The following is a 111,447-nucleotide window of genomic DNA, read 5'->3' on the forward strand; positions in this document are numbered from 1 at the left end:
AGTCCGCGATTGTTGAGGAACATGTTCAGCGGTAGATGCAGCGAATCGCGCGGCCCTGGCAGAACCGCAAGAACGCCCTGATACCAGAAGAAGATGACGAGCAGGGGCGGGATGTTGCGGAAGACCTCGACATACACCGTGCACAGCTTGGCGATCAGCCAGTTATGCGACAGGCGGCCGATGCCGACGATGAAACCGATGATCGTTGCCGTAATGATGCCGGTAACGGCTACCAGAAGGGTATTGAGAAAGCCAACCAGCAGCGCGCGGCTATAGGTGGCGTCGCTGGAATAGCCGATCAGCGACTGGCCGATGTCGAAGCCTGCGCGCCCGTTCAGGAAACCGAAGCCGGAGGCGGTACCGGAGCGGGTCAAATTCTCAGCCGTGTTGTGGGCAATCCACCACACGAATCCGACGATGACCGCGACGGTCAGGACTTGGAAGAAAATGCCCCGAAGCCTCGGGTCGTAGATCACCGACTGGAAACTCCAGCCAGTGCTTTGCACATGTGACGTGTGCACAGCCTCTTGCGTCATGCCGAGCCTAATCCCCTATGAGCCCGTTTTCGGGCTTTTCTCTTTATGATGGGAAGGCGGAAAACCGCCTCCCCACACTTTCGTCAGTCGATCAACGGACCGGCGGGGCGTACTGGATACCGCCCTTGTTCCACAGCGCGTTCAGACCGCGCTCGATCTTGAGCGGGCTGCCCTGGCCGACGTTGCGTTCGAAGACTTCGCCATAGTTGCCGACGCCCTTGATGATGTTGTAGGCCCATTCATTGGTGAGCCCCATGTCGGTGCCGATTTTCGTATCGGCTTCCGTGCCAAGGAAGCGTTTGATGTCGGGATTTGGCGAGTTCTTCATCTCGTCGACGTTTGCCTGCGTGATGCCAAACTCTTCGGCGTTCACGAGCGCATAAGCCGTCCACGACACGATGTCGAACCACTGGTCGTCACCCTGACGAACGGCCGGGCCTAGCGGCTCCTTGGAAATGATCTCCGGAAGGACCATGTGCTCGTCGGGGTTCTTCAGCGTCAGACGCAGCGAGTAGAGGCCGGACTGGTCGGTGGTATAGACGTCGCAACGGCCGGCGTCGTAGGCGGCGTTGACTTCGTCAAGCTTTTCGAAGACGACCGGATTGTACTGGAGGTTGTTCGACTTGAAATAATCGGCGAGGTTCAATTCCGTCGTCGTGCCGGATTGAACGCAAACGGCCGCGCCGGACAATTCAAGCGCCGACTTCACGTTCAGGCTCTTGCGAACCATGAAGCCCTGGCCGTCATAATACGTGACCGGGCGGAAGTTGAAGCCCTGCGCCGTGTCGCGGTTGATTGACCACGTCGTGTTACGCGACAGGACGTCGATTTCGCCTGACTTCAGCGCCGGGAAACGGTCCTTGGCCGACAGCGGCGTGTATTTTACCTTGGTCGGGTCGCCGAAGACGGCCGAAGCAACTGCCTTGCAGAAGTCGACGTCGAAGCCGGCCCAATTGCCGGAAGCGTCAGGCTGCGCGAAGCCGAGGAGGCCGGTGTTGACGCCGCACTGAACGAAACCCTTTGCCTTTACGTCTTCGAGCGTGGTGGCAGAAGCTGCCGAGGCGCCAAGTCCGAAAACTGCTGCGCCGATGGTGGCGGACAGAAGCTTAATCTTCATTTTTCCCAACCTTTTCCTTTGTCTTATCTTTTTGTGGGAGCGTTCGCCGAAGCAAGCAAACCTCCCAGATGACCCGACACCCTCCCGGCGCGAGTGGTGCTATCACAGTCGCAAATGTCACTATGGTCAAGTGTCGCGTTGAAAGATTGCGTGATATTTCGGCAATTCCCTATTCGCGGCGCGCAAAAGAGGCAGATGGCTATCGAAATGGCGGCCTTTTGCCGAAAAAAATCGCGCAAAATCGCTGATATATCTGAATAACCTGCATGGCAGGGATGCGTTGCCCGGTCCTGCTTCGGGGTTGACCGATGGTTTCGGGCGGTTCAAAGGTTGCCCACTCGCATCCCACCGCCAAAGGCATTTCCGACATGAAAGATAGAGAAGGCCCGCTTCACAACGCTGGCATCAACACGCGCCTTTCCCACCTCGGCAACGACCCGGCCGAATTCCACGGTTTCGTCAACCCGCCCGTTGTCCATGCCTCCACGGTCCTCTTCCCAAACGCGCGAGCAATGGAAACCCGTGGACAGAAGTATACATACGCGACGCGCGGTACCCCGACGACGGATGCCCTTTGTGAGGCGATCGATGCTCTGGAAGGGTCGGCTGGAACGATTCTCGTGCCGTCGGGCCTCGCTGCGGTTACCGTTCCGTTCCTGGCATTTCTCTCGGCCGGCGACCACGCTTTGATCGTCGATTCGGTTTATGGGCCGACCCGGCATTTCTGCGATACGATGCTGAAGCGCCTCGGCGTTGAGGTCGATTACTACGATCCGCTGGTGGGCGCGGGTATCGAAGTGCTGATTAAGCCGAACACCAAGCTCGTCCATACGGAAGCGCCAGGCTCGAATACCTTCGAAATGCAGGATATTCCGACGATTGCCGCAATCGCGCACAAGCACGGTGCGGTGGTGACGATGGATAACACCTGGGCGACGCCGGTCTACTTCAAGCCGCTCGACTTCGGCGCCGACATCTCCATTCACGCCGCCACCAAATATCCGTCCGGGCACTCCGATATCCTGATGGGGACGGTCTCGGCGAACGCCAAATACTGGCCGCAGCTTCAAGAAGCGAACATCACGCTTGGCATTTGTGGCGCGCCCGACGACGCCTATCAGATCCTGCGCGGGCTGCGCACCATGGGTGTACGCCTGGAGCGCCACTATGAAAGCGCGCTCACGATCGCCAAGTGGCTTGAGGGCAGGGAGGACGTTGCCACGGTGCTGCATCCGGCGCTACCGAGCTTCCCGTCGCACGAATTATGGAAGCGCGACTTCAAGGGCGCGAGCGGCATCTTCTCCTTCGTGCTTGCCGTCGACGCCCCGGAAAAGTTCAAGGCGAAGGCGCACGCCTTCCTCGATGCGCTGCAGATCTTCGGCCTCGGTTGGTCGTGGGGCGGTTTCGAAAGCCTCGCCGTTCACGTCAACCTGAACGATCGCCGCATTTGCAAGGCGCCAGCCGAAGGACCGGTCATCCGTCTGCAGATCGGGCTTGAGGACGTCGTCGATATCAAGGCCGATATCGAGCGCGGCTTTGCGGCGGCCAAGGCCGTCTGATCAGGTGCCGGCGCGGTAGCCGTAAATCCAGTCGAGATCCGCCGCGAGACTTTGCGGCGGTCGCAGCGCCAGGACGACGTCGCGGCCGATGCGTATCGGTCCGCGGGCGTGATAGGCAAACTGGTTGAATGCGCCGCGCTGGCGCAGTCGCGCTATCCTCGGGGTGCGGCGCGCTTCGAACAACTGTAGGGCTTCGGCGACCGGGCGCGTCGCAACGAACATCGCGAGCTCATAGGCATCCTCGATCGCCATCGCGGCACCTTGGGCCGCAAAAGGCATCATTGCGTGCGCTGCGTCGCCGATAAGCACGCAGTCGCGGCCGTCCTGCCAGCGGCCGTTTGTCGTTTCGTAGAGCGGCCAGAAAGTCATGTCTTCGGCCTTGCCGAAGAGCTCTGTCATGGCGGGGTGCCACCGGGAAAAACGGGAAAGCAGCTGCCGACGCTGGGCTTCAGTCGGCTGCGTGGTCCAGGCATGCGGCGCGCCATTGCCGGCCGTGATCGCCACCATGTTGAAACTGTCGGTTTCCCTGAGCGGATAGCAGACGAGATGCGCCGACGGACCAAGGAACGCCGAGACGCTATTGCGTTCAAGACATGTGGGCGCGTTTGCCGCGCCAACCGTGAAGCGGTAGGCGATATTGCCGGAGAACCGAGGCGAGGGGCTGCCTTCGATGCTATCGCGAACCTGCGACCAGACACCGTCGGCGCCAACCAGAAGATCCTTTCGGCGTGATGGGTTCGACAATACCCGGCCCTTGATCTGCGCTCCAAGATGCAGTTGGCAGAGCGGCTCTTTGGCGACGGCGTCAAGCAATGTTCGCTGTAGCGTGGAGCGATGCAGGACGCCGTAGGGAGCCCCCCACCGGGCACGTGCAAATCCGCCGGCGGGAACGGCCGCGAGCTGACGCAGCGTGGTTCCGGATATAAGCCGAATGGATTCTGGCTCGAGCCAGGCTTCGGCCAGGCGCTCGAGGATGCCAAGCTCCGCCAGGATGCGTGAAGCATTCGGCGAAATCTGCAGACCGGCCCCGACCTCGTTCAGATCAGGCGCCTGCTCGAAAATGTCGGAACTGATGCCACGCTTCGCCAGCGCAAGCGCAGCTGTAAGGCCCGCTACGCCCGCGCCGACAATGGCGGCATGTTCAGCCGGCATAGGCTGTCCGATCTCGAATTGGGGGTCAGGCAGCCTTGACGTGGAAGACGCAGCCAGCGGGATTGGTCTGGTTTGCCTTCAGCGCACCGTTGAAGCGGTAAAGGGTCGAGCAGTATGAGCAGACCTTCTCGTTCTCGTCGCCCATGTCGATGAAGATGTGCGGATGATCGAACGGAACGGAGGCGCCGGTGCACATGAACTCCTTCACGCCGACTTCGATAACGCGGTGTCCGCCGTCGTTCTGGAAGTGGGGAATGTTGTGGCCGGCCATGTTCGTCTCCGAATGCTTTGTAACGTGCGCGGACCTTATAGTCGTTCACTACAAATGTGTAGAGCCAAAGAGAGGCGGGACGCACAGTTTTTGCAACTGCGAGGGTTTCAGTTCGGCGGCCTATAAAATATGGTCCGGCAAAAAAGGACAGTCCGATGAACTTGAATACGCCCGCCTTTTCCAGCTTCACGCATGACGGTCTGAAGCTCGCTTTCTTCGACGAAGGTGATCCGTCGGGGGTGCCGGTGGTGCTGATCCACGGATTTGCCTCCAGCGCCAACGTGAACTGGGTTCATCCGGGCTGGCTGAAGACATTGGGCGATGCGGGTTATCGCGTCATCGCCATAGATAACCGGGGACATGGTGCAAGCGACAAGCCGCGCGACGCCGAGGCCTATCGTCCTTGGCATATGGCGAGCGATGCGGTTGCGCTCCTCGATCACCTGGGAATTCCGGAAGCCAACATCATGGGCTATTCGATGGGAGCCCGCATTTCCGTGTTCGCGGCACTTGCCCATCCCGACCGCGTCCGCTCGCTGGTGCTCGGCGGTCTTGGGATCGGCATGACCGAGGGTGTCGGCGATTGGGATCCAATTGCGGATGCTTTGCTGACGGCTTCCCTCGAAGACGTCACTCATGATCGCGGACGCATGTTTCGTGCTTTTGCCGATCAGACGAAAAGCGACCGCGAGGCGCTCGCTGCCTGTATCAAGGGGTCGCGCGATCTCGTCGCACGGTCCGATATGGCGAAGATCGACGCTCCAACCTTGATCGGCGTTGGAACGAAGGACGACATTGCGGGTTCAGCCCAAGAGCTTGCAGCACTGATGCCCCATGCACAGGCGCTCGATATTCCTGGTCGCGATCACATGCTGGCTGTCGGAGACCGGATCTTCAAGAAGGCGGTGCTGGAGTTCTACGCCGACGTCGCCGGATAGTGACATGGCCTTGTCACGGCGGTTCGGGACGGCGCAGGAACGATTCCCAGACCACCCATTTATGTTAACAGGTTTTTGCCCTATATAGAGCCGATCCTACGGCATACGAGGAGACCTTTCATGGTCGCAAAGACAGATATTCGCTCTCTTGAGACGGGCAATCCTCTCAAGGTGATGGATCCGATCTGGGACAGCCTGCGCGAGGAAGCGCGTGCTGCCGCAGAAAATGATCCGGTGCTGGCCGCATTTCTCTACTCGACCGTGCTCAACTATCGGTCACTCGAGGAGTGCGTGATCTACCGCATCTGTGAACGTCTCGACCATCCGGACATGCAGGCAATCCTGCTGCGCCAGACCTTCGATCAGATGCTCGAGGATTGGCCGGAGTGGAGTGCCATTCTGCGCGTCGATATTCAGGCAATTTATGATCGCGACCCCGCATGCCTGCGCTTCATGGAAGCCGTGCTCTATTTCAAGGGATTCCACGCGCTGCAGACGCACCGCCTGGCGCACTGGCTGCTGAACCGCGGCCGGCGCGATCTGGCGCTATATCTGCAGAGCAGATCGTCGAGCGTTTTCCAGACCGACATCAATCCCGCAGCGCGTATCGGCAGGGGCATCTTCCTCGATCATGCAACCGGGCTGGTCGTTGGTGAAACCGCCGTCATCGGTGATAACGTGTCGATCCTGCACGGCGTCACGCTAGGCGGCACCGGCAAGGAGGGCTCGGACCGGCATCCCAAGATCGGCAGCGGTGTCCTGATCGGCGCCGGTGCCAAGATTCTCGGCAACATCGAGATCGGCTATTGCTCGCGCGTTGCCGCTGGTTCTGTCGTGCTAAAGGCGGTGCCGCCCAAGACGACCGTGGCGGGCGTGCCTGCCAAGGTGGTCGGAGAAGCAGGGTGTTCTGAACCGTCGCGAATAATGGATCAGGTGATCGGCGCAGATATCTGAGCGCCTCGTTGCCCTAACAGCATATCGGCGGGGAAAGCATTCATGCGTCTGTCCCCGTGCCTTTACAGCGCCGTCTTTCCCATGCAAAAAGCGGCCAACCGAGACCGCTCAGGAGATGCAGTGTGAAGCCCGAAGAAATCAAGAAGCTCGACGCCTATTTCAAGCGCACGTTCAACCCGCAGGTGATCGTCAAGGCACGCCCGCGAAAGAACGATTCCGCGGAAGTCTATCTCGGCGAAGAATTTCTGGGCGTCGTCTATATCGATGACGAGGACGGCGACCGCTCCTATAATTTCTCGATGGCGATCCTCGACGTCGATCTTTGATCCGTGATTGACGGGCGGCGTGCCTTTTCGCCGCCCGTCTGCCTCGGCTCGCGTCCGCGAGCGGCTGGCCGTTAGGGCAGCGGGCGCAATCGAGCTGGAACGCGGCTCAAGCCTTGATCTCGCAAACCTCCGATTGTTTCTTTTCGCAGAGCAATCTTTAGCGGAAAAATGGGCCGCCTTCTCTGGACCACTTTGCCGAATGCTCCATCTCCTCCGCTGAGCATGTGCTCTAGCGCCAAAGGAGGGATGCCGAAAATGGGTATTTTCGACAAGATCAAGCACGCGATTTTCGGTGAGGCCGTCGCCGCTCCGGTCGCCCCGTCTGCCACGCCGGCGCCATCGCCGACCGCAGCAGCGCCAAGCGCTGCGCCGGCAACCACACCACAGCCGACACCGTCAGCCGCGTCGCCCGCCGCGGCCGCGATCGACATCGTGCCGCTGTTGGACGCGGCGGTGAAAAAGAGTGGACAGAAGCTGGATTGGCGCCGCTCGATCGTGGATCTGATGAAGGCAGTCGGCATGGATGCGAGCCTTGCGGAGCGCAAGGAACTTGCCGCCGAGCTTGGTTTTACCGGCGACACGCACGACACCGCCACGATGAACGTGTTCCTGCACAAGGCTCTGATGAAGCGCCTTGCCGAAAACGGCGGAAAGGTTCCGGCCGACCTTCTCGACTGATCGGTCATTGCGGTAGCGCCGCGGCGAATTTTTAGCAAAGCTTCTGGTTGCGGCGCTTCTGATATATTTTAGCGAAATCAAATATCGAATGTCGCCGTCAAGCGCCGTCCAAAAAGCGGGCCTCGATGACGCAATCATAGATTGTTTTGCGATGCACAATGACACTTGACTATTTGTGCATTGCAGCTACGCTTCACCTGCCGCAGAAGCCAAGGAGGATGATGGTCATGTTGAACTTCGATGAAGCCAACCGGAAGAGCAAGGAAGCCATGGATACGATGCTGAAGAGCTACTCGGATACTGCCAAGGGTTTCCAGGCGATCGCCGCCGAGGCCGTTGAATATTCCAAGAAGTCGTTCCAGGATACGGTCACGCATTTTGAAAGCCTCTCGGGGGCGCGCAGCTTCGAAGCTGCGTTCGAGTTGCAGAGCAACTATGTGAAAACCGCATACGAAAGCTTCGTGACCGAAGCCACCAAGCTCGGCGAAATGTATTCCGATCTCGCCAAAAGCGCTTACAAACCATATGAAGCGCCTGTTGCCGCAGCGACCGCAAAGGCGACGAAAGCGGCTGCAGTTGTCGCGCCAGCCGCGGCGTAAAGATACGCGGCACAGGCCGCATAGCTCTTGAAAATCGAGGACCGGCTACGCATCTGCGGCCGGTCTTTTCTTTTTTCACGATGCCTGTCGGCTGCCCATCGCCAGTTTCTGTGTCTTTGCGTCAAGACCGGCCGAATTGTGATTGCAGTGTGAAACGAGGGGCTTAAAATCGCTCCAGGATGAACTAAGTTAGTATTTCGAATATTCGGCGGGAAACACTCCTCCCAGGCCCCGCTGGACCGATCGAGGAATGAAAGAAAATGATCGCAGCGCCGATCCGGATGCAAAACGACAGCGAAAGGAACGGGGACAACGGAAATCGCGGAACCTCGGTCATTACACGCACGAAACCGAAGACCAAGAAGCCCAATCTCTACCGCGTGCTCCTCTTGAATGACGACTACACTCCCATGGAATTTGTCATTCATATCCTTGAGCGTTTTTTTCAGAAGGATCGTGAAAGTGCCACCCGCATCATGCTCCACGTCCACAACCATGGTGTCGGTGAATGTGGAATATTTACATACGAGGTAGCGGAGACGAAGGTGAGCCAGGTGATGGACTTCGCCCGACAGCACCAGCATCCGCTGCAATGCGTCATGGAAAAGAAGTGAGGATCTGAACGTGCCAACATTTTCGCCTAGTCTTGAGAAGGCGCTCCATCAGGCACTGACCTTTGCCAACGAGCGGCATCATGAATATGCCACGCTCGAGCATCTGCTGCTCGCCCTGATCGACGATGCCGATGCGGCCGCGGTTATGGGGGCTTGCAATGTCGACCTCGACGCGCTGCGCAAAACGCTTGTTGAATATGTCGATAACGAACTCTCCAATTTGGTCACCGGCTATGACGAGGACTCCAAGCCGACCTCCGGCTTCCAGCGCGTTATCCAGCGAGCGGTGATCCATGTGCAGTCATCCGGTCGCGAGGAGGTAACAGGGGCAAACGTCCTCGTTGCCATTTTCGCCGAACGTGAGAGCCATGCTGCTTACTTCCTGCAGGAGCAGGAGATGACCCGCTACGATGCCGTCAACTATATCTCCCACGGGATCGGCAAACGTCCAGGCGCATCCGAATCGCGTCCGCCGCGCGGTGCCGATGACGGCGAATCCGAGAGCAAGCCAACGGCGCGTGGCAGCGGCGAGCAGGAGGAGGGCGGTCCTAAGAAGCAGCAGGACGCTCTGAAGGCTTACTGCGTGAACCTCAACGAGAAGGCCAAGGGTGGCAAGATCGATCCGCTGATCGGCCGTCAGGCTGAGGTCAACCGCACCATCCAGGTCCTGTGCCGGCGTTCGAAGAACAACCCGCTTTACGTCGGCGATCCCGGCGTCGGCAAGACGGCGATTGCCGAAGGCCTTGCCAAGCGAATCGTTGAGGGCAAGGTGCCGGAAGCATTGGCCGATGCCACGATATTCTCGCTGGATATGGGCACGCTGCTGGCCGGCACGCGCTATCGCGGCGATTTCGAAGAGCGTCTGAAGCAGGTCGTCAAGGAATTGGAAGAATATCCGGGTGCTGTGCTGTTCATCGACGAGATCCATACCGTCATCGGTGCGGGTGCGACGTCGGGCGGAGCAATGGATGCCTCCAACCTCTTGAAGCCGGCTCTGTCCTCGGGCGCGATCCGCTGCATCGGTTCAACCACCTATAAGGAATACCGCCAGTTCTTCGAGAAGGACCGTGCTCTGGTTCGCCGCTTCCAGAAAATCGACGTCAACGAACCGTCGATCGACGATGCGATCGAGATCATGAAGGGTCTGAAGCCCTACTTCGAAGAGTACCATCACCTGCGCTATTCGAACGAAGCGATCAAGACCGCCGTCGAGCTGTCGGCCCGCTACATTTCGGACCGCAAACTGCCGGACAAGGCAATCGACGTCATCGATGAGACCGGTGCTGCGCAGATGCTGCTGCCGCCGTCCAAGCGCCGCAAGCTGATCACCGAGAAGGAGATCGAAGCGACGGTCGCGACGATGGCGCGTATCCCGCCGAAGACGGTGTCGAAGGACGACGAAGCTGTTCTTGCCAATCTGGAGCAGGAATTGCGCTCGGTGGTTTACGGTCAAGACAACGCGATCGAAGCGCTGTCGACCGCGATCAAGCTCGCTCGCGCGGGCTTGCGCGAACCGAACAAGCCGATCGGATCCTACGTTTTCTCCGGCCCGACCGGCGTTGGCAAAACCGAGGTTGCGAAGCAACTGGCGTCGTCTCTCGGCGTCGAACTCCTGCGCTTCGATATGTCGGAATACATGGAGCGGCATACGGTATCGCGCCTGCTCGGTGCACCTCCCGGCTACGTGGGCTTCGACCAGGGCGGTCTCCTGACCGATGGCGTCGACCAGCATCCACATTGCGTGGTGCTGCTCGACGAGATCGAGAAGGCCCATCCTGACATCTATAACATTCTGTTGCAGGTGATGGACCACGGCACGCTGACGGACCACAACGGCAAGAAGATCGACTTCCGCAACGTCATCCTGATCATGACGACCAATGCGGGTGCGTCGGAGATGGCTAAGGCGGCGATCGGCTTCGGTTCGTCCAAGCGCACGGGCGAGGACGAGGAGGCGTTGACCCGCCTGTTCACGCCCGAGTTCCGCAATCGTCTCGACGCGATCATCCCGTTCGCTGCGCTCCCGACGGAAGTCATCCACAAGGTCGTGCAGAAGTTCATCATGCAACTCGAAGCACAGCTTTCCGAACGCAATGTCACCTTCGACCTGCACGAGGATGCCATCGCCTGGCTGGCTGAAAAGGGTTACGACGACAAGATGGGCGCCCGCCCGCTTGCCCGCGTCATCCAGGACGTCATCAAGAAGCCGCTTGCCAACGAAATCCTCTTCGGCAAGCTGCGGAAGGGCGGCGTCGTCAACGTCACGGTCGGTCCGAAGGAAGACGGCAAGCCCGGCATCATCCTCGAAGCCGTGTCGGATAGCGCGCCGATCAAGCCGAAGCCGGAAGCCGAAGTCGCGCATCCCGAGGCCGATGATGAGGATGACGGCGAGCTGAAGACGAAGGCTCGCCCGAAGAAGACGGCGGCGAAGAAGGCAAAGGCAGTCGTCGAATCCGAGGTGAAGAGCCCGCCCAAGAAGGGCAGTGCGGTTCCACGGGTTCCAAAGAAGTAAAGCGACCAGAAAGGCGGCTGCAAACGGCCGCCTGTTTCTTTGCTGTTACAAGCGATCGCTTAGGCGATTCTTAAATGAACGGGCTTTATATCGGCTCCAGCAAGGAGCCTCGCAATGACGTTTCTACCGGCTGAACGTTTTATCATTTTGATCATCGCGACCTTCGCACTGCTTGATGCTTGGCTGTTGTTCTTGAAGGGCGTTGTAATCGACGTTACCGGATATGCGAGCCTCATCGCCTGTGGCGCCTTCCTGCTCGGGCTTGGCCAATTCTATCGGCATGTCCGCCGCAACGACCGGATTGCGGTAACGGCGATCGCTGCCGGTCTCTTCGTGCTTTTCACGATTGTCGGCTCGATCTTCAACTATCTGCTGTTGCCGCTGCGGTTTCAGCCCATCGACCCAGTTCTTGCTCGCTTTGACGCAGCGATAGGGTTTCACTGGCCGGACTTCGTGACGTGGGCCTCGCAATATCCGTCCGCTGGAATTGTGCTGCAGATGATCTACGCGACGTCATTGCCGCAGCTTGTCGTCATCCTGTTGATCTTGGGTCTTGGCGATCGGACAAGGCTGCTTCATCATTTCCTGATGACCGGCGTGATCGGAGCGCTGATGGCGATCATTTGCTGGTTCTTCTTTCCATCGTTTGGCGCATCATCGATTTACGGGCTGTCGCCAGCGGTGACTGAGGCCGTCCCCCTTGCCGTTGGTCCGCACTACGGTGCTCAGCTTGTCGAGCTCGGACGCAACGGCGCGACCTATTTGACGCCAAGGAACGCGCTGGGACTGATCGGATTTCCGTCGTTCCACACGGTTATGGCGGCTATGTCTGCATGCTTCATGATGCGATGCGGGCCACTCGGCCTACCGTTCCTGCTCTTGAACGTCCTGATGATGCCCGCGATCCTGATACAGGGCGGGCATAATCTTTCCGACGTTCTTGGCGGTTTGCTTGTATTCGGCGTTGCCTACGCACTCGCCGATGCGGCCCTGCGCCAACTTGGAAGGACGCAACGACAACGCCGCACCGGAATCGGGGCCACTGCCGGGGTTTGATCAGAGCTCTGCCTTGATCTTCTCGGCGTTGGCCGCGAGCACCGCATTGTCTTCCATCTGCCCCGAATGCGGACGCAGCGCCATGCCCTCGTAGCGCGGGATCACGTGGAAGTGCAGGTGGAAGATGGTCTGGCCGGCCGCCGGTTCGTTGAACTGGCAGACGAGGACGCCGTCTGCATCGAATGCTTCCTTGACGGCATTGGCGATCTTCTGCACGACCGGGATCGTCTGCGCAAGAACCGCCGGATCGGCATCGAGGATGTTGCGCGAAGTCGCTTTGGGAACGACGAGCACGTGGCCCGGTGCCTGAGGCATCACATCCATGAAGGCAACCGTGTCGTTGTCCTCGTAGATGCGATGCGACGGGATTTCGCCGCGCAGGATCTTGGCGAAGATATTGTTGCTGTCATAGGCGGCGCTGGTCATACGAAATCTCCTCTTTGCTGCTGTGATCGCGTAGCGCGGCAGGGGCGAAAGCGTCAATCCTCCTGTCTGCGCTCGCCCTTTCGAAACGGGCTGTGCTCCGTCAGGATCTCGTTCATCTGTTCGACGTCGTTGCGCTCCCGCTCGAGATAGTCAGCGATCGCCCGGCGCAACCCCGCATGGGCAACATAATGCGCGGAGTGGGTTGTCACCGGCAGATAACCTCGTGCCAGCTTGTGTTCACCCTGGGCGCCGGCTTCAACACGCTTGAGGCCCTTTTCCAGGGCAAAGTCGATCGCCTGATGATAACAGACCTCGAAATGCAGGTACGGGTGGTCCTCGATGCATCCCCAATGGCGGCCATAGAGCGTATCGCCGCCGATGAAGTTGATCGCGCCGGCAATGTAGCGACCGTCGCGTTTTGCCATGACGAGCAGTATGTTGTCCGGCATACGCTCGCCGATCAGCGAGTAGAACTTGCGCGTCAGGTACGGCCGGCCCCACTTTCGGCCGCCCGTATCCATATAAAAGGCGAAGAACTGGTCCCAGATGCGTTCGGTCAGATCGCTGCCGGTCAGCCAATCGATGCTAATGCCGTTTTCGAGTGCGGTGCGGCGTTCCCTGCGAAGTGCTTTGCGCTTGCGCGATGCCAGCGTCTCAAGAAACTCCTCGTGATTGGCATAGCCTTCATTGATGAAATGAAACTGCTGGTCCGTCCTGTGCAGGTAATTCTCGCCCTCGAAGATGCCGATCTCGTCCTCGGGCACGAATGTGATGTGAGCGGAGGACACGCCGAGCCGGCGCACGACTTCCTTGAGGCTCTCGGCTATTGCATGCTGGATCGGCAGGCGCTGCAGACCTTCGGCGACCAGCAGACGTGGGCCGGTCGCAGGGGTAAAGGGAATGGAGCATTGCAGCTTCGGATAGTAGCGTCCGCCCGCTCGTTCGAAGGCATCGGCCCAGCCGTGGTCGAAAACATACTCGCCCTGGCTATGGTTCTTCAAATAACCGGGTAGGGCGCCGACAAGCTCGCCCTTGTCCGTTTCCAATAGCAGATGGTTGCCCATCCAGCCGGTTTGCGCCGTCGCTGATCCCGACTCTTCCAGCGAGGACAGGAAAGCATGCGACACGAAGGGATTGTAGGCGAGCGTGCTGCCTTTTGGGGAGGCCCCGGAAAGCCGCGACCAGCTCTCCTGGGAAATCGCGGTGAAAGACCGCTCGATGCGGATTGAAAGTTCGTCTGTCATGGAGCGAATGCGAGACCGTTTGGGAGGAGAATAGGGCTCATCACCAGTCTGCGCACGATCTTGTCGAAAAAGCGAGCGTCAAACCGAAACGCGCGGATCGAATCCCTCGAATGTCATCTGGTCGGCATTCTCAAACGTGTGCTTTTGTCCCTTTTCATCGCGCACGGTCCAGGTGATGACCACAATCCCCTTTTCACGTTGTGCCGCTATGAACGGGTTCGGCAGGTCGGCGAAGAAATAGGAAATGAAGTCGAGGCCGAGCTCCATGGCCTTTTCGTGCACTTCGAACTCTTCCGGTTTGTTACCCCCTGCCGTCAACCCCACCGGATAGGGGGCATTGAGCGCCTTCAGATCGCGAAGCAGCCAGTGGTCGAAGCTCATCAGGGCGACCTTGCCCTCATAGCCTTCAAGCACTTCGAGAACGGCTTCCGCAAATCCCTCGTCATCGGCCTCGCGGCCTTTCAGCTCGATAACCAAGGGAACCTGACCCTTCACAAGATCCAGCAGTTGCCGCAGCGTCGGTATCTTGTCGGCTGTTGCGCCAACGGAGATGAGGCCGAGTTCCCGTGACGTGCGCTCGCGCACGTCACCCTTGAGATTGCACAGGCGCTCCAGATCCTCATCGTGGAAGATAACAGGCACACCGTCGGAGGCATAATGCAGGTCGCACTCGATCGCAAAGCCTGCTTCGACCGCGCGCGAGAACGCAGAGAGCGTGTTTTCCCACACGGCCTTGTTGAGGTCATGATAGCCGCGATGAGCGACCGGCTGTTCCTTGAGCCATGCAGCTGAGGTCATCAGGCAATTTCCACGATCGCATCGATTTCGACAGCGGCGTTCATCGGCAGGGCGGCCATGCCGACGGCGGCGCGCGCATGCTTGCCGGCCTCACCCAGGACGCCGGCAATCAGGTTTGAGGCGCCATTGATGACGAGGTGCTGTTCGACGAAGTCTGATGTAGAGGCCACGAAGCCGTTGAGCTTGATGACGCGCTTGATGCGGCCAAGATCGCCGCCGAGAGCAGCGCGTGCCTGAGAAAGGATATTGATGGCGCAGAGTTCTGCAGCGCGCTGGCCGGCTTCGACGTCGACATTCTTGCCCAGATGACCGGAGACGGCGATCTTGCCGCGCTCCAGAGGCAGCTGCCCGGAGATGTAGAGGAGGTTCCCGCTGATAACGTAGGGAACGTAGTTTGCGGCCGGGGGCGCAGCCTCGGGCAGGGATATCCCCATTTCTTTTAGGCGCGCAGCGATTTGATCGGACATTTTCCTCTCCGCTTTTATTGTCAATAGTTCTAAAACTATGCATCAAGGCTTGGAATCTAGATTGTGACATTTTCGAGCCTCGATTTGGCCGAAAGCGTTATTATAACATTGCAGGCGAGTCCAATAGGAGATTGTCAATGTTCCGATCGAGTCTTGCCGCACTTCTTCTGGCGAGCGTTTCGACGACCGTCTATGCGGCCGCGCCAGCAACGAGTGCCGCAATTGCGACCGGTCTTGTCGCTCACCGGGCGGTCTATGATCTGGAATTGAAGGACGCCTCGGAGCGGTCCGGCATTTCGGGCATGTCGGGCCGCATGGTTTACGAGTTCGACGGCAACTACTGCACGGGCTTCACCACCAACTTCCGCTTCGTGACGCAGATCGATACGGGCGATGCCGTCCGCGTCAGCGACCAGCAGACGAAGACCTTCGAGAACCTGAAGGACCGCAGGTTCACGTTCGACACCAAGTCTTTTACCGACGACCAGCTCGACAAGGAGGTCAACGGAGCCGCGCAGGACCAGGCTGAAGGCGTGAAGGTTGCCTTGACCCAGCCGACCAGCAAGGAGCTGCAACTTGCCGCGAGCCGGTTCCCGACCGAACATATGCTGGACGTGATCCAGAACGCCAAGGCTGGCAAGCGCCTGTTCGAGGCGCGCGTCTTTGACGGCTCGGATGATGGGGACAAGGCGCTGGTGACGACCACCGTCGTCGGCAAGCAGGTGGCACCGGCGATCGATGAGGCCGATGCGGGCAATGCCGGCGCCTTCGCGAAGGCCGCCTTCTGGCCGGTCACGATCTCGTATTTCAACGAGAATACCAAGACCGACGCTTTGCCTGTCTATCGCATGTCGTTCAAGCTCTACGAAAACGGCATCACGCGCGATCTGACCCTGGACTATGGCGACTTTGTTCTCAGCGGCCGGCTTGCAAAGCTCGAACTGCTCGATAGCACGTCCGCTGCCTGCAAATAATCGTCGCGGATGCTCACCACGACGATTGTCGGTATGTCTAAGTAAACCCTCTCTATGCTAGTAATTCGAAAGGCGCTGATTTGGGCGCAAGAGTCGGATTGGAGTGAGAATCTTGGCGATGCGGCATGGTGTATTGAGTGGTGGACTCTCCGGAATCTCAGCTGGCTTGGTTGCGTTGACGCTGTTCGCGAGCACTCCAGCCTCGGCGTCGGATTGCGGCAGGACGCCGGTGGCAGGAATTGATTGGCGCGAGTGCAGCAAGAAGAATCTGATGTTGCAGGGAAGCGACTTTCAGGGTGCCAACCTGGCAGGCACGGACCTGAGTCTTACCAATCTCAGCGGTACCAATCTCACCTCGGCGAATCTCGAGAAGGCAACGTTGGCGCGGGCGTGGTTCACGGGAGCTCAGGCCGGTAAGGCGAATTTCTCGAAGATCGAGGCTTATCGATCCGGGTTCGAGAACGTTTTCGCAGAGGGAGCGTCGTTCGCAGGCGCAGAACTTCAGCGCTCCAATTTCAATGGCGCAAAGCTCAGCGGTGCGAACTTCGAGAAAGCCGAGCTTGGCCGTGCGAGCTTCGCCAAAGCCGTTCTCACAGGAACCAACTTCTCTCTCGCCAATCTGTCGCGCGCCGACCTCAGCAAGGCAACCTTTGAGGGGCCGGTAGCATTCGATCGCGCCTTCATGTTTTTGACGCGAATCGAAGGGCTTGATTTGTCTGCCGCGACGGGGCTCGAGCAGGCTCAGGTCGATCTTGCCTGCGGCGATGCGAGGACGAAGTTGCCTGCCGGCCTTTCCGCACCGGCAAACTGGCCCTGCGAGTCCGATTGATCGCACTGGTGTGGCGCCTTCAGCCGGGGTCGACTACACAGCCACGAGCCTCCATTGTCGCTTTTTTTCGCAGGAAGCCTTGATTTTCCGGATAAGGGAGGGTATGGCGACCCGCATTCCACACGTAAGGCATGGGATTGTCCGGGAGAAATCCGGATGGTTCCGCCCGGTGGCATTCTCGAAGAGGATGCTGTTAGCCTTGCGGAGGTTCAACCGGAAAAGGATAACAAGGCATGGCATTGCCCGATTTCTCTATGCGCCAGCTCCTCGAAGCAGGCGTCCACTTCGGCCACCAGACGCACCGCTGGAACCCGAAGATGAAGCCGTACATTTTCGGCGATCGTAACAACATCCATATCATCGACCTCGCTCAGACCGTTCCGATGCTGTCGCGCGCCCTGCAGGTTGTTTCCGACACCGTTGCTCGTGGCGGCCGCGTTCTTTTCGTCGGCACCAAGCGCCAGGCTTCCGAGCTCATCGCTGACTCGGCCAAGCGTTCCGCTCAGTACTACGTCAACTCGCGTTGGCTCGGCGGCATGATGACCAACTGGAAGACGATCTCCAACTCGATCCAGCGTCTGCGCAAGCTCGACGAAATCCTTGGCTCCGAGCAGTCCGGCTACTCCAAGAAGGAGCGCCTGACCCTCGAGCGCGAGCGCGAAAAGCTCGACAAGGCTCTCGGTGGTATCAAGGACATGGGCGGCACGCCGGACCTGATGTTCATCATCGACACCAACAAGGAAAAGATCGCGATCGACGAAGCCAAGCGCCTCGGCATCCCGGTTGTCGCAATCATTGACTCGAACTGCGATCCGGATCTGATCGACTATCCGATCCCGGGCAACGACGACGCTTCGCGCGCCATCGCTCTTTACTGCGACCTGATCGCCCGTGCTGCCATCGACGGGATCGCTCGTCAGCAGAGCTCGTCGGGCCGCGACCTCGGCGCATCGATCGAAGCTCCGGCTGAGCCGGCGCTCGACGAAACCGGCGCCTGATAGAAGAAGCAGGTGGGCTGAACTGCCCGCCATGCTTTCCAGAGATTGGGAAAGGCCGCTCGCGACTTTTAGAAGTTCGGCGGCCTTGACCGTTTCAGGCGGGGGCGGTCAGCCCGTCGCCATACGAGTTTCGTTATGACGCGTCTTTCATCACGCTGTCATACATACAGGTACATTTCGTGCCTCAATCCGGTGCCCACCGCCTTTTGCGGGCCACCGTTTGAACCGACAAGAGGAAGCTTATGACCGAGATTACGGCTGCACTGGTGAAGGAACTGCGCGAAAAGTCCGGCGCAGGCATGATGGACTGCAAGAAGGCGCTGCTTGAAAACAACGGCGATATCGAAGCCGCAATCGACTGGCTGCGCGCCAAGGGCATCTCCAAGGCCGACAAGAAGTCGGGCCGTACCGCCGCTGAAGGCCTGATCGCCATTGCCGGTGCCGGCCACAAGGCCGTCGTCGTAGAACTCAACTCCGAAACCGACTTCGTTGCCCGTAACGACGCCTTCCAGGATCTCGTTCGCGGCATCGCCAACGTTGCTCTTTCGACCGACGGCACGGTTGAGGCCATTTCGGCTGCGACCTACCCGGCATCCGGCAAGCCGGTCGCCGACACCATCAAGGACGCGATCGCGACCATCGGCGAGAACATGACGCTCCGTCGTGCAGCCAAGTTGGAAGTCGAGCACGGCGTCGTTGCGACCTACATCCACAACGCTGCCGGCGACGGCATCGGCAAGCTCGGCGTTCTGGTTGCGCTGAAGTCGAATGGCGACAAGGCCGTTCTGACGTCGATCGGCCGCCAGGTCGCCATGCACATCGCTGCGACCAATCCGCTGGCCATCCGCGCCGAAGAAGTCGACGCCGCCGTTGCCGAGCGCGAACGGAACGTGTTCATCGAACAGGCCCGCGAATCCGGCAAGCCGGAAGCCATCATCGAAAAGATGGTCGACGGCCGCATGCGCAAGTTCTTCGAAGAAGTCGCTCTTCTGTCGCAGGCCTTCGTGATCAATCCCGACCTGACGGTCGGCGCTGCGATCAAGGAAGCTGAAAAGGAAGCCGGCGCGCCGATCGAAGTTACCGGCATGGCACGACTGCTGCTCGGCGAAGGCGTCGAGAAGGAAGAATCCGACTTCGCTGCCGAAGTCGCCGCCGTCGCCAAGGGCTGATAAACCTATAAATGTGAAAACCGAAGGGCATCGCGTGACAACGCGGTGCCCTTCGTGTATCCGGGCCTCAGCGGTGATATACGAGGAGCCACGATGTCGTCAGAGCCTGTCTACAAACGCGTTCTACTCAAGGCTTCCGGCGAAGCCCTCATGGGCAGCCAGGGATTTGGAATTGATGTAGCGGTCGCAGACCGCATTGCGGCTGACATAGCCGAAGCGCGGCAAATGGGTGTGGAAGTCGGCGTCGTCGTCGGCGGCGGCAACATCTTCCGCGGCGTCGCAGTTGCCTCCAAGGGCGGCGATCGTGTGACTGGCGACCACATGGGTATGCTTGCGACCGTGATCAACGCGCTGGCGCTGGCAACCTCGCTGCGCAAGCTCAACATCGATACCGTCGTACTGTCGGCGATTGCGATGCCCGAGATCTGCGAGAGTTTCTCACAGCGCGCGACGCTCTATCACCTGTCGCTCGGCCGCGTCGTGATCTTCGCAGGCGGTACCGGAAACCCGTTCTTCACGACGGACTCGGCGGCCGCGCTGCGCGCTGCCGAAATGGGTGCGGAAGCGATCTTCAAGGGAACGCAGGTCGATGGTATTTATTCCGCAGACCCGAAGAAGGATCCGGAAGCGACCCGTTTCGACCATCTGACGCACAAGGAAGTCCTCGACAAGGGGCTGGCCGTCATGGACGTCGCGGCCGTGGCGCTGGCACGGGAGAATTCAATTCCGATCATCGTCTTCTCGATCCACGAGAAGGGTGGTTTTGCTGAAATCCTCAAGGGCGGCGGCCTCAAGACCGTCGTTTCTGATAACTGATCGAGTGGACGGCTGGTTTTGCCGCAGCTTCTACCAAGACGGGAGCAATGAAATGAGTGAAGGCATCGACATCAAGGAACTCAAGCGCCGCATGGATGGTGCGATTTCCGCGTTCAAGCACGATATCGCATCGTTGCGCACGGGCCGCGCCTCGGCCAACATTCTCGACCCCGTCATGGTCGAGGCCTATGGTTCGCGTGTGCCGCTGAACCAGGTGGCCAACATTACCGTGCCGGAGCCACGCATGCTGTCGGTTTCGGTCTGGGACAAATCGATGGTCAACGCGACCGACCGCGCCATCCGCGAGTCGAATCTCGGCCTCAATCCGATCATCGACGGCCAGAACCTGCGCATTCCGCTGCCCGAACTCAATGAGGAACGCCGCAAATCGCTGGTGAAAGTCGCCCACGACTATGCCGAGAAGAGCAAGGTTGCAATTCGCCATGTGCGCCGCGACGGTATGGACGGTCTTAAGAAAGCCGAAAAAGACGGTGTGATTGGCCAGGATGAAAGCCGGGCGCAATCAGATCGTGTGCAGAAGATGACAGACGAGACGATTTCTGAAGTCGACCGCTTGCTTGGCGAGAAGGAAAAGGAAATCATGCAGGTTTAGGGCGCGCTGCGGCTGCGCCTTTGCTGCAAGAACCGGACGGGAAATGTCGGAACGAACATTTTTGACTGTGCCAGAACACGTCGCCATCATCATGGATGGCAACGGCCGATGGGCAAAGCAGCGCGGACTTCCGCGGACGATGGGTCATCGAAAGGGCGTTGACGCGGTGCGCGAGACCGTGCGCGCTGCGGGTGACGCAGGGATCAAGTATCTCACCCTCTTCGCCTTTTCCTCGGAGAATTGGCGCCGTCCGGAAACGGAGGTTTCCGATCTGCTTGGCTTGCTGAAGGCCTTCATTCGTCGCGACTTGGCGGAGCTTCATCGCCAGAACGTGCGCGTGAAGGTGATCGGCGACCGGCTCAGCCTCAAGAGCGATATCCTCGATCTTCTGGTGGACGCAGAAGAGAGGACGAAGTCGAACACCGCGCTGACCCTCGTTATCGCCTTCAACTATGGTTCGCGCGACGAGATCGCTCGTGCAATGGCAAGTCTTGCGCTTGACGTCGAGGCCGGACGGTTGAGGGCGCAGGACATTTCACCCGCGCTCATCAATGCGCGGCTCGATACGGCGGGCATCCCGGATCCCGATCTGATCATCCGTACGAGCGGCGAGGAGCGCCTCTCCAACTTCCTGCTCTGGCAGGCCGCTTACTCGGAGTTCATTTTCGTTCCTGAGTATTGGCCCGATTTCAGCCGGGAGATCTTTTATTCAGCGTTGGAGACCTTCGCGTCGCGCGACCGTCGCTTCGGTGGATTGGTAGCGCAAACGGCTGCGGCAGTAGGCACCTGATGCAGCAGGAGCTGAAGTTACGCATTCTCTCCGGAGTGATTCTTGCCGTCATCGTTCTTTTCGCCACCTGGTATGGTGGTGTCGCCTTTAGCCTTTTGTCCGCATTGATCGGACTGCTGATTTACTATGAATGGTCGACAATCACGAGGCTTGCGAGCGAGCAACCGGTCGCCAACGCAATCGGTTGGCTGGGGCAGGTGGCGATCGCCGTGGCCGTGGTGGCTGGCACATTTAGCTATTCGCTGCTTCTCTTATCGCTGTTCTTCCTGGTTGCTGTCGGCTTCGTGCTTGTGTCGGGAACATCACGCTGGTTTCCAACGGGTATGATGTACGCTGGTCTTACCGGCATTGCGCTCTCGAGTATCCGCGGCGCCGACAGCGTCGGGCTCGTTGCGATGCTCTTCGTCTTTGCAGTCGTGTGGGCAACCGACATTCTTGCCTATTTTGTCGGCCGTGCTATCGGCGGCCCGAAACTGGCGCCGAAGATATCTCCCGGAAAGACGTGGTCCGGCGCCATTGGCGGTGCCGTCTGCGCAGTGATTGCCGGCAGTCTGGTTACCTATTTCGCGTTTCCGCAAAGCGTCGTGTTTGTGGCGCCGATCGCGTTCATCCTGTCGATATGTAGCCAGACCGGCGATCTCTTCGAATCCTTCATCAAGCGCCGCTTTGGCGTCAAGGATTCGAGCCGTCTGATTCCTGGGCATGGTGGCGTCATGGACCGGGTCGACGGGCTCATTTTTGCCTGCTTTGCAGCGTTCTTGCTAGCTGGGCTTTTTTCGCTGATAAAGGGCGGCGAAATGACGTCGCTCGGTGCAGCCCTGTTCGGCGTATAATGTCTGCAAAGGCTGGCGGAAAGATCAGATGCTTGGCTTGACCGGTATATTGGCGTTCCTGACGGGCTATATCGTGCCCTTCGTCCTCGTCTTGTCGTTGCTCGTCTTCGTGCACGAGATGGGGCATTATCTTGTCGGGCGCTGGAGCGGCATCCGGATATTGGCGTTCTCGATCGGCTTTGGCCCGGAATTGGTCGGCTTCACCGACAAGCACGGAACCCGCTGGAAGCTCTCACTGATACCGCTTGGCGGCTACGTCCGCTTTTTCGGCGACGAGGATGCATCGAGCAAGCCCGATGATGACAAGCTAGCGGCGATGTCGGAAGAGGATCGTGCGCGTTCGTTTGCCGGCGCGAAGCTGTGGAAGCGTGCCGCAACGGTTGCCGCCGGCCCGATTGCCAATTTCGTCCTGGCGATTGCGATTTTTGCGGTTCTTTTCTCGATCTATGGCCGATCGGTCGCGGATCCCGTTGTCGCGGAAGTCAAGCCGGGCAGCGTTGCTGCCGAGGCGGGCGTCGTGCCGGGTGACCTTCTGATCGCTATCGATGGCGCGAAGGTCGAGACTTTCGACGACGTCCGGCGCTACGTCAGCATTCGGCCCGAGCAAAGAATCATCGTGACGATCGAGCGCAACGGCGAGAAGTTGGATGTGCCGATGGTACCTGCACGAACCGACATGACCGATCAGTTCGGCAACAAGATCGAGATCGGCCTTATCGGTATCGTCACGAACCAGGAGGTCGGCCACTTCCGGGTGCAGACCTATTCGCCGCTGGCGGCGGTCAAGGAAGGAACGATCCAGACCTGGCACATCGTGACCGGCACCTTCAAGTATATCGGCAATCTTGTCTCCGGTTATATGAAGCCCGACCAGCTCGGTGGACCGATCCGCGTCGCGCAGGCTTCCGGCCAGATGGCGACACTAGGCGTTGCAGCTTTGCTGCAGCTCGCTGCTGTCTTGTCGGTTTCTATCGGATTACTGAACTTGATGCCGGTTCCGGTACTTGATGGTGGTCATTTGATGTTCTATGCGATTGAGGCGGTGAGAGGAAAACCGTTGGGATCGTCTGCCCAAGACATTGCGTTCCGCATTGGCTTGGCGATGGTTTTGAGCTTGATGGTTTTTGCCACCTGGAACGATATTAGTGCTTTGATAGGCTGATTGCCGGACGAGGGAAAATTACCGTTTATTTACGATGTTTCAAAGCTGTAGTGGCGAATGCGTCACGCTTGGAAATGAAGTAAACAGAAATTAACGTGCTCCCTTGCTTGTATGTCAAAAGCGGGTAAAACGACACACGTGACCGGAATCGGGCGACGCCTGGGCCGGGGACGAGAAAAAAGGTAATGGGTGAAATGAAGGCTGGTTCAAGATTTTTGAACGCAGTATCGGCGGTTGCGCTGTCTGCAGGTATTGTTGCTTCGGGGGCAGGTGCAACGGTTTTCGTCTCGGCAACGACGGCAGAAGCTGCAGTCATTCAGCGTGTTGATGTACGCGGCGCAAGCCGTGTCGGCGCCGAAGCCGTACGCTCGAACCTGACGATCGTGCCTGGCAAGAGCTTCTCCAACACAGACATCGATGACTCGGTCAAGCAGCTTTACGACACCGGCTATTTTTCGGACGTCAAGATTTCCGTCTCCGGTAGCACGCTGGTTGTTTCCGTTGAGGAAGCGCAGCTGGTCAACCAGGTCGTTTTCAACGGCAACCGCAAGATCAAGGACGACAAGCTCGCCGCTATCGTCAAAACGCACGCGGCCGGACCCTATAACGAAGCGCAGATCCAGTCCGACATTCAGGCAATCAAGGACGCGTACGCCGCGACCGGCCGCAGCGAAGTCCAGGTGACCACGCAGGTCGTGCCGCTCGGTGAGGGACGCGTCAATCTGGCCTTTGTCGTCGACGAAGGTGATCGCACCAAGATTGGTGCCATTAATTTCGTTGGCAACAACGCCTATAGTTCGGGTCGTCTCTCTTCGGTCATCGCGACGAAGCGCTCGAATTTTCTGTCGTTCCTGACCCGCAAGGACGTCTATAGCGAAGACAAGCTTCATGCCGACGAAGAAACGCTGCGTCAGTTCTACTACAATCGCGGCTATGCCGACTTCCGTATCATCTCATCGGATGCGGCTTTCGACGAGGCAACGAACAAGTACACGCTGACCTTCAACATCGAAGAGGGGCCGCGCTATAATTTTGGTGCCGTGACCGTGCAGTCGACTGTTCCCGGTATTGATTCTACGCAGCTTCAGGGAATCGTCCTCACGCACGAAGGTCAGGTCTACAGCGCCAAGCAAGTCCAGAAGTCGATGGAAGCGATCTCCGATCAGGTCGCCTCCGCCGGATATCCGTTTGCCCGCGTAACGCCGCGCGGCAATCGTGATCTGAACAACAACACGATCGGCGTTGAATACCTCGTTGATCAGGGCGAGCGCGCCTACGTAGAACGCATCGAAATCCGCGGCAACAGCCGTACGCGTGACTTTGTCATTCGTCGCGAGTTCGACATGAGCGAAGGCGACGCCTTCAATCAGCAGATGATCACCAGGGCCAAGCGCCGTCTCGAGGCTCTCGGCTATTTCTCGTCCGTCAACATCTCGACGCAGCCTGGCAGTTCGCCCGATCGCGTTGTTGTCGTCGTTGATGTGCAGGACCAGGCGACCGGCTCGTTCGGTATCGGCGCAGGCTATGCTGCCGGCGGCGATGGTCTGTTGCTCGAAGCATCTGTCGAGGAAAAGAACTTCCTGGGTCGCGGTCAGTACATCAAGATTAGCGCCGGTGGTGGTCAAGAGGGCTCTCAGACCTATGGCTTGAACTTCACGGAGCCCTACTTCTTGGGCTATCGCCTGGCTGTTGGTTTCGATCTTAACCACAGTGAGACGTCGAGCAACGACAACTACGACTACGAGGAAAACAGTGGCGTATTGCGCGCGACGGCGCCGATCACGGAAGATCTGGCGACGACGTTCCGCTACAACTACAAGCAGATGAAGTATGATCCCTCGGGCTCGCTGAGCAATCTGTCTGCGCCATACCAGAACCTCGTTGAAAACAGCCCGTGGGTGAAGTCGTCCGTTTCGCAGACGCTGACCTATAACACGCTCGATGACATGACGCTGCCTCGCGAAGGTATCTATGCAAGCGCCACGCATGAAATCGCTGGCCTTGGTGGCGACTCGGAATTCTACAAGATCTACGGTAAGGCGCGGTATTTCCACCTGCTTGCGGATGATGCCGATATCATCGGATCGGTTTCGGGTTCGGCGGGTTACGTCATCGGCTTTAACAAGAATCTGAACGTCTTTGACCAGTTCACGCTGACCAACGGCGATATTCGCGGCTTCGAGAACAAGGGCATCGGCCCACGCATTGCCGGGGCAAACGACGACCCGCTCGGTGGGACGACCTATTTTACGGTGTCGGCTGAAGCGACCTTCCCACTCCCTGCGGTCCCGCGGGACTTCGGCCTGCGCGGTGCCGTGTTCGCCGATGCAGGTACGCTGTTTGGCAATGACGTCGATCCGCGTGGTGATAGTGTGAACGGCGTTGATGCATCGCTGCGTGCTTCTGTCGGTGTTGGTCTTATGTGGGCGTCGCCATTCGGTACACTGCGCGTCGACTACGCTATTCCGGTTCTCAAGGAAGACTTCGACAAAACTCAGCACTTCAAGTTTGGCATAAACAACCAATTCTGATATCGGCAGTCCGGAACCGTAAAATCGAATTCCGTTCTGGAGATTTGCCGATGGAGCAAAATGGCTTTTTTCTGCCCCATGATGGCGTGAAACTCTTGGAGTTGGCGCAGTATCTTGGGGCAGAGCTTGCTGATCCTAAAAATGCGGATGTCGTGATCCGTTCCGTTTCGCCCGTAAGCCGGGCGAAGGCGGGCGATCTCTGCTACATCATGTCGAAGAGGAGCAAGGACGAGCTCGCGACGTGCGCGGCGTCTGCCGTCCTTTGCAGTGCCGGCCTGCGATCGCTGGTGCCGGATCATCTGCCTGTTCTGATTTCGAAGAATGCTCATGCGGCCTTTGCCATGGCGGGGGGCTATCTCTATCCGAAGGCGCTGCGGCCTGAAGCACTGTTGTCCGAAGCTTACGGTATCTCCGATCGCGCGATCGTTGATCCGACCGTCCGGCTCGAGGGCAAGGTTTCGGTCGAGCCATTCGCGGTCATTGGTGCGCATGCTGAAATCGGTGAGGGCACGCATATCGGGGCGGGCGCCATCATCGGGCCAAACGTCAAGATTGGCCGCAATTGCACGATCGCGGCTGGTGCGAGTGTGCTGTGCGCACTCGTCGGCAATGGCGTCATCATTCACAACGGTGCGCGGATCGGCCAAGATGGCTTCGGTTACGCCCCGGGCCCGCGCGGGATGATCAAGATCGTGCAGGTCGGCCGGGTCATCATCCAGGATCATGTTGAGATCGGCGCCAACACCACGATCGATCGCGGGACGATGGATGATACGGTCGTCGGCGAAGGCACAAAGATCGACAATCAGGTGCAGATTGGCCACAACGTCCGTATCGGGCGCCATTGCGCCATCGTTTCCCAGGTAGGCATTGCCGGCAGCACGGTGGTCGGCGATGGCGTGCAGATCGGCGGGCAGGCTGGACTGAACGGACATATCAAGATTGGTGACGGAGTGCAGATCGCCGCAAAGAGCGGAGTGATCGGAGACATACCTGCCGGCGAACGCTACGGTGGCGTCCCCGCGCGTCCCATCAACGATTTTCTGCGAGAGACGGCAGCGATTTTGGCGCGATCAACGGGCAGCAAGAAAATGGGAGAAAAGAATGACTGAGGAAGCCAAGACTTCGCTCTCTTCGGCGGATATCACCGAGATCATGAAGCTGCTGCCGCATCGTTATCCGTTCCTGCTTGTGGACCGGATTATCGAGATCGATGGCGACGATTCCGCGATCGGCATCAAGAACGTGACGGCAAACGAACCGCACTTCACCGGTCACTTTCCGGGGTCGCCGATCATGCCGGGTGTTCTGCTCATCGAGGGCATGGCTCAGACGGCCGGCGCGATCTGCGCCAAGAAGCAGGGTGAGACCGGCAACCTGGTCTACTTCATGACGATCGACAATGCCCGCTTCCGCAAGCCGGTCGTTCCCGGTGATCGCGTCGAATATCACGTGAAGAAACAGAAACAGCGCGGTAATATCTGGAAGTTCCATTGCGATGCTAAGGTTGATGGAGCGCTCGTCGCTGAAGCCGACATCGGGGCGATGATCGTTCGCAAGGATCAGGCATGAGCACTATAGCAGCCACCGCCAGCATTCACGCTATGGCCGTCGTCGAAGATGGCGCCGTGATCGGCGAGAACGTCAAGATCGGCCCTTTTTGCCATGTCGGCCCGAAGGTCGTGCTGGGCGATAACGTGGAACTGCTGACGCACGCGGTTGTGTCCGGCCAGACGACGATCGGAAAGGGATGCCGCATTTTCCCGATGGCCGTCATCGGCGGCGATCCGCAGAGCGTTCATCATGGCGGCGAAGAGACGACCTTGACGGTTGGCGACAACTGCACTTTCCGCGAAGGCGTGACGGTAAACACGGGTACCGCCGATTTCGGTGGTCGGACGATCGTCGGCAACAACAATCTCTTCCTGGCGAATTCTCATGTCGCCCATGATTGCAGGGTCGGAAACAACGTCATCATGTCCAACAATGTGATGCTCGCGGGTCACGTGACGATCGAGGATCGTGTCATTCTCGGTGGCGGCTGTGCCGTGCATCAGTTCACGCGTGTCGGCCGGCAGGCCTTTGTCGGTGGGCTCTCGGCTGTCAGCTATGATGTCATTCCCTATGGCATGCTCAACGGCAATCCAGGTCTTCTGAGCGGCCTGAACGTCGTTGGCATGACCCGCGCCGGTGTTGACCGGGCGACGATTCATGCCGTGCGGCGCGCCTACAAGGCGATCTTCGAAGGCGACGGTTCGATCCGGGACAATGCCGCCGCGATCAGGGAAGAGTATGCCGATTGCGAACAGGTCATTCAGATTCTCGATTTCATTGCCGCCGAAAGCGATCGCGCTCTTTCCTCTCCGACGAGGGGACAGAAAGGGTGATGCTTGGCTCTCGCTGGTGACATGACAAAAGGCCGCTTGGCAATCATCGCGGGCAGTGGCCTTCTGCCGTCTCATGTCGCCACCGCGGCGCGGCAAGCAGGTGAGAATCCCTTCATTGTTGCGCTCAAGGACGAGGCCGACCGTTCTTGGGAAGGCTTTGACCACGCAGTCATCGGCGTCGGCGATTTCGCTGCTCTCAATCGCGTCTTTGAAAGCAACGGCATCGACCGCGTCGTCATGTCTGGCGCTGTACGCCGGCGTCCGGAGTGGCGGGAAGTCCGGCCGACGCTGAAGACGCTGGTGAAATTGCCGTCGACAATCCGTACGCTGCTCGCTGGTGGCGACGATACGGTGCTGCGTATGGTTATCACCTTGATTGAAGAGAATGGACGCCGGGTCGTCGGCGCGCACGAGATCGCACCGGATCTGCTTGCATCCGTCGGTCCATTGGGCGCCTTGCAGCCAAGCGCCGACGATACGAAGGACATCATACGAGCAGCCGAAGCGGCGGATGCGCTCGGTAGGCTGGACGTTGGTCAGGGGTCGGTTTCAGTCGGCGGCCGCATCGTTGCGCTCGAAGGAGTGGAAGGCACGGACAGCATGCTGGAGCGTGTCGCGAACCTGCGGTCGGCTGGGCGAATTTCCGCGCGCCGGCGCGGCGTGCTCGTGAAACTCTGCAAGCCTCAGCAGGATATCCGCGCGGACCTGCCATCGATCGGTATTTCGACGATCGAGAACCTGCGTCAGGCGGGATTGGCCGGCGTGGCCGTTGAAGCGGGCCGCTCGCTGATCCTGGAGCGTGACGCTGTCATCAAGGCCGCGGATGAGGCTGGTATCTTCGTGTGCGGACTGGATAGGGGATTGCCATCCTGGGGGTTAGCGTGAGCGAGTCTTCGCTAAAAGTTGCTATCGTCGTTGGAGAGGTTTCGGGCGATCTTCTGGGCGCCGATCTGGTCGCGGCCCTGAAGCGGCAGTATCAAGGTCGCGTGGAGCTGATCGGCGTCGGCGGCGAGGGGCTGGACGCGCTGGGCCTGCGCTCGCTTTTCGATTTCTCCGAACTGTCGGTCATGGGCATCACACAAGTGCTTTCGAACCTGCCGCGGCTGGTTCGACGCATTCGAGAGACGGCGGCGGCGATCATCGCGGCAAAGCCGGATGTGCTTATTATCGTCGACAGTCCCGATTTCACCCATAGGGTCGCCAAGCGTGTGCGCGTGGCGCTGCCTGAACTGCCCGTCGTCAATTATGTCTGTCCAAGCGTATGGGCGTGGAAGGAATACCGCGCGCAGCGCATGCTCGCTTACGTGGACCAGGTGCTGGCAGTCTTGCCCTTCGAGCCGGAAGTGATGCGCAAGCTGGGTGGTCCGCCGACAATCTACGTTGGTCACCGTTTGACTGCCGATCCGAACCTGCTGGACGCACGGCGCCAGCGTGCGCAGACGAAACCGCGAAGTGAAACCGACCGCAAGACGGTGATGTTGCTGCCCGGTTCGCGTTCGTCCGAGATCATGAAGCTGCTGCCGCATTTTGGCGATGCCGTGAGCGAGCTGGTGGCGCGCAACGGCGACGTGCGCTTCGTTTTGCCGACCATGCCACGACGCGACCCCATGATCCGTGATCTCGTCAAGGATTGGACGACCAAGCCGGAGATCGTGACAGGGGTGGAGGCGAAGTGGCAGGCATTCGCTGAAGCGGATGCGGCCATGGCCGCGTCCGGGACTGTCGTGCTGGAGCTTGCGCTGACCGGTGTTCCCTGCATTTCGGCCTACAAGACCGACTGGATCATCAAGCTCATGACCAGCAAGATCAAGACGTGGAGCGCGGCCCTTCCGAACCTGATCGCGGACTACACTGTCGTGCCCGAATATATCAATGAAGTCGTCCGAGGCGGCAGCTTTGCACGCTGGATGGAGAAGCTTTCGGCAGATACCTTGCCGCGACGGGCGATGATGGAGGGGTTTGACGTCCTCTGGCAGAGGATGCAGACGGAAAAGCCGCCCGGAGAACACGCGGCTGAGATCGTTCTCGACGTCCTTCAAAAGAAAAAGCCCGGCCATTTCTGACCGGGCTCTTTGCTGTCTGCTGTCGCGGTTTAGCGCTTGGAGACCGGCAGGTAATCGCGCTGCGGCTCGCCGATGTAGAGCTGGCGCGGACGGCCGATACGCTGCTCCGGGTCTTCGATCATCTCGTTCCACTGTGCAATCCAGCCCACCGTGCGGGCCAGAGCAAACAACACGGTGAACATGGTCGTGGGGAAGCCCAGAGCCTTGAGCGTGATGCCGGAGTAGAAGTCGATATTCGGATAGAGCTTCTTTTCGATGAAGTATTCATCAGTGAGAGCGATACGCTCCAGTTCCATTGCAACCTCGAGCAAAGGGTCGTCCTTGACGCCGAGTTCGCCGAGAACCTCGTGCGTCGTCTTCTGCATGATCTTGGCGCGCGGATCGTAGTTCTTGTAGACGCGATGACCGAAGCCCATGAGGCGGAACGGATCGTTCTTGTCCTTGGCGCGGGCTATGTACTCCGGAATACGGTCGACAGTGCCGATCTCGGTCAGCATGTTCAGCGCTGCTTCATTGGCGCCCCCGTGAGCCGGGCCCCAGAGGCAGGCAATGCCGGCGGCGATGCAGGCGAACGGGTTTGCACCCGATGAGCCAGCGAGGCGGACCGTCGAGGTCGATGCATTCTGCTCGTGGTCGGCGTGCAGGATGAAGATGCGGTCCATGGCGCGCGACAGCACCGGATTGACGACATATTCTTCGCACGGAACAGCAAAGCACATGCGCAGGAAGTTCGAGGCGTAGTCGAGATCGTTCTTCGGGTAAACGAAGGGCTGGCCGACGTGATACTTGTAGGCCATGGCCGCAAGCGTCGGCATCTTGGCGATCATGCGCAGGCTTGCGACCATGCGCTGATGCGGATCCGTGATGTCGGTGGAGTCGTGGTAGAAGGCCGACAATGCACCGACGCAGCCGCACATGACAGCCATCGGATGCGCGTCGCGGCGGAAGCCCGTGAAGAACCGGCTCATCTGCTCATGCACCATCGTGTGATGCGTGACGCGATAGTCGAAATCCTTCTTCTGGGCCGCGGTCGGCAGTTCGCCGTAGAGAAGCAGGTAGCAGACCTCGAGGAAGTCGCCATGCTCGGCAAGTTGCTCGATCGGATAACCGCGATGTAGCAATACGCCGGCATCACCATCGATGTAGGTGATCTTCGATTCACAGGATGCGGTCGAGGTGAAACCAGGATCGTACGTGAAGGAAGCCGTGTGCTTGTACAGGGCGCCGATATCAATGACGTCAGGGCCGATCGTGCCGCTCTTGACGGCGAGATCGACTGATTTATCACCGATTTTCAGTGTTGCGCTTTGTTCCGTCATGCTGATCCTCCAAACTGGCGGTTGGCGCCATAAAAGCGCCATAGGGTTAAGCGTCGTCGACGATAGCTATATGATCGCGCGCCCAATGCCAAGTTCCCGTGATGCCATTTTGTGCATCGCAGTATCAACTTTTGGGCACTGCTGCGATGAGCCCTGCGCATAGCAGAAGCTGATGATTATCCTTGGCTTTTCTGGCTTCCGATTTTCCTTCAGATTTCAATCGATTATTGTTGCCTCGAGCCTGAAGAGCTTGCTTTGTGGTTGCAAGGGGGCTGTTTTTCGGCGCAGATGCATGCCGGGGTTGAAGCCATTTGTGAGACAGGCCGCCCCCGGCGCGGATGCGCTTGCTCGCGTGGCAGAGCGTTCTTTGTCCGGGCTCAATCTGGTCAAAAGCCTCCGCGCGCCTTCCGCACGCAATCACCCGTCTCCTGGCCAACGTGGGTTACGACCGCGACGCTCAGCTGCTCTTCGTGGTTTCGACGCGCGGTGGCGACGGAGATGGATCATGGGCGGTTCTTCGTATTTTCTCCGGTCTTCCTCGGGGCCGGCGCCGCCCTCTGGTTTGAGCTCGCAAGTGACCGGCCAACGATCCGCCTTGGGGCATGGTTTGTTGCGTTGGCGCTGATTTTCGATCAATGGCGAAGGGCGCTGGCGGCGGAGCTAGACCAGCTACCGAGTACTGAAGCGTATCGCCCCTGACCGGCGGCGGGGACAGCGAAGGCCAAGCTCCAGGACTCTCGGATGAGGAATTGCGTCATGCCCGCAATGCGTTGCGGCAGCCTCTGCGACGGGCGTTGAAAACCGCGTCGTTTGCCTGAAAGGCGCCTGGCGCACCGCCCCGCACGATAGCGGCTACGTTCTGACAATCGTCGAAAACCTCGCTTACGTCGGCGCTGCGTGCGATACCGCCGATATCGTCGTGACGCCCGTTCGCCTGCGTGCGACCGAATGCCGGTCGGGCGCACTGCTGTTCACCGGAGAAATCCTGCGCGGCTCTGGCGCCGCCGAGGGGATAGACGACCTGGGCTCACCCGTCGTTACGGCCGCCTATACCACGCTTGACCGCCCCTGGATGCCGCATCGGGCGTACAACTGGCGAAGCGGCACGTTTGACGGTGAGCCGCCTGCCTCTAATGATAACGACGAATGAGGCCGACGAGCTTGCCCTGAACCTTGACGCGGTCGGGTCCAAAAATACGCGTTTCATAAGCCGGGTTCGCGGCCTCAAGCGCAATGGAGGCGCCCTTCCGGCGGAAGCGCTTGAGGGTCGCTTCTTCGTCATCGACGAGTGCGACAACGATGTCGCCGGGATTTGCGGTGCTGCCATTGCGAATGATCACCGTGTCGCCATCGAAAATGCCCGCTTCGATCATCGAGTCGCCCTTGACCTCAAGCGCATAGTGCTCGCCTGGGCCAAGCATGTCGGCCGGAACCGTGATGTCGTGAGTATTGTTCTGGATTGCCGAAATCGGCACACCGGCGGCGATCCGTCCCATAACCGGTACAGAGGCGGAGCTGCCGTTGTCGGCATGTGCTACCGGTTTCGGTGGCGCAACCGGTTGCGGTTTGCCGAGACTGCCTTCGATGACGCTCGGCGAAAAGCCGCGGCGGGGTTGCAAGCTCGGGTTATATGCCTCTGGAAGCTTGATGACCTCCAGGGCGCGGGCCCGATTCGGCAGTCGGCGAATGAAGCCACGTTCTTCGAGCGCTGTAATCAGCCGATGAATGCCTGACTTCGACGCGAGGTCCAAGGCATCTTTCATTTCATCGAAAGAAGGGGGGACACCGGACTCCTTCATTCGCTCGTGAATGAAGAGAAGAAGCTCCTGTTGTTTGCGCGTCAGCATCGAAGTTGAACCCCAGAGTCGTGAAACAAAGCCAGAACAGACACTATATGTTCCATATGTGTTCCGCAAGTGCCTAAATTTTCGTAAAACTTGCCCGCAACTTGTTCAGTTTTCTCAGCTCATTTGACTGAAAGCGCCGAAGGGGGTTGCATTGTCCTGCTACCCGGCGCACATCTTCGCAAATTCCGGAGAGTTGCTATGAGCGAAGCGCATCCGCTGGACCACATCGTGCTGCCGGTCTCCAATATTGGGCTCGCGCGCGAACGTCTCGGAAAACTAGGATTCACCGTCGCGCCCGATGCCCGGCATCCGTTTGGAACCGAGAACGCCTGCATATTCTTCTCCGACGAAACTTACCTAGAGCCCCTGGGGGTCGCCAGCGCGGAACTGCACGAGGCGTCGGCAAAGAAAGGGAATGTCTTCACCGCGCGTGATCGCGCCTTTCGGTTTCGATGCGGGGATGATGGATTCTCTGCCGTGGTCTTCGCGACCGCAGATGCCGATCGCGACCACGCTCGGTTCCTTTCCGAAAGGATCAATGGCGGCGAGATGCTGCAGTTCGAGCGACCGATGAAGATGCCCGATGGATCGGAGGCCACAGCCGCGTTCAAGCTCGCTTTCGCGGTGGATCTGCGGGCTCCGGACTTCTTCTTTTTCACGTGCCAACGGGTCAATCCGCTGCCGGCCGATCGAAAAGCGCTGCATGTGCACGCAAACGGCGTCCATGGGATCGCAGAGATCGCTCTGGTCTCGCCAGATCCCAAGGCGTTCGGATCATTCGTACGCGCAGCGGCGCACAGCCCGGTCATTGTCAACGACGCCTTCGGCGTGAGCGTCGTCACTCCGAATGCCAGGATCAGCATTCTATCCCCCGATGGATTGTATGCCTATTTCGACCTTCCTGCAGCGTCGACCGATCGCGGCCTGAGAGGCATTGCCATCGTCTTCAAGGTCGACGATCTTGCCGTGACAGAAGCGCATTTGGCTGCTAACGGGATGACCTACACGCGCAAAAACAATCGAATTCTGGTGAAGGCGGCTGCCGGGCAGGGCGCGCTCTTCGCCTTTGAGGAGAAACGATGAGCCAGACAAAGTCCGAAGTCGTGGTTGGCGAAGGCGCCGGCCGCGTCACCTTTTCCAATGCCGGTAAGCTGTCGCTGATTGCTGGGCCCTGCCAGATGGAGAGCCGCGACCATGCCTTCATGGTCGCCGGCGTGCTAAAGGAACTCTGCGACAAGCTTGGCCTCGGCCTCGTCTACAAGTCCTCCTTCGACAAGGCGAACCGCACCTCGCTGTCGGCCCAGCGTGGGATCGGCCTTGAAACGGCGCTGGAGGTCTTTGCTGACCTCAAGAAGGAATATGGCTTTCCGGTTCTAACCGACATCCACACCGAGGAGCAGTGCGCCGAGGTAGCGACCGTCGTCGACATCCTGCAGATCCCGGCCTTCCTCAGCCGCCAGACCGACCTGCTGGTTGCAGCCGCCAAGACCGGCCGCACCATCAACGTCAAGAAGGGCCAGTTCCTTGCTCCTTGGGACATGAAGAACGTCCTCAACAAGCTGAACTCGACCGGCAACCCCAATATCCTGCTTTGCGAGCGTGGCGCCTCCTTCGGCTACAACACGCTGGTTTCGGACATGCGTTCGCTGCCGATCATGGCGGCGATGGGCGCTCCCGTGATCTTTGACGCCACGCATTCGGTGCAGCAGCCGGGCGGGCAGGGTGGCTCAAGCGGCGGCCAGCGCGAATTCGTGGAGACGCTGGCACGGGCAGCCGTTGCCGTTGGTGTCGCCGGCGTCTTCATCGAAACGCACGAAGACCCTGACAATGCGCCGTCCGACGGGCCGAACATGGTTCACCTGAAGGATATGCCGCGGCTACTCGAAAAGCTGTTGGCCTTCGATGGGATCGCCAAGGCTGCCTGAACCTGCACAAGGTGCCGGCCGTCAACCGGCAAGCGCCATCCGTTTGTCGGAGGGATACCCCTTGGTCACGGAGTTGCTCGTATCGTCGAGACGGAAACGAGACAGCAGGTGATTGAGGTGCACCGCCTCGTCGCCGAGCTCTCGGCAGGCGGCGCTGGTTTGCTCGACCATCGCCGCGTTCTGCTGCGTGACGCTGTCCATGGTGTTGACGGCGGCGTTGACTTCCAGGAGCGCGGTGGTTTGTTCGGAGGAAGAACGCACGATCCCCTCGATCAGCGCAGTGACTTTCAGAACCTGCTGATCGATATTGCTGAGCGCTTCGCCTGTGCGGTTGACGAGGCCAACGCCTGCTGAAACCTGGCTGGAGGACGTCTCGATCAACTGTTTGATTTCTTTCGCCAGATTGGCAGAGCGACCGGCAAGGTCGCGCACTTCCTGCGCAACGACGGCAAAGCCTTTTCCGGCCTCACCCGCACGGGCGGCCTCCACACCGGCATTGAGCGCGAGGAGGTTGGTCTGGAAGGCGATTTCGTCGATGACGTTGATGATCTGGCCGATCTGAGCGGATGATGTCTCGATCTTCTCCATCGCGGCCACCGCCTCGTGCACGACGGTTGCCGAGTAGCTGGCGCTTTCCTTGGTCGCCGTCATCATCGCGTTCGCTTCATTGGCCCGTTCCGATGAGTTCTTGACGGTGACGGTGATCTGGTCGAGCGCGGAGGCTGCCTGCTCCAGTGAGGCGGCCTGATGTTCCGTTCGCCGGGCCAGATCGTCCGTGCTCGAGGCGATTTCGCTCGAGCCGGTCCTTACGGTATTCGTGACGGCCGAGATTTCCTTCATTGCGCCGGAAAGCGTGCGGATGCTCGAGTTGAACTCCTGGCGCAGCTTTTCGTAGGCAGCTTCGAAGGGTTCGCTGAGCTGGACAGTGAGGTCGCCGCCGGAAAGGCGCTCCAGACCGCGGCTCAGGCTTGCAATGACGCGCTCGCGGGCGGCGTCCTCTTCTGCCTTGGTCGCGGCAATGACCGCATCACGCTGTGTCTGCACCTGGCGTTCGGCATCTTGGCGCTCGCGGATATTGTTTCGCTCTTCAGCAGATTGACGGAAGACGGTAACGGCGCGAGCCATCTCGCCGATCTCGTCGGCGCGGCGGCTGAAGGGCACTTCCTTCGAATAATCGCCACCGGCAAGGATCGCCATATAGTCGCGCATCGCCGAGAGCGGCACGATAGCGCGTCGGCGGAAGGCATAGAGGCCGCCGAGCAACAGGCAAAACGAGACAGCGGCTGCCGCAAGCGTGATCGTGGAGAGGATGCGGGTCTGTTCGGCGGCATCCTTTTCGGCAGCAGCAAGGAAGGCGTTCGCCATATCCACGAGCTTGTTGACGGCCTCTTCATGAATATGGAAATTCGTTGAAAGCTTCTCGAAGGCCGCCGGGATGACGGCATTGTCGTCCTTGAGAATGGCCGGGGCGAGTTCTTCCGCCATCACCTTCCAGAAGACGTCGCCTTTGACGAGGACGTCGTTCAGGAGTTTTTCCTTGAGATCGGCGCTGAGCGCGGTTTCCGACCAGTATTTGCGGCGATCCTCATAGGCGGGCTTCAGGACAGTCTGGATGCGCTCGATATTCTTCCGCGCGACTTCCGGACGCTGCACCGCCTCAAGTGCAAGCATGTAGGATTCGACGATGTAGAGAGGCGGCGGCAGGATATCGGCGACGAGATCCTTGCCGTAGATGATCTGCTTATACATTTCGCCGTTCACCCGCAGCTTGTTGAAGGCGTAATTCTGTATGCCGATCGAAGTGATCAATCCCGCGGTGACGACGGCCGCGAAGATGGCAAGGCTGCGAGCAATATTGAGTTTCATCCGGCGCCCCGTAAATTGATATAGTGAACAGGTGTTGCTTATTGAAATGGCTTGGAATTTGGAGGGGACTTAAAAGCCCTATAAGCAGGCGGGTTTGAACCGCACAAGGAAGTGCATCATGCAATACTACTTGCCAGGCGGACAGGTAGTATTTCCTTGTTGAGTATTAATTGTAATATTGATTGGTTACTGATCGATAAATTTGCAACCACATCGAATGCTGTGACTTATTGTTCAAAACCTGAAGTTTCGAAACGCTGGAGCAGGGCAGCAGAAAGATGGAGTGGCGAGCCTCTTCAAAAGCCTGACATATTCGCGCGATAGGTCGTGACATGCCGTGTGTCGTCGGTGTGGCATTGTAATTTGCGTGCCTTCGATTAAACAGGCTTCGAACGATCTATCCACCCTCGAGCAGGAAGAGCCGATGACCGCAATTACCGACATTATCGCCCGCGAGATTCTCGACAGCCGCGGCAACCCGACCGTCGAAGTCGATGTCTATCTCGAAGATGGCAGCATGGGCCGCGCGGCGGTGCCGTCGGGCGCTTCGACCGGTGCTCACGAAGCAGTCGAAGTGCGCGATGGCGGCAAGCGCTATCTCGGCAAGGGCGTTGAAAAGGCCGTCGAAGCCGCCAACACGGAAATCTTCGACGCGATCGGTGGGATCGACGCCGAAAACCAGATCCAGATCGACAACATCATGATCGAGCTGGACGGCACGCCGAACAAGTCGCGTCTTGGCGCCAACGCCATCCTCGGCGTGTCGCTCGCCGTTGCCAAGGCGGCTGCACAGGCTTCCGGCCTGCCGCTTTACCGCTACGTCGGCGGCGCCAGCGCCCACCTCCTGCCGGTTCCGATGATGAACATCATCAACGGTGGTGCGCATGCCGACAACCCAATCGACTTCCAGGAATTCATGATCCTGCCGGTTGGCGCCGATTCCATCCGCGAAGCCGTTCGCATGGGCTCGGAAGTCTTCCACGTCCTTAAGAAGGAATTGTCGGCTCAGGGTCACAACACCAATGTCGGCGACGAAGGTGGCTTCGCGCCGGGCCTGAAGAGCGCGCCTGAAGCCCTCGACTTCATCATGAAGTCCATTGAAAAAGCCGGCTACAAGCCGGGCGACGACATCAGCCTCGGCCTCGACTGCGCCTCGACGGAATTCTTTAAGGACGGCAAGTACGTTCTCGAAGGTGAAGGCCGGACGCTGGAATCGGGCGCCATGGCCGAATATCTTGCTCAGCTCGCGGCCCAGTACCCGATCATCTCGATCGAAGACGGCATGGCCGAAGACGATTGGGACGGCTGGAAGGCTCTGACGGATCTGGCTGGGAAGAAGGTTCAGCTGGTCGGCGACGATCTCTTCGTTACCAACTCGGCCCGTCTGCGTGACGGCATCCGCATGGGCGTTGCCAACTCGATCCTCGTCAAGGTCAACCAGATCGGCTCGCTGACGGAAACGCTTGATGCCGTCAACACCGCGCACAAGGCTGCCTACACCGCCGTCATGTCGCACCGCTCGGGCGAAACCGAAGACGCTACGATTGCAGATCTGGCTGTCGCCACGAACTGCGGTCAGATCAAGACCGGCTCGCTGTCGCGCTCGGACCGCCTGGCAAAGTACAACCAGCTGATCCGCATCGAAGAAGGCCTCGGCCCGCAGGCCCGCTATGCCGGCCGTTCGATCATCCGCGGCTAATCGCATCTGATTTTAACGACTTCGAACCCGCGCCTCAAAAAGGCGCGGGTTTTTTCTTGCCCGATTTTTCATAGTCAACGGACAGTTAATCTCTGCCCGGTAGGCTTGAGCGCATCGAGGTAATGCGTTCGAGCGTGCGTTTATGTGGACAAAGCATCATAAGAAGAAAAAGATCGGTCGTTTCGTGGTTCCGGCGATGACGATCGCGTTTCTTTCCTACTTCGGCTATCATTGCATTCATGGTGATTACGGTCTGCGGGCAACCGAGGGGTTCGAGCGCCAGCGGATAGCGCGCGAAAGGGAGTTGGTGGTTCTGAAGGGCAAGCGCGAGCATCTCGAAAAGCAGGTCGCGCTGCTGAGCGACGGTTCGATGGACAAGGATATGCTGGACGAGAAAGCGCGTCTTCAGCTCAATGTTTCTCGTGCCGACGAGATCGTCATATTCAATCACTATTCCAATTAACCGAAATTGAGTTAATCTAGATAAATGCTTATTTATCAGTAAGTTACTGATGAATACGAGCCATGCATTTATGGCATTGCTGCGGCGAAATTTCTTCCCTATGGTACGCGCCACCAAAGAACCGACAAACCCATAGGGAGGGTTGAATGGCGCCGCGAAAAACCGCGACCGTTTCCAGCCGTAAAACTAGCGCAAAGCCGGCAAACAAGGCATCCAATGGTGGTCCTGTTGCTGACTTTACGCGCGATGAGGAGCTCAAGGCCTATCGCGAGATGCTGCTGATCCGCCGCTTCGAGGAGAAGGCCGGACAGCTTTACGGCATGGGCTTCATTGGCGGTTTCTGTCACCTCTACATCGGCCAGGAAGCTGTGGTCGTCGGTATGCAGATGGCCCAGAAGGAAGGCGATCAGGTTATCACCGCCTATCGCGACCACGGCCACATGCTGGCCACCGGCATGAGCGCGCGTGGCGTCATGGCCGAACTGACCGGACGCCGCAGCGGTTATTCGCGCGGCAAGGGCGGCTCGATGCACATGTTCTCTAAGGAGAAGCATTTTTACGGCGGTCATGGCATCGTCGGTGCCCAGGTCTCGCTCGGAACGGGCCTCGCCTTCGCCAACCGCTACCGCGGCAATGACAGCGTCTCCGTCGCCTATTTCGGTGATGGTGCCGCCAACCAGGGCCAGGTCTACGAGAGCTTCAATATGGCTGCTCTCTGGAAGCTACCGATCATCTATATCGTCGAAAACAACCGCTACGCCATGGGCACGTCGACTGCGCGCGCTACCGCGCAGTCGAACTACTCGCTGCGTGGCTCCGGTTTCGGCATCCCCGGCATCCAGGTCGATGGCATGGATGTCCGTGCGGTGAAGGCTGCAGCGGATGAAGCGCTCGAGCATTGCCGTTCGGGCAAGGGGCCGATCATCCTCGAGATGCTTACCTACCGTTACCGCGGCCACTCGATGTCCGACCCGGCGAAGTACCGCACCAAGGAAGAAGTGCAGAAGATGCGCTCCGAGCAGGATCCGATCGAACAGGTGCGTGCGCGCCTGCTCGAAAAGGGCTGGGCCTCCGAAGACGATCTGAAAGCGATCGACAAGGACGTCCGCGATGTCGTTGCTGATAGCGCCGACTTCGCCCAGTCCGATCCGGAGCCGGATGCATCCGAGCTCTATACTGACATTCTGCTCTAATCGGGGAGGGACGACCCATGCCAATCGATATTCTCATGCCCGCCCTCTCTCCGACGATGGAAGAAGGCACGCTTTCCAAGTGGCTCAAGCAGGAAGGTGATACCGTCAAGTCAGGTGACGTCATTGCCGAGATCGAAACCGATAAGGCGACGATGGAAGTCGAAGCCGTTGATGAAGGCGTCATCGGTAAGCTGCTGGTGCCGGCCGGTACCGAAAATGTGAAGGTCAACGCCAAGATCGCAGTCCTGCTGCAGGACGGCGAGTCGGCCTCCGATATTTCGGCAGCACCTGCCACGCAGCCTTCTCCCGCCGCCGCTGCCCCACAGGTGGAAGAAAAGCCGGCTGCTCCTGTTCCAGCCGAGCCGAAGGCAGCCGTGCCGAACGATCCGGAAATTCCGGCCGGTACCGAAATGGTGTCGATGACCGTTCGCGAAGCGCTTCGCGATGCCATGGCGGAAGAAATGCGCGCTGACGAGAGCGTTTTCGTCATGGGCGAGGAAGTTGCCGAGTACCAGGGCGCCTACAAGGTCACACAGGGCCTCCTGCAGGAGTTCGGTGCGCGCCGTGTCATCGATACGCCGATCACCGAGCACGGCTTTGCCGGCGTCGGCGTCGGTGCTGCCATGTCTGGCCTAAAGCCGATCGTCGAGTTCATGACCTTCAACTTTGCGATGCAGGCGATCGACCAGATCATCAACTCCGCTGCCAAGACGCTCTACATGTCCGGCGGCCAGATGGGCGCGCCGATCGTGTTCCGCGGCCCGAACGGCGCTGCTGCCCGCGTCGGCGCCCAGCACAGCCAGGATTACTCGGCCTGGTACAGCCAGATCCCGGGCCTCAAGGTCGTCATGCCTTATACGGCATCCGACGCCAAGGGCCTGCTGAAGGCTGCCATCCGCGATCCGAACCCTGTCGTCTTCCTCGAAAACGAAATTCTCTACGGTCAGCATTTCGATGTGCCGAAGATAGACAATTTCGTCCTGCCGATCGGCAAGGCGCGCATTCATCGTCCGGGCAAGGACGTGACGATCGTCTCCTTCGGTATCGGCATGACCTATGCGGTCAAGGCTGTCGCCGAACTCGAAAAGATCGGCATCGACGCCGAACTGATCGACCTGCGCACGCTGCGCCCGATGGACATTCCGACCGTGATCGAATCGGTCAAGAAGACCGGCCGTCTGGTCACTGTCGAGGAAGGCTATCCACAGAACTCCGTCGGCACCGAAATTGCCACCCGCGTCATGCAGCAGGCCTTCGATTATCTCGACGCGCCGGTTCTGACGGTCGCCGGCAAGGACGTTCCGATGCCTTATGCCGCCAACCTCGAGAAGCTCGCTCTCCCGAATGTTGGTGAAGTCGTCGATGCCGTGAAGGCCGTTTGCTACAAGTAACAAGGGGAGGGTATTTCGATGCCTATCAACATCACGATGCCTGCCCTGTCTCCGACCATGGAAGAGGGCAACCTCGCCAAGTGGCTGGTCAAGGAAGGCGACACGGTCAAGTCGGGTGACGTCATTGCAGAGATCGAGACCGACAAGGCGACGATGGAAGTCGAAGCCGTCGATGAGGGCACCGTTGCCAAGATCGTCGTTCCGGCCGGCACTGAAGGCGTCAAGGTCAATGCCTTGATCGCCGTGCTCGCAGCGGAAGGTGAAGACGTGTCCGCCGCTGCCAGCGGCGCAGGCTCCGCTGCCCTGGCTCCAAAGGTCGATGCTGCGGCAGCGCCGAAGGCTGAAGCTGCACCGGCTCCCGCCGCTCAGGCGCCGGCGGCCGCCGCTCCTGCTTCGGCAGCTGCACCCGCAGCCGCTCCGGCAAGTGGCAACCGCACCTTTTCGTCGCCGCTCGCGCGTCGTCTGGCGAAGGAAGCCGGTATCGATCTGTCTGGCATCGCCGGCTCCGGTCCGCATGGCCGCGTCGTCAAGAGCGACGTGGAAGCCGCTGCCGCAGGTGGTGGTGCCAAGGCTGCTCCGGCCGCCGCTGCCACGCAAGCTGCTGCACCGGCCCCGGCTGCTGCACCCAAGGGCGCTTCGGAAGAAGCCGTTCTCAAGCTGTTCGAGCCCGGCTCCTACGAGCTTGTGCCGCATGACGGCATGCGCAAGGTCATTGCCAAGCGCCTCGTCGAATCCAAGCAGACGGTGCCGCACTTCTATGTCACCGTCGATTGCGAGCTCGATGCGCTGCTGGCGCTGCGCGCCCAACTCAACGACGCGGCTCCCCGCAAGGATGGCGGCGCCTCCTACAAGCTGTCCGTCAACGACATGGTCATCAAGGCCATGGCTCTGGCGCTGCGCGATGTTCCTGATGCCAATGTCTCCTGGACCGAGGCCAACATGGTCAAGCACAAGCACGCCGATGTCGGCGTTGCGGTCTCGATCCCGGGCGGTCTGATCACGCCGATCATCCGCAAGGCCGAGGAAAAGACCCTGTCGGTGATCTCCAACGAGATGCGCGACCTCGGCAAGCGTGCAAAGGATCGCAAGCTCAAGCCTGAGGAATATCAGGGCGGCACGACGTCTGTTTCGAACATGGGCATGATGGGCGTGAAGAACTTCGCAGCCGTCATCAACCCGCCGCATGCAACGATCCTTGCCGTCGGCGCTGGCGAGCAGCGTGTCATCGTCCGCAAGGGCGAAATGGTCATCGCAACCGTGATGAGCGTCACGCTTTCGACCGACCATCGCTGCGTCGATGGTGCGCTCGGTGCCGAGCTGTTGCAGGCGTTCAAGGGCTACATCGAAAATCCGATGGGTATGCTCGTCTGAGACCGGAGCGGAGGCGGAAATGACGAAGACCGTTCTTTGCTATGGTGACTCGCTGACCTGGGGTTATGACGCCGATACGATCGGGCGTCATGACTACAAGGATCGCTGGCCAAGTGCACTGCAGGCGGCACTGGGCAACGAAGTGCGTGTTATCGCCGAAGGATTGAATGGACGGACCACCGCCTTCGACGACCATCTCGCCGACTGCGACCGGAACGGCGCGCGCATCCTGCCGACGATCCTGCAGACGCATGCGCCGCTTGATCTCGTCATTCTGCTTCTCGGCACCAACGACATGAAGCCAGTCGTGGCTGGATCGGCTTTTGCCGCCTGCCAAGGCATCGCACGGCTGGTGCGGTTGATCCGCAATCATGCCTGGCCGTTCGAATTCGATGGGCCCGACATTCTGATCGTTGCGCCACCGAAGATTCGCGAGACGGCAAACGTGCCCTTCGCGGCCTCGTTCGTCGGTGGTATCGAGGAATCGACAAAGCTTCCGACGCTCTATCGTGATCTCGCAGACGAGCTCGGCTGCGGCTTCTTCGATGGCAATTCGGTGGCGAAGACGACGCCGGTCGATGGCATCCACCTTGACGCCGAAAATACCCGCGCTCTCGGGCGCGGCATGGAATCGACTGTGCGGATGATGCTGGGGCTTTGAGCATGAGATCCTTCGTTTCGCTTCGTCCCGCCGCGCGGGAGGATGCGACGGAGCTGGCGTTGCTCACGGATATCGCCTCTCACGGCTTCGCCACTTGGCTTTGGCTCACGGAGCTAGGAAGCGGCGGTGGCGGTGACACCCCGATGGAGCGCGGACGGCAGAAGCTGCGCGGCGACGATGGGCAAGGCAACTGGCGCGATGCCGTGATTGCGGAGGCTTATGGCGAGATCGCGGGAGCCGCGATCGGCTACGGGCTAGATGAAGGCATACGCAACATTCAAGCGGATCGACGGGCGCTGAAGCCGGTTATCGATCTGCAGCAGAGGGTGATTGGAAGCTGGTTTATCGGAACGCTCGGTGTCTACAGCCATTTGCGCGGCATCGGGATCGGTCGAAGGCTTCTGGAGGATCAGATCGCTCGGGCAAGAACCGCGCCGGTCAGTCTGATCACAGCAAGTTACAACGAAGCGGCTCTGTCGCTTTACAAGAACAATGGATTTTCGGAGACGGCGCGCGCGGATGCCGTGGCGTTCTTCGAAAACGGCAGAAAACACGAGTGGGTGCTACTCACCCGCGACGCCCGATAGCAAAGGCAGGAAAACATGGCTGAGAATTACGACGTCATCATCATCGGCTCCGGACCGGGGGGCTATGTCGCCGCCGTGCGCGCCAGCCAGCTGGGCCTCAAGACCGCGATCGTGGAACGCGAGCATCTGGGCGGCATCTGCCTGAACTGGGGCTGCATCCCGACCAAGGCTTTGTTGCGCTCGGCCGAAATTCTCGACCATTCCAACCACCTCAAGGATTACGGCCTCGTGCTGGAAGGCAAGGTCAGCGCCGACGTCAAGGCTGTCGTCGCCCGTTCGCGCGGCGTGTCGGCGCGCCTGAACGGTGGTGTCGGCTTCCTGATGAAGAAGAACAAGGTCGATGTGATCTGGGGCGAAGCCAAGATCACCAAACCCGGCGAAATCGTCGTCGGCAGGTCTTCCAAGCCCGTCGTCGAGCCGCAGAACCCGGTGCCGAAGAACGTCAAGGGCGAGGGCACTTACACCGCCAAGCATATCATCGTTGCGACTGGTGCCCGTCCGCGCGCGCTGCCTGGCATAGAGCCGGACGGCAAGCTGATCTGGACCTATTTCGAAGCGCTGAAGCCGGATGTGCTGCCGAAGTCGCTGATTGTTATGGGCTCGGGCGCCATCGGCATCGAATTTGCAAGCTTCTACCGGTCCATGGGCGTCGATGTGACTGTTGTCGAAGTCATGCCGACGATTATGCCGGTCGAGGATGCGGAAGTCACCGCGATCGCCCGCAAGCAGCTGGAAAAACGCGGCCTGAAAATCTTCACGAGCGCCAAGGTCGCGAAGGTCGAAAAGTCCGCCAACAGCGTCACCGCGCATGTCGAGACGTCGGACGGCAAGGTGCAGCAGATTACGGCTGATCGGATGATCTCAGCAGTCGGCGTTCAGGGCAACGTCGAAAACCTCGGACTGGAGGCAGTCGGCGTCAAGACGGATCGCGGCTGCATCGTGATCGACGGCTACGGCAAGACCAACGTGGCAGGCATCTATGCGATCGGCGACGTTGCCGGTCCACCGATGCTCGCCCACAAGGCTGAGCACGAGGGCGTCGTCTGCGTCGAGAAGATCGCGGGACTGCCGAACGTTCACGCCACCGACAAGAACAAGGTTCCGGGCTGCACCTACTGCAACCCGCAGGTCGCCTCGGTAGGCCTCACTGAAGCCAGGGCCAAGGAGCAGGGCCGCGACATCCGTGTCGGCCGCTTCTCCTTTGCGGCAAACGGCAAGGCGATCGCGCTCGGAGAAGACCAGGGTCTCTGCAAGGTGATCTTCGACAAGAAGACCGGCGAGCTGCTCGGCGCTCACATGGTCGGCGCCGAAGTGACCGAGCTCATCCAGGGCTTTGTCGTCGCGATGAACCTCGAGACGACCGAGGAAGAACTGATGCACACGATCTTCCCGCATCCGACCGTTTCCGAAACGATGAAGGAAGCAGTCCTCGATGCCTATGGTCGTGTTCTGAACGCTTGATAGTTTCCGTCGCCGCCCTCTATCTCGGGGTGGCAAATCCATCCCCACGGGGTGGAAAAAACAAAAGGAAATCATCATGTCTATGGGTACGCAGGCACTGCTCATCTTTCTGCTCATCGGTCTGCTCGCGGGCTTCCTCGCAAGCCTGGTCGTCGGTGGAGGTGGATTGATACGGTGCCTGCTGAGCGGCATCATCGGCGCGTTTGTTGGAGGCTTTCTCTTCAACGCCCTCGGAATATCGCTCGGGATCGATAATGCGCTTGTGGTGCAGATCATTCACGCAACGGTCGGGGCCATCATCGTGGTGCTGATCGCGAGGGCGATAGCGTAAAGGCGAGGGACAGGATGGAAGGCGTAGGCTGGATTGCGGCAATCATCATCGGCGGTTTTGCAGGCTGGCTCGCGGGCAAGCTGATGGAAGCGCGCTACGGGATATTGCTCAACATCGTGCTCGGGATTGTCGGCTCTGTGGTCGCAACTGCGATTTTGGCGCAATTTCATATAGAGGTGGCTGGCGGCAGGCTCGGTTACTTCGTCACGGGTTTTCTTGGTGCCTGCTTGCTGATATTTGTCGCGCGGCTCGTCCGCCGATAGATAGGGCTTTTGCCGCATGGCGCGGCGGAGATTTGAACTGCCATGGTAACCATTCTCGACACGATCAATCCCGACGCCAAGCGCGTGCGGCATCCGGAAAAGGCGCATCGGCCCGATCAGGAAGTCCTGCGCAAGCCGGACTGGATTCGCGTCAAAGCACCGACCTCCAAGGGCTACGCGGAGACACGCTCGATCGTAAAGGAGCATAAGCTCGTCACCGTCTGCGAAGAGGCTGGATGCCCCAATATCGGCGAGTGCTGGGACAAGAAGCACGCGACGTTCATGATCATGGGCGAGATCTGTACCCGCGCTTGCGCCTTCTGCAACGTTGCGACCGGCAAGCCGAACGCGCTCGATATGGCCGAGCCGGAGAACGTTGCCAAGGCGGTGAAGGAGATGGGGCTTTCCCACGTCGTCATCACCTCTGTCGACCGCGATGATCTAGCCGATGGTGGCGCCGAGCACTTCGAGAAGGTGATTTGGGCGATCCGCGCTGCGTCACCGTCGACGACCATCGAAATTCTGACGCCTGACTTCCTCAAGAAACCGGGCGCTCTGGAGCGCGTTGTTGCCGCCAAGCCCGACGTCTTCAACCACAACATGGAAACGGTACCTGGCAACTATCTGACGGTTCGTCCGGGCGCACGCTACTTTCACTCCATCCGCCTGCTGCAGCGCGTGAAGGAACTGGACCCGACCATGTTCACCAAATCAGGCATCATGGTCGGCCTCGGCGAAGAACGGAACGAAGTGCTGCAGCTGATGGACGACCTGCGGACAGCAGACGTCGACTTCCTGACGATCGGCCAGTACCTGCAGCCAACCCGCAAGCACCACGCGGTTATGAGCTTCGTCACCCCTGACGAGTTCAAGTCCTATGAGACGGTTGCCTACACCAAGGGCTTCTTGATGGTGGCCTCCAGCCCGCTGACGCGCTCGTCACACCATGCCGGCGACGATTTCGCTCGCCTGAAGGCTGCACGCGAAAAGAAGTTGCTGATCGCCGCCGAGTAAGAGCGGTTGTTCCTAATCTGAAGTTGTGTATGTTGCGCGGCTCCCAGCCTCGGAGCCGCGTATGCACAACGACATCACCGCGATCGAAGATGCTGCCGAAGTCCTCCGTGCGGCGCGCAGGGTCGTTGTTTTCGGCTGCTCCGGTGGTGGCAAGAGCACTTTTTCCCAGAAACTCGCGCGGGTCATTGGCGTCCGCTACGTGTCCATGGATCGCGAGGTCTTCTGGTTGCCGGGTTGGACGTCACGCGCTAGGTCGGAGCAAAGGCAACTGATCGCTCAGATCGTCGCCGAGAACCACTGGATTATCGACGGCAACAATCCGAGCTCACTCGACCTTCGATTGCCGCGCGCCGATCTGGTCGTCTGGGTGCGGATGCCACGCTGGCTGTGCCTTTGGAATATCGTCAAACGCGGGTTCATGTACCGCGGAAAGACCCGCCCCGACATGGCGCCGGGTTGCCTTGAGCAGATGCCGGACTGGCAATTCATTTCCTATGTCTGGAACTTCGAGCGGGATGACGTACCGGAATTTATGGAGGGCATTCGTCGGCACGGTGCATCGGTTCCGGTTGTCCAGCTGAAAAGCCGAGCAGACATGGCGCGCCTGCTGCAACGCCTCGATCCAGCACATTGAACAAACACATCAATGCGACACCTGTCTGCAGGAATGGAAACATGCCAAATTTCATTACCGATTTTGCGCACGCGGCCGAATTGTTGCTACGCTCGAAGCGTGTTCTGGTCGTTGGATGCTCCGGTGGTGGGAAGACAACGCTATCGCGCAAGCTCGCGCAGCGGCTCGGCATACGCCATATTTCGATGGACCGTGAGTTCTATTGGTTGCCTGGCTGGGTGAAGCGGCCGAAAGCCGAGGAGCGGGACTTGATCGCGGTTGCGGTTGCGTGCGAACGGTGGCTGATGGATGGAACGGGATCATCAACCTTCGATCTCCGTCTGCCGCGAACAGAATTCGTCCTGTGGGTGCGATTGCCACGCTGGCGCTGCGTTCTTGGTGTCACCGGTAGGTGGCTGCGCTGGCGGGGAAGGGCGCGGCCTGAAATGGCGCCGGGCTGCCCCGAAAAGCTCGACCTCGAATTTCTGAGCTTCATCTGGAACTTCGAGCGCCGGTTTGTGCCACATATTGTTGCTGGAATCGATCGGTTCAGTCCCGACGTGCCCGTCCTTCAGTTGAAATCGCATCAGGAAATGCGCCGCCTTCTTGATCTTCTCGGCGCTCCCACTTAACTGCCGATCATGCCTCAGTTCGAAACGCATCGCCCCGTCCCGCATTCCGCCGATCAGATGTTCGACCTCGTCGCCGATGTCGAGCACTACCCACAATTCCTACCACTCTGTGAGGCGTTAAGTATTCGCAGTCGCAAGGAGCGTGACGGCAAGGTGCTGCTGATCGCGGATATGACCGTAGGTTACAAGGCGATCCGCGAAACCTTCACGACGCAGGTGCTGTTGAACCGGGCCGAACGCCTCATCGAGGTCAAGTATATCGACGGCCCGTTCCGCTATCTCGACAATCGCTGGCGCTTCGAGGAGACGGCAGCGGGCAGCAACGTCCACTTCTTCATCGACTACGAGTTCAAGAGCCGCATCTTGGGGGCAGTCATGGGCTCAATGTTTGACCGCGCCTTCCGTATGTTCTCCGAAGCCTTTGAAACGCGCGCGACCAAGATTTACAGCTGAGCCAGTTCCTGGATCATGCCAAATGCGGTCCTGACCGTCGCAAGGCGCACCTGGTCGCGACCGATATCGCCATAGTGCATCTTCCGATGAGTGAGGCCGCCGGTGCGCGATTTGGCAGCGAGATGGACGAGGCCGACCGGCTTTTCCGCCGATCCGCCGCCGGGGCCGGCAATGCCCGTCACGGAAACGGCGATGGCAGCGCGGGAGCGGAAAAGGGCGCCGTGCACCATCTGCCGCGCCGTCTCCTCCGACACAGCGCCGAAGCGGATCAGCGTTTCCTCCTGCACGCCAAGCATCTCCATCTTGGCGGTGTTGGTATAGGTGACGAAGCCTCTGTCCACGACCGAAGAAGACCCTGAGATCTCGGTCAGTGCGCCGGCAATCAACCCACCGGTGCAGGATTCTGCCGTCGAGACCATCAGCCCCGCAGCAGTGAAGTCGCGAATGATGGCTTCGGCTTGTGCGACGATATCAGCCGGGAAGATACTCATCTCGGGTTTCCCTATAGACGACGGTTGCCGTGGCGATCGCGGCAATGCCCTCGCGGCGGCCGACGAAACCGATCGTCTCGTTCGTCGTCGCCTTGACCGAGCAGCGATCGATGGAAATGCCGAGAAATTCCGACAGCTTGGCGCGCATGGCGTCACGGTGCGGCCCGACTCTCGGCGCTTCGGCGATCAGCGAGACGTCGGCATTCATGATCGTGCCGCCGCGCTCGCGCACGATCTTCGCCGCATGTTCGATGAAGATGCGCGACGGTGCACCCTTCCATTGTGGATCCGATGGCGGAAAATGGTCGCCGATGTCGCCGGCGCCACAGGTCGCAAGCAGCGCGTCCGTCAGCGCATGCAACGCCACGTCAGCGTCAGAGTGGCCTTTGAGCTTCTGATCGTGGGGAATGAAAACGCCGCAAAGCGTCACGCCATCGCCGGGCTCTAGCTGGTGAACATCGTAGCCGTTGCCCGTGCGCACATCGGGGAGTGCCTGTCCTGAGAGTCTGCTGTCTGCCATCGCAATGTCTCGTTTGACCGTCAGTTTCACATTGTCCGCCAGCCCCTCGACGATCCGTACCGGTATACCGGCCCATTCGGCAATGGCCGCGTCATCGGTAAAGTCCGTCATGTTTGCGGAGGCTGCCTTCTCGTGGGCGGCCAAGATAGGTTCGAAGGCAAACGACTGCGGCGTCTGCGCTGCAAAAAGCTGTGAGCGGGGCACTGTATCGAGAACCTTTCCGTCGAGGTCGGCTCGCTTCAGCGTATCGGCTACAGGCATAGCCGGGAGAATTGCCGGCACGCCTTCGGAGAGGACGCTGGCGATGCGATCGAGAAGGGTGTGGTCGAAGAAGGGCCGCACAGCGTCATGGATCAGAACATGTGTGAGGTTCTTGCTTCGCAAATGGTGCAGTCCCGCCAGAACGGATTGCTGGCGCGTCAAGCCGCCGTGGACCGCATCGATCGGTGCGCCCGACTGGACCTGGCTGGCTGCCTTGGCAAACAGGACCTCGTCATCGGGGTGAATGACCACGACGATGTGGCGGGAAAGCTCCCAACTGGCGAATTTCTCCAATGTATGAGTGATCACCGGCTTGCCGCCAATTGTCCGATATTGCTTGGGGCCCTCTTCGGATGCGCCTGCGCGTTCACCACGCCCGGCTGCTACGACGACAATACCTATTGCTGGTTGCTTTTGATGCATTTGCGGCATAGATCCTCAAAACGCGATTTTGCACCGGTGCTTAGCGGCTTCGCGCATCGAATTCCAGCATTTGCCCTAAAAATGTCAATTCGCGCACTGCCCTCTTGGCAAGCCATTTAAACCTGTCTAAAAATAGTGCACGCATATTGCGTGCCTGAAAGATAATCAATTGCTGGACTTAGACCTCGCATCACCTTTGCGGATCGGACCTGTGGAAGTCAGGAACCGCGTTGTTCTCGCACCCATGTCCGGCGTGACGGACATGCCGTTCCGGCAGCTGGCGTGGCGCCATGGCGCCGGGCTTGTCGTCACCGAAATGGTTGCGAGCCGTGAGCTCGTCAACAGCACCGCCGAATCATGGGCGCGCCTTGAGAGTGCGGGCTTTTTGCCGCACATGGTGCAACTCGCGGGCCGCGAAGCGCATTGGATGGCCGAGGCTGCGAAGATCGCGGCCGACCACGGCGCTGATATCATCGACATCAACATGGGGTGCCCGGCCAAGAAGGTGATAGGCGGTTATTCCGGCTCCGCCTTGATGCGCGAGCCCGATCACGCCCTGAGCCTCATTGAGGCGACAGTCAAGGCGGTGAGCGTTCCCGTGACCCTGAAGATGCGGCTCGGTTGGGACGAGAATTCCATCAACGCGCCCGAGATTGCGCGCCGCGCGGAGGAGGCAGGCGTCCAGTTGATTACGATCCACGGCCGCACGCGCATGCAGTTTTATGAAGGCCGGGCTGACTGGGACGCAATCCGGGCAGTACGCGATGCCATCGCCGTTCCCCTGGTTGCAAACGGCGATGTTGAAACCGTCGACGATGCGCATGCGATTCTGCGGCGCTCCGGAGCCGATGCCGTCATGATCGGCAGAGGGTGTCAGGGCAGGCCATGGCACGCCGGTGTGTTGGCCGGTTACGCGGCGCCTGACGCATGGGAAATCCCCGACATTGCCGCCGGACATTACCGAATGATGCTTGAGTTCTATGGCGAAGCGGTCGCCGTTCGCCATGCACGGAAGCACCTCGCGTGGTATCTCGATCGCTTCGCGCCTGATATCGCAGCCCAGGAGAAGGCTGCAATCATGACGGCACGCGAACCTGGAGAGGTTGCCGCACGGTTTTATGATGCATTGATGGCTGCGGCATCGAACACGCAGACCCGGGAGGCTGCATGACGAATGACGCGCCATCGTCGGTCGACAACGGAGGCAGCGCCGTTGCCACTGCTGTGCTCAACGCGATCCAGAATCCCGTCGTAATGGTCAACGAGGCCGGCCTCGTCGCTTTCGCCAATTGGGAAGCGGAGGCCTTCTTTGGTGCCAGCGCGGCCCACCTTGCCCGGTACAAGATCTCGACCTTCATTCCGTTCGGCAGTCCGCTCCTGGCCTTGATCGATCAGGTTCGCGAACGGCGGGCGCCGATCAACGAGTATCGTGTCGACTTGAGCTCGCCACGCCTCGGACAGGACAAGCTCGTCGATTTATACGTTGCCCCGGTTGTAAGCGATCCGGGCTCGGTGGTGATCGTCTTCCAGGAGCGGTCGATGGCGGACAAGATCGATCGCCAGCTGACGCATCGTGCAGCGGCCCGCTCGGTCACCGGCCTTGCCTCCATGCTGGCACATGAGATCAAGAATCCGCTTTCCGGCATTCGCGGTGCAGCACAGCTGTTGGAGCAATCGGTCGTCGACGACGACCGCGCGTTGACACGGCTGATCTGCGACGAAACCGACCGCATCGTGTCGCTCGTCGACCGCATGGAGGTCTTCTCAGACGAGCGCCCGGTCGATCGGCTGCCGGTCAACATCCATTCCGTTCTCGATCACGTGAAGGCCGTAGCAAAGGCGGGTTTTGCGCGGCACCTGCGCATCACCGAAAACTACGATCCGTCGCTACCCTCTGTCTACGCAAACCGCGATCAGCTTGTTCAGGTGTTCCTCAATCTCGTGAAGAATGCCGCCGAAGCGGTCAGCGATCGCCCGGATGGCGAAATCGTTTTGACGACGGCTTACCGCTCGGGCATTCGTCTATCGGTCGCCGGTACGCGCGAAAAGATTTCGCTGCCGCTGGAATTTTGTGTTCAGGACAATGGCCCTGGCGTGCCGGCCGACTTGCTGCCGCATCTGTTTGATCCATTCATTACGACAAAGACGAACGGCAGCGGCCTCGGCCTGGCGCTCGTCGCCAAGATTATCGGTGACCATGGCGGCATCATCGAATGCGACAGCCAGAGCAACCGCACCACATTCCGCGTTTTGATGCCGGCCTCCAAGGACGCATCGCTGGAAGACGCAACGACCATAACTCCCACAGGACCTACTCGATGACAGCAACGATCCTCGTCGCGGATGATGATGCGGCAATTCGTACCGTGCTTAATCAGGCTCTGAGCCGCGCCGGCTATGACGTGCGCATTACATCCAACGCCGCCACACTCTGGCGTTGGGTTTCGGCGGGCGAGGGCGATCTTGTCGTAACCGATGTCGTTATGCCGGACGAGAATGCCTTCGATCTGTTGCCGCGGATCAAGAAAGCGCGCCCGGATCTGCCCGTGCTCGTCATGAGCGCCCAGAATACTTTTATGACGGCGATCAAGGCTTCCGAGAAGGGCGCCTACGACTATCTGCCGAAGCCGTTCGACCTGACGGAACTGATCGGCATCATCGGTCGCGCGCTCGCCGAGCCGAAGCGCAGACCTGCCAAGCTTGACGAGGACATGCAGGACGGAATGCCGCTCGTCGGCCGGTCGGCAGCGATGCAGGAAATTTACCGCGTCCTTGCACGCTTGATGCAGACGGATCTGACCCTGATGATCACCGGCGAGTCCGGCACCGGCAAGGAACTCGTGGCGCGCGCCCTGCACGACTACGGCAAGCGTCGCAACGGGCCGTTCGTTGCCATCAACATGGCGGCGATCCCGCGCGACCTGATCGAATCCGAGCTTTTCGGCCACGAGAAGGGTGCGTTCACGGGCGCCCAGACGCGCTCGACCGGGCGTTTCGAGCAGGCCGAAGGCGGCACGCTGTTCCTCGATGAAATCGGCGATATGCCGATGGATGCCCAGACGCGCCTCCTGCGTGTGCTGCAGCAGGGCGAATACACCACCGTTGGCGGTCGCACGCCGATCCGCACCGACGTTCGCATCGTCGCCGCGACCAACAAGGACCTGAAGCAGGCGATCAATCAGGGACTCTTCCGCGAGGACCTGTACTATCGCCTGAATGTCGTTCCGCTGCGTCTGCCGCCTCTGCGCGATCGTGCCGAGGATATTCCCGATCTCGTGCGCCACTTCATCCAGCAGGCGGAAAAGGAAGGGCTCGGCTCCAAGCGCTTCGATCAAGAAGCGCTCGATCTGATGAAAGCCTACGCCTGGCCGGGGAACGTGCGCGAACTGGAGAACCTCATTCGCCGGCTGATGGCACTTTATCCACAGGATGTGATCACGCGCGAAATCATCGAAGCTGAGCTTCGGTCCGATGTTCCAGACAGTCCCATCGACAAGGGGCCGATCCGCACTGGCAATATGACGATCGCCCAGGCTGTCGAGGAAAACATGCGGACGTACTTCGCCGGTTTCGGCGATGGCCTGCCACCGCCGGGGCTTTACGACCGTGTGCTGACGGAAATGGAGTATCCATTGATTCTTGCCGCGCTTACGGCCACACGCGGTAACCAGATCAAGGCTGCCGATCTTTTGGGTCTGAACCGCAATACGCTGCGCAAGAAGATCAGAGAGCTCGGCGTATCGGTGTACAGAAGCTCCCGCACTGCTTGACAATGTGACTGCCGACGTTGCATTTTCGCCACAATGCGTTGCTTAGAAGTCACGCATGGGGTTCGGGTTTTCGCAGCTGCCCAAGAGGGTAACGGCACTTGCCGTTGCGTCGTATGGGCAGGCTGACGGCTTCCGGCCCTATCCGCGGGGAGCGGCGGAAGCGACGGTCTGCCGCCAGGAGAATTAAGCGAATGGAACAGGATGCGATGCCGCCTGCGGCGGAAGGCGAAGCTGTCACGGCCGTGACCGATCGCCGTGCCCTGTTTGCGCTACCAGGCCTGATCCTTGCCGGCGGGGCGCTTCTCTGCGCGACACTGACGCTCTTCGTGCTGCTTGGGTTGACCCCGATCGCGCCGACCTACCATGTCGTCGTCACCTCAGTCGTCGTGAACTCGTTCTTCGTACTCGGTTTGATGGCCCTCATTGCACGTGAGGTTTCCCGCCTGGTCAAGGCACGCAAACGCGGGCGCGCGGCGGCGCGCCTTCACATCCGCATTGTTGTGCTCTTTTCAATCGTCGCAATCACCCCGGCGATCCTTGTCGCCATTTTCGCCAGCATCACGCTGAATGCCGGCCTCGACCGGTGGTTTGCCCTTCGTACGCAGTCGATCATCAGTTCCTCCCGCAACATCGGGCAGGCCTACATGATGGAGAATGCGAGCTACCTGCAGGGCCAGACCGTATCGATGGCGAACGACCTCGAACGCAATCGAGCGCTGTTCAATCTCGATCGCACAGGCTTTTCCGAATTGATGACGCGACAGGCGCGAGGCCGCGGGCTGCTGGGCGCTTTTCTGGTCAAATCTGACGGCTCTGTGATTATCGAGGCTGACATCAAGACCGAGAAGCCGCTGCCGGCAATTCCTCAGGACGCTTTGGACAAGGCCGCGGCCGGGCAGCCCACCTTGATCCCGCCGGGTATAACGAACTTAGTCGGCGCTATCATCAAGCTCGATGCGATTGATGGTGCGTTTCTCTACACGGTTCGCGCCGTGGATCCGAAGGTGATGGGTGCCATGCGGATGATGGAGGAGAACGCCACCGAATATAAATCGATGGAAGCGGGGCGTTTCTCACTGCAGATCGCGTTCGCGGTCCTTTACATCGGTTTCGCTCTCATCGTTCTGCTCGCTGCCATCTGGACGGCGATTGCCGTGGCCGACCGTATCGTGCGCCCGATCCGGCTGCTGATCACAGCGGCGGATAGCGTGGCTTCGGGCAACATGGATATCGTCGTGCCCGTCCATGCAGTGGACGGCGACGTTGCAAGCCTGTCGCGCACATTCAACAAGATGATCTCGGAAATCCGCACGCAACGTGACGAGATCCTGGAGGCGAAGGACGAAGTGGACGACCGCCGTCGCTTCATCGAAGCCGTTCTTTCCGGCGTGACTGCCTCGGTCATCGGTGTCGAGAACGACCGCAGGGTGACGATCGTCAACAGTTCGGCGGAAGCCCTGATGGCGTTGCCCGCGTCGGAGATGCTCGGCAAGCAGCTTTCCGAGATTGCGCCCGAGGTGGATCAGGTTTTGAGCGAAGCTGCTTCCCGCTATCGTGGCGATTTCCGCAAGCAGATCGCTCTTGTGCGCGCAGGGACCGTACGGACCCTCAGCGTCCAGGTGACGCGCGAGGAGGTTCGCGACACGAGCGAATCCTATGTCATCACGCTCGATGACATCACCGATCTCGTCATCGCCCAGCGCTCGACGGCATGGGGCGATGTCGCCCGTCGTATCGCTCACGAAATCAAGAATCCGCTGACGCCGATCCAGTTGTCGGCAGAGCGGATCCAGCGCCGCTACGGGAAGCAGATCGACCAGGACGACCGGGGTGTGTTCGACCAGTGCACGGAGACCATCATCCGCCAGGTGGGCGATATCGGCCGCATGGTCGACGAGTTCTCATCGTTCGCTCGGATGCCGAAGCCGATCAAGGAGCCGAGCGATCTCCGCAAGATCCTGTACGACGCGGTGTTCCTGCGCGAGATGGGCAACAGTCACGTTAGCTTCCAGCAGGAACTGGGCGACCAGCCGCTGGAAGGACAATTTGATAGTCGCATGCTCGGTCAGGCTTTCGGCAATCTGATCAAGAATGCGGTGGAGGCGATTGAAGCCGTGCCGAGCGGCGAGCGCGACCAACGCAAGATCCTGGTTCGTGCTTCCCTCGATCCTGTACGCGACCGCTTTACTGTCGATGTGATCGACAACGGTCGCGGCCTGCCGGTAGAGAACCGCCACAGCATTCTCGAACCGTATACGACGATGCGCGAGAAGGGCACCGGGCTTGGTCTGGCGATCGTCAAGAAAATTATTGAGGAACATGGCGGGCAGCTCGAACTGCACGATGCGCCCGCTGATTTCGACCAGGGAAGAGGGGCCATGATCCGCGTGCACCTGCCACGTCTGGAAACCGTGCCTTCTGCCCCGGCGACAAGTGACAAGGAAAGTGTTTATGGCCTCTGATATTCTGGTCGTCGATGACGAGCATGACATCCGCGAGATCGTCTCCGGTATCCTGTCTGATGAGGGACATGAGACCCGCACGGCACACGATAGCGACAGCGCTTTGGCTGCGATCTCCGATCGTGCGCCGCGGTTGATCTTCCTCGACATCTGGATGCAGGGAAGCAAGCTCGACGGTCTATCGCTGCTCGACGAGGTCAAGACGCGCCACCCGGATATTCCCGTCGTCATGATTTCCGGTCACGGCAACATCGAGACTGCTGTGTCCGCCATCAAGCGTGGTGCATTCGATTTCATCGAGAAGCCGTTCAAGGCCGACCGGCTGATCCTGATCGCCGAACGCGCGCTTGAGAATTCGAAGCTGAAGCGCGAGGTATCGGAACTCAAGCGCAAGGCTGGCGATCCGGTCGAACTCATCGGTACGTCGGTGGCGGTCTCGCAACTGCGCCAGACGATCGAGAAGGTTTCGCCGACCAATAGCCGGATCATGATTTTCGGCTCGTCGGGTTCCGGCAAGGAGCTCGTCGCCCGGATGATTCACAAGAAGTCGGCGCGTGCAAACGGTCCGTTCGTGGCGCTGAATGCCGCCAATATCACGCCGGACCGCATGGAGATCGCGCTGTTCGGTACCGAAGGTTCGCCCGGCCAGGCGCGCAAGATCGGTGCGTTGGAAGAGGCGCACCGCGGCATTCTCTATCTTGACGAAGTCGGCGAAATGCCGCGCGAGACGCAGAACAAGATCCTGCGCGTTCTCGTCGATCAGCAGTTCGAACGCGTCGGCGGCTCCAAGCGCGTGAAGGTCGATGTGCGCATCGTATCGTCGACGGCCTACAATCTGGAGAGCCGTATCGCCGAGGGCTGGTTCCGCGAAGATCTCTACCATCGGCTCGCCGTCGTGCCGGTGCGGGTACCGGCGCTGGCAGATCGTCGTGAGGATATTCCGTTCCTGGTCGATCAGCTGATGCGGCAGATCTCCGAGCAGGCCGGCATCCGTCAGCGCCGCATCGGCGACGACGCCATGGCCGTGCTGCAGGCCCATGATTGGCCGGGCAACATCCGCCAGCTGCGCAACAACATCGAGCGGTTGATGATCCTTGCCCGTTCTGACGGTCCTGACGCGCCTATCACCGCCGAGATGCTGCCGACCGACCTCGGCGACATGCTGCCGAAGGTCTCGGCCAAAAACGACTATCACATCATGACGCTGCCGCTTCGCGAAGCACGAGAGATGTTCGAGAAGGACTACCTGATTGCGCAGATCAATCGTTTTGGCGGCAATATCTCGCGTACCGCAGAGTTCGTCGGCATGGAGCGTTCGGCGCTGCACCGCAAGCTGAAGTCGCTTGGCGTTTGATACCAGGGCGGCGCTGCTGCGCCGTCACTCATTCACCTGCTTATACCCCCACGCACAGGTTCTCCATGCCCAGAATAGCCTATGTGAACGGCCGTTATGTCACGCACTCGAACGCGATGGTCCATATCGAGGACCGCGGCTATCAGTTCGCGGATGGCGTCTACGAAGTCTGTGAAATCAGGCATGGCTATATCGTCGATCTTACGCGCCACCTAAACAGACTGGACCGATCGCTTGGCGAGTTGCGCATTGCCTGGCCGATGAGCCGTGATGCGCTAACCCAGGTCATTCGCCAAACGTTGCGGCGCAATCGGGTCCGCAACGGTCTCTTCTACATGCAGGTCACGCGCGGCGTTGCGCGGCGCGATCACGTATTTCCGGCAGAGGGAACCCTGCCGTCGCTGGTGATCACCGCCAAGAGCACTGATCCCTCAATCATCGCCAAAAAGAACGCTACAGGCATCAAGGCAATTACTGTTCCGGACAATCGATGGGACCGCGTCGACATCAAATCGGTCGGCCTCCTGCCGAACGCGATGGCGCGTCAGCAGGCGAAGGAAGCCGGGGCGCAGGAAGCGATCTATGTCGACGCCGAGGGCATGGTGAAGGAGGGCGCTGCGACCAATGTCTGGATGGTCGACCGCGATGGCACGCTCATCACGCGCCCGGCAGAACATGGCATTCTGCGCGGCATTACTCGCACCACGCTGATTGATGTCGGAGCCAAGCTGGGGCTGACGATCGAAGAGCGGGCGTTCTCGGTCGCCCAGATGCTCGCCGCACGTGAAGTCTTCATCACGGCTGCAACGAGCATCTGCTTTCCGGTCGTGTCGATCGATGGCCAGTCGATCGCGAACGGTCATCCGGGCAGCATCTCCCAGAAAATTCGGGAGGCCTTTTTCGACGTTGCGGAAAAGATTGCGATTTGATACCAAGGCTTTCTGGGCAGAGGGGATGAGGGTTGTCAGCTGCCTGCAGGCGAGGTTGATTAGTATTTCACCGGCAAAACGAAGCCGGCAATAAAGAAAGAAGCGGCGCGATGGCGGAACGTTCTCAGAATCTGCAGGACTTATTTCTCAATACTGTTCGCAAGCAAAAGATTTCACTGACAATTTTTCTGATTAACGGCGTTAAGCTGACGGGTGTGGTTACGTCCTTCGACAACTTCTGTGTTCTGCTTCGCCGTGACGGCCATTCGCAACTCGTGTATAAGCACGCAATCTCGACCATCATGCCCGGCCAGCCGATGCAGATGTTTGAGAGCGAAGAAGCCGCTTCCTAACAGGAACTGCAATTATTTCGACACGCGATACCAAGAACGATTCGATCATCCCGGAAGCTGCCAAGCACCGGGATGACATGCGCGCGACCGTTGTCGTGCCTGTGCTCAAGCAGGCGCGAGCCGGGCGCGGCGCGGGCGATGCTGCACCCGTGGTCACCAGGACGCCCGAGAGCCGCCTGGAAGAGGCGACCGGTCTTGCCCAGGCGATCGACCTTGATGTGGTGAATGGCACCATCGTGACCGTCAACGATCCGCGACCCGCAACGTTGATGGGCACGGGCAAGATCGGAGAGATCAAGGCGTCGCTCGATGCGAACGATTCGGGTCTCGTTATCGTCGACCATCCGCTAACGCCGGTACAGCAGCGCAATCTCGAGAGAGAATGGAACGCCAAGGTCATTGACCGCACCGGCCTCATCCTCGAGATTTTCGGCCGCCGCGCTTCCACCAAGGAAGGCACGCTGCAGGTCGATCTCGCGCATCTCAACTACCAGAAGGGCCGTCTGGTCCGCAGCTGGACGCACTTGGAGCGTCAGCGCGGTGGTGGTGGCTTCATGGGCGGTCCCGGTGAAACCCAGATCGAAGCCGACCGTCGCATGCTGCAGGACCGCATCATCAAGCTCGAGCGCGAGCTGGAGCAGGTCGTGCGCACACGCCAGCTTCATCGCGCCAAGCGCAAGAAGGTGCCGCACCCAATCGTGGCGCTGGTCGGCTATACCAACGCCGGCAAGTCGACGCTATTCAATCGCATAACCGGGGCAGGCGTGCTTGCCGAAGACATGCTCTTTGCGACGCTCGATCCGACACTGCGCCGAATGAAGCTGCCGCATGGCCGCACCGTGATCCTATCCGATACGGTCGGGTTCATCTCGGACCTTCCGACTCACCTTGTCGCGGCCTTTCGCGCCACGCTGGAAGAAGTTTTGGAAGCCGACCTCATCCTCCATGTCCGTGATATGTCCGACATCGACAACCAGGCGCAGAGCGCGGACGTGCTCCGCATCCTGAAGGATCTCGGTATCGACGAGGCCGAAAGCGACAAGCGCATCATCGAGGTCTGGAACAAGATCGATCGCCTCGAGCAGGAAGCCCACGATGCGATCGTTCAGAAGGCGAGCGGTGCCGAGAACGTGGTTGCCCTGTCCGCAATCAGCGGTGAGGGTATCGATACGCTGATGGGAGAGATCAGCCGCAGGCTTTCCGGCGTGCTGACTGAAGCGACCGTACGCTTGCCTGTCGACAAGTTGGCGCTGCTGCCTTGGCTCTACGACCACGCGATTGTCGACAACCGCGAAGACAACGAGGACGGGTCGATCACACTCGACGTGCGCCTCTCGGAAACCGAAGCGGTCGAACTGGAGCGCCGTCTCGGCAACGGGCCGAAGGCTGGCAAAGAGGATTGGGAGCGCTAGAGGCTCCCCCACAGCGGGTACTTGAGATTACGCCCGCGATTGCGAGCCACGTGAGGCGCGGGTGTCGGCTCAACCCAACTGCCGTTCGATTGCCTTTGCCGCCTGCCAAATTTCCTCCATCCGCTCCAGGCTGGCTGCTGCCAGAGTTTCACCTTCTGCATCAAGTACGTCTTCGATGTGATTGAATCGTCTACGAAACTTCGTATTCGTTCCGCGGAGGGAATCTTCTGGATCGGCCTTCACATGCCTGCCGATGTTGACGACGGCGAAGATAAGATCGCCGAGTTCATCACTGACCTTCGCCTGATCGCCTTCGGCCAGCGCGGCGCGTAGCTCGCCGATTTCCTCCTCAATCTTGTCGAGGATCGGTTCGGGCGCCGACCAATCGAAGCCCACCTTCGCAGCCAGCTCCTGCAGCTTCAGCGCCTCGGTCAAGGCAGGGAAATTTCGCTGGACCGATCCCAGGAAACCGGCCTTGAAATCCTCGCTGAGACCGCGCTTGGCTCGCCGTTCGGCGCGCTCGCGCTTTTCGGCCTGCTTGATGTCGTCCCACTGCTTCTTCACCGCATCCGGCGTATCTGCATCGGAACGGGCAAAGACATGTGGATGCCGGCGGATCATCTTGCGAGTGATGGCCTCAACCACGTCGCCAAATGCGAACTCGCCGGCCTCTTCGGCCATGCGCGCGTGGAAGACGACTTGCAGCAGCAGGTCGCCCAGTTCCTCGCAGAGATCGTCCATGTCATTGCGCTCGATCGCATCGGAGACCTCGTAAGCCTCCTCGATCGTGTAGGGTTTGATCGTCTCAAATGTCTGGACGATGTCCCAGGGACAACCGGTTTCCCGATTGCGCAGCGCGGCCATGATTTCGATCAGGCGTGAAATGTCTTTGGAAGCGTCCATGCTCACTCAATTCAGCGGAATGTCGTTGTCGCCCTTCGACGCCTGGTAGCTGTCGGAGAGCGCGTCGTAACGCGCCTTGATGCGCGCCGTTTGTGCCTTCAACTCGGCCTTCAAATCCTCTTCTTCGGTCTCGACGAGATCGGCAACCGCAAAGCTGTTCCAGAATGCGTTGCTGCGTCGGTAGCCGCCAGGTTCCAGACCGAAGACTTCCTTCAGGATCTTCAGGTCATGGGGAATGGCGAAGGCGTCTCGGGAATCCTCGTGGCTGAAGAAATAGTAGAAATTGTCGAACCCGGCCCAGGTGATCGCGGACATGCACATGGTGCAGGGTTCGTGTGTCGAGAGAAAGATCAGGTCCTTCGTGGCGGGCTTCTCGCCAAGCTCGTAGAAGCGCTTCAGCGTGTGCACCTCACCGTGCCACAGCGGGTTTTCAAGCTCGTTGTTGGTCTCCGCAACGACCAGCGAGAGGTCGGATTTGCGAAGGATCGCGGCGCCGAATACCTTGTTGCCGGCAGCGACCCCACGTTCGGTCATCGGCAGGATGTCATGTTCCATCACGTTGAGCAGGCGGGCGGCGATGGTCGTGTCGGGCATGGTTTTCTCCAATGAAAGAACACAAGGGGTAAAACACCAGCATTTGCGGGCTTTTCCTTGGGTTCTGTTGTTATTTGACCGGCATTTTCGCCGATCGGCTAAATCTCTTCCCTCCGCCGGACAGTTGTTTGCGTCCTTCGGTTCTCGAACCATTCTCCAATGCGTGACCCTGATGCTTGTGGCTTCGGTCACAGAGTGGCGTTCGGCTCCCGGCTTCCCATTCTCCTTGAGGAGCGCAGCCCAGATCCTGCCGGGCTCGCTAAAACACCATCAGGACAGCCGGGATATCGTCGACGCGCCTTCCGTGGTGCCAGTGCCGCGCGGCTCGTAAGCGCGCTGGTCACGCAGAATCTGGAAGGCGATCGTCAAAAGCTTGCGCGCGATGGCAACTCGCGCCTTGTTCACTCCTCTGATCTTCAATTGTTCATACTGGGCGCGAAGCTGCGCATCGGTGGCGATGGCGGGGGTGACGGCTTCGACGAAGGCCCAGCGCAGCCACTTGTTGCCCTGCTTGATGATCTTGCCGTGGAAGGTCTTGCCGCCGGAGGAATAGGTCGAGGGCACGAGCCCGGCATAGGCGGCAAGCTTCTTCGGGTTGCGGAAGCGCGATATGTCGTCGATCTCGGCATCGATCAGCCGGGCGAAGAACTCGCCAATGCCGGGGATCGTCTTCAACAGCTTGACGTTGGCATTGGCCTTGGTCATCGCCCGGATCGTTGCTTCCGACTGCTTGATCCTGATGTCAATGTCGCCGATGAAGTCGAGGCCACGGTCGATCTGGATGCGGTCGATCTCTGAGACGTTGACCTGCGCTAGCTGGACACGGCCGGCCCTGCCGAACAGATCGCCGAGCTTCTTGAGCTGGGCTGTCTGCTCCGGATAGCGATCAAACACCGTGACGATGCGGTTCTTCGTCATTGTGCGCAGCCGCACGTAAAACATCCGTTCGCGCAGCGCGACGCGAAGCTCCCGAGATTTTTCGCCGGGTGCCCAGGCCTCCGGCACCAGGTCGGCTCTAAGCAGATGCGCCAGCACCGTCGCATCGATCTTGTCGGTCTTGATCTTGGCGTCGGCAATCGCCTTGACCTTCCACGGATGGGCGAGAACGACATCATCACAAATGTCGTCGAGCCAGTCATACATCACCATCCAGTTGCGGGTGGCCTCGACCACGGCATGCGAGTTCTCCCGATACCGCTCCAAAAAGCCGCCAAGCGACTGACGGTCATTCTTCACACGGCCAGAGCGCAGCGTTTTACCCGCCGAATCCTGCACCACCAGATGGCTGTAGGATTTGTGGTAGTCGACGCCGATATGGTATTCATAAGAGGCAGTCATGCTTCCAACTCCCTTATTGAGATCTTCGAAACCCCAATAAGGTAAGCCGAAAGGCTGGAAGTGTGACTGTCCCTCGATCATCACCTGCATCTCAGTGATCCGTTCTCTCAGCGGGCGCGGCCTCTTTCATGCCACCTCCTTGGTGGCTGCACTCTACCGGCAGCGCCAGAGGAGGCAAATGCCGATTTGATCGCGTCGTCGGATTTCTCACAGCCTTCTGCTGCGCTGCGGCAGATCCAGGTGTACCCGCTGCGCCGCACCGGTGACTTTTACTCAAATCATTGGAAGAGCGGGTAAAAGAATACGCGCCCGCGCAGGCTTTGGAATTTCTGTTTCTTCATTTGCCTGGCCGGACGGTGCATATTCCGGCAACTTCGAAATGGATTGATGATGCCTTCCAAGAGTGAACAACTGTCGGTGTTTCCTGCCTTCTTTCGCGTCGAGGGCAAGATCACGGCTGTCTTCGGCAATGGCGACGAAGCCTTTGCTAAGGTTCGTCTGCTGCTGAATACGCAGGCGAGGGTGGTTGCCTATGCCGATCGCCCCGAGGCTGATTATCACGCCTATCTGATCGCCAATCGCATCGAAACCGTGCGCGCCGGCTTTGTACCCGAGCAGGTCCGCAGGGCAACTCTTGTCTTTGCGTCGACAGGCGACGCGGCGCAGGATCGCGCCATCGTCGAGGCCGCACGCGCCGAGAAAGTGCCCGCCAACGCCGTCGATCAGCCTGACTATTGCGATTTCTTTACGCCTGCGCTTGTCAATCGCGCGCCGGTGGCTGTCGCAATCGGCACGGAAGGCGCTGGACCGGTGCTCGCACAGATGATACGCGCCCAGGTGGACCAGCTGCTTGCGCCGTCGCTGGGGCGTCTGGCCGATCTTGCCGCCAGCTATCGCAAAACCGTCGAGCATTTCGTGCCTAAGGGGGCTGCGCGCCGTCGGTTCTGGCGCCGTTTCTTCTCCGGCACGGTCGCAGACGCTGTCGCCAACGAGAACCTGCCGCAGGCGCGTCGTGAAGCCAATAGCCTGCTGCAGTCTGCAGAAAAGGTCGAGGGCCACGTGTGGCTGGTTGGTGCCGGGCCAGGCGCAGCGGACCTGTTGACGCTGCGCGCCCAGCGCGTGATGATGGAAGCCGATGTCATCGTCTATGATGCCCTCGTGCCGCAGGAAATTGTCGACATGGGCCGCCGCGACGCCGAGCGTCTTTCGGTCGGCAAGCGCAAGGGATGCCATTCGAAGTCGCAGGAGGAGATCAACGAGCTGCTCGTGCACCTTGGTCGCGAAGGCAAGCGTGTCGTTCGCCTGAAGTCCGGCGATCCGCTGGTCTACGGTCGGGCAGGGGAGGAAATGGCGGCTCTACGAGTTGCTGGCATTTCCTATGAAGTGGTGCCTGGTATTACCTCGGCATTCGCTGCCGCTGCCGACTTCGAGCTGCCTCTGACGCTGCGTGGCGTTGCGTCCTCGCTGGTTTTCACGACCGGCCACGATCTGACGGGCGATGTCTTGCCGGATTGGGCAAGCCTTGCGGTATCCGGTGCGACAATCGCCGTCTATATGGGCCGCACTGTTGCCGCCTCGGTAGCTGAACGCCTGATGCAGGCCGGCCTTCCCGCGGAAACGACCGTCGCCGTCGTCGAGAACGCCAGCCGCTCCGATCGCCGGCTGTTGCATGGGATTTTGCGGGATCTTCCCGACCTGCAGCACCGTAACGAGTTGACCGGCCCGGTCATGGTCATTATCGGCGATGCGGTCGCAGGTGCCAATTTCGAACTGTCGGAACCGCTGGTACGCGAACGCGCCCGGTCCGACGAATTTGCAAGGAGCTGAACATGGTAGACAAGGTTCTGACCGCCAACCGATTGACGGATGGTGTCGCCGTCTGGCTGAACGCCAATGGCGAATGGGTCACCTCGCTGCAGGACGCCCTCGTTGCTCGCCATGCTGAAGCCGTCGCGGCGCTGGAAGCGATTGGCAAGAAGTCCTATGCCGACAACGAAGTCGTCGACGTTGCCGTCGTCGAAGTTCAGGAGACCAACGGCGTGCTCTGGCCGCTGCGCCTTCGCGAGCGCATTCGTGCCCAGGGTCCGACCATGGAATACGCGCCGGGCTACAAGCCCGCCGACCCCGCATTCATCGCAGTCTGAGGAAGCAGATGTATCGTTACGACGAATTTGACCACGCTTTTGTCGCCGAGCGCGTCGAGCAGTTTCGCGACCAGGTGCAGCGCCGCCTTTCCGGCGAGCTCGCCGAGGACGCGTTCAAGCCGCTGCGCCTGATGAACGGCGTCTATCTGCAACTCCACGCCTATATGCTGCGCATCGCTATTCCCTACGGCACGCTGAGCCCTCGCCAAATGCGCATGCTCGCTCATGTCGCGCGCACTTATGACCGCGGTTATGGCCACTTCACCACGCGCCAGAACCTGCAGTTCAACTGGCCGAAGCTCTCCGACATGCCTGACGTGCTTGCCGAGCTTGCCACGGTCGAGATGCACGCGATTCAGACCTCGGGCAACTGCATCCGCAACGTCACGGCCGATCACTTCGCCGGCGCTGCCGCGGATGAAGTTGCCGATCCGCGTCCCTATGCGGAAATCCTGCGCCAGTGGTCATCCGTGCATCCGGAGTTCTCGTTCCTGCCGCGCAAGTTCAAGATTGCTGTTACCGGTGCCGAGCGCGACCGTGCTGCGATCCAGGTCCACGACATCGGCCTGCATCTGAAGAAGAACGACAAGGGCGAAATCGGCTTTGCCGTGTATGTCGGCGGCGGCCAGGGCCGCACGCCGATGATCGCCAAGCTGATCCGTGACTTTCTGCCGGAAGCGGATCTGCTATCCTATACGACCGCAGTCATGCGCGTGTATAACCTGCATGGCCGTCGCGACAACAAGTACAAGGCCCGCATCAAGATCCTCGTGCATGAAACCGGCGCGGAAGAATTGGCACGCCAGGTCGAGGCCGAATTCGCAGAGCTTAGGGATACCGAACTGAAGCTGCCCGAGCAGGACGTCGAAGCGATTGCGGCCTATTTCGCGCCGCCAGCTCTGCCCGATCGCGCCGAAGGCTGGGAGAACCTTGCCCGCTGGAAGAAGGCCGACCCGGCTTTTGCCCGCTGGGTGCAGCAGAACGTGCAGCCACACAAACATCCCGACTACGGCATGGTGACGATCTCGCTGAAGCCGATCGGCGGCATCCCAGGCGATGCTTCGGATAGCCAGATGGATGCCGTTGCAGATATCGCTGAGGAATACGCCTTCGACGAAATCCGCGTCAGCCACGAGCAGAACCTGATCCTGCCGCATGTGGCACTCGCCGACCTCGAAGCCGTCTATCGCGGTCTGGTAGCCATCGGCCTTGCGGAAGCCAATGCCGGTCTCATCACTGACATCATTGCCTGTCCCGGGCTGGACTACTGCGCGCTCGCCAATGCGCGCTCAATTCCTGTCGCGCAGGAAATCTCCAGGCGCTTCGGCGATCCGGCTCGTCAAGCCGAAATAGGCGAGCTGAAAATCAAGATATCCGGCTGCATCAATGCCTGCGGCCATCACCATGTCGGCCATATCGGCCTGCTTGGCGTGGAAAAGAAAGGCGCTGAGCTCTACCAGATCACGCTCGGCGGGTCAGGCGACGAGCACACGTCGATCGGCGAGATCATCGGTCGTGGCTTCGAGCCCGAGAAGGTGACCGATGCGATCGAAACGATCGTCAACACCTACCTCGCGATCCGCAAGGAACCATCAGAGATCTTCCTCGACACCTATCGCCGCGTCGGTCCACAGCCGTTCAAGGACGCGCTGTATGGTTCGGCGGCGGAAGCGGCGTAAGGAGGCGACGATGAGCAAGATCTGGAGAGAAACCGGCTTCGTCGAGAACGATCCCTGGGTGATCGAGACGGAAGAGGTGAAGGCAGGCGAGGCGCAGAAGCCACTTCTTGGCCTGGATGAGCTGATCGCCAAGGCCGACGAGAGCAATGAAGTCGGCTTCGGCGTGCTGATCAAGCCGGCGGACGATGTGCGCAAGCTCGAGCCATACCTTTATCGGCTTGAGATCGTCGCTGTCGCCTTTCCGGCGTTCAATGATGGTCGCGCGTTCAGCCATGCGTCGCTGCTGCGCGACCGCCTCGGATACACCAACGAACTGCGCGCCGTCGGCGACGTGCTGATCGATCAGATCCCGCTGATGCAGCGCGTCGGTATCGACAGCTTCGCGGTGAGCAATGAGACTGCGATAAAGCGTCTCACGGAGCGCCGCTTGCCGGGAATTCCGCATCATTATCAACCGGCTGTGCGTGACGCCGACGCCGGCAAGGGCTATAGTTGGCGCCGTCAGGCGAAGCCGGCTGCATAAGCGCCGGATCGCCGTCAATGAATTGACGGAACGGTGCAATGAAGACTTTTGAAATCGCGGTGATCGGCGGCGGGCTTGCCGGCATGATTGCCGCTATCGCCTTGGCACGCGGTGGACGCAACGTTGCTCTCGTTGCCCCGCCGTCGCCCAGCCAGGACCGGCGCACGACCGCGCTCATGGATCAGTCAATCCGTTTCCTCGACAGGCTGACACTTTGGGAAAAGCTGCGCCCGGTTGCCGCACCGCTTTCCACCATGCGGATCATCGACGGCACGAATCGCCTGCTGCGCGCACCGATCACCACCTTCCGGTCCGTCGAACTCGACCTAGAGACCTTCGGCTACAACTTCCCCAACAGGGCGCTGATGGAGGTGCTGGAGGCTGCGATTGCGGTTGAAGGCAATATCACGCGTTTCCCGTCTTTTGCCGACGTGATCGATATCGGCGCTGAGTCTGTGACCGTCACGCTCGCCGATGGCGAAATCCTCTCGGCGACTTTCGCGGTTGGCGCCGATGGGCGCAAGTCGACGCTCCGCGAAACCGCCGGTATCGATGTGCGCACATGGTCCTATCCGCAATCGGCCATGGTGTTGAACTTCGAACACTCGCTTCCGCATGAGAATATCTCGACCGAGTTCCATACGGAAAGCGGACCATTCACGCAGGTGCCGCTACCGGGCAACCGCTCCAGCCTCGTCTGGGTCCAGAACCCTTCCGACGCCGTTGCGCGCAACGAACTCTCGCTTGCCGAATTGAGCAATGTCGTCGAAGAGCGAATGCAGTCACTGCTCGGCAAGGTGGCCGTGGAGGAAGGTGTGCAACTCTGGCCGCTCTCCGGCATGATGGCACATCGCTCCGGCAAAGGGCGGATTGCCCTGATCGGAGAGGCTTCGCACATCTTCCCGCCGATCGGTGCACAAGGGCTCAACCTCAGCCTGCGCGATGTCATGGCGCTTTCGGATATTCTCTGCGCACGGCCCGAAATGCCGATCGCCGCCGATGCCGGTGACCGTTTCGATCGCAAGCGCCGCGCCGATATCATGACCCGCACGGCAAGCGTCGATCTCCTCAACCGCTCGTTGCTGTCCGATTTCCTGCCTGTTCAGGTGATGCGCGCTGCCGGCCTGCACATCCTGTCGGCACTCCCGCCACTGCGCAGCATCGTCATGCGCGAGGGCATCGAGCCCGGTCGCGGCTTTCGCGACATTCCCGGCGCCATCAAGGAAAAGCTAAGCCGGAAGAAAGCCTGATTTGATCGCAATCAGGATGAGCGAGACGGTCACGACGGAAAGGGCCGTGGTGATCAGGATTGTCGCCGAGGCGCGCTCCTGCCAGACGCCGTATTGCTGGCCGATGACGAAGACATTGGTTGCCGTCGGCAGGGCGGCGAGCAGTACCGCGGCATAGATCCAGATCGGCTCGACCAACCGCTGTCAGTGCGAGATAGACGACGATCGGGTGCACGATGAGCTTGGCCGGAATGATATAGCCGATCTCGGCGGGTATGCGCTTCAGCGGCCTAAGGGCCAGCGTGACGCCCATGGCAAACAAGGCGCAAGGCGCGGCGGCCTGCGCGAGATAATCAACGAAGCGCTGGAAGGCGAGCGGCTGATCGATGTGCAAGCCTGCGGCAACAAAGCCGAGCGCCGTCGACAGGATGAAGGGGTGAAAGGCCACTTTCCGAGCAATATCGATCGCCAGCCGCCCGGCGGAGGTACAACGGCTTTACGGTTGTTCCTGAAAGCAGGTGTGACGTCGTAGATCCTTCGATTTATGGGTCCATTCTTCGCGAATCTGGCAGCGGAGGCGACATTTCGGTTCATTGGGCTGCAGAGCGAGATGACCTGCTGGACAGGCTAATTGACCCTCCCGATGCTGCGGCCATAGCAGAGTTGGAGCGACGGCTAAGGGAAGACCAGCCTCCGATTTGAAATGTGCGTTGTTCTGAACGGAAAGGCGCCTGCCGTCGGCTGGCAAGTCCAACGCCGATGGGACCGCTCAGGTCAATAGCCACGTCAACGGTACCGGTGACATCACCCTGAAGTCGGGAAACGATACGCGTCTCGCGGGCGCGGTGGTCTCCGGCGACACGGTGACTGCCAATGTCGGTGGCGACCTGACGATCTTCTCCGTTCCCGACACCGGGGCAAGCTCCAACCACTCCGTTTCCGGTGGCTTCAGCCTGGGCGGCGGCCAGCTTCTTTCCGGCGTGCAGATCGGCGGCGGCCGAGGCTCCGGCGAAGCGAACTGGATCACTGAGCAGTCGGGTCTTCCACTGGGACGATGGACGTCACGGTCGGCGGCAATACCGATCTGGGCGCCGGCAAGATCATCTCCGAATCCGGCGACCTGAAACTCGATACCGGCACCCTGACCTATGGCAACTTCGATGGCCAGAAGGGCTTCACCGTGTCGTTTGCACGGCGCGGCTCGAAGGGAAGCGCACGGGAACACTTGACCCGCGGTGGTTCTGACGACGAATAGTCGCGACAATACCAAAAGGCAGTAGCGACTTGTTCCTGTCTGCATTGAGACGGTGTCTCTCGCGAGGCTCGGTCTAGGGGGACGGAGCCGTCGGCGCTTGCCGTTTCTGCAAGAGAATGTGGGCGACGCCGCTCGTTTGGGAGCGCATGTTCGATCGATCAGGCTCGCGACGACGCCTTGCTTCTGCTTTCAAAGTTCTCGCGCGGGTTAGATCCGGTGCTGGGCGTCGCCTCCAACGAGTTTTTGCGCCCCTATAGGCCCGCAAGGGCCTGAGCCGTGAGTAGCCGAGCTACCAAGCGGTACTGCTCGACGAGGAAATCATCATTGGTGAACCATTCGGCATAGGGCGCCATGCGAACTCCCTTCGTTTCAGAATCCTTGATTTTGCTCTGGCCGGCGAACATCAATCGTTTGCCATCCGATGAACGAACCATCTCAGCGCCGACGGTCATTGCAATCCCTCGCCCATCATTGGCGCCAACTGGAACGCTCAATGCGTGGTACACGTTAATCTTCAGCTCGGCGGACGCGCTTGATGCCGCGTCGGCTACGCGGTAACCCTTGGCAATGAGATCTTGCTTGGCTTGATCCTCGATTAGCTCGCGGAGGTTTGCACGCGAATCCACGACCTGCTGAAGACGAGATGTAGCCTCTGCCACCGTGGTGGGCACTTTCCCAGAACTTGCATTTACCTCACTTACGCTTGGCCCAAAGACAGTGGCTTTGGACAATTGCACAGGCGCCACATAGACGGAGCCTATGGAGGCCTTCCTCTGCGGATCAATGGTGGATGCGGCGCAAGCAGTAAGAGCAACCGCGACAAAGGCAACAAGACTGCGACGAAGCAATGGAATCTCCAAATTTTCAAAGTTGAATCGCAATACTACAGAAAAAGGTTATTCGGGGAGCACCTCAAAAACACACACGTTACGATGAACTGCTCGAATGGTGGGGTAGCGCGGACTACGATTTGACCGACGTCAGAACTGCAAACCTCAGCGATAACGTTGATGCTTTGATTCTGCGGCCCTCGGGGAATGCTTACGCCACAGCCAGCAGGTCGAGTGTGAAGCAACGGTCGAACTGGAGCCCTTCAACCGGCATGCCCCCAGTGCCGTCGAATGGCGGGAGCCACGGTTGCATACCTGACGAGCGGCGATGCTTTGCGCGTCGGCTAACCGATGAGCGAGGCAGGTCTGACAGAAGCGAAATGTTCCGCGTGTGTTCGCGACAGATGGCGCACGAACCATTTCGCCGGAAATTGCAGCGGCGTCCGGCTCGCCATTCCTAACTGTGAAGCGATCGATCTCGTCCTCTTAATATGCATGCTCAGGACCAAGCAGCTAAAGGCGGCGTCAAAGTAACATCGGCGACGTACTTCGGTAGTGGAAAGAATTCCTTGCTGACGACGCTTCTAATTAGCTCATTCCTGGTGACGCTGTTCAGGCCAGAGAATAGCGGCCGAGAGTTTCTGTCATTGTTGACCTGGCAGCTCGCGTCCGCTGTTCTTGCCTTTGGATTACTGGCCATCGCGAAGGTCAGGAGTGGTGAAGACTTAACCGGTTTGGTGAGCGAAAGAAAAACTCCTGAAACGCTGCCCATTCTGCTGCTTGTGGCGGTATCGGCAGTCATCGTGGTGAACAGCGTTGTTCCGTATATGGCCACAACATGCTCGGATATTCGTTGTGTCACCTTCGAGCAGGTCTTTGGATCTCTCAGTGGAGGATTTCAGCCCTTCTACATGCTGAATTTTTTCTGCGGCCTTCTGCTTTTGTCGGGAGGCCTACACGTCGCACGCGTTCTTCTCAAAAAGACTGAGGTTGACCGACGCCGGCGAACTGATGACGAGTCTGAAGCGCGCATCACAAGGAAAACGAAAATGAAGCCGAAGGATGATGAAATTGGTCACGTTACTCTGGCCGATGTCAATATTTTTAAAGACCTTGGCTTTGATCCTCAAGAGGCGGCATCACTTCAGGCGGAATCCGACGCTCAGATCGACGGCATGATCGAAATCAAAGAGAATTTGGAGACGGTTCTCAGAGGATGATACGTGGATCGAGCTGAAGGAAGCCGTAATCGAAGGTACGATGTGCTTCGTAGATGCGGATGAGGCGCTAGCTGCTCGTCGGAGCCACAAGGGAGGCATGAAACCGTGACAGAGGTACCGACCGAAGTTGAATTAGCAACCGCGCCCATCGTCGAAGGTTGGCTTCACGAGAGACCGACCGACAACCGGCCCTGGCTGTACGGATGGTTTTTCGGCCATCCTGATATCGAGGATGGCGATCATGGACACACGTCCCCCATCGTAGAAATGGACAAAGCTACGCCGCCGCGCTGGGTTCGGACGGACAACCGCTTGTATCGCCTCGGGGTGTCATATCCCCCAGCCGAGCGCGAGATTCGTTACTGGGCGCAGAAGCTACGCCGTCGGAGAATGCTGCCACTTGGCGATGCCCCCGGAGGTGGTAACGACATCGAGGCCATGATTGCCTTCATCCGAGCTGCGAAGCCTTTCCGCGAGGCCAAGCTGGCTAGGATGGAGCAGGCCTACCGTGAAGAGCAGGAGCGCCTAGCAGAGACCTTCGGCATCGGGTCCGTTGTCAACGGTAGCTAGCATTTTAGGGCGAGGGGTCTTTCCAGCCCTCGCTGCCCGATCCCGCCTACTTCAGCAATTCTTCGTGGCCTCGTCCGGACCAGTAATCTCTCATCTGTGAATTCGGGGATTTACGAAATCCAGCCCCGAACTCCAGCATCTCTCTGGCAGTCATCCTGACTAAGCCCGCCGATGCCAAGAATTTGAAGATGCACGCGATCTCGAAAGGTGGCGTCCGGAATCGTGTCCAGAGTAACCGGTGTTTCGTTCCCACGTTGCCGGTGGCGTCATGATGAAGGCGCGGATCGTTCGGAAAGCATGCGACCGGTGACGCTTCACACGCGCACTAACAAACCGAATCTCGCCGTCCCGGCAAGCTGAGGCCATGGTGATCGCGTTCATCAGCTTGGCAACATCGATTGCAACAAAAGCGTCTCTATAGTCTTCTCTGGCTCTTCCCCGTGTGATGAGGATCGGCGTATCAATCGGTTTCTGCACTTTAAAGGTGCTACAGCTACACTTTCGATCCAGGGGGAAACGTAGAAATGTCAAGCATACGGACCGCATCGGTGATGCTTTTGCCTTTGCTCACTGCTCCGGCCGCGTTCGCCGTCCTCACACCGGGAGAGCGCTCCCTTGCCGACGACGCGACGTCCATCAAAGAATACTTCATAGCGAAGAACCCTAAAGACGGGCATGCCCAATTTCAAAACACCAACATCCATCTGATATACGGGTGCATCTTTGCGAGGGGTGTTGATCCCACTGTTGTCGATCTCGACGCGACCATCGGTCAGGAAGATGCAGAGGCCGTCCCAGGATTTGGCGATATAGGCGAAAGCTTCGCCAAGCGGCGACTTGCCAGCGACGCGGGCACGATGGTGGGTGAGCCAGGTCCGCCTGTCCGCGATCAATGGTGCTGAGCGTTCCTGGCTTCCAGCAAGGCGAGCTTCAGGGAAAAGACCGCGCAGCTCAGCTTCGATCCGATACAGTTCGCCGATCCGCTTTACGCCTTCCTCCGCAATCGGCGCAGAGCCAGTACGAGTAATCTCGACCAGCTTGCGCCGGGCATGTGCCCAACAATAGGAAAGCTTGATGTCGGGACCGACGCGGTCCGGTGCGATCAGGCGATTATATCCGGCGTAACCGTCCCACTTGGAGGATGCCCGCGAACCCCTGCAATATCCGTTCGGCATGCTGCCCGCCACGACCGGTGGCGTAGGTGAAGGCGACGCCAGGTGGAGCACCACCGCACCAAGGGCGGTCATCACGAGCCAACGCCCAGAAGTAGCCGGTCTTGGTTTTACGAGAGCCGGGATCAAGCACAGGCGCTCGGGTCTCGTCCATGAAGAGCTTGGTCGAGCGCTTCAGGTCGGCAATCAGAGCAGCGAAGACCGGACGAAGTTCGAAAGCTGCCCGGCCAACCCAATCCGCAAGTGTGGAGCGGTCGAGGTCAATACCTTGCCGGCTCATGATCTGGGCCTGCCTGTAAAGTGGCAGATGATCGGCGTATTTGGATACCAGCACATGTGCGATGGTCGCCTCGGTTGGCAACCCGGCTTGGATCAGTCGTGCTTGGGCCGGTGCTTGGGCAATCCCGTCTGTACAAGCGCGACAGGCATATTTGGGGCGGCGGGTGACGATGACGCGGAACTGGGCCGGTATAACATCCAACCGCTCGGATACGTCCTCGCCGATGCAATGCAGGCCTCCACCGCAAGCGCAGACTCAGGCTTCGGGCGAGTGGCCTCTTTGATCGACGGCTCCGAAACGGGCGGATCGATGAGCACCGCTGCGAACTCCACTGCGTCCTCCGGCGCGGGCAGCACGAGCTTGCCCTGCCATGCCATCGTTCGCCAGGTCGACAAGTGGTTCGGCTTCAATCCATAGCGAGCCGCCACCTCGTTCACCATGACACCGGGCCGCAAGCTCTCCGAAACGATCTGCGCTTTGACTTCATCCGGCCAATGCCGGTGAACCTCCCGTCCAGACCTCCTGGCCGTGAGAACGTCCAATGTAGCCTCCATGGAGAATTTCGTTCGTCCATGGAAAGTCGATCACAGATCAGGGCGACGAAGACAACGTGGGGGGTGGAACATCGGTTACTGTCCAGATCGAGGATATGCATGTCGCCGTCGCCAATGGCCTCTCGAAGCATCAAGTTCGGCAGGATCAGGACAGGCATCCACCCACACATTCTAGTCGCCCTAGCGAACTACGGCTCGTGGGAAGTTCTTTAGCACAGCACTCCAAAGGCCCTAAGGGTCGGCTTTCAAACACAAATGCCCGCCGCGACATTTCTATTGCAGCAAGGTGTACGGTCTTGCGGGCACCGCGCTATTTCTGAGGAGCCCACGCAATTGTTCCAATGCAAATTTCTGCGGGGGCGATTTCGGCTTAGCCGATTTTCATCAGGATTGGAAAGGTCTGCTGGAACCAGATTGCCACGTCACTGACGAAACCGAACATGAAAGCGAGGCCGGTCAGGATGAGGAACGCGCCCATGACTTTCTCGACCGTTCCGAGATGCCGGCGGAAGCGCGTCAGAAAGCCCATGAAGGCACCGGAAAAGCCAGCGGCAATCCAAAACGGGATGGCAAGGCCGAGGGAATAGACGGCGAGGAGCCCGGCACCCGAGCCAACCGTTTCCCGCGAGGCTGCGACGCCAAGGATCGCACCGAGCACCGGGCCGATGCAGGGTGTCCAGCCGAAAGCGAAGGCTAGGCCCATGACATAGGCACCCGTCAACGTCGCCGGCTTGCCGCTGCCCTGAAAGCGCGCCTCGCGGGCCAGAATTCCAATTCGGAAGACCCCGAGGAAATTCAACCCCATGACGATGATGATCAGGCCACCGATCTTTGCCAGGAGATCGAGATGCTGGCGAAGCGCCATGCCGATGCTGGATGCACCAGCCCCGAGCGCCACGAAAACGGTGGCGAAACCGAGCGTGAAGAAAAGCGCTGAAAACAGCACGCCCCGCCGCGCATCCGGGGCAACGGCGACGGCGCTGCCGCCGCGGAACTGCTCGACGGAAATGCCGGCCATATAGCAGAGATAGGGTGGAACGAGAGGCAGGACGCAAGGAGACAGGAACGATAGCGCGCCGGCAAATAGGGCGCTCAACAAGGAAATATCGGCGATCGACACTTAGGGACTCCGGCGGCAGGCAATCATCCGCGAAGTCCTATCGCAGCCTAGGCATCGGGGCCAATCACCTTTTTGCGCTTCTCTTTGAAAAGAGCCTCCTGGAATGCTGGCGCGCAGTCTGCGCACCAGAGATCAACGGGATCACACGCCGTCGGCGACGACGGATTAGCGGTCGCGGCAGACGGTCCTGTATTTGGTGATGTAGTGATGATGGCTCTTCTTCTGGTAGGGCTGCTCCCAGCATACCTGCCGGGATGCATAACGCGGACGATCATAATCGTCGTCGTCGTCGTCGTAGGCATAGCGCGGGCCGTGTCTGTAGTAGCGGGGCGGGGGCGGATCGTCATAGTAGCGCGGTCCGCCGGAGCCGAATTCGAAGTATACGCCGTCCGCGAAAGCCGGTGCGCTCACAAGCAGCGTCGCAAGTCCGGCAGCTGCAACAATAAGCTTTCTCATGATCGGTCTCCATCTGTATCTGCTGATGTAACGCCCTTGGAGCGCTATTGGTTCGGCAGATTAGATTTGGCGAATGAATGCGCACTGAAACCGGCGTTCATGTTCCAGTCATGTGCGAGACGAACACAGAGAGTTATGATTCGATGGAGCTTGCACCGCACGGCCGGGCGTCAAACGCATCGGAGACTGAATGCGGTGAAAGACAGTCGCACACAATTCTGCAACGTGCGGGATCACATTCTGACAAAATAGAAGTGTCTGCGGTCCGCCGTCATCGGTGCCGCAATCGGCTTCGCGAGGCGGACAAACGCCACGGCTCAATGATCAGCATCCGAGACATGGGGAATATGCAGTATGTGGCCATCGAGCAGGAGGAGGAAATGTTCTTCATCGAGCCGATTCACGATCTCACCGTCCTCCGTCATATAATCGGTCTTGGGCGAAGCCGCGTTCTGTCCAGAAATCCTGATCTGCTGAATGACAACGTAGGTTTTCCCTCCGTCGTCCTGACACCGAAACCGCCTTTCCTCTCTATAGTTCGACATGGCTTGGCCTCCATCGCATCAAGAGCAATCTTTGCCGCCATCGATGCGATTTCAAGGCCCGCCGATTATTTCGGACGATTTGACGCGAGCGAACAGATTGACACGTCCGTGCTGACACGCAGTTTGGGATGCCCGCCAGCGACGGGTCCTCAGCAGCGTTCAAACCGGAAGCATCAGGCCCGGCTTGGTATATGGCTGCGAACCATCAATGAAACTAACGGGACGCAGCGTTTGCGACACGATTGCCGGCGTTCTGGGTGGCATTGACGGTATTGGCCGCATCGCGCCCGACGCCCTTGATCGTGTTTGCGCACGAGCTCAATGCAATGAGCAGGCATAAGGCAGCAGTAACTTTGGCGGTGATCGTCATTGGGGCGTTTCCTAGTTGAAGACGATAGGTAATGCGCCAGACCGCAAGTTGTTCAAAACGAACCGGAATCGCATTCAGCCAGTCCAGGAAATGAGGGCGAGAGGGAGTGTCCACAAGGAAAAGCCCGGCGGGATAGTATCCACCGGGCCTTTTGGACCTACATAAGCGATGCTGGTCCGGCAGCGCGGATTTCAAACGCTGCACTCCTTTAACGAAGAACGCGACCAAAGGTTCCCACAAATACTATGCCGAAGCCCAAGCTTACGGCGCGTGCCATGCGGCCTTGAATGGTTCCCTCTGGTAGGCTCGGCACGGGCGGCCTTAGCGATATCGCCGGTCATGGCAGGGGTGATCATTTGCGGGCCCCGCACGCTTTGCGCTCAAAGGGCTCGCAAGCGCGGCGGAAGCCAAGCTGCCGCGATGGCGTGTTTGAGGGCATCGAATTTCACGCTTCCTTCTCATAACGGAACGTCATTTCTTTTGTTCACTAATTTTATAGACAATATTCGATGCAATAACGAAGGAGAGATATATGTCGCTGCGATTGGTGGGCATTGCCGGTAGCTTCAACCGTCCGTCCAAGACCTATGCCCTGGTCGAGCATATTGCCGGGCTTGCCGCTGCAAACTACGGCTTTTCCTCGAAGATCTACGATCTCAAAGACGTCGGCCCATCATTGGGCACTGCCCTGTGGCGCAGCGACCTCGATGAACAGGCCCGCCAGGTTCTCGATGATATCGTCAAGGCGGATGTCCTGGTTGTCGGCTCGCCAACCTACAAAGGATCTTATCCCGGCCTTTTCAAGCATCTGATCGATCTTATCGAGCCGAGCGAACTCCGCTCCAAGCCGATCATCATCTCTGCGACCGGTGGCGGGGATCGCCATGCCCTGATTGTCGAGCATCAACTGCGGCCACTGTTCGGCTTCTTCATGGCCCACACACTGCCGACGGCCGTCTATGCCTCGGACCGCGATTTCGTTGACTACAAAGTCGTCTCCGAGGCGCTGTCTGGCCGCATCGGCTCTGTCGTCGATGAGTTGGCTGCCTTCTCCTTCCTCCCGTCGGTAAAGGCCACGCTTCAGGCCGCCGAGTGAGATCTGGGGGAATGGTGACATGGACAGTGCGGAGAAGACTGCGATGGGAAGCGAGCTTTGGAGCGTCTTCGACTTTGCTCGTCGTTATCGGCTGACGGTGCGCGAGCAAAACCGTCTGCTGATGCTGTTCGGCCCCGTCGCCAGCGCCGCGGACTTGCTTTCGAATGCGAGGCGCAACCAGTTGATCTGACAAGGTGAGCAAGGAGGAACCGATGCTGCAGTCTTTTCTTTTATGGCTCCGGTGGGCCTTCCTCGGGCCTCCCCAACCGACGGCGAGCGAACCGCGGATCGAGCTGCATAGTGACGGCGAGCCGACGGCCCGCGACTATGAAATCTACTATTGGAACCCATCTCCGGGGCCCTGGTACTGAGGGATCGTCATGGCCGTTTTCGACGATCGCCGCATCGCTCCGCGAAGCCGGCGTGCAGGTGTTGTGGCAGATATGGCCGCGTCTGTGGCCACGGTGCTCGCCTTCGGGTTCCTCTTCGCGATCACTCTCGGCGTTCTCTAAAAACAGATAGCTCACACGACGCGATTAGGATTGATGATGACGCCAGCACTTGTTCTTCCCGGGCTCTTCGGATCAGAGGATGCGCATTGGCAAACCGCCTGGCTGCGGGATCATCCCGAAAGTCGCCTCGTCCATCAGGACAACTGGGATCATCCGCACCTGAGTATCTGGCGGGCAAGGCTCGAGGCCGTGCTCGAAGAGGTCGGCGAGGCCTACATCGTGGCCCATAGCTTAGGATGCCTGCTTGCAGCGAGCCTCGCCGGGCGGCCTGCCGCAGCACGGGTGAGGGGAGCGCTCCTTGTGGCGCCGTGCGATCTGCCGGCGACCGACAAGCTTCATCCCCGCCAGATTGCTTTCGGCACGATGCCGACGGCTGAGCTGCCGTTTCCGAGCATCATCGTCGGCAGCCTGAACGATCATTACATGTCGCTCGACCGCCTGACGCTCTTTGCCCGTCTCTGGGGCAGCGAGTTGCGCAACGCTGGTCTGGCCGGACACATCAATGTCGCCAGCGGCTATGGCCGTTGGCCGGGCGGCTACCGTGTTTTCGAAGCGCTGAAAGCCAGGACTCGCCATCTCGATAAGATACCGCAGAAAAAGCCGTCTCTCAGCAGAGCGATCTCGTCCGCGTGGTAGAGGATCTCATGGCGCCGCCAAGCCGATCATCGACGATATCGGGTGAAACTCGCCGGCGGACACTTCGTCATCTTGTGTCGGTTCTCCTCGAATATGCGCATGATCTGGACCACCAATCCGACGCGCCTAAGATCGAGAAGCTCTGTCAAATCATCAACAGAACGAGCGTGGATATTGCTGCGGCTGACAAGGCGAGATTTTCCGCTATCCTTCATCAGGCGACCGTTTTGACGCAGGTGCTTGAACAGCGGCTGAAAACGGCTAGACAATTCACCCGTCATTGAAAACCGACGCCATTTTTACCAACTAGGGTCAACGCTCATGAGCCTCCGCATCAACGACATTGCACCTGATTTTACCGCTGACACCACGCAGGGTCCCATCCAGTTTCACGACTGGATCGGTGATGGCTGGGCGGTGCTCTTCTCGCACCCAAAGAACTTTACGCCGGTTTGCACGACCGAGCTTGGAGCGATGGCAGGACTGGAGCCCGAATTCCGCCAGCGCGGCGCCAAGATCATCGGCATCTCCGTGGATCCTGTGGAAAGCCACAGCAAGTGGAAGAATGACATCAAGACGGCGACCGGCTTCGATGTCGAGTATCCGTTGATCGGCGACAATGACCTGAAGGTCGCCAAGCTCTACGACATGCTGCCCGCTGGAGCCGGAGAAACGTCGGAGGGGCGCACGCCGGCCGACAATGCGACCGTCCGTTCGGTCTTCATCATTGGTCCCGACAAGAAGATCAAGCTGATCCTCACCTATCCGATGACGACGGGCAGAAACTTCAACGAGATCCTCCGCGCGATCGATTCCATCCAGCTGACAGCAAAGCATCAGGTTGCGACGCCGGCGAACTGGCAGCAGGGCGAGGATGTCATCATCACGGCTGCCGTCTCGAACGAGGACGCGGCAACCCGCTTCGGTTCGTTTGACACGGTATTACCGTACCTGCGCAAGACCAAGCAGCCGCAGGCTTAATATTCGGGCAGGGGCAGGCATGGGACGGGAGGGCTTGATGGCACAGGAGCGGCAATTGCACCTCGGCGCCTTCATGCGCCCTGTCAGCCTGCATGCAGGGGCCTGGCGCTACCCCGGCGCCTATCCAGACGCGAACTTCAACTTCAAGCACTTGAAGGAGTTTGCGCAGAAGCTGGAGGCGGCGAAATTCGACGCCTTCTTCATGGCTGACCACCTGGCAGTGCTCAACATGCCCGTGGAGGCTCTGAAGAGAAGCCAGACGGTAACCTCCTTCGAGCCGTTCACGCTGCTGTCGGCGCTTGCCGCCGTCACTGACCGGATCGGCCTCATTGCGACCGCCTCGACGACCTTCGACGAGCCCTATCACGTTGCTCGCCGCTTCGCCTCTCTCGACCATATCAGCGCCGGGCGGGCGGGTTGGAACATCGTAACGACGGCCAATCCCGATGCCGCGCTGAATTTCGGCCTCGAGGAACATGTCGAGCATGGCGAGCGCTATCATCGCGCCCGCGAATTCTACGACGTCGTCACCGGCCTCTGGGACAGTTTCGCCGACGACGCTTTTACGCGCGATGTCGAAAGTGGCCAGTTCTTCGATCCTGCCAGAATGCATGTCCTCAATCACAAGGGCGAGGAGCTTAGCGTGCGCGGCCCGCTCAACATCGCCCGCCCGCCGCAGGGCTGGCCGGTGATCGTGCAGGCGGGGCAGTCCGAGCCGGGCCGCCAGCTTGCCGCCGAGACAGCAGAAGTTGTCTTCTGTTCGCCTCGCGACCTACCGGCCGCGCAGGCGCTCTATGCCGATATCAAGGGGCGCATGACCGCGATCGGCCGGGATCCTCACACCCTCAAGATTCTGCCGGCCGCCTTCATCGTTGTCGGCGACAGCGTTGAGGAGGCGCGCGCGAAGCGGGCGCGTCTCGATAGCCTCGTTCACTATGACAGCGCCATCGCCTCGCTCTCGATCGCTCTTGGTCACGATGCTTCGGGCTTCGATCCGGATGCGCCGCTGCCTGATATAGCGGAGACGAATGCCAGCAAGACCGGCCGCGCGCAGGTGCTGAAGCTTGCCCGAGAAGAACAGTTGACCGTTCGCCAGCTCGCGCAGCGCTATGGCGGCTACTCCGGCCTTGCGTTCGTAGGAACGCCGGAAACGATTGCCGACCAGATGAAGAAATGGTTGGTGGAGCGCGGCAGCGACGGTTTCAATGTCGTCTTCCCGTATCTTCCCCAAGGTCTCGGCGATGTCGTCGATCGGCTCGTACCCGAGCTGCAGCGGCGAGGGATTTTCAGGCAGGATTACGAGGGCACGACACTGCGTGAGCACCTTGGCCTTCCTCGACCCACCAACAGATTTTTTGCAAGTCCCTGAACCGCGATAGATGGCGGAAGAGATGTCGGACGAATTGTGCTGTACGCCGCGTCCACGATTTTCCGTTATCATATTGAAAATAATAGTAACTATATTTCAAGAATCCGTGCGGGTTCGCTATATTGCGCCTGCAACGAACTCCCAAAGTGGGGAACGACTTGGCACGAGGGCTCAACAAACTTTCGGCTTCTGCACCGCTCTCGACTTTTGAGGAAAGATCGTCGCGATATGCGTACGACAGTCCACCACGAGAGAACGCTCATTGCGACAGGTTCCTCATCATCAGCTGGCTCCCTTGTGCCCGCATTTGCAGCGCATAAATCTGCTGAGCGTTTGTCGGCGGTCATTTATTTCCACTTCCCTGCGTAATGCCCCTCGCATCTACTTAATGGCGCGATACATTGCTGCCTGCAGCGTAAACCGCCCCGGGCGAGGAGAAGCAAAGATGAGCAGATTTCGTGCTTTAGTGGCAGCCGGAGCGATGATTAGTCTTTCGGCGCTCACATCGGCATGCTCGACTCCCCCGAACTCGATGGGCTCCGCATCAGGCTATCAGCCTGGAGATTCAATGAATCGAGCCTGCGCGGATGGCTTCAGGCCCAGCGACGGCCGCTCGTGCAGTTACTGACGGGCGGTAGCGCATGGTAAGCAGATAACCGGCAAATCACTGATCTCGTCCATCCGCTTTCTTGATGGCATCCCAATACGGATAATGCTCGGCACACCACCATCGCGTTTCAACGCCCTTGGAAGAGGCGTGGCCGAAGCCTCCCCATTTCCCGCATCCGTCCACACAGCAGTAGTGGTTTACGTGAATGTTGGCGCCAGGTGCCTTCGAGTGGTTTTCGATGCTCATCGCGACAGATCCCTACATCAATCGCGCGCCCTTATGGCCACACTCGCATCACATCAGACCTGCGACCTGGCCTAGCGTAATCCTTTTCGAACTTCCTTTGTATCTCCCACCGTCGACGGGTTTGCGCCACTTGCACTGTGGGCATGGGGCAAGCAGCGCTGCCGTCTCTATTTGCCGCATCGCCAGGGTGCTTTTGAAATTGGTTTTTTCCCGTTTTTTCCCCTGCCTGAATCCATGTTGGCAACGTTGCAATGGCGATCGAAAGGAGGGTCAATGGCACATATCAAGAGAATGGAAAACCAGGGTTCGGTTTCGACCATCACCTGCGCAACCATCCCGACCGTGCCCGAGGAGGTCGTGAACGGCTAACCCGCATCAGGGGCCTAAACCAGCTCTGCCGATAGCAGCGCCTTCTCAAAGCGCTCGCGCGCCAGATCCGGCGATCCTCGACCGCGGATTGCCGCAAGGATCGCCGCCACAGCCTTGTCGAAGTTACGATCTTTTGCTTCTGGCCAACTGGTGATCATGAACTCTTTTGCCGCCAGCGGTCCAAAGATCAAAGTGCCGCCGGCGCGGATCGGTCGATCCCATAGTACAATGTTCACTTGCATGTCCTTATTGTTTTTCTACTAGAAGCATAAAGCAAGTTGAGCTCAGAGTCTAATGACGGTGTCGTGTGACGGCTTTTGTTCGCCGTTCAGCACGCTGCCAACCCAGCAGTCTGATCAAGAAAACACATGCCCATTCGCACATCTTTTCGCACTCAAGGCGGTCCATTCCCAGGCCTCGGCGCAGGGCCCAATGATCCACGGCAAAATCTTGCCACGGGTCAGCGTGCCGGCCTCGAAAAGCTCAACGACGCGGCAGCAATACGCCCCACGGTTACCGATGCCGGAAGCCTGGTAGCTGCGAACGACAACAAACCGGCCAAAGCTCTGGACGAAAGCGAATCGGTTTCCATTTATCACAGTTGGAAAAGTCAAGGGAGGTTAGAAGTATGGATGGCGAAATCCCCGTCTTTATCAACCCGATGGACGTCGAAATTGAAGGCAACGGCCGATATCGGCATGCTGATACAGTCGCGGATCTCGCCGCCATGCTCCTAAGTAGCAAATGGCCGAAAAGCCGTCCATCGTTCCACCGTGCACTTGTGGCGTCCTTGGAGGCCCTGGAATTCTACACTGATGCAGCGACGGCTCGGGCCGCTTTCGTAATTGCGGCACACGAAGCGGGGCTGCGCGTTTTGCCGGACGATGGCGAGGCTTTGCAAAGGAAGCCCCGCAGAGGGCGGGGCTTAAGAAATGATGAGCAGCGCCCTCAAGCGGGCGACGTCGGAAAGTACGCCTCATAGAAGGCGGGTCCAAGGTAAGCACATGATTGTCGCTCCTCGACGTATCACGCGACGGCGGCCACTTTTCATCGCAATGACGCTAGTGCCGTTCTTTCTTAATTGCGGATTGCCAAAGGTTGCAATCGCAGATCCCGTTACCGATGATGGTCGCGCCTTGATAACGGCCATAGGGGAGAACGATTTTCTTAGCGCTCGCACTATCTTACGTCGTGGGAATGTCGACGGAAATGGATTTGCCGATGGGCGATTCAAGCGAAGCTTTGTGAAGGAAGCTCTACTGGCGCAGGCTGATGATCGCTTGATTGACCTGCTGATGGAGAATGGCGCGGACCAAGAGGGATGGGACTATTTCGCCGGTCGTTACTCGAGTGCCTATGCTGTCGCCGTCGGAGGAATCAAAAGACGCGGTGCTGAATCTACGGTTCGGATCATAAGGGCGCTAAGGAGTAAAAAGTTCGAACATATCCGTGGGGTGAAAGAGAACATAAGTCTCCTTTCAGTTAACGGGCTTCCCTACCCAGACTTCATCTCCATCGTTGACGAGTTGGCCGCCGATGGAATTGACCTGAAGGGAGAATTTCGCAACGGGACGCTCAAGATGGTGCGAGTTTTCGATACTGGCTTGGAGGCCACCTGGCCGTATCTTCTTAAAATAATTGATGTGAATGAGGCCGATGCGTGGGGAAATACCATTACGAGCGTATACGCTGGGGCCAATTGCACGGTGGAGAGTTGGCAGGAAGACAATCCAATTTGGTTTTGCAACGAGGATCCTGCCAGGTTGAGGAAGATTGAAGCCGCCGTCCATTCGCCGGAGTTTAAGGGGGATACCCTTCTTCAAAAGGCCGGTGGCTGGACCACGTTTGACTACCTGGGCTTCACATCTGGTCAAACTGGGAGTTGCTTCAGCATCCCACGCGACGTCAGTCCTGTTCAGGATCAAATTCGGGACTTCGTGAAATCCACCTTCTCTGGAGAACTATCGCAGTGGACACCTGTGAAAGACCCGTCATGTTCGGTGCGCGGTTCGACTGTCATTTGCAGATGCCTGAGGCCGTAAAGCAGGTTTGCGAAGGATGCTCACCAGGGCGGCTCTTTGATTTTCGGCTTTATCCCGTGCCACCGAGTCGTGCTGCAGCCGGCGGCGGGAGTGCCGAAAGCTGTGACTGTCCGGTGGTGACGGAACGAATGCGGATCGGTGAGCCGCGATAAGAAGCTAGGCGCGTCGGGCGAGGGCGGTCAAGTGTTCGTGATAGCTCTCGCATCTGCTTGATGGTGCGGCATTTTTGCGTCTAGGACGCAAAGTCTCAACGGCGAGGAGACCCCACATGAGCAGATTTCAGGCAATGATAGCAGCCGGAATGCTGATCTGTCTGGGTGCGATTACTTCAGCGTGTACGACGACACCGCGAAATCCAAACCCGCCTGATTATCAATACCAACCCAGGAACTCCGTGAACCCGGCTTGTGCGGACGGCTTCAGGCCGAGTAACGACCGCTCATGCAGTTACTGACCGGACCACGGACTATTCCTTCACTGGGCACACACCACACGGGGGCCGCGGAGGCGCGGTCTCTATCGCTGGCCGCGCCTCAATTAACGGCAGAACGCCGACAAGGCTCGGCACCGTAATTTCTCGGATTGGGACGCTTCCTAAGTGCGGGAAGACCATTTTTTTCCAGGCTGCCGATCACATCATCGGTGTGACGCGGGACCCATGTTGATTTGTTCAACCGGAACCATTCGCGCCACGGCGTCAAAGATATTTTCTACATTTTCAACCGCACTGAGCTTTTGTAGCTTTTTCTGTCCCCGGATCTTTGCCTGCACGCAGAAGAGCTTTCGCGGCATCGCGTTGGCTTCGCGCGTCCAGAAAGGAAATCTCGGGGTAGGGCCCGATCTAAAGAAGCTTTTCCGACCCATTGTATCGGTATTTCAATCGCCAGAGCTTTGACCCCGCTCGGTGTGAGCAGGACGTAAAGCGCGCCGCTGGCCGCATCGAATACCTTCCGATGGTTTCATCTCAAAGCGGTGGTGAAAACCTTCCGAAAAGGTCTTTTGTTCCTGCTCTCTTTCAAAAATCTCCGCAGAGCCTAGCGGAGATGAGTAAAATCAACGCAATGCAAGCGTTTTCGTTTCCGAGCTAAACCGTATAGCGTCGCCCGCCATTGGCTCCTCATCCTCATCAGCCAGAGTTTTAATGAGAATGGTGACGACGGCCTTTGCCGCAATTTGGTGCCAGATAGCGGTGAGGTTCACGGCAATCGGCATCATGCTTTGTGTCGCGGGATGGCTATTCGTGTTATTGATTTGTCTCTGCTGATGCCGCTCGGGATCAAAAGGCCGGCTAGTCGCTCCGTGCGCTCCGGCGTTCCGTCCGCCAGTAATTCCGCCTGATTATCGCTCTGCTACAAAAAGCCCCGCATGGGCACAAGCGGGGCGAGGAAGAGTGACGTGGAAAGGAACGGCAGGTGTGTCAGAACCTACCGTGTATTCGCTCAACGCGGCTCGCTGTGTTTCGTTCCAACTGGCTGAAACCACGCCGTAACCGCCGATTTGTTCCGTCATCAGATCCGGAATGCTCCGTGGGGTGTAGCATGCGAGGGGCACGCCCGGAGCATTCCGGTGTCCGAGGGGTTGGGACAACATAAGTTATGCAGGGCCGGGCCGGCTTGAACAGTTGGACCAAAGTCCTGAAGACACCAGAGCCGAAGTCCCTGATTGATCGGACTTAGGTCCAATGTTCCGAAACAACGGCAATGGTATCAATATTCGAGGCCTGAGACACAGCCTTGCAGACGACCGTGTGTAAATCGGAATGGAATAAGACATGAAGAAGTTCGCTATCGCAGCGCTGGCGTTTGCGACTGCGTTGTCAGCGTCGCCGGCATTCTCTCAGATCTACTTTGAGTACGGCGCTGGACCTCGCTACTACGATGATCGGCCAGCACCACGATACTATCGTTACCCTCCACGCTACGCAGACGATGACTACGATGGCGACCCGGGATATCGTTACGGCCAACGGTGCTGGACACAGAAATACTACAGATACAGGTATGGCCACCGGGTGGTGCGATATCGGACCATTTGCGACTAGAGCGCGCTGACCCTTGAGCTGTGACCTGGCGAAATCGTACCGGTCGCCCGGAGCCTGAACGACGAGAAAAACTGTGCCTGCCCGCTTCGCGAATGAAGCGGGCGGGCATCCACCAGAGCATTCTATCGACAAAATGGAGTGGGGAGAAAAGTGGGTAAGCCTACTCTTGTTCTTTGAAATACGGAACAAAATCAATGGCATGGAGGGGAATTTTGGCGGGAGAAGCGGAACAGTAATAAGAACACTGAGAAATCGTGGGAAATCAGGATGTTACGAATGGGTTCCCGGCAACCTGGGCCCTGCGCAACTTCACTCCGATGAGGTTGTTTTGATGTATCAGGAGGGGCTGGCGGCACAAAGATTGCTCGCAAGTTCGGTATCTCCCCATCCGCAGTTTATCGCGTTCTTGAGGCTGCAAACGTAGAACGAAGGCGACCCGGTTGAGTGGAGGACCGCGCGAAACAGCCCAAAACTATGAACTCAGCTAAACCTTGGATTTTGTTCATTGAACGGTGAATCGACAGGATTCGGCAACAGGATGGCGTTGAGCCTTCGATGCATTGCGAATGCATCCAAAGGCTCAACGCCTGCCATTTGTCGGAAAAATGCTGGTGATGCGACGAACCTTTTGTTGCCAAGAGCTGCATAACGGGCGTTTGGAAACTTAAAGACACGTGCATTTTTGAGGTTGTTTCCATTGAACCTCGCAGGGCCTATCAAGAAAAGAAGACTTCGTCGGAGCACGGCTTTCAACAACCAGTGCTTGTCACCAAGTTGCTTGATCACGAAAGCCCTGCCGCAAGCGCTTCCGCTATCTCGGCAGCCTCAAGCCGTGCCGACGTCTTGCACGGATAATGCTTCCAACGTCACCAGTTCTCGCTTTCCCTTCACAGAATCCAAAGCCTGCCCAGTCGCCGCAATGGCATCTCCGCGCCACCAGCTTAGGAGCACGTTGTAATGTTGGACGATCGATGTGGCTCATTAGACCTCCTTGAGGACCCACCCGGTTTTGGGCGGCTTCCAACCTCGTTTGGCGGCTCTAATGTCTGCCTCGGCGGCCGCTTTCCGTTTCGCTTCCAGAAGCCCGTCGGCCCAAACCGTTATGCGGAAGCGGCCGGCGGTGAAGATGTATCGGTTAAGGTCGGCTCTGCGACCTGATGCGTAGCCCGCGCGGAATATCTTTTTGGCGACGCTTACATTGATCGGGTTCTCGAAGTTCAGTCCTTGGGCAACCCACGATTTTCTGAAGGCCACTTCGAAGCTTGGCTTTGCAAATCGGCTAGTTCGATCCAGCACATCAAGGCTCCCGTTCGAATTTGGGCGTCCACCCGCGGGTCATGCCTCGGCTCATCGCGGCTTCCGCCAACGCCAGCTGCATCCTAAGATGTTTGATATCTCCAAGGAGAGTGGCGATCGTCGCCTTGGCATCCTCGTCATGGAAGGCGAGGGCGGCTTCGACCTCGAAATCTGTGTCCAATTGTTTCGCGGACTTAGAAGACATGACCTGCTTCTCTAACGAGTGCATGGAAGGCCCGCATAACGTCGTCGACGTCTCCGGCGCATTCGAACCAGATCGGGGAGCGCATTACGACTTGAGACCCGATCGCGCTGTAGTAGCCACACGCCCTGTGGGTGGGCGGATCAAACGCGATATCGAAATAGCCGAGAGGGCCTCCGGAGTTCATCTCGTAGACGTCAGCCGAGTGGAGGCACCAAGACCTATGGTTTGGCATCATGATTATGACCGCCATCAGCAAGGGATGGATTTCAGCCATCGTCGCTTTCGTCGGCGTCGTCCAGTAGGTGCCAGTAATTTTTTCAGCGCACGGCTGTGCGATCGGCATCTTTTTCATTGCCGTCTTCCTCATGGGCTTGTTGAATGTTCTTATTATGTTCCGTTTGCAGATGGAGTCAACATTCTTTGAGTCGCAGTTTCGCGACGAGGTCCAAAGTGTCACGCGCGAGATCGGTAACAGCAATCGTTCCGACTAGGCGGCGGGACGAGCAGCGAGTTGGTCCAATTCCCTCAGGGTCCATTCGCCGATGTCCACCACAGTTGCGAAATCACTATTCATTTGGCGTGGAAAGGCACGGGCCTGGCTCCCTCACCAAAGGAATGAGTTATGTAGGGGCGGAGGACGCCGACCTTCCGCTGCTCTCCAACTATCCGCCAATACTCCTCACGGTCGCCAGCCTCGAGTGCTCTCGCACCAGCGTCTTCAAGCTGTCCGTAAAGCTTTGATGCTGTTGGACTTGGGTCGGTTGCCATGCCGCCCCACTGGTTCCATGAAAATGCTGCTGCCAAAATGATGGCGGCGAGAGCAATCCAAGGACCCCAGAAGCCTCCGCCACGGCGCGCCCGTGGCGTCGCGCGAAGATCGAGGCCTTTCTCAGAATTAGGATCATAGGACATTACATTTCCTCCATTGATAGAAGGAAAATGGCGTCACACGTTTTTGTTCCCACTGGCACGAGAGGCTATAAAGGTAACGCGTGAAAAAGGCCGGCACCTCCCTTCGGCGCCGACCTCACTCGTCCGCTGGACAAAAGGAATCCCTATGGGCACAAGCGGTTGCGTGGCTCCGGTCGTCATGCCTCATTGGGGCGATTGGCGGAGGCGCCGCCAATGTTGTCGCAAGCCGGGCATCCGGTTTCCCAGTTCCCGCCTCATCCGTCGAACTTCCGTTGCGATCAGCATGTAGGATCGTTGGTGGATTGGTAAAAAACCGAAATCAGGACGCCTATTGTAACGCTGTAGTGTGTAATCTTCAGGTGCGGGCTCAGCAATAAGCTCAAAGGCCGCGACTCTGTTGTCGAGAATATTGTTCAGTTTCCAACAAGGATCAGAAATCATATATCGATAAACACAGGCTACGGCGGGTATAGGAATATCATCCAGCAAAAGATGTCCGCCAACCTTCAGCAACCTCGTCGCGTAGTGCCAATCAATAACTGGATATGGGAACGCGTGCGCGCCATCTATAAATATGTAGTCGAAAGTACGCTCGGCGGGGTCGTTCCATAGTTCGACCTGGTCGGAAGAGCTAAATTTCTTTGATATTGCATCCGCTCCCAGATTGTTCGCGAACCATGCGTCCCACCCCGCCAACCGCTCGGGCTGATTGGAAATCCTCGGTAAAACATCGTCTGAAAAACCTGCTGTGAATTCGAGATGCGGATTATCTATGCCAATTTCACGAAGATAGCTCAGAACTCGTTTGTGCTCGTCATGAGTAGGGCTGATAACGGTGTGACGCGCCCCTTTTGAAGCAAAGATAACAGTAGATGCGCCGGGCCTTTTAGCTGCGCGTATGGGGAATGACTGGGTCTACGTTGGCAACGTCGGAACAGGCTTCAACGAGCGTAGTGCCGAGTACCTCCGCAAGACGCTTGATCGGATCAAGCGGAAGACGCCGCCTGTCCAGTATGAGGGGCGGCGCAAGGACCTCGTGTGGGTCCAGCCGACCCTCATCGCCGAAATCGAGTATCGCGCCTGGACGCACGACGGGAAACTGCGACATGCCTCCTATAAGGGCCTGCGCGAGGTGCAGGACAATGCGGCCGTTTATGAGATTGGGTGATGCTTAGGCGATCCTAAACACAACCCTTGCCTCAAGGGCCGCTGCAAGGAATGCGGACTGAGCCTCTTCCTGGGTCACTGTGCCCGTCGCCGTCCCGGCGCAGGCTTCCAGCGCTAAAACGAAGGCGGTGCCGCTTACGACCGGCCAATTCGCAAATAGCATAGCAAGTGCTTCTTCTGCTGATGCGATGGTGTGGAAGGCCTGGTTGCGTTCCACGATCAAAGCGAGCCACCCCGATGCCGACACAAGGTCTCCGATTCCACATTACAGCAGTGGGCCGATGTGATCGCACAGTCAGCCAGCGTTTCACGTGAGGGGAGAAAGATCCTCACCCGGCGATCCACTCCGTAAACCGCAGCCGTGGCTGGTTGTTCCACGCTACCTCTCAGCTGCAGCGGGAACGCGTTGAAGGAGCAATTCTAGCAAATGTTCGGACGTTACGGCGGGACTTGTCGACAGCAACTCGATAGCTACGCTTGTTGCCGTCCGCGCCGAAACGCTCTCAGGTTCGGATCGGGTCGCAGCGCACCACCTTTGGACGGAGTTGGTGACGGTTTCTAGGTGTTGTTCGCTAAGGAGAATTTCGGTGAGGAAGTTCATTGTACGGCTCCCGCTCAAGGCAAGAGCACGTATGATCTCCCACTCGGCTCTGCCCAGGAAACGATGGTGCCGACCTCATTATTGTACGCCTACCACGGAAAGCATGAAAGCAAATAACCCGGTGTGCGGAGCTTGGAAACCGTTCTCACCCGGCGGAATCTTCATGGGCTCTGCGCTTCAATTTAACGTGAAAAAGGCCGGCACCTCCCTCGGCGCCGACCTTTTTAATCTGCCTCAACAACTGCCAGTTCATCCGTGGTCAGCCGTCAGAAACATGATGGGTTGAGTGTAATCCAAGCCGCTGAGCCGTCAAGCGTTGCTTACGGAGCAAGCTAATGGCGACGAAGGCGTTCATCGCCTCTTCCACATCTCAAAGATCCGGACAGCCTCCGCATGTCCCTCGTGGGTGATCTTGTAGCGCTGCTCGTTTCCCGCCCCCTGGCAAACGACAAGTTTCTTTGCGACTAGCCGGCCCATCATGACAGGGCCTGCCCCCGGCAGCTGGTCAAGCGTGTCCAGAGCAGTGTTGTAAGACATGGCGACAAGGATGTTTTCGGTCTTGGCGTCAAGGCCGTGGCGAGGTCGATCTGCCCTTTTCTCATCTCGCCATTTCTTCAGATCGCTTCGCTGATCAGCTGCATCGCCAATGCCGCTTAGCTCGTCGAGACGAGCATCGATTGCCTTACGGTCCCACTTCCTGGTGCCCGGTATTGCTGGTGGCATCTTGCCTGCAGAAACCCACATGGAAAAACATGTGGGGGGCACACCGCAGTACGCGGCCGCTTCCTTGCGGCCTATGAGGCGAGGGGCTTCGGTCAATGGATTAGCCTCCGGACTTCCCCAAATACCAGCAGTCGATCCGCCTTATCTCTTCGCGGCCCACATCCGTCACTGTCCATGTCCGATCATTGCAAGCGCTCAGCCCTCCGGCCGCAACGGCGCCTGATTGTGCAAGCTTTTCCAGCGTTCGTTCGCCCACGCCCCGGATGTCGCGGTGAGTACGAGCAGCAGGATGCTCGATCATATAACGCAACACTGTCTGCGAGCGGGTATCTAAGTTTAGTTGCGGCTTTCTGTCGGCGCGCCGCTCTCGTTTCAACCTCGTCCAGGCCTCTGGATTTTCTTTTCCGTCTTCCAGCGTCGGCCGCACATAACTGCGGTGAAGGCCCATGTGCAGTTCATACCACTTCCGAATAAGCGGCACGGGTCTGCCGCCATGAAGGCGCATCGACGCGAGGAAACCCGCGAGCCTCAAGGATGAGAAGCGCACCTCGCTTCCACTCTGAAGCTCGTTTCTTGCCGACGATGGCGATTGCAATCTCGTCGTCTGTGGCGAAGAGAGGGAGACGGTCGAGCAACGGGCCGTTGCTCTCGATCGGGCAGGGGCTTTTTCTTATGTTGTCACGGGCAGGCATCGGAACCGAAAAAAGACCGGCTAAAATCGAGGCGGTCAACGCGGATTTCAATTTCCGCCGACCGCGGTGGGAGGGAGGACACCGAGGTCGATCGATAGATCGCCTCCATGGGAGAGTGTTGAGGCGATGAGTTAACCTATCAGTAGCGCGCTCCGTGCGAAATTATACGTAGGTGTCGCAATCATAGACCCATGGCTTACTCGGCCAGAGGTGTCGTTAGGCGTTCGCGCGAATGCCGGCGGGTTTTTTCTTTTGCAACAACCCCAACCGTTAGTTGTCACTATCGCGGTCGCGGTCGCGGTAACGATCGCGATCGCGATCGCCTCTCGACGATGAGGACCCATCCAATCTGTCGAGCATTTGCAATAGAAGGTCGGCGCAAACCTTTGTTGGCTCGTCATCGGCACACTGGATGCGAATTTTGACGTCGCCATCCTGGACGTAAAAACGCGCGGCCCTTGACGCCATCGGACGATCACCACGCCCCCTGTGCCAATCAGAGCGTTGGCGATCCTGATTTGAGGGAGGCGCTGCTTGTTGCGCTGGCGCTGTCGATTCGGGCGGTGCAGTCGTGGTGTTAGGTGGCGGAGACGGCGCATCACTCGGCTGCTGGGCGAAGGCAGCGCCAGCGGATAAAGCCATGGTTACTGCCGCAACAGATATGATTTTCATTGATTGGATCCTCGGATTTCGCACGTGAAGAAACGCGCCGCGCCGAGGTTGGTTGCAGGATTGTCGCGGATCACCGTCGGTTTTTCTTCCGATGCCACAGGCAAAGTGAAACGGACCGACGGTAATACGCCGAGCCCTTTCTGCTGGTTCTAGAGGGACTGGATACCAGCGTGCTATGACCTGTCAGAGTCCATTGCGTCCCGCTAACTGACAGGCCCCTCAAAAGTTCCAAGGCAGCAGGTAGAAAAGCAAAAGCCCGGCGGAGGAGGGTACCCACGGCCGGGCCTATTGCGGACCTCTGCATTTGGGCGATGCTGGTCCCACAGCGTGTTGGAAACGCTGCGATGGTAAAACTGGCGGCAAGGCGAAAGGTTCCAGTTGGCTAAAATGAGCCTCAAACATGCGTTATAATAATCCGCTATTTTTCGCCGAGAAACTAAATAAACATAATAATATCAATGACAATTGGCGGAAGAGGTGGGATTCGAACCCACGGTACGGTTTCCCGCACGCCGGTTTTCAAGACCGGTTCCTTAAACCACTCGGACACTCTTCCATGCAGTTGATTTGACGCGGTTTTCGGAGCCGGCGCCTCTGCTGCTGTCGCCTATCGCGGTTAACTCAGGCCATGCAGCGTTTAGAGCCGTTCGGGGGCAGCGTCAACAGGTTCTATCGGCTTAGCGGAAAGGAATCTCCCTTGCCGACTTGCCTGCTGAGCACGGGCCGAGCGTGTTCGTCAGAGTGTTAAATTAGTTACTTATTAACCATATTAATTAGAATTGTCCCTATCTCGGGGAAATGCTTCGCAAATTCGCCATGAAAGCCGCATGATTAAAGTCTCGTTAGGTTGGTGGGATTAGGGGTGTCTGGCCCAGATCGGGGCAGATTTCTTAACCATAACGGTCTTGAGCGGCGTGGGACATATGAAACGAGACTACGGGGCGGCGTCATTCGCAACGGGAATGCGATGGGTTGGGCTGTCGCTCATCTGCGCAACGGTGACGGCTTGTGGCACGGCGCCTACTCCGACAAAACGCAGTCACGGCAAGGAATATTTCTCGGAGAAGGAATACGGCGTTAAGGCTAGTCCGCGCGTTGCCACCGGCAACAATATCCCGAAGGGCGGCGGTCGTTATATCGTTGGAAACCCATATGTGGTGAAGGGTAAGTGGTATTACCCCAAGGAAGATTTTTCGTACAGCAAGGTCGGAATTGCCTCATGGTACGGTTCGGCCTTTCATGGTCGCCTGACGGCAAACGGCGAGGTCTATGACCAGATGCACCTTTCCGCCGCGCATCCGACGTTTCCTCTGCCGAGCTATGCGCGTGTGACGAATACGGAAAATGGTTCGTCAATTATCGTTCGTGTCAACGATCGTGGCCCATATCACGAAGGGCGCATCATCGACCTGTCCAACAAGACGGCGGACATGCTTGACCTGCAGCATAGTGGTACCGGAAAAGTCCGCGTCCAGTATGTTGGCCGTGCCCGCATGGATGGTCACGACATGCCCTACCTGATGGCCTCCTATGTGCCGAAGGGCAGCCGCATTCCGGGCATCAACCCGGGCGGCGGGCAGATCGCCACCGGCGTCATGGTTGCCTCCAACAGCAAGCGCATAACCGCAGACCAACTCCAGAGCTTCGGCGGCTTCACGCCTGAACCGGAGAGTGTCCCGGTTCCGGTCTCGGCGACGTCCTATGCCGGCTCGACCCCGAGCGCCAGCTACAATGCCGCGCCCGTTCCGACGCCGATGCGGTCTCCGTCCTTTGGCGGCGTCGCACCGCTGGCGGAGCCGACGGCCGGGCAGATGGTCGTTCTGCCGGAATTTGGTCCTTTCCCATATGAACGTCCCTATGGAGGGCAGCGTTCTCTCGCAATGGGGTATCAGGAAGAGGGCGCCAAGACCGTTACCGTCGAGCTCGCTTTCGATGCAGTGATGGTTCGCAACGACGGGCTCACGCAGGACTCCATCCTGGCATCCTTCAAGCGGCAGAAGGCGGCCGCCGCGCACGGCGAGTAACGGCGGCCATTGCGTCGCTCTCGGTCCGCCGTTAGCATCGTCAAGGTCGCCCGAGCTGTGGGGTTTTCGGTGTTCAAGCGTTTAGTTCGCCTCTGTGTTTGTCTTCTGCCTTTTGCAACGGGTGCCGTTGCGGCGAACAGTGATACCAACGCGTCATTTGTCACCAAGGCAGCGCAAGCCTACATGATCGAGGCCTCCACCGGCACCGTGCTTCTTGCCAAGAACGAGAATCAGACCTTCTCGCCAGCATCGCTCGCGAAGCTGATGACGGTGGATCTCGTCTTCGACGCGCTCACAAACAATCAGATCACACTCGATACGCAATATCCCGTTTCCGAATACGCCTGGCGAACCGGCGGCGCGCCGTCGCGCACGGCGACAATGTTTGCCGCTCTCAAGTCGAATGTCCGCGTCGAGGATCTGATCAAGGGCGTCGCCATTCAGGGCGCCAATGACAGCTGCATCATTCTCGCCGAAGGAATGAGCGGTAGTGAGCCGGCCTTTGCGGCGGCCATGACGCGACGCGCCAAAACGCTCGGCATGGAGCGGTCTATCTTCGGGAATTCGACCGGGCTGCCTGACGGCAAGAGCAAGACGACTGCGCTTGACATGGTGACGCTGGCCTCGGAACTGCAAAAGTCCTACCCGAACCTCTATCCCTATTTCGCGCAGCCCGATTTCGAATGGAACAGGATCTTCCAGCGCAACCGTAACCCGTTGCTCGGTTTCGGCATGGGGGTTGATGGCCTGGCGATCGGCTTTGCCGAGGGAGAAGGGTATTCCATCGTCGCTTCAGCCGAACGCGACGGCAGGCGGCTCTTTATGGCACTGGGCGGCATTGCCTCCGACAAGGAGCGCACCGAAGAGGCCAAACGCGTGCTCGAATGGGGGCTCACCGCGTTCGAGAGCCGCCAGATTTTCGCCGACGCTGAGGTGATTGGCCAGGCCAGCGTCTACGGTGGAACGTCGCGCAGCGTCGATCTCGTGGCGAAAACGCCGGTGAGCGTCTATATCCCGATCAACAATCCAGAGCGGTTGTCGGCGCGCATCGTCTATCGTTGGCCGTTGATGGCCCCGGTGGAGGCAGGTCATGAAATAGGGACGCTGCGGATCTTTGCGGCTGGCCGCCTGTTGCGTGAAGTGCCGCTTTATACGAAGGAGACCGTGGCGGTCGGCTCTTTGAGCAGCCGCGCCGTCGATGCTCTGATGGAGCTTGGCGAAACGTTGCTGTTCTCCTGGCTGTGGGATAAGCCCGAACCCACGTGATCGCCATATTCGCCGTTCAGGGTGAGAGTTGTCGCCCGGCGGTTTCGCTTTTCGCCGCCTTCCGCTAGATGTACAGCAGTGGTGCGGGCGAGCGCCGTAATGCAGGAAGTAGTCATTGCCATCCGGAACTGGATTGTTCGTAACGTTTGAAGGCGGGGAGGGTGCGGGAAAGTCGACGCAGATCCGTCGCCTTGCCGAGGCTCTTCGTGGTCGCGGTTATGAGGTGCTGTTGACGCGAGAGCCGGGCGGGTCGCCAGGCGCGGAAGCCGTGCGTCATGTGCTTTTGTCGGGTGCTGCCGAAGCCTTCGGAACACGCATGGAGGCAATCCTTTTTGCAGCAGCACGCAATGATCACGTGGAGGAAGTCATCCGGCCGGCTCTCATGAGTGGCAAGGTGGTTCTTTGCGATCGTTTCATGGATTCTTCCCGCGTCTATCAGGGTGTGACCGGAAATCTCGAATCGGAATTCATCGAGGCGCTGCAGCGCGCCGCCGTCAACGGCATCGTCCCGGATTGCACGCTGATCCTCGATCTGCCGGCACGGGCTGGTCTGGAGCGTGCCCGGAGGCGCGGTGCGGCTGGCGATGTGAGCCCCGATCGCTTCGAGAAGGAAGAGCTGGAAACCCACGAGAAGCGCCGGGAAGCCTTTCTCGATATCGCTGCCCGGGAGCCCAACCGTTGCCGCGTGATCGATGCGATGAAGACCGAGGAAGCCATTGCCGCGGAGATTGTCGAAATCATCTGGCAACGTCTGTCGCGTCCCGCTGCGGCAAAGGTAGCGGAAGCAGCTCATGAGTGATGAACGGCCGGGATTGCTCGACGGCGCCATTTGGCCAGCCGAGAACGTGAAGCTATTTGGTCATGAAGACGCCGAGGCATTCCTCGCGCAATCATACCGTTCGGGCAAAGGCCACCACGCGATCCTGCTCGAGGGGCCACCGGGCATCGGCAAGGCAACGCTGGCGTTCCGCTTTGCAAACCATGTCTTGACGCATCCCAACCCGGCCAGTGCGCCGGAGCTGCTGGCGGATCCCGATCCGGCCTCGCCGGTGAGCCGCCAGATCGCCTCGGGCGCATCGCATAACCTGCTTCACCTGGCGCGGCCCGTTGATGACAAGACGGGGAAGGTCAAATCTGCCATCACGGTCGATGAGGTGAGACGGGCAGGGCGCTTCTTCTCGCAAACGTCGGGCACCGGCAATTGGCGCATCGTCATTATCGACCCGGCCGATGACATGAACCGCAATGCCGCGAATGCGATTCTGAAAATCCTTGAAGAGCCGCCGAAGCGCGCCCTGTTCCTGCTCATTTCGCATGCGCCCGGCAAGCTGCTGCCGACAATTCGCTCGCGCTGCCTGCCACTGAAGCTTGCGCCGCTTGAAGACGGCGCCCTCGGCGCGGCGCTCGCGCATCTCGGCATCGAGGCCGGCGATCCCGACCTGTTTGCCGCTGCGAACGGCAGCGTGGGCGAAGCGCTGAAGCTGGTGAACTATGGCGGCGGTGAGATCATCGAGGCTTACAACGAGGTTCTGCAAGCGCAAGGAGCGTCTGCCCGCAGGGCGATGCATCGGCTGGCGGATGCGCTTTCTGGCAAGGATAGCGATACGATCTTTGAGTTCTTCACCAGCCATGTCGCCGAAGACCTGATGCGCAAGGCACGGGCCGCTGCGATTGCGGGCCAGGTTGCTGCAGCGGAGCGGCTCGCCCGCCTGCATTCCGACATAGGCGAGCGACTAAGCGTTTCGGAGGCCTACAATCTGGATCGCAAGCAGACGATCCTCAGCATCCTCGGAGACATCAAGCAGCCCGGGCCTTGATCAGGTTACGAGCAGCTTCCATGCGACAACGGCAAGCGTCAGCGCAAGTACCATGCGGATGGTCCGTTCATGGAGCTTCGGTGCGATCAGGCTGCCGGCGATGATCCCGGGGATCGAGCCCACCAGAAGGGCAAAGAGCATTCCCCAGTCGATCTCGCCGATCATCCAGTAGCCCATGCCACCGATCAGCGTCAGCGGCACAGCGTGGACGATGTCGGAGCCGACGATCTCGCGAACATCAAGGCGCGGGTAAAGCACGAGCAGCACCGTCACGCCAAGCGCTCCTGCGCCCACCGATGTCAGGGTGACAAGGATCCCGAGCACCAGGCCAAGCACGGTCGTCCAGATGGCGATCGTGATCGGCTTGGGCGGAGAGCGCTCTCCAATGGAGCGAAGCGCAAGTGCCAGGACCTGCTTGCGAAAGACCAGCATGAATGCGGTCATGACAAGCAGCCAGCCAAGGGCTGTCGTGATCGTGTGGGCGACGTCGACACTCTTGCGGTCGACACCTGCCATCAGCCAGAGCATCAGCAGGGCGGCCGGAACGCTGCCGGCAGCAAGACAGCCGACAACGCGCCAATTCACCCTGCCGTGCATGCCGTGCACTGCCGTTCCGGCCGTCTTGGTGACGGCGGCGTAGAGCAGATCAGTTCCGACGGCTGTGGCTGGATGAATGCCGAAGACAAGCACCAGCAAGGGCGTCATCAGTGATCCGCCGCCGACGCCTGTGATGCCGACAAGAGCGCCGACGAGAAGCCCCGAGAGGGAATAGAGGGGATCGAAACTGGAAAGGGCGGTCAAACAGTCGACCTCGAGCCTGCGCGTGAAATGATGCTGCCGAATGCTGGAGATGTCACGTCACTGATGCCCCGTCTTTGAGTTTTCTTTGGGTAGAGTGCGCCTAAAATCGAGTCAAGTGCAGGACGCCCGCGATCGGTAAATCGCCGGTGCTTTCGAAACTTGGTGTTTCGCTTCGCCATGACATGCGCTAAGAGCGGCTGACAAATTTTATAGAGTAAGCCGGACAAGAATGGCCGCCATGACAGACAAGACACCCTTCTACATCACCACCGCGATTTCCTACCCGAACGGCAAGCCGCATATCGGCCATGCCTACGAGCTGATCGCGACGGATGCCATGGCGCGCTACCAGCGCCTCGACGGCAAGGATGTCTTTTTTCTGACCGGCACCGACGAGCATGGCCAGAAGATGCAGCAGACAGCGCGCGCCGAAGGCATCTCGGCGCAGGAGCTTGCCGATCGCAACTCCGGCGAATTCGAGTCGATGGCGAAACTTCTTAACGCGTCGAATGACGATTTCATTCGCACGACGCAGGAGCGTCATCACGAGACGTCGCGTGACATCTGGAACCTGATGGCCGAGAACGGCGACATCTACAAGGATTCTTATGCGGGCTGGTACGCGGTTCGCGACGAGGCTTACTATCAGGAAAACGAGACCGAACTGCGCGCCGATGGCGTGCGCTACGGACCGCAAGGCACGCCTGTCGAATGGGTGGAAGAGGCAAGCTACTTCTTCAAGCTTTCCGAGTATCAGGACAAGCTGCTGGCACACTATGAAGCCAACCCGGATTTCATCGGACCGGCCGAGCGCCGCAACGAGGTCATCTCGTTCGTCAAGTCAGGGCTCAAGGATCTCTCGATCTCGCGCACGACCTTCGACTGGGGCATCAAGGTACCGAACGATCCCTCACATGTCATGTATGTGTGGGTCGACGCCCTGACCAACTACATCACCGCGACCGGATATATCGAAGACAAGAATGGCCCCCGGGCGAAGTACTGGCCGGCGGACGTTCACATCATCGGCAAGGACATCATCCGCTTCCACGCGGTTTACTGGCCGGCCTTTCTGATGTCGGCGAAGCTGCCGCTGCCGAAGCGCGTCTTCGCGCACGGCTTCCTGCTCAACAAGGGCGAGAAGATGTCGAAGTCGCTCGGCAACGTCGTCGATCCGGTCAACCTTGTGGCTCATTTCGGCCTCGATCAGGTGCGCTACTTCTTCCTGCGCGAAGTCTCCTTCGGCCAGGACGGCAGCTACAGCGAAGAGGCGATCGGCACCCGCATCAATTCCGACCTCGCCAACGGCATCGGAAACCTCGCCAGCCGCTCGCTGTCGATGATCGTCAAGAATTGCGACGGCAAGATCCCGGAATGCGGTCCACTGACGGATGAAGATAAGACCATGCTGGCGCAGGCCGACGCGCTGCTCGCTTCGACACGCGACGATATGGGCAAGCAGCTCATCCATCGCGCGCTGGCTTCGATCATAGCAGTCGTTTCCGAGACCGATCGCTATTTCGCAGGTCAGGAACCCTGGGCGCTGAAGAAAACAGATCCGGCGCGCATGGGCACCGTGCTCTACGTGACCGCCGAGGTCGTTCGCCAGATCGCGATCCTGCTGCAGCCCTTTGTGCCGGGATCGGCCGGCAAGCTTCTGGATCTCGTCGCGGCGCCTGCGGACAGGCGCGACTTCGCGGCACTCGGCGAAGCAGGTCGCCTTGTCGCCGGCACGCCGCTCGAAGCGCCGAAGCCGGTCTTCCCGCGTTACATCGCGCCCGAAGCGTGAGGACGTCATGCTGATCGATACGCATTGCCATCTTGATTTCGCCGACTTCGAGCAGGAGCGCGACGAGATCGTCAAGCGTGCTCACGATGCTGGCGTCAAGCAGATGGTGACGATTTCGACACGCGTGCGCAAGCTCGACGGACTGCTTGCGATCACTGAGAAATATCCGTCGGTCTTCTGCTCCGTAGGCACCCATCCGAATAACGCCGGCGACGAGCTCGATATCCAGACGGACGATCTCGTGCGGCTGGCCAATGCCCATGAGAAGATCGTGGCGATCGGTGAAGCCGGTCTCGACTATTTCTACGACACGCAGAAACCGGAAGACCAGAAGACCGGATTGCGGCGCCACATCGACGCATCGCGCGAGACGCAGCTGCCGCTGGTAATCCATAGCCGCAGCGCCGACGAAGACATGGCGGCGATCCTGACCGAGGAAACGGGCAGGGGGGCGTTCCCCTTCATCCTTCATTGCTTCTCGTCGGGCGCCGAACTCGCAAGGGTAGGCGTTGAACTCGGCGGCTACGTCTCCTTTTCCGGAATCCTGACCTTCCCGAAGTCGGAGGAGCTTCGCGACATTGCCAAAACGGTCCCGCACGATCGCCTGCTTGTCGAGACGGATGCGCCCTACCTCGCGCCGAAGCGCTGGCGCGGCAAACGCAATGAGCCGTCCTATGTCGTGAACACGGCCGAGGTTCTGGCCGAGACGGTCGGTCTCAGCTATGCCGAGATGGCACGGATCACGACGGAAAACGCATTCCGCATTTTGTCAAAGATGCCGAGGATCTGACAGCGTGGGTTACAGGCGGCGTTTCACCATTCTCGGCTGTTCGTCGTCGCCCGGCGTTCCGCGCATTACCGGCGATTGGGGTGCCTGCGATCCAACCAATCCGAAAAACCGGCGCACCCGCGCGGCGTTCATGGTGCAGCAATATGATGACAACGGCGGCGTCACGACCGTCGTTGTCGACACAGGGCCGGACTTTCGCGAGCAGATGATCGCCGCGCGCGTCACTCATATCGACGCCGTCCTCTATACGCATGCCCATGCTGATCACATTCATGGCCTCGACGATCTGCGCGGCTATTTCTACGGCGCGCAGCAGCGGGTTCCGATCCACGCGACGCCGGACACCATGGACCGCATTCGACAGGGTTTCGGCTATTGCATAGAAACGCCTCCCGGCAGTAACTATCCGCCAATCGTTGAAGCGAAAGTCATCGAAAGCCTCGACGTGCCGCTACGGATCAGCGGCGCGGGCGGAACCATCTCCGTCCGGCCGCACCTGCAGCAGCACGGCGACATTCACTCGCTCGGCATTCGTGTTGGCGATGTCGCTTATTGTAGTGATATCAGTGACTTTCCGCCTGAAACGGTCGAAAAGCTTCAGGAACTCGACGTTCTCATCATCGATGCCTTGCAATACCGTTATCACCCGAGCCACCTATCACTCGAGCAGTCGCTCGACTGGATCGATCGCCTGAGGCCGAAGCGGGCGATCCTGACCCATATGCATACGCCGCTCGACTACGACACGGTTATGGCCGAAACGCCGGACCACGTCGTTCCGGCTTTCGACCAGATGAGCTTCGATGTCGAGCTGGCAGAACTCGCAAGCGCCTGACGACTGGCAGACTTTCACCTCAACGCATCCATCCGGACGTCTCAACGCTAGGCGGTCGGCGAGCCCCACAAACGCAACGCCAGAATGGCCTTCAAACGATCCGATAACAGGCCATTTTCAGAACATGCAACAAATACGAAATGGCTTCGTGGTTCCAAAGAGTGCGGTTTCGGCACTGAAGCTGGGTGAGTGAGTGAGCAAAAGCGGCGACAACATAGGGCATCCTACGCCGTAACCTTGTGCTCCTAGTGTTGCACTAGCATTTTGGGGGTGTTTGTTGCTTTTGTTGCGAGCAAGGTTCGCAACGGGATGGGACCCTGTTGCTGTTAAAAATCCGCGCCTTGTTGCATTTTCCGGCGAGAAGGGTCGCGAGGTTTCCAGGGCGAGGTCAACGATCTCCATCGCCGAACGCGGCCGCGATAACAGGGCGTGCTGGGTGGCTCTCCTCGTACCAGACGGCTGCAATGTGAGCTACGAAGTCATCTGGATCGAGCGGAAGCCCCGCAACGCGGACGGTGTCAGCATTTTCCCGCAAGAGATCACCGAGCGCCTCGCGATGGTACGCATAGAACGCGCCACTCTTAATACACGAAACTGCCTGAGCGAACTGCGCAGTTGCGAGCCCGTGCTTGGCTGCGATAGCAGCGAGGGTTTCCGGGGCGGAGCGCAAGAACTTCTCAATTGTATAGAGTGGCAGGTAGCCCACGGGCTTCGATGAACCCACTTCAGTCAGGCTGCGCAACAGCACGTCCCGTTGCTCGTCGTTTAATTCACGGCTCCTGGCCATTGCGTAATGACCTTTTCGAGTTTGCGGCTTCAGAGGCCAGGCGATGCCAGTCGAATTGCTGCTGCTGGCCGAAGAGGCGGATCGGGTTGCTCCAGCGAGATTTGCGCGTAGTGATCAAACTTGAGGGTGTGCTTGGCGCGGCCTGGTGCAAACACCTCAAGTACTTCTGCATACCCCAACATGTTGCCAAGTGGCACAGTCGCATCGACAAGCACATCGCCGCCCCGAGATTGTCGATCCTTAACGCGCCCATTCCGCGCTTTGAGGTCCTCGACAATCAATTCAGCATATTCCTCTGGTGCCGCAATTTCGACCTTCATAATCGGTTCGAACAGTACCAAGGTTGCCAAGCCCAGCGCGTCAAGGAAAGCCGCACGCGAAGCGATCTCGAAGGTCATCACTGAGGAGTCGAGGTCGTGGAAGGCACTATCGACCAACACGACCTTGATGTCCGTCACCACTGGAACGTTTGCAAGTGCATCGGACTGGATCGCCGGAAGAACACCTTTCGCTACGCCAGGAATGTACTCATTCGGTATCGCGTTTCCAACGATGCTTGAATTGAATTCGAAGCCACTTCCGGCTTGTTTCGGTGAGACGAGCAATTTAACGCGGGCGAACTCGCCTGCCGGACCGGCCCGTTTCTTGTGTGTATAGTCGACCTCTATAGAGTTCGTGATCGACAAACGATAAACAACCCGGAGCGGACCAACGTTGATGTAGGTGCGATCCATGAGAGCGAGCGCGGCAAGGAGCCCAGATTCGTCTTGTCCTCGAATGACGGCGCTGCCAGTTTCTGGATCGAAACAGACATTCAACGCAGGGCATTGTTGTTCTACTGCCTTTACCGCTAGGCTGATCTTGGCGATCTCTCGCTCTGATCGTGGCCAGACAGACACTTGAACGAGATCAGGATGCGTGCGGTTCATATGATCTCCGTCTCAAGACGACTCCAGCCGTCGAAGTGATGCTGGTAAGAGACTAGAGCTTGGCTGGGGTGTGGCAAGCTACACAATCTGCTTATGCGTGCATCATTCGACACCGAACGTAAGGGCAGTATTCCTCGCTAAGCTCGCTGGGGCCGCCGCGACTATCTCGTTGATGAGATCGATGTCGCCGACGAGAACGACGGGTCTCTATGCCGCGAGTTATCGCGGAACGCAACAGCCGTCAAACCGCCCAGATGTTCCATAATCTATCTTATCCGATTTATGGATGTAGCGGGGTACATTCTATTTCCAAGTGCGACATGCCAGTAATTTCAATGGCTTCACTTTGGAGATTTTGGCATGTCCAGATGCTATACGCAGATCACCCTCGCCGATCGCCGACGCCTGCATCACTTGGTGGCGGCAAAAGTTCCGGTAAACGAGATGGCACGTCGGCTTGGCCGCCATCGCTCGACGATTTACCGCGAGATCAAGCGCAACACGTTTCGCGATCGTGAACTGCCGGACTACGACGGCTACTACAGCACGGTTGCGAACGACATTGCGCAGGACCGACGTCGCCGGCTGAAAAAGCTGCGGCGTCACCCGAATTTGCGAACAGAGATCATCAACCAGTTGGAGGCTCTCTGGTCTCCGGAACAGATTGCCGGACGCCTGCTGTCGGACGGCCTCAGTCGTGTTCGCGTTTGCAAGGAGACAATCTATCGCTTTATCTACAGCAAGGAAGATTATGGGCTTGGTCTCTATCAGTATCTACCGGAAGGACGCCGCAAACGTCGTCCACTGCGCTCCAGGAAGCCGCGGGACGGTACGTTTCCAGCCACGCACCGCATATCCCAACGGCCTGATTTTATTGGAGATAGATCGCAGTTTGGGCATTGGGAGGGCGACCTCCTCATCTTCGAACGTCCACTCGGCCATGCCAATGTCACCTCCCTCGTCGAGCGCAAGAGCCGCTATACCGTTCTCATCAAGAATCCGAGCCGGCATTCGCGCCCCCTGTTTGATCACCATGTCGCAGAAAGAATTGCATCGCCTTGAAGTCGTCCAGAAGATCCGCGGTCAGCGCCTGAGCGTTGTTCAAGCCGCCGAACAGCTGAGCCTCAGCCGAAGCCAGGTCCACCGGCTGCTGCAGGCCTATGACCGTTCCGGTGCGGCCGGTCTCGTTTCGCAGAAGCGATCACGACCAAGCAATCGACGCCACAGCGAGGATTTTCGCAATGCAGCGCTGGATCTGATCCGCGAACGCTATCTGGACTTCGGCCCGACGTTGGCCCGCGAGAAGCTGATCGAACTGCATCACATCTCAGTCGCCAAAGAGACATTGCGCCAATGGATGACAGAGGCCGGTATCTGGGTTTCGCGACGCGAGCGCAAGCAGCGGGTTTTCCAGCCGCGCAGCCGGCGCGATTGTTTCGGTGAACTGGTCCAGATCGATGGCTCACATCACTGGTGGTTCGAGAACCGCGGCCCCAAATGTGCCCTGCTTGTCTATATCGACGATGCCACCGGAAAGCTTCTGCATCTGCGCTTTGCCGGGTCGGAGAACACGTTCGACTATCTGCATGCGACGAAGGCCTATCTGCAGCAATGGGGCAAGCCGCTGGCTTTCTATAGCGACAAGCATGGTGTTTTTCGTTCGACCCATGCGTCCGAGAAGGACCGGACGAGCGGCCTGACACAATTCGGTCGAGCGCTTTATGAGCCGAACATCGACATCATCTGTGCCAACACCCCGCAGGCCAAGGGCCGTGTGGACGTGCGAACCAGACATTGCAGGATCGGCTGGTCAAGGAGATGCGGCTTCGCGGCATCGATACGATCGAAGCTGCCAATGCCTATGCGCCTGAGTTCATTGCGGATTTCAACACTCGTTTCGGCAAGCAACCACGCAACCCGAAGGACATGCACCGGCCGCTGGCCGACCATGAGAACCTCGATGGTGCCTTGATCCGACCGAGATTTCCAGGCCATTGGCGGGCCAGAAGGTCGTGGTCTGCGACTACCCGGACGGACGGCTCGAGATCATGCACGAGAGCTTCACCCTGCCCTATAGGACCTTCGATACGTTGCGTTCGGTGCATCGTGCCGAGGTTGTCGATAACAAGCGGCTGGACGACATGCTGTCAATTGTCGCCGAGATGCAGGCCGGACGCCAACAGCAGCGCAGCAAGAGCGGTCCGAGTCGAACGGGCCAAACGGATCATATGTTCGGCATTCGGGACGGTAGCACAGCCAACGGCTATCAGAAGCGGGGTCGCAAGCCGGGCGGAGGACGGATTTTATGAACGATCCGGCGGTGATTGCGCGACGAGAGAAAGCGTTATTGAGGCAGCCAGCGGCGGAATAAAGATCGTCAATGCACGCCGATGTCGCTTTGCGTATCCGATTCCAACTGCAGGCAAGCTGCCCAAAGTCGCGTCTTGTGGAAGGATCCGTCCTGCAGAAGAGTGAGCCCCTCTCGTGCCTCATAGAGCAAGCCGAGCCAGCATAAGCGTTGGAAGACGCCATACTGAAGATCGGATTTCAACTCCCAGGCTTCTATGGTCATTTCGGTGTCCGACAGAGGCGCCAGGTCTGGATAGAGGATCTTCACAACGTCCATTGGCGTGCAACCTTCTCTGGCCTTGATATTGAGAAGATTGAGGAACATGCGCCACCAGCGTAACCGCGCTCGGACCTCCTCTTCCCGCTCGGTGGCGTGGACATACGAATAGAGATAATCCGTGGCGACCAGATCGAAGAAGGCTTGCGGGTTCACCAGAAACTCCCGGCCGCGTCTGGTTGGCAGCAGCACATCCTTTTTCCTGCGAAGAAGCTTCAGATGCCGGGCCATGTCGCGCACGACCCAAAGCGGCGGCATGTCGCTTTCATTGAGCACCTTGTTCATGCTGTAGAGGTCTTCGGCTGTGAATCCTGGCCAGAGGAAGTGCACAGCGGCCCAATGTACGAACTTGCGATTCATGGCGCCGGTTGCCGTCAATCCTATGCCACCCTCACCGTCAGCATAGGCAACCGAAAGAAGCATGCCGCGCAGAAGCGGTGACAAAGCGGCGACGTCAACGTCAGCAAGCAGCTCGATTTTTGGAAGCATTGCGAGATCCTGGTTTCAACCATGCAGCATAAAGCCGCTTGGAACCATCTACCATGAACGCCACAATTGAAACTGAGGAAGCTAAAGCCGAAGGGGTGTCCCTCACCCGCCCCGATCTGTCCTTGCAACCCGGACCAACCGGACAGATCGGGGCTGGTCGTCGTGCCGTGTGGCACCGCAAAGTGACATTCTAAGTTTGCCAGAAAGCTGGCATTCCAGCTTCTCCGCCACAATGGATGGGATGGATGGATGGAACGGATAGGCCGAGGGAAATCAGATACGCCGTCCGCCCGGACCCCATCGCCTTGCCCATTGTGCTGTTCAGCGCAGCGACTACAGCGCCCGCTTGCTGATCTATGCTCTTTCTTTGCGCGTAGACTGCCCTAGAGTTCTCTAGGACAGCAGGAGCCGTTGCCATGCGCGCCTTTCTCGCAGTTTTCATTCTGTGTGCCGCGTTCCTCGCTCTTGTCGCAACCGCTCGCGCCGAGGACCCGATCGACACGACCCGCGCGATGATCGAGGCGCAGATCAAAGCGTTCCTGAACGACGACGTCGACGCGGCCTATTCCTACGCCGCGCCTGGGATCAAGGCGATCTATCCCGACAAGAATGTCTTCTTCGCCATGGTCAAGAAGAGTTACGGGCCGGTCTATCACCCAGGCAACTATGCCTTCGGGCGCAGCCGCTCGGTCGACAACGGCGCAATGATCTACCACGAGGTTCTGATATCAGGCCGTGACGGGAAGGATTGGACCGCCGTCTACCAGATCGCGCGTCAGCCCGACGGAAGCTACAAGATCAACGGCGTCCAGATCGTGCCGAACACCGAGAGCAAAGGCATCTGAGCGGCGGTGAGGCGGCTTGCAGTGCGCCATGATGCGTTCGCCGCGAGCCTATCCGGTCTCAGACGGGCTCCAGGTCACCCCTCGCCCATTCTTCCTGCGTTTCCGCCATGAAGTCGGCAAAGCGCCCTTCGGCAATGGCCTTACGGATGCCCTGCATCACTTCCTGATAGTAGGCAAGATTGTGCCAGGAAAGCAGCATGCCGCCGAGCGCTTCGTTGGCGCGGACGAGATGATGCAGATAGGCGCGCGAGTAGTCGCGCGAGGCCGGGCAGTTCGACTGGTCGTCGAGCGGGCGCATGTCCTCGGCGTGGCGGGCATTTCGGATGTTGACTTTGCCTCGGCGGGTGAAGGCAAGCCCGTGCCGGCCGGAGCGGGTCGGCATCACGCAGTCGAACATGTCGATGCCACGCGCGACGGACTTCAGGATGTCATCAGGCGTGCCGACGCCCATGAGATAGCGCGGCTTCTCTGTCGGCAGAACTGGCAGCGTCTCCTCAAGCATCTTCAGCATGACGTGCTGCGGTTCACCGACGGCGAGGCCGCCGACCGCATAACCCTTGAGATCGAGATCAGTCAGCGCTTCGGCGGAGCGGATACGCAGCGAGGGTACATCCCCGCCCTGCACGATACCGAACATAGCCTTGCCAGGCTGGTTGCCGAAGGCGACCTTGCATCGTTCGGCCCAGCGCAGCGAAAGCTCCATGGCGCGCTCGATCTCGCGCGGCTCGGCCGGCAACGCGACGCATTCGTCGAGCTGCATCTGAATATCGGAGTCGAGCAGTCCCTGGATCTCGATCGAGCGCTCCGGCGACATGTGATGCAGGCTGCCGTCGACATGCGACTTGAAAGTCACCCCCTGCTCGTCGAGCTTGCGCAGACCGGAGAGCGACATCACCTGGAACCCACCTGAATCAGTCAGGATCGGATGCTCCCAACGGATAAGCTTATGCAGGCCGCCGAGGCGAGCCACACGCTCGGCCGTCGGGCGCAGCATGAGATGGTAGGTATTACCGAGGATGATGTCGGCGCCCGTCTCGCGAACTTGGTCGAGATACATCGCCTTGACAGTACCGACGGTGCCAACGGGCATGAAGGCAGGGGTGCGGATCGTGCCGCGCGGCATCGAGACTTCGCCCAGTCGGGCGCCTGTATCGGTCTTCTTGAGGGTGAACTGGAAGTTCTCGGTCATCTAGTCTTTCCGGAAAAGAAGGCTGGAGTCGCCATAGGAATAAAAGCGGTAGCCTGTCGAAATCGCGTGCCGGTAGGCCGCATGCATGGTCTCGAAGCCGGCAAAGGCCGAAACGAGCATAAACAGCGTCGAGCGAGGCAAATGGAAGTTCGTCATCAGCATGTCAACCGTCTTGAAGCGGTAGCCCGGCGTGATGAAGATGTCCGTGGCGCCGGCCCAAGCGCGGATCTCGCCGTTTTCCTGCGCAGCACTTTCGATCAGCCGCAGCGATGTGGTGCCGACGCAGACGATACGCCCGCCCCTCGCCCTGACGGCATTGAGGCTTGCCGCCGTCTCGGCGCTGACATGGCCGCTTTCCAGATGCATCTTGTGTTCGTCGGTGTCGTCGGCCTTAACCGGCAGGAAGGTGCCGGCGCCAACATGCAGCGTCACGAAATGCCGCTCGACACCTGATTGGTCGATGGCTTCGAAAAGCGCAGGCGTGAAGTGCAGGCCGGCCGTGGGAGCGGCCACTGCGCCCTCCTCGCGAGCATAGATCGTCTGATAGTCGGCGCGATCGCGCTCGTCCTCGGCGCGCTTGGCAGCGATATAGGGTGGCAACGGAATATGTCCGACGGAATGGATGGCCTCGTCGAGCATCGGCCCGGATAGATCAAAGGCGAGCGTGATTTCGCCGCCCTCGCTCTTCTCCTCGACGGTGCACTCAAGCTTGCCGAGCAGGCAGCTGTTGCCATCATGGCCGAAGGAGATGCGGTCGCCGATCTTGATGCGTTTGCCCGGCTTCGCGAAGGCTTTCCAGCGGCTGGGGCCGATGCGCATGTGCAGCGTCGCC

113 protein-coding genes, 1 tRNA gene and 7 pseudogenes (2 of these 121 running past the window's edge) are annotated in these 111,447 nt (G+C 59.1%); 79 read left to right on the forward strand and 42 right to left on the reverse strand.

Going from position 1 to position 111,447, the window contains the following annotated elements:
- Nucleotides 1-536 carry the start of an amino acid ABC transporter permease gene (locus ACSQ9D_RS06735; protein WP_436281605.1) on the reverse strand. 667 nt of this gene lie to the left of the window's left edge, so only the first 536 of its 1,203 coding nucleotides appear in the window; it begins with the start codon at nt 534-536; its stop codon lies off the left edge, out of view.
- Nucleotides 537-627: 91 nt separating this feature from the next.
- Nucleotides 628-1,653, reverse strand: a complete 1,026-nt coding sequence (locus tag ACSQ9D_RS06740; RefSeq protein WP_436281606.1) for an amino acid ABC transporter substrate-binding protein — start codon at nt 1,651-1,653, stop codon at nt 628-630.
- Nucleotides 1,654-2,021: 368 nt separating this feature from the next.
- On the opposite strand from ACSQ9D_RS06740, the gene ACSQ9D_RS06745 reads away from it, so the two are divergent.
- On the forward strand, nt 2,022-3,212 hold the full coding sequence (locus tag ACSQ9D_RS06745) for a cystathionine beta-lyase (protein WP_436281607.1): 1,191 nt from the start codon (nt 2,022-2,024) through the stop codon (nt 3,210-3,212).
- On the opposite strand, the gene ACSQ9D_RS06750 is transcribed toward ACSQ9D_RS06745, so the two are convergent.
- Together ACSQ9D_RS06750 and ACSQ9D_RS06755 are read right to left on the reverse strand one after the other, a co-directional pair.
- Entirely contained in the window at nt 3,213-4,364 is a 1,152-nt protein-coding gene (locus ACSQ9D_RS06750; protein ID WP_436281608.1) for an FAD-dependent monooxygenase, read from the reverse strand.
- Between the two features lie 25 nt (nt 4,365-4,389).
- Nucleotides 4,390-4,635 (reverse strand): zinc-finger domain-containing protein, encoded by a 246-nt coding sequence (locus ACSQ9D_RS06755; protein WP_007790335.1) that lies wholly within the window; start codon nt 4,633-4,635, stop codon nt 4,390-4,392.
- A gap of 155 nt (nt 4,636-4,790) precedes the next feature.
- Between ACSQ9D_RS06755 and ACSQ9D_RS06760 the strand changes: the two genes are divergently transcribed.
- The 8 genes from ACSQ9D_RS06760 to ACSQ9D_RS06795 all read left to right on the forward strand — a co-directional run bounded on the left by ACSQ9D_RS06760 (nt 4,791) and on the right by ACSQ9D_RS06795 (nt 12,312).
- On the forward strand, nt 4,791-5,573 hold the full coding sequence (locus ACSQ9D_RS06760) for an alpha/beta fold hydrolase (protein ID WP_436281609.1): 783 nt from the start codon (nt 4,791-4,793) through the stop codon (nt 5,571-5,573).
- A gap of 120 nt (nt 5,574-5,693) precedes the next feature.
- Entirely contained in the window at nt 5,694-6,527 is an 834-nt protein-coding gene (cysE, locus tag ACSQ9D_RS06765; protein ID WP_037069840.1) for a serine O-acetyltransferase, read from the forward strand.
- A 122-nt stretch (nt 6,528-6,649) separates the two neighbouring features.
- Entirely contained in the window at nt 6,650-6,853 is a 204-nt protein-coding gene (locus ACSQ9D_RS06770) for a DUF3126 family protein (protein WP_007532353.1), read from the forward strand.
- 255 nt (nt 6,854-7,108) lie between these two features.
- Complete coding sequence (locus ACSQ9D_RS06775) at nt 7,109-7,531, forward strand: DUF3597 domain-containing protein (RefSeq protein WP_436281610.1); 423 nt, start codon at nt 7,109-7,111, stop codon at nt 7,529-7,531.
- 227 nt (nt 7,532-7,758) lie between these two features.
- Nucleotides 7,759-8,130: a phasin family protein gene (locus ACSQ9D_RS06780; RefSeq protein WP_436281611.1), complete on the forward strand. Its 372-nt coding sequence runs from the start codon at nt 7,759-7,761 to the stop codon at nt 8,128-8,130.
- A 260-nt stretch (nt 8,131-8,390) separates the two neighbouring features.
- Nucleotides 8,391-8,744 carry an ATP-dependent Clp protease adapter ClpS gene (gene clpS / locus ACSQ9D_RS06785; protein ID WP_007790346.1) on the forward strand — a complete coding sequence of 118 codons (354 nt, stop codon included), beginning with the start codon at nt 8,391-8,393 and terminating at the stop codon, nt 8,742-8,744.
- Between the two features lie 10 nt (nt 8,745-8,754).
- Nucleotides 8,755-11,256: an ATP-dependent Clp protease ATP-binding subunit ClpA gene (gene clpA / locus ACSQ9D_RS06790; RefSeq protein WP_436281612.1), complete on the forward strand. Its 2,502-nt coding sequence runs from the start codon at nt 8,755-8,757 to the stop codon at nt 11,254-11,256.
- Nucleotides 11,257-11,370: 114 nt separating this feature from the next.
- Entirely contained in the window at nt 11,371-12,312 is a 942-nt protein-coding gene (locus ACSQ9D_RS06795) for a phosphatase PAP2 family protein (protein ID WP_436281613.1), read from the forward strand.
- Here ACSQ9D_RS06795 and ACSQ9D_RS06800 read toward each other — a convergent pair whose 3' ends face one another.
- The 4 genes from ACSQ9D_RS06800 to ACSQ9D_RS06815 all read right to left on the reverse strand — a co-directional run bounded on the left by ACSQ9D_RS06800 (nt 12,313) and on the right by ACSQ9D_RS06815 (nt 15,247).
- Complete coding sequence (locus tag ACSQ9D_RS06800) at nt 12,313-12,738, reverse strand: HIT family protein (protein ID WP_436281614.1); 426 nt, start codon at nt 12,736-12,738, stop codon at nt 12,313-12,315.
- 53 nt (nt 12,739-12,791) lie between these two features.
- Nucleotides 12,792-13,982 (reverse strand): GNAT family N-acetyltransferase, encoded by a 1,191-nt coding sequence (locus tag ACSQ9D_RS06805; protein WP_436281615.1) that lies wholly within the window; start codon nt 13,980-13,982, stop codon nt 12,792-12,794.
- A 78-nt stretch (nt 13,983-14,060) separates the two neighbouring features.
- Nucleotides 14,061-14,780, reverse strand: coding sequence for a glycerophosphodiester phosphodiesterase (locus ACSQ9D_RS06810; protein WP_436281616.1), 720 nt, complete (start codon nt 14,778-14,780; stop codon nt 14,061-14,063).
- Nucleotides 14,780-15,247, reverse strand: a complete 468-nt coding sequence (locus ACSQ9D_RS06815; RefSeq protein ID WP_436281617.1) for a RidA family protein — start codon at nt 15,245-15,247, stop codon at nt 14,780-14,782. Before ACSQ9D_RS06815 ends, ACSQ9D_RS06810 begins: the two co-directional genes overlap by 1 nt.
- A 137-nt stretch (nt 15,248-15,384) precedes the next feature.
- Between ACSQ9D_RS06815 and ACSQ9D_RS06820 the strand changes: the two genes are divergently transcribed.
- The 15 genes from ACSQ9D_RS06820 (at nt 15,385) to lpxB (ending at nt 30,412) form a co-directional block, all read left to right on the forward strand.
- Nucleotides 15,385-16,221: a cell envelope integrity EipB family protein gene (locus tag ACSQ9D_RS06820; RefSeq protein ID WP_436281618.1), complete on the forward strand. Its 837-nt coding sequence runs from the start codon at nt 15,385-15,387 to the stop codon at nt 16,219-16,221.
- Between the two features lie 118 nt (nt 16,222-16,339).
- Complete coding sequence (locus tag ACSQ9D_RS06825; protein ID WP_436283780.1) at nt 16,340-17,050, forward strand: pentapeptide repeat-containing protein; 711 nt, start codon at nt 16,340-16,342, stop codon at nt 17,048-17,050.
- 233 nt (nt 17,051-17,283) lie between these two features.
- On the forward strand, nt 17,284-18,048 hold the full coding sequence (gene rpsB, locus ACSQ9D_RS06830; protein WP_024316949.1) for a 30S ribosomal protein S2: 765 nt from the start codon (nt 17,284-17,286) through the stop codon (nt 18,046-18,048).
- Nucleotides 18,049-18,290: 242 nt separating this feature from the next.
- The gene (tsf, locus tag ACSQ9D_RS06835) at nt 18,291-19,217 is read left to right on the forward strand and encodes a translation elongation factor Ts (RefSeq protein ID WP_037117788.1); all 927 of its coding nucleotides are present in this window, start codon (nt 18,291-18,293) and stop codon (nt 19,215-19,217) included.
- Between the two features lie 93 nt (nt 19,218-19,310).
- Complete coding sequence (pyrH, locus tag ACSQ9D_RS06840; RefSeq protein WP_024316951.1) at nt 19,311-20,033, forward strand: UMP kinase; 723 nt, start codon at nt 19,311-19,313, stop codon at nt 20,031-20,033.
- 52 nt (nt 20,034-20,085) lie between these two features.
- Nucleotides 20,086-20,646, forward strand: coding sequence for a ribosome recycling factor (gene frr / locus ACSQ9D_RS06845; protein ID WP_024316952.1), 561 nt, complete (start codon nt 20,086-20,088; stop codon nt 20,644-20,646).
- Between the two features lie 43 nt (nt 20,647-20,689).
- The gene (locus ACSQ9D_RS06850; protein WP_436281619.1) at nt 20,690-21,436 is read left to right on the forward strand and encodes an isoprenyl transferase; all 747 of its coding nucleotides are present in this window, start codon (nt 20,690-20,692) and stop codon (nt 21,434-21,436) included.
- Nucleotides 21,436-22,269: a phosphatidate cytidylyltransferase gene (locus ACSQ9D_RS06855; RefSeq protein WP_436281620.1), complete on the forward strand. Its 834-nt coding sequence runs from the start codon at nt 21,436-21,438 to the stop codon at nt 22,267-22,269. Before ACSQ9D_RS06850 ends, ACSQ9D_RS06855 begins: the two co-directional genes overlap by 1 nt.
- A gap of 28 nt (nt 22,270-22,297) precedes the next feature.
- Entirely contained in the window at nt 22,298-23,431 is a 1,134-nt protein-coding gene (rseP, locus tag ACSQ9D_RS06860) for an RIP metalloprotease RseP (protein ID WP_436281621.1), read from the forward strand.
- A gap of 194 nt (nt 23,432-23,625) precedes the next feature.
- On the forward strand, nt 23,626-25,962 hold the full coding sequence (bamA, locus tag ACSQ9D_RS06865) for an outer membrane protein assembly factor BamA (protein WP_436283781.1): 2,337 nt from the start codon (nt 23,626-23,628) through the stop codon (nt 25,960-25,962).
- Between the two features lie 50 nt (nt 25,963-26,012).
- Nucleotides 26,013-27,074 carry a UDP-3-O-(3-hydroxymyristoyl)glucosamine N-acyltransferase gene (lpxD, locus tag ACSQ9D_RS06870; protein WP_436281622.1) on the forward strand — a complete coding sequence of 354 codons (1,062 nt, stop codon included), beginning with the start codon at nt 26,013-26,015 and terminating at the stop codon, nt 27,072-27,074.
- Nucleotides 27,067-27,534 (forward strand): 3-hydroxyacyl-ACP dehydratase FabZ, encoded by a 468-nt coding sequence (fabZ, locus tag ACSQ9D_RS06875; RefSeq protein ID WP_436281623.1) that lies wholly within the window; start codon nt 27,067-27,069, stop codon nt 27,532-27,534. Before lpxD ends, fabZ begins: the two co-directional genes overlap by 8 nt.
- Nucleotides 27,531-28,349 (forward strand): acyl-ACP--UDP-N-acetylglucosamine O-acyltransferase, encoded by an 819-nt coding sequence (gene lpxA / locus ACSQ9D_RS06880; protein ID WP_436281624.1) that lies wholly within the window; start codon nt 27,531-27,533, stop codon nt 28,347-28,349. The genes fabZ and lpxA overlap by 4 nt, the downstream gene beginning before the upstream one ends.
- A 3-nt stretch (nt 28,350-28,352) precedes the next feature.
- Entirely contained in the window at nt 28,353-29,234 is an 882-nt protein-coding gene (locus tag ACSQ9D_RS06885) for an LpxI family protein (RefSeq protein WP_436281625.1), read from the forward strand.
- A complete protein-coding gene (gene lpxB, locus ACSQ9D_RS06890) occupies nt 29,231-30,412 on the forward strand; it encodes a lipid-A-disaccharide synthase (RefSeq protein ID WP_436281626.1) in 1,182 nt (393 codons plus the stop codon). Before ACSQ9D_RS06885 ends, lpxB begins: the two co-directional genes overlap by 4 nt.
- A 29-nt stretch (nt 30,413-30,441) precedes the next feature.
- Here lpxB and gltA read toward each other — a convergent pair whose 3' ends face one another.
- Nucleotides 30,442-31,731 (reverse strand): citrate synthase, encoded by a 1,290-nt coding sequence (gene gltA / locus ACSQ9D_RS06895; RefSeq protein WP_024316962.1) that lies wholly within the window; start codon nt 31,729-31,731, stop codon nt 30,442-30,444.
- Nucleotides 31,732-32,861: 1,130 nt separating this feature from the next.
- Complete coding sequence (gene lexA, locus ACSQ9D_RS06900; protein ID WP_037117797.1) at nt 32,862-33,578, reverse strand: transcriptional repressor LexA; 717 nt, start codon at nt 33,576-33,578, stop codon at nt 32,862-32,864.
- 198 nt (nt 33,579-33,776) lie between these two features.
- Between lexA and ACSQ9D_RS06905 the strand changes: the two genes are divergently transcribed.
- Together ACSQ9D_RS06905 and kdsA are read left to right on the forward strand one after the other, a co-directional pair.
- Nucleotides 33,777-34,661, forward strand: coding sequence for a VOC family protein (locus ACSQ9D_RS06905; RefSeq protein ID WP_436281627.1), 885 nt, complete (start codon nt 33,777-33,779; stop codon nt 34,659-34,661).
- Nucleotides 34,658-35,503 carry a 3-deoxy-8-phosphooctulonate synthase gene (kdsA, locus tag ACSQ9D_RS06910; RefSeq protein ID WP_436281628.1) on the forward strand — a complete coding sequence of 282 codons (846 nt, stop codon included), beginning with the start codon at nt 34,658-34,660 and terminating at the stop codon, nt 35,501-35,503. The genes ACSQ9D_RS06905 and kdsA overlap by 4 nt, the downstream gene beginning before the upstream one ends.
- Before the next feature lie 21 nt (nt 35,504-35,524).
- Here kdsA and ACSQ9D_RS06915 read toward each other — a convergent pair whose 3' ends face one another.
- A complete protein-coding gene (locus tag ACSQ9D_RS06915) occupies nt 35,525-37,369 on the reverse strand; it encodes a methyl-accepting chemotaxis protein (protein WP_436281629.1) in 1,845 nt (614 codons plus the stop codon).
- A gap of 424 nt (nt 37,370-37,793) precedes the next feature.
- Here ACSQ9D_RS06915 and eno point away from each other — a divergent pair, with 424 nt between their 5' ends.
- From eno to ACSQ9D_RS06985, 14 genes are all read left to right on the forward strand, one after another.
- On the forward strand, nt 37,794-39,068 hold the full coding sequence (eno, locus tag ACSQ9D_RS06920; protein ID WP_436281630.1) for a phosphopyruvate hydratase: 1,275 nt from the start codon (nt 37,794-37,796) through the stop codon (nt 39,066-39,068).
- A gap of 142 nt (nt 39,069-39,210) precedes the next feature.
- A complete protein-coding gene (locus ACSQ9D_RS06925; RefSeq protein WP_037117805.1) occupies nt 39,211-39,531 on the forward strand; it encodes an FtsB family cell division protein in 321 nt (106 codons plus the stop codon).
- 146 nt (nt 39,532-39,677) lie between these two features.
- On the forward strand, nt 39,678-40,724 hold the full coding sequence (gene pdhA, locus ACSQ9D_RS06930; RefSeq protein WP_018858807.1) for a pyruvate dehydrogenase (acetyl-transferring) E1 component subunit alpha: 1,047 nt from the start codon (nt 39,678-39,680) through the stop codon (nt 40,722-40,724).
- 17 nt (nt 40,725-40,741) lie between these two features.
- A complete protein-coding gene (locus ACSQ9D_RS06935; RefSeq protein ID WP_436281631.1) occupies nt 40,742-42,115 on the forward strand; it encodes a pyruvate dehydrogenase complex E1 component subunit beta in 1,374 nt (457 codons plus the stop codon).
- A gap of 18 nt (nt 42,116-42,133) precedes the next feature.
- Nucleotides 42,134-43,486 carry a pyruvate dehydrogenase complex dihydrolipoamide acetyltransferase gene (locus ACSQ9D_RS06940; protein ID WP_436281632.1) on the forward strand — a complete coding sequence of 451 codons (1,353 nt, stop codon included), beginning with the start codon at nt 42,134-42,136 and terminating at the stop codon, nt 43,484-43,486.
- Nucleotides 43,487-43,505: 19 nt separating this feature from the next.
- Nucleotides 43,506-44,147 (forward strand): SGNH/GDSL hydrolase family protein, encoded by a 642-nt coding sequence (locus ACSQ9D_RS06945; protein ID WP_024316973.1) that lies wholly within the window; start codon nt 43,506-43,508, stop codon nt 44,145-44,147.
- 2 nt (nt 44,148-44,149) lie between these two features.
- Nucleotides 44,150-44,734, forward strand: coding sequence for a GNAT family N-acetyltransferase (locus ACSQ9D_RS06950; RefSeq protein WP_436281633.1), 585 nt, complete (start codon nt 44,150-44,152; stop codon nt 44,732-44,734).
- 15 nt (nt 44,735-44,749) lie between these two features.
- Nucleotides 44,750-46,195, forward strand: coding sequence for a dihydrolipoyl dehydrogenase (gene lpdA / locus ACSQ9D_RS06955; RefSeq protein ID WP_436281634.1), 1,446 nt, complete (start codon nt 44,750-44,752; stop codon nt 46,193-46,195).
- A 76-nt stretch (nt 46,196-46,271) separates the two neighbouring features.
- Complete coding sequence (locus ACSQ9D_RS06960; protein WP_024316975.1) at nt 46,272-46,526, forward strand: GlsB/YeaQ/YmgE family stress response membrane protein; 255 nt, start codon at nt 46,272-46,274, stop codon at nt 46,524-46,526.
- Between the two features lie 14 nt (nt 46,527-46,540).
- A complete protein-coding gene (locus ACSQ9D_RS06965) occupies nt 46,541-46,789 on the forward strand; it encodes a GlsB/YeaQ/YmgE family stress response membrane protein (protein ID WP_037117818.1) in 249 nt (82 codons plus the stop codon).
- Between the two features lie 42 nt (nt 46,790-46,831).
- Nucleotides 46,832-47,803: a lipoyl synthase gene (gene lipA / locus ACSQ9D_RS06970; protein WP_037117819.1), complete on the forward strand. Its 972-nt coding sequence runs from the start codon at nt 46,832-46,834 to the stop codon at nt 47,801-47,803.
- Between the two features lie 61 nt (nt 47,804-47,864).
- Complete coding sequence (locus tag ACSQ9D_RS06975) at nt 47,865-48,437, forward strand: AAA family ATPase (protein WP_436281635.1); 573 nt, start codon at nt 47,865-47,867, stop codon at nt 48,435-48,437.
- A 41-nt stretch (nt 48,438-48,478) separates the two neighbouring features.
- Nucleotides 48,479-49,048: an AAA family ATPase gene (locus ACSQ9D_RS06980; RefSeq protein WP_436281636.1), complete on the forward strand. Its 570-nt coding sequence runs from the start codon at nt 48,479-48,481 to the stop codon at nt 49,046-49,048.
- A gap of 9 nt (nt 49,049-49,057) precedes the next feature.
- A complete protein-coding gene (locus tag ACSQ9D_RS06985) occupies nt 49,058-49,501 on the forward strand; it encodes a type II toxin-antitoxin system RatA family toxin (protein ID WP_436281637.1) in 444 nt (147 codons plus the stop codon).
- Here ACSQ9D_RS06985 and ACSQ9D_RS06990 read toward each other — a convergent pair.
- Both ACSQ9D_RS06990 and ACSQ9D_RS06995 read right to left on the reverse strand, forming a co-directional pair.
- Complete coding sequence (locus ACSQ9D_RS06990) at nt 49,492-49,992, reverse strand: CinA family protein (protein ID WP_436281638.1); 501 nt, start codon at nt 49,990-49,992, stop codon at nt 49,492-49,494. The two genes, ACSQ9D_RS06985 and ACSQ9D_RS06990, sit on opposite strands and share 10 nt — an antisense overlap.
- Nucleotides 49,973-51,205: a bifunctional 2-C-methyl-D-erythritol 4-phosphate cytidylyltransferase/2-C-methyl-D-erythritol 2,4-cyclodiphosphate synthase gene (locus tag ACSQ9D_RS06995; protein WP_436281639.1), complete on the reverse strand. Its 1,233-nt coding sequence runs from the start codon at nt 51,203-51,205 to the stop codon at nt 49,973-49,975. The genes ACSQ9D_RS06990 and ACSQ9D_RS06995 overlap by 20 nt, the downstream gene beginning before the upstream one ends.
- A gap of 136 nt (nt 51,206-51,341) precedes the next feature.
- On the opposite strand from ACSQ9D_RS06995, the gene dusB reads away from it, so the two are divergent.
- The 8 genes from dusB to hflX all read left to right on the forward strand — a co-directional run bounded on the left by dusB (nt 51,342) and on the right by hflX (nt 61,476).
- Complete coding sequence (gene dusB / locus ACSQ9D_RS07000) at nt 51,342-52,367, forward strand: tRNA dihydrouridine synthase DusB (protein ID WP_436283782.1); 1,026 nt, start codon at nt 51,342-51,344, stop codon at nt 52,365-52,367.
- Nucleotides 52,364-53,518, forward strand: coding sequence for a two-component system sensor histidine kinase NtrB (locus ACSQ9D_RS07005; RefSeq protein ID WP_436281640.1), 1,155 nt, complete (start codon nt 52,364-52,366; stop codon nt 53,516-53,518). The genes dusB and ACSQ9D_RS07005 overlap by 4 nt, the downstream gene beginning before the upstream one ends.
- Nucleotides 53,515-54,966: a nitrogen regulation protein NR(I) gene (gene ntrC / locus ACSQ9D_RS07010; protein ID WP_024316984.1), complete on the forward strand. Its 1,452-nt coding sequence runs from the start codon at nt 53,515-53,517 to the stop codon at nt 54,964-54,966. The genes ACSQ9D_RS07005 and ntrC overlap by 4 nt, the downstream gene beginning before the upstream one ends.
- A gap of 191 nt (nt 54,967-55,157) precedes the next feature.
- On the forward strand, nt 55,158-57,428 hold the full coding sequence (locus ACSQ9D_RS07015; protein WP_436281641.1) for an ATP-binding protein: 2,271 nt from the start codon (nt 55,158-55,160) through the stop codon (nt 57,426-57,428).
- Nucleotides 57,418-58,782 carry a nitrogen assimilation response regulator NtrX gene (ntrX, locus tag ACSQ9D_RS07020; protein ID WP_037117839.1) on the forward strand — a complete coding sequence of 455 codons (1,365 nt, stop codon included), beginning with the start codon at nt 57,418-57,420 and terminating at the stop codon, nt 58,780-58,782. The genes ACSQ9D_RS07015 and ntrX overlap by 11 nt, the downstream gene beginning before the upstream one ends.
- A gap of 65 nt (nt 58,783-58,847) precedes the next feature.
- Nucleotides 58,848-59,711, forward strand: coding sequence for a D-amino-acid transaminase (locus tag ACSQ9D_RS07025; RefSeq protein WP_436281642.1), 864 nt, complete (start codon nt 58,848-58,850; stop codon nt 59,709-59,711).
- 110 nt (nt 59,712-59,821) lie between these two features.
- On the forward strand, nt 59,822-60,064 hold the full coding sequence (hfq, locus tag ACSQ9D_RS07030) for an RNA chaperone Hfq (RefSeq protein ID WP_003539403.1): 243 nt from the start codon (nt 59,822-59,824) through the stop codon (nt 60,062-60,064).
- Nucleotides 60,065-60,141: 77 nt separating this feature from the next.
- Nucleotides 60,142-61,476 carry a GTPase HflX gene (gene hflX / locus ACSQ9D_RS07035; RefSeq protein WP_047517269.1) on the forward strand — a complete coding sequence of 445 codons (1,335 nt, stop codon included), beginning with the start codon at nt 60,142-60,144 and terminating at the stop codon, nt 61,474-61,476.
- Between the two features lie 69 nt (nt 61,477-61,545).
- Here hflX and mazG read toward each other — a convergent pair whose 3' ends face one another.
- The 3 genes from mazG to ACSQ9D_RS07050 form a co-directional block, all read right to left on the reverse strand.
- Entirely contained in the window at nt 61,546-62,379 is an 834-nt protein-coding gene (mazG, locus tag ACSQ9D_RS07040; RefSeq protein WP_436281643.1) for a nucleoside triphosphate pyrophosphohydrolase, read from the reverse strand.
- A gap of 6 nt (nt 62,380-62,385) precedes the next feature.
- Nucleotides 62,386-62,973, reverse strand: a complete 588-nt coding sequence (locus ACSQ9D_RS07045; protein WP_436281644.1) for a nucleoside deaminase — start codon at nt 62,971-62,973, stop codon at nt 62,386-62,388.
- Between the two features lie 270 nt (nt 62,974-63,243).
- Nucleotides 63,244-64,311: an IS110 family transposase gene (locus ACSQ9D_RS07050; protein WP_436283783.1), complete on the reverse strand. Its 1,068-nt coding sequence runs from the start codon at nt 64,309-64,311 to the stop codon at nt 63,244-63,246.
- 390 nt (nt 64,312-64,701) lie between these two features.
- Between ACSQ9D_RS07050 and cysG the strand changes: the two genes are divergently transcribed.
- From cysG to ACSQ9D_RS07075, 5 genes are read left to right on the forward strand one after another with little or no spacing between them, the layout of a single operon-like run.
- On the forward strand, nt 64,702-66,138 hold the full coding sequence (cysG, locus tag ACSQ9D_RS07055; RefSeq protein WP_436283784.1) for a siroheme synthase CysG: 1,437 nt from the start codon (nt 64,702-64,704) through the stop codon (nt 66,136-66,138).
- Nucleotides 66,139-66,140: 2 nt separating this feature from the next.
- The gene (locus ACSQ9D_RS07060; protein ID WP_037117850.1) at nt 66,141-66,455 is read left to right on the forward strand and encodes a DUF2849 domain-containing protein; all 315 of its coding nucleotides are present in this window, start codon (nt 66,141-66,143) and stop codon (nt 66,453-66,455) included.
- A gap of 8 nt (nt 66,456-66,463) precedes the next feature.
- Nucleotides 66,464-68,134 (forward strand): nitrite/sulfite reductase, encoded by a 1,671-nt coding sequence (locus ACSQ9D_RS07065; RefSeq protein ID WP_436281645.1) that lies wholly within the window; start codon nt 66,464-66,466, stop codon nt 68,132-68,134.
- A gap of 10 nt (nt 68,135-68,144) precedes the next feature.
- On the forward strand, nt 68,145-68,657 hold the full coding sequence (locus ACSQ9D_RS07070) for a DUF934 domain-containing protein (protein ID WP_037117855.1): 513 nt from the start codon (nt 68,145-68,147) through the stop codon (nt 68,655-68,657).
- A gap of 38 nt (nt 68,658-68,695) precedes the next feature.
- A complete protein-coding gene (locus ACSQ9D_RS07075; RefSeq protein ID WP_436281646.1) occupies nt 68,696-69,907 on the forward strand; it encodes a UbiH/UbiF family hydroxylase in 1,212 nt (403 codons plus the stop codon).
- On the opposite strand, the pseudogene ACSQ9D_RS07080 reads toward ACSQ9D_RS07075, so the two are convergent.
- Nucleotides 69,887-70,370 (reverse strand): annotated as a pseudogene (locus tag ACSQ9D_RS07080) (AEC family transporter); the annotation flags it as partial. The gene ACSQ9D_RS07075 and the pseudogene ACSQ9D_RS07080 sit on opposite strands and share 21 nt — an antisense overlap.
- A gap of 247 nt (nt 70,371-70,617) precedes the next feature.
- Between ACSQ9D_RS07080 and ACSQ9D_RS07085 the strand changes: the two are divergent.
- Entirely contained in the window at nt 70,618-71,010 is a 393-nt protein-coding gene (locus ACSQ9D_RS07085; RefSeq protein ID WP_436283785.1) for a hemagglutinin repeat-containing protein, read from the forward strand.
- The gene (locus tag ACSQ9D_RS07090; RefSeq protein WP_436281647.1) at nt 70,941-71,141 is read left to right on the forward strand and encodes a hypothetical protein; all 201 of its coding nucleotides are present in this window, start codon (nt 70,941-70,943) and stop codon (nt 71,139-71,141) included. The genes ACSQ9D_RS07085 and ACSQ9D_RS07090 overlap by 70 nt, the downstream gene beginning before the upstream one ends.
- Nucleotides 71,142-71,392: 251 nt before the next feature.
- Here ACSQ9D_RS07090 and ACSQ9D_RS07095 read toward each other — a convergent pair whose 3' ends face one another.
- Nucleotides 71,393-71,989: a hypothetical protein gene (locus ACSQ9D_RS07095; protein ID WP_436281648.1), complete on the reverse strand. Its 597-nt coding sequence runs from the start codon at nt 71,987-71,989 to the stop codon at nt 71,393-71,395.
- Nucleotides 71,990-72,540: 551 nt separating this feature from the next.
- Here ACSQ9D_RS07095 and ACSQ9D_RS07100 point away from each other — a divergent pair.
- The gene (locus tag ACSQ9D_RS07100) at nt 72,541-73,191 is read left to right on the forward strand and encodes a hypothetical protein (RefSeq protein ID WP_436281649.1); all 651 of its coding nucleotides are present in this window, start codon (nt 72,541-72,543) and stop codon (nt 73,189-73,191) included.
- A gap of 105 nt (nt 73,192-73,296) precedes the next feature.
- Entirely contained in the window at nt 73,297-73,761 is a 465-nt protein-coding gene (locus tag ACSQ9D_RS07105) for a hypothetical protein (RefSeq protein ID WP_436281650.1), read from the forward strand.
- A gap of 737 nt (nt 73,762-74,498) precedes the next feature.
- Here the strand turns inward: ACSQ9D_RS07105 and tnpC are convergent.
- From tnpC to ACSQ9D_RS07135, 6 genes and pseudogenes are all read right to left on the reverse strand, one after another.
- Nucleotides 74,499-75,465: pseudogene (gene tnpC, locus ACSQ9D_RS07110) on the reverse strand (IS66 family transposase); the annotation flags it as partial.
- A 146-nt stretch (nt 75,466-75,611) separates the two neighbouring features.
- Nucleotides 75,612-75,767 (reverse strand): annotated as a pseudogene (locus tag ACSQ9D_RS07115) (transposase); the annotation flags it as partial.
- 370 nt (nt 75,768-76,137) lie between these two features.
- A complete protein-coding gene (locus tag ACSQ9D_RS07120) occupies nt 76,138-76,887 on the reverse strand; it encodes a cytochrome c biogenesis CcdA family protein (protein WP_436281651.1) in 750 nt (249 codons plus the stop codon).
- A 165-nt stretch (nt 76,888-77,052) separates the two neighbouring features.
- Entirely contained in the window at nt 77,053-77,343 is a 291-nt protein-coding gene (locus ACSQ9D_RS07125) for a hypothetical protein (RefSeq protein ID WP_436281652.1), read from the reverse strand.
- A gap of 317 nt (nt 77,344-77,660) precedes the next feature.
- The gene (locus ACSQ9D_RS07130; protein WP_024316999.1) at nt 77,661-77,888 is read right to left on the reverse strand and encodes a hypothetical protein; all 228 of its coding nucleotides are present in this window, start codon (nt 77,886-77,888) and stop codon (nt 77,661-77,663) included.
- 214 nt (nt 77,889-78,102) lie between these two features.
- A complete protein-coding gene (locus tag ACSQ9D_RS07135) occupies nt 78,103-78,258 on the reverse strand; it encodes an entericidin (protein WP_436283786.1) in 156 nt (51 codons plus the stop codon).
- A 532-nt stretch (nt 78,259-78,790) separates the two neighbouring features.
- Here ACSQ9D_RS07135 and msuE point away from each other — a divergent pair.
- From msuE to ACSQ9D_RS07170, 7 genes are all read left to right on the forward strand, one after another.
- Nucleotides 78,791-79,354 carry an FMN reductase gene (gene msuE / locus ACSQ9D_RS07140; RefSeq protein ID WP_436281653.1) on the forward strand — a complete coding sequence of 188 codons (564 nt, stop codon included), beginning with the start codon at nt 78,791-78,793 and terminating at the stop codon, nt 79,352-79,354.
- Nucleotides 79,355-79,373: 19 nt separating this feature from the next.
- A complete protein-coding gene (locus ACSQ9D_RS07145) occupies nt 79,374-79,544 on the forward strand; it encodes a hypothetical protein (protein ID WP_436281654.1) in 171 nt (56 codons plus the stop codon).
- Between the two features lie 190 nt (nt 79,545-79,734).
- Nucleotides 79,735-79,866 (forward strand): hypothetical protein, encoded by a 132-nt coding sequence (locus tag ACSQ9D_RS07150; protein ID WP_436281655.1) that lies wholly within the window; start codon nt 79,735-79,737, stop codon nt 79,864-79,866.
- 36 nt (nt 79,867-79,902) lie between these two features.
- Nucleotides 79,903-80,502 (forward strand): RBBP9/YdeN family alpha/beta hydrolase, encoded by a 600-nt coding sequence (locus ACSQ9D_RS07155; RefSeq protein ID WP_436281656.1) that lies wholly within the window; start codon nt 79,903-79,905, stop codon nt 80,500-80,502.
- 321 nt (nt 80,503-80,823) lie between these two features.
- A complete protein-coding gene (locus ACSQ9D_RS07160; RefSeq protein WP_436281657.1) occupies nt 80,824-81,483 on the forward strand; it encodes a peroxiredoxin in 660 nt (219 codons plus the stop codon).
- 37 nt (nt 81,484-81,520) lie between these two features.
- Nucleotides 81,521-82,852: an LLM class flavin-dependent oxidoreductase gene (locus ACSQ9D_RS07165; protein ID WP_436281658.1), complete on the forward strand. Its 1,332-nt coding sequence runs from the start codon at nt 81,521-81,523 to the stop codon at nt 82,850-82,852.
- Between the two features lie 445 nt (nt 82,853-83,297).
- A complete protein-coding gene (locus ACSQ9D_RS07170; protein ID WP_436281659.1) occupies nt 83,298-83,480 on the forward strand; it encodes a hypothetical protein in 183 nt (60 codons plus the stop codon).
- A 36-nt stretch (nt 83,481-83,516) separates the two neighbouring features.
- Here the strand turns inward: ACSQ9D_RS07170 and ACSQ9D_RS07175 are convergent, their stop codons facing one another.
- Nucleotides 83,517-83,708, reverse strand: coding sequence for a hypothetical protein (locus tag ACSQ9D_RS07175; protein WP_436281660.1), 192 nt, complete (start codon nt 83,706-83,708; stop codon nt 83,517-83,519).
- 383 nt (nt 83,709-84,091) lie between these two features.
- Complete coding sequence (locus tag ACSQ9D_RS07180; protein WP_436281661.1) at nt 84,092-84,313, reverse strand: DUF982 domain-containing protein; 222 nt, start codon at nt 84,311-84,313, stop codon at nt 84,092-84,094.
- A gap of 392 nt (nt 84,314-84,705) precedes the next feature.
- Here ACSQ9D_RS07180 and ACSQ9D_RS07185 point away from each other — a divergent pair, with 392 nt between their 5' ends.
- Both ACSQ9D_RS07185 and ACSQ9D_RS07190 read left to right on the forward strand, forming a co-directional pair.
- Nucleotides 84,706-85,059 carry a DUF982 domain-containing protein gene (locus ACSQ9D_RS07185; protein ID WP_436281662.1) on the forward strand — a complete coding sequence of 118 codons (354 nt, stop codon included), beginning with the start codon at nt 84,706-84,708 and terminating at the stop codon, nt 85,057-85,059.
- 22 nt (nt 85,060-85,081) lie between these two features.
- Nucleotides 85,082-86,119, forward strand: coding sequence for a hypothetical protein (locus ACSQ9D_RS07190; RefSeq protein WP_436281663.1), 1,038 nt, complete (start codon nt 85,082-85,084; stop codon nt 86,117-86,119).
- 466 nt (nt 86,120-86,585) lie between these two features.
- Here ACSQ9D_RS07190 and ACSQ9D_RS07195 read toward each other — a convergent pair whose 3' ends face one another.
- The 3 genes from ACSQ9D_RS07195 to ACSQ9D_RS07205 all read right to left on the reverse strand — a co-directional run bounded on the left by ACSQ9D_RS07195 (nt 86,586) and on the right by ACSQ9D_RS07205 (nt 87,334).
- Complete coding sequence (locus ACSQ9D_RS07195) at nt 86,586-86,732, reverse strand: phage integrase central domain-containing protein (RefSeq protein WP_436281664.1); 147 nt, start codon at nt 86,730-86,732, stop codon at nt 86,586-86,588.
- 105 nt (nt 86,733-86,837) lie between these two features.
- Complete coding sequence (locus ACSQ9D_RS07200; RefSeq protein WP_436283787.1) at nt 86,838-86,960, reverse strand: integrase arm-type DNA-binding domain-containing protein; 123 nt, start codon at nt 86,958-86,960, stop codon at nt 86,838-86,840.
- 212 nt (nt 86,961-87,172) lie between these two features.
- The gene (locus ACSQ9D_RS07205; RefSeq protein WP_436281665.1) at nt 87,173-87,334 is read right to left on the reverse strand and encodes a hypothetical protein; all 162 of its coding nucleotides are present in this window, start codon (nt 87,332-87,334) and stop codon (nt 87,173-87,175) included.
- A 1,177-nt stretch (nt 87,335-88,511) separates the two neighbouring features.
- Between ACSQ9D_RS07205 and ACSQ9D_RS07210 the strand changes: the two are divergent.
- A pseudogene (locus ACSQ9D_RS07210) lies at nt 88,512-88,604 on the forward strand (helix-turn-helix domain-containing protein); the annotation flags it as partial.
- Nucleotides 88,605-88,640: 36 nt separating this feature from the next.
- On the opposite strand, the gene ACSQ9D_RS07215 reads toward ACSQ9D_RS07210, so the two are convergent.
- The 3 genes from ACSQ9D_RS07215 to ACSQ9D_RS07225 all read right to left on the reverse strand — a co-directional run bounded on the left by ACSQ9D_RS07215 (nt 88,641) and on the right by ACSQ9D_RS07225 (nt 90,013).
- Nucleotides 88,641-88,946, reverse strand: coding sequence for a hypothetical protein (locus ACSQ9D_RS07215; protein WP_436281666.1), 306 nt, complete (start codon nt 88,944-88,946; stop codon nt 88,641-88,643).
- Between the two features lie 511 nt (nt 88,947-89,457).
- Complete coding sequence (locus ACSQ9D_RS07220) at nt 89,458-89,661, reverse strand: hypothetical protein (RefSeq protein WP_436281667.1); 204 nt, start codon at nt 89,659-89,661, stop codon at nt 89,458-89,460.
- Complete coding sequence (locus tag ACSQ9D_RS07225) at nt 89,651-90,013, reverse strand: hypothetical protein (RefSeq protein WP_436281668.1); 363 nt, start codon at nt 90,011-90,013, stop codon at nt 89,651-89,653. The genes ACSQ9D_RS07220 and ACSQ9D_RS07225 overlap by 11 nt, the downstream gene beginning before the upstream one ends.
- 1,443 nt (nt 90,014-91,456) lie before the next feature.
- On the opposite strand from ACSQ9D_RS07225, the pseudogene ACSQ9D_RS07230 reads away from it, so the two are divergent.
- A pseudogene (locus ACSQ9D_RS07230) lies at nt 91,457-91,741 on the forward strand (non-homologous end-joining DNA ligase); the annotation flags it as partial.
- A 3-nt stretch (nt 91,742-91,744) separates the two neighbouring features.
- Here the strand turns inward: ACSQ9D_RS07230 and ACSQ9D_RS07235 are convergent.
- Complete coding sequence (locus tag ACSQ9D_RS07235) at nt 91,745-91,903, reverse strand: DUF982 domain-containing protein (RefSeq protein ID WP_436283788.1); 159 nt, start codon at nt 91,901-91,903, stop codon at nt 91,745-91,747.
- Nucleotides 91,904-92,444: 541 nt separating this feature from the next.
- Between ACSQ9D_RS07235 and ACSQ9D_RS07240 the strand changes: the two genes are divergently transcribed.
- Nucleotides 92,445-92,627 (forward strand): hypothetical protein, encoded by a 183-nt coding sequence (locus tag ACSQ9D_RS07240; protein WP_436281669.1) that lies wholly within the window; start codon nt 92,445-92,447, stop codon nt 92,625-92,627.
- A 65-nt stretch (nt 92,628-92,692) separates the two neighbouring features.
- On the opposite strand, the gene ACSQ9D_RS07245 is transcribed toward ACSQ9D_RS07240, so the two are convergent.
- From ACSQ9D_RS07245 to ACSQ9D_RS07255, 3 genes are all read right to left on the reverse strand, one after another.
- On the reverse strand, nt 92,693-93,064 hold the full coding sequence (locus ACSQ9D_RS07245) for a helix-turn-helix transcriptional regulator (RefSeq protein WP_436281670.1): 372 nt from the start codon (nt 93,062-93,064) through the stop codon (nt 92,693-92,695).
- 100 nt (nt 93,065-93,164) lie between these two features.
- The gene (locus ACSQ9D_RS07250) at nt 93,165-93,611 is read right to left on the reverse strand and encodes a hypothetical protein (protein ID WP_436281671.1); all 447 of its coding nucleotides are present in this window, start codon (nt 93,609-93,611) and stop codon (nt 93,165-93,167) included.
- A gap of 1,283 nt (nt 93,612-94,894) precedes the next feature.
- Nucleotides 94,895-94,984, reverse strand: a tRNA-Ser gene (locus tag ACSQ9D_RS07255).
- Between the two features lie 367 nt (nt 94,985-95,351).
- Between ACSQ9D_RS07255 and ACSQ9D_RS07260 the strand changes: the two genes are divergently transcribed.
- From ACSQ9D_RS07260 to ACSQ9D_RS07275, 4 genes are all read left to right on the forward strand, one after another.
- Nucleotides 95,352-96,452: a septal ring lytic transglycosylase RlpA family protein gene (locus ACSQ9D_RS07260; protein ID WP_436281672.1), complete on the forward strand. Its 1,101-nt coding sequence runs from the start codon at nt 95,352-95,354 to the stop codon at nt 96,450-96,452.
- A gap of 69 nt (nt 96,453-96,521) precedes the next feature.
- On the forward strand, nt 96,522-97,718 hold the full coding sequence (locus tag ACSQ9D_RS07265) for a D-alanyl-D-alanine carboxypeptidase family protein (protein ID WP_436281673.1): 1,197 nt from the start codon (nt 96,522-96,524) through the stop codon (nt 97,716-97,718).
- A 115-nt stretch (nt 97,719-97,833) separates the two neighbouring features.
- A complete protein-coding gene (tmk, locus tag ACSQ9D_RS07270) occupies nt 97,834-98,517 on the forward strand; it encodes a dTMP kinase (RefSeq protein ID WP_436281674.1) in 684 nt (227 codons plus the stop codon).
- Nucleotides 98,510-99,535, forward strand: a complete 1,026-nt coding sequence (locus ACSQ9D_RS07275; RefSeq protein ID WP_436281675.1) for a DNA polymerase III subunit delta' — start codon at nt 98,510-98,512, stop codon at nt 99,533-99,535. Before tmk ends, ACSQ9D_RS07275 begins: the two co-directional genes overlap by 8 nt.
- On the opposite strand, the gene ACSQ9D_RS07280 is transcribed toward ACSQ9D_RS07275, so the two are convergent.
- Nucleotides 99,536-100,336: a sulfite exporter TauE/SafE family protein gene (locus ACSQ9D_RS07280; RefSeq protein ID WP_436281676.1), complete on the reverse strand. Its 801-nt coding sequence runs from the start codon at nt 100,334-100,336 to the stop codon at nt 99,536-99,538.
- A gap of 238 nt (nt 100,337-100,574) precedes the next feature.
- Here ACSQ9D_RS07280 and metG point away from each other — a divergent pair, with 238 nt between their 5' ends.
- From metG to ACSQ9D_RS07295, 3 genes are read left to right on the forward strand one after another with little or no spacing between them, the layout of a single operon-like run.
- Nucleotides 100,575-102,125 (forward strand): methionine--tRNA ligase, encoded by a 1,551-nt coding sequence (gene metG / locus ACSQ9D_RS07285; protein ID WP_436281677.1) that lies wholly within the window; start codon nt 100,575-100,577, stop codon nt 102,123-102,125.
- A 7-nt stretch (nt 102,126-102,132) separates the two neighbouring features.
- Entirely contained in the window at nt 102,133-102,915 is a 783-nt protein-coding gene (locus tag ACSQ9D_RS07290; protein WP_436281678.1) for a TatD family hydrolase, read from the forward strand.
- Between the two features lie 4 nt (nt 102,916-102,919).
- Nucleotides 102,920-103,750, forward strand: a complete 831-nt coding sequence (locus ACSQ9D_RS07295) for an MBL fold metallo-hydrolase (RefSeq protein WP_436281679.1) — start codon at nt 102,920-102,922, stop codon at nt 103,748-103,750.
- Nucleotides 103,751-104,138: 388 nt separating this feature from the next.
- On the opposite strand, the gene ACSQ9D_RS07300 is transcribed toward ACSQ9D_RS07295, so the two are convergent.
- Together ACSQ9D_RS07300 and ACSQ9D_RS07305 are read right to left on the reverse strand one after the other, a co-directional pair.
- Nucleotides 104,139-104,537 carry a hypothetical protein gene (locus tag ACSQ9D_RS07300; protein WP_436281680.1) on the reverse strand — a complete coding sequence of 133 codons (399 nt, stop codon included), beginning with the start codon at nt 104,535-104,537 and terminating at the stop codon, nt 104,139-104,141.
- Between the two features lie 29 nt (nt 104,538-104,566).
- A complete protein-coding gene (locus tag ACSQ9D_RS07305) occupies nt 104,567-105,466 on the reverse strand; it encodes a hypothetical protein (protein ID WP_436281681.1) in 900 nt (299 codons plus the stop codon).
- Between the two features lie 360 nt (nt 105,467-105,826).
- Here ACSQ9D_RS07305 and ACSQ9D_RS07310 point away from each other — a divergent pair.
- Nucleotides 105,827-106,495, forward strand: a pseudogene (locus ACSQ9D_RS07310) (IS30 family transposase); the annotation flags it as partial.
- 4 nt (nt 106,496-106,499) lie between these two features.
- A pseudogene (locus tag ACSQ9D_RS07315) lies at nt 106,500-107,837 on the forward strand (ISNCY family transposase).
- Nucleotides 107,838-107,843: 6 nt separating this feature from the next.
- Here ACSQ9D_RS07315 and ACSQ9D_RS07320 read toward each other — a convergent pair.
- A complete protein-coding gene (locus tag ACSQ9D_RS07320; RefSeq protein WP_436281682.1) occupies nt 107,844-108,581 on the reverse strand; it encodes a hypothetical protein in 738 nt (245 codons plus the stop codon).
- 416 nt (nt 108,582-108,997) lie between these two features.
- Here ACSQ9D_RS07320 and ACSQ9D_RS07325 point away from each other — a divergent pair, with 416 nt between their 5' ends.
- Nucleotides 108,998-109,426, forward strand: coding sequence for a DUF4864 domain-containing protein (locus ACSQ9D_RS07325; RefSeq protein ID WP_436281683.1), 429 nt, complete (start codon nt 108,998-109,000; stop codon nt 109,424-109,426).
- A 58-nt stretch (nt 109,427-109,484) separates the two neighbouring features.
- On the opposite strand, the gene tgt is transcribed toward ACSQ9D_RS07325, so the two are convergent.
- Nucleotides 109,485-110,615 carry a tRNA guanosine(34) transglycosylase Tgt gene (gene tgt, locus ACSQ9D_RS07330; RefSeq protein WP_436281684.1) on the reverse strand — a complete coding sequence of 377 codons (1,131 nt, stop codon included), beginning with the start codon at nt 110,613-110,615 and terminating at the stop codon, nt 109,485-109,487.
- Nucleotides 110,616-111,447 carry the 3' portion of a tRNA preQ1(34) S-adenosylmethionine ribosyltransferase-isomerase QueA gene (gene queA / locus ACSQ9D_RS07335; protein WP_436281685.1) on the reverse strand. It continues 251 nt past the right edge of the window, so the window shows 832 of its 1,083 coding nt (coding positions 252-1,083); the start codon falls outside the window, past its right edge; its stop codon occupies nt 110,616-110,618. It abuts the gene before it with no gap.

It is taken from the genome of Rhizobium sp. LjRoot258, from assembly GCF_964254185.1.
In the GTDB taxonomy this organism is placed as follows: Bacteria; Pseudomonadota; Alphaproteobacteria; order Rhizobiales; family Rhizobiaceae; genus Rhizobium.

Coding starts and splice junctions, on each gene's coding strand:
- tsf (WP_037117788.1), top strand. CDS start 18,291: ATGACCGAGATTACGGCTGCACTGGTGAAGGAACTGCGCGAAAAGTCC.
- frr (WP_024316952.1), top strand. CDS start 20,086: ATGAGTGAAGGCATCGACATCAAGGAACTCAAGCGCCGCATGGATGGT.
- ACSQ9D_RS06740 (WP_436281606.1), bottom strand. CDS start 1,653: ATGAAGATTAAGCTTCTGTCCGCCACCATCGGCGCAGCAGTTTTCGGA.
- rseP (WP_436281621.1), top strand. CDS start 22,298: ATGCTTGGCTTGACCGGTATATTGGCGTTCCTGACGGGCTATATCGTG.
- ACSQ9D_RS07195 (WP_436281664.1), bottom strand. CDS start 86,732: ATGGTCTTCCCGCACTTAGGAAGCGTCCCAATCCGAGAAATTACGGTG.
- ACSQ9D_RS06760 (WP_436281609.1), top strand. CDS start 4,791: ATGAACTTGAATACGCCCGCCTTTTCCAGCTTCACGCATGACGGTCTG.
- msuE (WP_436281653.1), top strand. CDS start 78,791: ATGTCGCTGCGATTGGTGGGCATTGCCGGTAGCTTCAACCGTCCGTCC.
- ACSQ9D_RS06780 (WP_436281611.1), top strand. CDS start 7,759: ATGTTGAACTTCGATGAAGCCAACCGGAAGAGCAAGGAAGCCATGGAT.
- ACSQ9D_RS07125 (WP_436281652.1), bottom strand. CDS start 77,343: ATGAGAAAGCTTATTGTTGCAGCTGCCGGACTTGCGACGCTGCTTGTG.
- ACSQ9D_RS07045 (WP_436281644.1), bottom strand. CDS start 62,973: ATGCCCGACACGACCATCGCCGCCCGCCTGCTCAACGTGATGGAACAT.
- ACSQ9D_RS07275 (WP_436281675.1), top strand. CDS start 98,510: ATGAGTGATGAACGGCCGGGATTGCTCGACGGCGCCATTTGGCCAGCC.
- ACSQ9D_RS06935 (WP_436281631.1), top strand. CDS start 40,742: ATGCCAATCGATATTCTCATGCCCGCCCTCTCTCCGACGATGGAAGAA.
- ACSQ9D_RS07225 (WP_436281668.1), bottom strand. CDS start 90,013: ATGAAAAAGATGCCGATCGCACAGCCGTGCGCTGAAAAAATTACTGGC.
- metG (WP_436281677.1), top strand. CDS start 100,575: ATGACAGACAAGACACCCTTCTACATCACCACCGCGATTTCCTACCCG.
- lpdA (WP_436281634.1), top strand. CDS start 44,750: ATGGCTGAGAATTACGACGTCATCATCATCGGCTCCGGACCGGGGGGC.
- bamA (WP_436283781.1), top strand. CDS start 23,626: ATGAAGGCTGGTTCAAGATTTTTGAACGCAGTATCGGCGGTTGCGCTG.
- ACSQ9D_RS06965 (WP_037117818.1), top strand. CDS start 46,541: ATGGAAGGCGTAGGCTGGATTGCGGCAATCATCATCGGCGGTTTTGCA.
- gltA (WP_024316962.1), bottom strand. CDS start 31,731: ATGACGGAACAAAGCGCAACACTGAAAATCGGTGATAAATCAGTCGAT.
- ACSQ9D_RS06975 (WP_436281635.1), top strand. CDS start 47,865: ATGCACAACGACATCACCGCGATCGAAGATGCTGCCGAAGTCCTCCGT.
- clpS (WP_007790346.1), top strand. CDS start 8,391: ATGATCGCAGCGCCGATCCGGATGCAAAACGACAGCGAAAGGAACGGG.
- ACSQ9D_RS06825 (WP_436283780.1), top strand. CDS start 16,340: ATGCGGCATGGTGTATTGAGTGGTGGACTCTCCGGAATCTCAGCTGGC.
- cysE (WP_037069840.1), top strand. CDS start 5,694: ATGGTCGCAAAGACAGATATTCGCTCTCTTGAGACGGGCAATCCTCTC.
- ACSQ9D_RS07320 (WP_436281682.1), bottom strand. CDS start 108,581: ATGCTTCCAAAAATCGAGCTGCTTGCTGACGTTGACGTCGCCGCTTTG.
- ntrC (WP_024316984.1), top strand. CDS start 53,515: ATGACAGCAACGATCCTCGTCGCGGATGATGATGCGGCAATTCGTACC.
- ACSQ9D_RS07240 (WP_436281669.1), top strand. CDS start 92,445: ATGAAAGCAAATAACCCGGTGTGCGGAGCTTGGAAACCGTTCTCACCC.
- hflX (WP_047517269.1), top strand. CDS start 60,142: ATGCGCGCGACCGTTGTCGTGCCTGTGCTCAAGCAGGCGCGAGCCGGG.
- ntrX (WP_037117839.1), top strand. CDS start 57,418: ATGGCCTCTGATATTCTGGTCGTCGATGACGAGCATGACATCCGCGAG.
- ACSQ9D_RS07155 (WP_436281656.1), top strand. CDS start 79,903: ATGACGCCAGCACTTGTTCTTCCCGGGCTCTTCGGATCAGAGGATGCG.
- ACSQ9D_RS07325 (WP_436281683.1), top strand. CDS start 108,998: ATGCGCGCCTTTCTCGCAGTTTTCATTCTGTGTGCCGCGTTCCTCGCT.
- ACSQ9D_RS06800 (WP_436281614.1), bottom strand. CDS start 12,738: ATGACCAGCGCCGCCTATGACAGCAACAATATCTTCGCCAAGATCCTG.
- ACSQ9D_RS07060 (WP_037117850.1), top strand. CDS start 66,141: ATGGTAGACAAGGTTCTGACCGCCAACCGATTGACGGATGGTGTCGCC.
- fabZ (WP_436281623.1), top strand. CDS start 27,067: ATGACTGAGGAAGCCAAGACTTCGCTCTCTTCGGCGGATATCACCGAG.
- ACSQ9D_RS06985 (WP_436281637.1), top strand. CDS start 49,058: ATGCCTCAGTTCGAAACGCATCGCCCCGTCCCGCATTCCGCCGATCAG.
- ACSQ9D_RS07205 (WP_436281665.1), bottom strand. CDS start 87,334: ATGATGCCGATTGCCGTGAACCTCACCGCTATCTGGCACCAAATTGCG.
- hfq (WP_003539403.1), top strand. CDS start 59,822: ATGGCGGAACGTTCTCAGAATCTGCAGGACTTATTTCTCAATACTGTT.
- ACSQ9D_RS07025 (WP_436281642.1), top strand. CDS start 58,848: ATGCCCAGAATAGCCTATGTGAACGGCCGTTATGTCACGCACTCGAAC.
- ACSQ9D_RS06750 (WP_436281608.1), bottom strand. CDS start 4,364: ATGCCGGCTGAACATGCCGCCATTGTCGGCGCGGGCGTAGCGGGCCTT.
- ACSQ9D_RS06805 (WP_436281615.1), bottom strand. CDS start 13,982: ATGACAGACGAACTTTCAATCCGCATCGAGCGGTCTTTCACCGCGATT.
- ACSQ9D_RS07005 (WP_436281640.1), top strand. CDS start 52,364: ATGACGAATGACGCGCCATCGTCGGTCGACAACGGAGGCAGCGCCGTT.
- ACSQ9D_RS07260 (WP_436281672.1), top strand. CDS start 95,352: ATGAAACGAGACTACGGGGCGGCGTCATTCGCAACGGGAATGCGATGG.
- ACSQ9D_RS07070 (WP_037117855.1), top strand. CDS start 68,145: ATGAGCAAGATCTGGAGAGAAACCGGCTTCGTCGAGAACGATCCCTGG.
- ACSQ9D_RS07150 (WP_436281655.1), top strand. CDS start 79,735: ATGGCCGTTTTCGACGATCGCCGCATCGCTCCGCGAAGCCGGCGTGCA.
- ACSQ9D_RS07185 (WP_436281662.1), top strand. CDS start 84,706: ATGGATGGCGAAATCCCCGTCTTTATCAACCCGATGGACGTCGAAATT.
- ACSQ9D_RS06950 (WP_436281633.1), top strand. CDS start 44,150: ATGAGATCCTTCGTTTCGCTTCGTCCCGCCGCGCGGGAGGATGCGACG.
- ACSQ9D_RS07165 (WP_436281658.1), top strand. CDS start 81,521: ATGGCACAGGAGCGGCAATTGCACCTCGGCGCCTTCATGCGCCCTGTC.
- lexA (WP_037117797.1), bottom strand. CDS start 33,578: ATGCTGACGCGCAAACAACAGGAGCTTCTTCTCTTCATTCACGAGCGA.
- lpxD (WP_436281622.1), top strand. CDS start 26,013: ATGGAGCAAAATGGCTTTTTTCTGCCCCATGATGGCGTGAAACTCTTG.
- eno (WP_436281630.1), top strand. CDS start 37,794: ATGACCGCAATTACCGACATTATCGCCCGCGAGATTCTCGACAGCCGC.
- ACSQ9D_RS06755 (WP_007790335.1), bottom strand. CDS start 4,635: ATGGCCGGCCACAACATTCCCCACTTCCAGAACGACGGCGGACACCGC.
- ACSQ9D_RS06850 (WP_436281619.1), top strand. CDS start 20,690: ATGTCGGAACGAACATTTTTGACTGTGCCAGAACACGTCGCCATCATC.
- ACSQ9D_RS07170 (WP_436281659.1), top strand. CDS start 83,298: ATGAGCAGATTTCGTGCTTTAGTGGCAGCCGGAGCGATGATTAGTCTT.
- ACSQ9D_RS06990 (WP_436281638.1), bottom strand. CDS start 49,992: ATGAGTATCTTCCCGGCTGATATCGTCGCACAAGCCGAAGCCATCATT.
- ACSQ9D_RS06915 (WP_436281629.1), bottom strand. CDS start 37,369: ATGAAACTCAATATTGCTCGCAGCCTTGCCATCTTCGCGGCCGTCGTC.
- ACSQ9D_RS06815 (WP_436281617.1), bottom strand. CDS start 15,247: ATGTCCGATCAAATCGCTGCGCGCCTAAAAGAAATGGGGATATCCCTG.
- ACSQ9D_RS06775 (WP_436281610.1), top strand. CDS start 7,109: ATGGGTATTTTCGACAAGATCAAGCACGCGATTTTCGGTGAGGCCGTC.
- ACSQ9D_RS07190 (WP_436281663.1), top strand. CDS start 85,082: ATGATTGTCGCTCCTCGACGTATCACGCGACGGCGGCCACTTTTCATC.
- ACSQ9D_RS06855 (WP_436281620.1), top strand. CDS start 21,436: ATGCAGCAGGAGCTGAAGTTACGCATTCTCTCCGGAGTGATTCTTGCC.
- pdhA (WP_018858807.1), top strand. CDS start 39,678: ATGGCGCCGCGAAAAACCGCGACCGTTTCCAGCCGTAAAACTAGCGCA.
- kdsA (WP_436281628.1), top strand. CDS start 34,658: ATGAGCCAGACAAAGTCCGAAGTCGTGGTTGGCGAAGGCGCCGGCCGC.
- ACSQ9D_RS06925 (WP_037117805.1), top strand. CDS start 39,211: ATGTGGACAAAGCATCATAAGAAGAAAAAGATCGGTCGTTTCGTGGTT.
- ACSQ9D_RS06795 (WP_436281613.1), top strand. CDS start 11,371: ATGACGTTTCTACCGGCTGAACGTTTTATCATTTTGATCATCGCGACC.
- ACSQ9D_RS06905 (WP_436281627.1), top strand. CDS start 33,777: ATGAGCGAAGCGCATCCGCTGGACCACATCGTGCTGCCGGTCTCCAAT.
- ACSQ9D_RS06745 (WP_436281607.1), top strand. CDS start 2,022: ATGAAAGATAGAGAAGGCCCGCTTCACAACGCTGGCATCAACACGCGC.
- lpxA (WP_436281624.1), top strand. CDS start 27,531: ATGAGCACTATAGCAGCCACCGCCAGCATTCACGCTATGGCCGTCGTC.
- ACSQ9D_RS07290 (WP_436281678.1), top strand. CDS start 102,133: ATGCTGATCGATACGCATTGCCATCTTGATTTCGCCGACTTCGAGCAG.
- rpsB (WP_024316949.1), top strand. CDS start 17,284: ATGGCATTGCCCGATTTCTCTATGCGCCAGCTCCTCGAAGCAGGCGTC.
- ACSQ9D_RS07075 (WP_436281646.1), top strand. CDS start 68,696: ATGAAGACTTTTGAAATCGCGGTGATCGGCGGCGGGCTTGCCGGCATG.
- ACSQ9D_RS07245 (WP_436281670.1), bottom strand. CDS start 93,064: ATGCCACCAGCAATACCGGGCACCAGGAAGTGGGACCGTAAGGCAATC.
- ACSQ9D_RS07130 (WP_024316999.1), bottom strand. CDS start 77,888: ATGTCGAACTATAGAGAGGAAAGGCGGTTTCGGTGTCAGGACGACGGA.
- lipA (WP_037117819.1), top strand. CDS start 46,832: ATGGTAACCATTCTCGACACGATCAATCCCGACGCCAAGCGCGTGCGG.
- ACSQ9D_RS06960 (WP_024316975.1), top strand. CDS start 46,272: ATGTCTATGGGTACGCAGGCACTGCTCATCTTTCTGCTCATCGGTCTG.
- ACSQ9D_RS07065 (WP_436281645.1), top strand. CDS start 66,464: ATGTATCGTTACGACGAATTTGACCACGCTTTTGTCGCCGAGCGCGTC.
- ACSQ9D_RS07305 (WP_436281681.1), bottom strand. CDS start 105,466: ATGAACCGCACGCATCCTGATCTCGTTCAAGTGTCTGTCTGGCCACGA.
- ACSQ9D_RS07160 (WP_436281657.1), top strand. CDS start 80,824: ATGAGCCTCCGCATCAACGACATTGCACCTGATTTTACCGCTGACACC.
- ACSQ9D_RS06820 (WP_436281618.1), top strand. CDS start 15,385: ATGTTCCGATCGAGTCTTGCCGCACTTCTTCTGGCGAGCGTTTCGACG.
- ACSQ9D_RS06995 (WP_436281639.1), bottom strand. CDS start 51,205: ATGCCGCAAATGCATCAAAAGCAACCAGCAATAGGTATTGTCGTCGTA.
- ACSQ9D_RS06940 (WP_436281632.1), top strand. CDS start 42,134: ATGCCTATCAACATCACGATGCCTGCCCTGTCTCCGACCATGGAAGAG.
- mazG (WP_436281643.1), bottom strand. CDS start 62,379: ATGGACGCTTCCAAAGACATTTCACGCCTGATCGAAATCATGGCCGCG.
- ACSQ9D_RS07300 (WP_436281680.1), bottom strand. CDS start 104,537: ATGGCCAGGAGCCGTGAATTAAACGACGAGCAACGGGACGTGCTGTTG.
- pyrH (WP_024316951.1), top strand. CDS start 19,311: ATGTCGTCAGAGCCTGTCTACAAACGCGTTCTACTCAAGGCTTCCGGC.
- tgt (WP_436281684.1), bottom strand. CDS start 110,615: ATGACCGAGAACTTCCAGTTCACCCTCAAGAAGACCGATACAGGCGCC.
- ACSQ9D_RS07015 (WP_436281641.1), top strand. CDS start 55,158: ATGGAACAGGATGCGATGCCGCCTGCGGCGGAAGGCGAAGCTGTCACG.
- ACSQ9D_RS06810 (WP_436281616.1), bottom strand. CDS start 14,780: ATGACCTCAGCTGCATGGCTCAAGGAACAGCCGGTCGCTCATCGCGGC.
- ACSQ9D_RS07220 (WP_436281667.1), bottom strand. CDS start 89,661: ATGTCTTCTAAGTCCGCGAAACAATTGGACACAGATTTCGAGGTCGAA.
- ACSQ9D_RS07145 (WP_436281654.1), top strand. CDS start 79,374: ATGGACAGTGCGGAGAAGACTGCGATGGGAAGCGAGCTTTGGAGCGTC.
- ACSQ9D_RS06980 (WP_436281636.1), top strand. CDS start 48,479: ATGCCAAATTTCATTACCGATTTTGCGCACGCGGCCGAATTGTTGCTA.
- ACSQ9D_RS07135 (WP_436283786.1), bottom strand. CDS start 78,258: ATGACGATCACCGCCAAAGTTACTGCTGCCTTATGCCTGCTCATTGCA.
- ACSQ9D_RS07175 (WP_436281660.1), bottom strand. CDS start 83,708: ATGAGCATCGAAAACCACTCGAAGGCACCTGGCGCCAACATTCACGTA.
- ACSQ9D_RS07050 (WP_436283783.1), bottom strand. CDS start 64,311: ATGACTGCCTCTTATGAATACCATATCGGCGTCGACTACCACAAATCC.
- cysG (WP_436283784.1), top strand. CDS start 64,702: ATGCCTTCCAAGAGTGAACAACTGTCGGTGTTTCCTGCCTTCTTTCGC.
- ACSQ9D_RS06945 (WP_024316973.1), top strand. CDS start 43,506: ATGACGAAGACCGTTCTTTGCTATGGTGACTCGCTGACCTGGGGTTAT.
- ACSQ9D_RS07235 (WP_436283788.1), bottom strand. CDS start 91,903: ATGCTATTTGCGAATTGGCCGGTCGTAAGCGGCACCGCCTTCGTTTTA.
- ACSQ9D_RS07090 (WP_436281647.1), top strand. CDS start 70,941: ATGGACGTCACGGTCGGCGGCAATACCGATCTGGGCGCCGGCAAGATC.